We start from the raw sequence: 115343 nt of genomic DNA, 5'->3' as shown, positions 1-115343 counted from the left end.
TAAATTCTCCTTACATTTACATACTTATTTATATCATAGTACAAAGATTATACTTCATTCTTTACAAAATCAACAAGCCTCCCAAAAACGGGCTTATCCTTCGTACGCGAACAAGTTTAAAAAAGCATACTATACATTGTTCCTACAAACACGATAGTTCTTTAGTTCTTCCAGTACATTTTCCCCTCGTTCATTTTTATTTTTAATATAAGGAGGAATTCCACATGGGTTACGGATATAGTTGCGGCGGTTACGGTTACGGCGGTAGCTGTGGTGGTTGTGGTTACGGAGGTTTCGCTTTATTAATCGTTTTATTCATCCTTCTAATCATCATCGGAGCTAGCTGTTGGGGCGGCTTTGTAGGCTGCTAGTAAACTTAAAAACCATTGTAAAAAAGCACGTACAATACGTGCTTTTTTGCCATTTCCAAATCTTTTATTTGAAAGGAAGTATGTTTAATGAAGATCGATGGTGTTTTTGAAGGAGGCGGTGTACGCGGTATTGCACATGTTGGAGCAATTTGCGCATTAGCCGAAAAAGGTTATGAATGGGAACGTGTAGCTGGAACATCAGCTGGTGCAATTATCGCGGCACTTGTAGCGGCAGGATATTCTTGTTCAGAGCTAAAAACGATTATAACTGATATCGATTATAACAAATTTACGAAGAAAACCTTTATTGACAAAATCCCCTTTATCGGAAAAGGACTAAGTGCATGGACTACTCTAGGTATATACTCTAATGTATTTATAGAAGAATGGATTGAAGAATTACTTCGAAAAAAAGGTGTTCATTTATTTACTGATTTACCGGATCTAAACAAACTCAAAATCATCGCTTCTGATATTAGTAATGGTAAAATGGTTGTCTTTCCTGACGACTTACCAAACTACGGATTTTTAAATTATCGCTTCTCTATCGCTAAAGCGGTAAGAATGAGTAGTACAATCCCCTTCTTCTTTGAACCCGTAAAATGGAGAACTCCAAAATGGAAGCAGCCTTGTTATATGGTTGATGGAGGAATTCTAAGTAATTATCCAATTTGGATCTTCGATTCACCTACCACTCCTCGCTGGCCGACTTTCGGATTTCATTTTGTAAAAGATGAGATTCAAGCTGATCCTGCTCACTATAACGAGCCTATTTCCATGTTCAAAGGACTATTTAAAACAATGATGCAAGCTCATGATTTACGTCATTTAGATAAGGAATCAAAAGCAAGAACGATTACAATTCCAACAGGAACGATTACAAGTACTAATTTTGAACTGACAAAGGAAGAAAAAGAATGGCTTTACAATTCTGGTTATAACTCTGCTAATAAATTTTTACAAGCTTGGAACTTTAGGCAATATATCGATGAATATAGAAAAGGAAATCAAGACCGAAAGACAAATCGATTTTTTCGTCAACTTGACTCATAATATTATTACTTTGCGTATAAATACGAGAACGTTTAACAACTTAATAATAAATAAGTCTAGTAATTTCTTATATTACTAGACTTATTTATTATTATATAATCTCGTACATTGTTTAAGGATACGTTAACCCTTCGGCTTCCTCTGCAGTAATAACTATGTAACGATTTCCCGTTCTTAATCCTAACAGTTCTGCTTTTTCAATCGCTTCTTGCTTCGTCTCCGCATAAGCAGCTAAATATTTTTCTCCATTGATCATTTGGCAAATTACATATTGTTTCATTACTTTCTCCTCTTACTTTTTCATTAGTTGTGCAAGTTTTTTTATACCTATTTCAATTTCTTCTAACGTTGCGTATGAATACGATAGGCGCAAAAATTGATTTGCACTTCTATCATATAAAGTACCTGGGTTTAATAAAACCTTTTCTTGCAGAGCTTTATCAAATAAACTGCGATATGAAATGGTTACTTTTATATGTACCCATATATAAAATCCCCCTGTTGGTTCATGCCAAGTTGCTATTTCACGAAGATATTTATCTAACATTAGTAACATAAAATCTCTTCGTTTTTTCAATTCACTTCTTACAAAGCGCAAATGCTCATCATATAGACCATTTGTAAACCACTCTGCTGCAATTTGCTGGGATATAGTGCTTGAACCATAATCTGTTTGCATTTTTATGTCTGACAATCTTTGAATTACTGGCTCAGGTCCAACAATCCATCCAATTCTTAACCCTGGACTAATTACTTTGGACATGCTTCCAATATGTAGTACGATTCCGTTTTTATCATAGGCTTTTAAAGGTTTCGAACAAGGTGCATCAAACCATAAGTCTTGATACACTGCGTCCTCTATAATTGGTAATCCAATTTCATTACATATTTCCATCACTTCTATTCGTCTCTTCGCATTCATACTAAAGTTCGTTGGATTATGAAAAGACGGGATTGTATATAAAATAGATGCATTAAATTGCTTCTTATATTTTGTAATATATGATGTATTTAAACCGTTCTCATCCATTGGTATTCCAATGAAACGCATTCCTGCGGATTGAAAAACATTAAGCGAATATAAATAGGATGGTTTTTCTAATAAGATGGATGCCCCTTTTGGAAGAAGCCCCATAGAGATAAGTTGCAGCGCTTGAATTGCTCCTGAAACAATTAATATAGAGTCCGGAGATACACATATACCATGCCCCTTTAAGTATTCGGAAATCTTTTCCCTTAAATAAAAATTTCCTTTCGGCTCTTCATACCCAAGCGTCACATTTGACTTTAAAAGCTTATTCATAATTTCTTTCATCTTTTTCTCAGGTAAGAGACTCGGCGCGAGCTCACCTGTTCCTAATCGAATTACATGTGGATAAAATTCAGCTTGATTAATCTCCTGAATAGCTGGGAGATTCGGATAATGAAGTCCTGTTTCTACATAAGACTGCCAATTAGGCGGAGGTGCGTAAGTTGAAGCATTCTCATTATTATTTACAACAATTGTTCCTTTCCTGCCATTCCCTTCTATGTATCCCTTTGCAACTAGTTCATCGAAAGCCATTACAATTGTGCTTCGATTCACACCAAATGTATGTGCCAAATCTCTTTGTGAAGGTAATTTCGTTCCAACGGTCCATTCTCCATTAACGATCCTTTCTTTTATATACGTTTCTATTTGTTTATACAGAGGAGTCGCTAGAGACATATTCGGTTTCCAAACGAATCTTTCCATTATATCACCTTATATTCTTTTTGGTTGGTAACCTCCCCAACCATATGGATGGATACAAATTTTCATTTCTTCTATACAATATACACTATCATAATGAATTAAAATAGGAGGTAATATGATGAGTGAAGCAATTATTCATGGTATCATTCTTGCATTTGGACTTATCATTCCATTAGGTGTACAAAATGTTTTTGTCTTTAACCAAGGTGCGAGCCAACCAAACATTTGGAGGGCAGCCCCTGTAGTATTAACTGCCTCTATATGTGATACGTTACTCATATTGATTGCAGTGCAAGGTGTCTCCCTTGTACTCCTTACTTTTTCTTGGCTAACTAACTCGTTATATATAATTGGATTTTTCTTTCTCCTATACATGGGCTTTGTTATTTGGAGAAGTAACCCTTCCAACGATGTAAAACAAGAAAAAAGTATGCCCTTAAAAAAGCAAATCCTTTTCGCAGCATCCGTTTCGTTATTAAATCCACATGCTATTTTAGACACAATCGGTGTAATTGGAACAAATTCTATTCAATACATAGGAAGTGAAAAATGGGCTTTCACACTTGCAACTATTATCGTTTCTTGGATTTGGTTTATAAGCTTAGCGTTAGCGGGGAAATTTCTAAAAAGACTAGACTCAACCGGAAAGACAATTTTATTATTAAATAAATTTTCTGGTCTCATCATATGGGGTGTCGCGCTTTATATGTTAAAACAAGTTATTTATTCTTAATGAACGAAAGAGAATTGCATGTTACTCAAAACATCATGCAATTCTCTTACAAATTATGAAGTAGGCTCTGGTTTCGGTTTTACCGTCTTTGCATCCTTTGCTGGTTTAATCCAAATGATTGCTATGACAGCACCAATGGCAGCGAAAATACTTGTCAAATAAAACACTTCATGGTCCGCCCCTTTCATGAAAAAAGAATATAAAGGTGGTCCAGCTGCTACACCGATAAATCGCATTGAACTGTAAAATGACGTAACTGTTCCCCTTTGCTCCTTTTCAATTCCTTGTGTAATGAGGGCATCTAAACATGGGAGTGCCATACCAATCCCTATCCCCATAATAACGAGACAAAGAAGTAGTAAATAAATCCCTTTTATAAATAAAGGAATGATGACTGATGCAGCTGCCATTAAAAAACCAATATAGATACACTTCTTCATAACATTTTGATTATCTCCAATTTTTTTACCGGCCATATATGAACTAAGTGACAGTACAAGTAACGGGATAGCAAGCACACACCCTTTCCATATACCATGAATGTCATACTTTGATTCCAGTATAGTCGACAAATAAAAGAGAATTCCGAATAAAATAAGCATAATAATTGCACCTAATGCAAAAATGGCAATTAACCATCTTCCTTTTTCTCGAAACGTAGACAGAATAGATTTTATAAACTCTTTAAGTGGTGGTACTTCTCCTTCTTGTTTCTTTGCCTTTACTAGAACAAGTAATAAAACAATTGATACTACGCATAAAATTGGAATCGCCCAAAATGGTAAGAACCATACAACGGCAGCAAGAGCAGACCCTAAAATAGGGCTCAGCACTTTCCCAAATGTATTGGATGTTTCTATGATTCCTAAACCTGTACTAACTTGTTTTTCGTCTTTGTATAAATCACCAACACACGGTATAACAACTGGCATTGCACCAGCAGCACCAATACCTTGAATCGCTCTACCAATCAATATCCAATTGTAGGGATTATCAACTTTCCAAGATACCCAACCAGTTATCGCTCCTCCTATAGCTGCAATCAGCAAACTCGGAACCATTACCATCTTTCGTCCCCATCTATCTGATAAATAACCAGCAATCGGTATAAGTAGAATGGCTACGATAGAGTAAATTGTAATAATCATGGATACTTGAAACGATGAAATATGTAATTTCTTTTCAATAGTCGGCAGAATTGGGATGAGCATTGAATTCCCTAATGTCATAACAAGTGGAACTGATGCAAGCGCAATTAAACAACAGTTTTCTTTTTTTAACATGTTGGCTTCGAAACCTTTCATCATATATTTCTTACCATATAATAGCCCCGCTGGAACGTAACTTTTCATTCCACCAGGGCTATTACATCTTTACTACTTCCCATTCACAACAAAAGAAATTGGGGAAATTATAGTATTATTCCTATTCTTTGAATCCAGTTCACAATATATCCATACCAATTAATTGAAAAAAAAAGAAAGGAAGAATCCTTCCTTTCTCCTATAACCTTCTACAATTAGCGAGTATATCCGCCACCAAGTTGTTGTTCTGCCATCGCTACAAGGCGTTTTGTAATTTCACCGCCTACAGAACCGTTTGCACGTGAAGAAGTATCAGCGCCAAGTTGTACACCAAACTCTTGTGCAATTTCATATTTCATTTGATCTAAAGCTGCTTGTGCTCCATGTGATGCTAATTGATTAGAATTACGATTTCTAGCCATTACCAATCACCTCCTTATTTATATATAAATTGTGTTAAATTCAAATTAAAATACATGGAAATTTTTGGTTATTTTTTACCATAAAAAAAGAGCCTCTAAAACGAGACTCTCACATCATTTCACATTACGAAGTTACTACTTCTAATTTTCTATTTATTAATACTTTCATTTCTTCTTTTAATATCTCTTTTGCATTATGTCCAAACCATTCTAAGGAAGCAAAAAGATCCGTACCTCTCACTTCCTGAATAATCTCATCATAATTTACAATACCTTCAAATAACGGAACCATACCAATACGACTTCCTGCTGCAGCATATACATTGTTAGGTTCAAACACATGCAAATAATCCGCTGAAGATATATTCTTAAAATGGTAATGTAGTGTCCACGGCTTTAATCGATGGAAACTGTCTATTGGATCTGCGCCAGACTCCCATATATGAAGAAAATCAAGATTTATTTTTAAATTCGGATGATTTACTTCTTCTAATAGTTCTATAGTAGAAGGCAATGTGTCCGTTAGTGTATTGGGATGTGTTTCTAACAGCACATACATATTGTGCTGAGCAAACACATCACAAATCTTACGTATTCGCTTCACATACTCTTTTCTCTCTTGTTCCGAGAAGTCCTTGCTCCCTTTTTGCCCAGCAAACGTGCGAATTTTATTCGTATTAAACCAATTAGCTAGTACTACAAGTTGTTCACTTTTCTCTATCGTTTTTTCAAAATCTGCTGATAATGATATATCTAAGTAATCACTTATCATCGTAATTTCTAAGTTTTTATCCTTTAGAAAAGTCAATTCTCGTTCTGTCGTTTCGCGTTCTTGTATATACAAATTTTGTGCATGTGTCCCCCACAATTCAATTCCTTCAAAACCGTTTTCATATGCAAATTGAACAATATCAGTAAATGAAATTAATTGATGACGAAATGAAATGGTACATAGCGAATATTTCATAGCATTAAACTCCCCTATCTTAAATTCAGTTAGCTTATTAAAGAGTTGCAACAGATTGATTTGTTTTCATACCTTTCCATGATAGAAACTGTCTCTCTAATTCCTTCTTAATCTGCAGTTCAATTGCATTCATTTCATCCAGTTTTTCAATAATTGATACTAGCATACCTTTATTATTCGTCATTGCCATTTTAATTGCACGATACTGTACATTTGTAAATCCTTGTACAATATCCTCTACCCGATCACACCAATAATCAAATTCTTGCTCCGAATATTGCAACGTTTCACGGAAGTATGCAAAGGCATGCTCATAACTATATTTACGAATTGCAAGTACTGGTATTTGTTTTACTGCTGCTACAAGTCCAGAAAGCGCATATCCTTCTTCCTCATTTGCCATTTTTACAATTAATTTTTTCAGTTCCATAGTCAGTTCATTGTCGTTCTTTTTGAATGTTTCTGTGAAATAACTAGCTACTATTTCTTGCGTTGGCTCCCCAATTCCTTCTATATCAATGAAATACCCTCCACCAAATGGGTTATCTTGAATAGAGTGAAGTACTTTTTCTCTTTCCATATTTCCTTCCCAACGAAAATCTGGATCTAGCATGAACCACTCTTCTTCTTTCTCTGTTTTTGATATCATTAAATAATGTGGAAACGGTTTTTGATGAAATTTATTTTCCCTCTCTGGTAATAGAGACATATCAACCATTACAATGACATAACGATTTTCCGGCTTGTTTTCTACTAATTCTAAAAACGTTTCTACATTGCTATCTTTATCTTTTGCATGATCATACCATTCGTTTACTTTAATACCGTACAATTTTTCAAACCAAAGTAAATAATGATCATGGTTAATGTTTTCAGAGTGATATGAAATAATTCCGCCTTCTGTTATATCAAAATCTCCATCCCATAGTCCAAAATAAAATGGACGAAAATCAATGTCGCTACGCCTTTTTATAATTTCACAAAAACAACTCACTAAACAGTGCACTTTAATTGAAGTCATACTCTCATCCACTTTCCTAAAGGTTAGTTATTCACATTTACTTCCTGTAACGGCTCTAACTCCTCCATAAAATCAAGCAAAGATCCTACAGTAAGAAATGCCTTTGGATCTACCTCATCCTCTGGAACGCATAGCTTTACATCCATTTCTATGTATACAATAAGCTGTAACATCATTACCGAATCTATATATAAATCTTGATTTAAGCGCATCGTTTCTTCTAAATGCGTTACATTTTTCAGTTCCATTTTTTCTATCATAATTTTTAACACGGCATTCTTTAACGCTTCCCGTCTCATGTTGTAACCTCTCCCATCTCTAGTAACTTTCTACTTACTTTTCCAGTTTTATTTTTAGGAATTTCATTTACACTTTCAATTTCATACGGAACTTTATAAGAAGGTAAGTGCTGAATACACCATTCTCTTATTTTCACTGGATCAACATGAGAGATCACTTTCGCTTTAACTATTTCGCCCATCACAGGATGTTTCCCTCGATATACAATTGCCTCTTGCACACCTTCCAATCGAAGCATCGTTTCTTCTACCTCTATAGGAAAGACTTTTAATCCTGAAACATTAATTACATCGTCCATACGCCCCATAAAATGAATGCCACGCTCAGATTTATAACCTAAATCTTTCGTGAAAATTTCCTTATCATTCATTTTCACGACAATTTCTTCCGGTGCATTTTCATCTGAACCTATGCTAATACTTGCATGAGGTAGAGGGTTTCCTAAATCTAAATGGCTTTTCATATCATGACATATACTAATACAACCTGCTTCAGAACAACCGTATTGCTGCATCATATATGTTGTCATTTCTTTTAGTTTATAAAATAGTGCTTCTGGCAAAGGCGATCCTGATGTCATAATTTTATGAAACTGGAACGTTCCTAATGGAAAACTCCCCATAATGTGTAACATAAGTGGTACTGCATATATGATATGTTTTTCTGTATTGCGAACTATATTTAATGCGAATTTAGGATTTTTGTTCGTAATGATTACAGGTTTGCTCCCCCTCGTAATTGCTGATAACGTACCACATATTAGTCCGTATGAATGTGAAACAGGAGCCATAACGATTGGCACTTCATCTACTTCACAGTTTAAAGCTTCATTATAGGCAGTAATTTCTGTATCAACTTCCGTCCATGCTCTACGAATCAGTTTCGGTTCTCCCGTAGTTCCCGAACTATATTGCAATAAAGAAGGCTCTTCTAGTAAAAAGTTCCCTACTTCTAATTTTGTAAAATCGCCATATTCTCCATATAAAACTCCTACACAATTTGCACGCTTTGCCATTTCAATAACCGTTTCTTTTGGCGTATCTTCATGTATAAGTAATACTGATGATTTCTTTTCTTTTAAGAAAAACACAAGCGTAATAATATCGAATGGATCTTTCAGACAAAGTGCAAATCTATTTCCTTCTGCTTCTTGAAATTGTTCCAATTCCTCATAAACTTGTAATCTCAAATTAAAATCACTTTTGCTATACTCTTGTTTATTAACGATTAGCATAATTTCCCCCTGTAACAATTGATTTTTGTTTCATAAGTTTTCTTACTCTATACAATGGATTTGGAACTTCATGAACAAGCGATTCCACATCCATATATAATCGACGTTTCGTTAATTGTTCAGCATAGAATGTAGGTGCATATAATTGAATATTTTTAAATCTACCTTTCAAATGTGGATATATTCTTAAATGATCTTCAATTTCTTCAACAACCATCATCCAAAAATGTTCTTCTTTCAATCCATATTCATCCGCAAGTACGAATGCTAATTCTCCTAAATTAAACAGGAATAGTGCATCTAACACCATCTCTTGCAAACATTCAATGCCATCCATTTCAAAGAAATCATTCATTTTTCCATTCGCATATGTTTTATGCATTTTAGTAAAGTCGGGACATTTGTCAACTTCTTTCAAATATGGACGATAAAACTCAAGCCCTTCATGAAAATCCTTTAACGCAATACGAACAGGCACCCCTTCTTTATGGACTAGAATCATATTTTGTCCATGTGATTCCAGTGCGATGCCATGCTCTACAACAAGATGTATAACTGGTATTATCGCTTTTTGAATAAGTAATTGTAGCCAATCCTTCATTCCATATTTATTCAACCACGCATCAATAATTGGTGTACCATCTTTCTCTTTAGCGTATAAACCATTAAAAGGAATTGCATCCTCTTGTGCATCTAAATACTTATGAACGCTTTCGCGCCAAATACATCCTAATGAACCATATATAGCTTTCTTATTCGTGTCATACGTTACACTTGAAAACTCACTTAACAAGATTAAACGTGCTTCATCCATTAAATAGGCGTCATTACTTACAACATCATTTAACCAATTTGATATTACTGGTGCACTCACAACAGAGTATGGTTTCAGCGTACGAAGTGTTGAAGTGTTGAGTAAATTCATCGATAATTTAACGTACGGTTTCTTTGGACTCGTAATATTTCTTAACGTTCTCATTGACTGTTGCGCGCAATAATCGTCCTCTGATGTTCCTAAATAAATAATAAATTTACCCTGTATATGATCCGCATAATTTGAAATGATGAAATTCTCCCACTGCCATGGGTGAACAGGTATAAACACGTACTGTTTTGGATTACATCCCTTATTACGAATTCGTTCCATAAACTCTTCTAATTTACGATCGCCAATCTCCTCTTTTAAAAGGTTGTTATACATCACTTCATTCTCATAACCTACAGTCGCATAATTCTTATGTGCTGCAATCCATATGAGTTTTATTGGCTGCATAAATTCATAACCATATTGAAAATTGTCACGATATTGAAATCCAACACGTGCTTTATAACTAGGATGGTATGGATGGCCATCTATTAATTGGCTTTCAAACTCATCGTAAGATTTTTGAGTATATTCTCTCTTATTATTTCTTTCATATTGTGCAATCGTATCTTTAAATATTGTTTGTTCTAATTCGTGCATAAAAGAATCTAATTTAGCTTGTTCTACACTAGTAACCCGAAAAACTTCTTCTAGAAATTGCGAGACAGACTGTATTTCTTGCTGTTCATCTTGAACTCTTACTATTAATGAGTCTAACGAAATACGTCCAAATGTCATCCGTTCCCTGCCATAGCATTTGTACGTGACACTTTTGTCTTCTTCATCAAGTCCTTGTATTAGAAAAAGAAGTTGTTCTTCTTTTTCTATGCGAACCGGTGTAATAATCCCCTCATAAATTAACGATTCTACTAATTGACGTAGCACTCTTCTTCGTACTGAAATGTAATCTTCTGATTCGAGCGCCTTCAATACTTTCGTATGATACATGTCCACTCTCATAAAACCCTCCACCTTATGACAAAATACCATTATTTGTATTACGTGAAATTTTAACGTTATTTATGAACGAACAGCCACTTCTCTAACGAGTGGATTATGTACTTGCACATAAATAGCTTGCTCCAATGGATTACTTAACTCATCGACATCGAAAAATCTCGTTAGTAAATTTGCTTTACACGCTAACTTATCTTCGTCCAATAATTCTCTTAAAAATGTAGAAGGTTCCCGGTTATATGGAAGAAATGATTCAAGTACAGACCTTAATTCCGAGAGAAGAATTTCCTCCTTAATTAATCCTGCTGTGCCAAAACCATTAATGAGGCCAAACATATGATTGAAAATTAAGTAGTAACGAAATCTCTCATCCACAATATAGTCGTCATATAAATTTCCAGTACGTTCTCCAATACCAGCTAATTCATTATTAAGCATCTCTTTCATTGAGTTACAGAAATAAAATCCTTGATTATCACGGAAATAATATTTGATCGGATAACCATCTTTTAGCTGAACAACGCTATTTTGCTGATGAGCTTCTAATGCAACACCATACTGTAAATACATCCATACCATTGGCTTTAAAGAAATATTCATATATCGTCTAAACCACTCTAAGCTTACTTCTTCACAGCTTTTACTTTCTAAATCTGCTAGGCGATGAATAATATTCGATAACCGCGTACGCTCCCCAGGTATAGCGTCTTGAACTAGCCCAGCAATTAATGTTGCGTCGTTTGCATGTTCACTATAAAAAGGATTCTCACGAATAATCACTTCAAATCCAGATTCTTGTGTTCCATAATTTAATGTAATAAAGGCTGGATCACAAATAAAATCAAATCCTGGAAATCTTTCTCGTACTTCACCAATAGCCGTATTTAACATTTCCTTCCCTTCAAGACCACTCTCAAGTTCTTTCAGTTTATTAATACGCATTGAATTCGTTACTTTCACCGGAAATGAAAACTTAAGCATATACTTCGAATTGGGATGATATAGCGTCCTTAGTGATGATGTTGCCATATAATACTTACCTACAGGACCAATATACTCAAGCAATTCTTGAACTATCAAATCTTGTACGTAAGCTTGATGCAAGAGCCATTCTGCCTGAAGCGGATGAATTGGAATTAATGCATATTGATCTTCCTTACAGTACTTCGCTATAAATTCCTTACTAACCATCTCATCATTACTTAATTCTTCTTTTATAATCATTGTTGTAGAATCTGATAATAATGATTTTTCATTTACTATACTTTTATGTGCCCGAAAATAATGAAGCTGACATTCTCCTTTTAATTCTGGAGAATACATTGCACTTTTCCAATCCAATATCCCCTGTCTACTCTTTGGTGTAGGATGAGTTAAATGCCCAAATAATAAAGACTGCTCCGCTTCTATAAAAGTTGTATGAAAACCGTATAATGCGGATGTATCTTCTATTCTCTCTTTTGTAAATTCCTCAATATTTTGACAACTACGGATAACTCGAAGCATAAGTTCCGCAGGATTCGTTCCTTCTCCGTAGTTGATAGACATCTCTTTTATTAAAAATGTAATAACTGTAACATAATCTGCTGTAATAACAGAATGACTATCTCCAATTTGATAATAAAATTGTTCTCCAAACAAATGGCGATCTGTTGATGATTTATATATAACTTCTCCATACAAAGTAACGTTCTGTGCCGATAGCCGACAACATAAATATGTGGGGACTGTATCTCTATTCAACGTATTACTGAAGATACTCTTCATTCTTTCATCCTCTGTAATCCATTCTCCACTCCCTGTTTCTCTTAAATAACAGTTTAAAAAGCTTTGTAATGTTGCATGTTCTGCGATTTGTTTCGCATGCTGCATGTTGGTCCTCCTCTTTATATTAACGCTATGAGAATTTCATATTACAATTGATAATTGAACATCGTTATCAATTATGATTCTAATTGATAATGATATTCAATTCAAGAGTATATTTCAGAATTTTTTTATCAAATTAAATTTTTATTTTTTTCTTTCTTTTCTTTAATCTAGTTAAAAGTACACTAGAAAATTTCTTGCTTTCAAACTAATTACCTACTATTTTTTATTAATCCATTTTTTGATGGATTAATAAAAAGGTACACCAAATGAGGTATACCTTTCCCTATGATATATTTACATAATATTATTATATGTATAAATCTATATAGCTGTTTGTTTTTGTAACAAATTTAAATCTCTCCAACAATACGCTGTTTCTTCTACCCTTACTCTCTCTAAAAATTTCGTATCAATTTTTTCAGGGTTAAATTTTTCATAAAACTTTTTAGAAGGATTATTCGTAACAACCCAAACTAAAAGTGATTGCATATCATTCTTTACACATTCTGATAGTAACGCTTGAAATAACTTTTGTCCTATTTTCATTCCTTGATACTCTTGTAAAAGGTAGATTGCATATAATTCTCCATCACAATTATATGTATCAGTTCTTTCTATCCCCCCATCGATGAATCCAACTATTTCTCCATTTAAATTCTCTGCTACAAATCTAAATTGATGATTACCTTCTTTTTGAAAAATATCTTCCCATTGTTTTTCTCGTTTCTCATATGCTATATTATCTAGAATTTCGTCAGCAAATATCCCTTTATACGTTGCTTTCCAACTATCGACATGCACCTTTGCTATACCTTGTATATCATCCTTTATTGCTCTTCTAATATGTATTCCCATCATTTCTCCCCCTTTATTACTCATCATTATATCAATTTCATTCCTTAAAAATCCAAATAAAAAAGAGTGAATTCACTTCACTCTTTTTTATCACAATTATCTACTTTCCACTTCAACTGAAACTACTCGATCAATCTCTTTCAGGGAACTATATAATTCTGTTGTATATAAATCTTCTGGAGCTAAAATAACCATCTCTAGTTGCTGAAATGCTCCACTATCTATATCTTTAATTTTCACGCGTTTCACATGCATGCCTAAATTTTTAATTTGCTTAAATATACCATCTAACTCATGATGCTCTTTAACAGTAATTTTTATAGATAAATCCTTTTGTCTTAATGAATACGGTCCTGCAATTTTCACAAGTTGCGGAAGTACATTAATCGCTAAAATAATTAAAACCATAGCAACTGTCGCTTGTAAATAAAATCCCGCACCAATTGCGATTCCTAAAGCTGAAGCAGCCCACACCATAGAAGCTGTTGTTAATCCAGAAATAACGTCATTACTTCTTCGTAAAATGACACCTGCGCCAAGAAAACCAATTCCACTAACAATTTGAGCGGCCAGTCGCATCGGATCCATATTTGTATGTCCTGGAACAGAATATACATGCACAGATTCAATTGAAACCATCGTAATTAAACAACTTGCTACAGAAATAACCATACTTGTTTTCACACCAAGTGGTTTATTCTTTAGCTGCCTATCTATCCCGATGAATAATCCTAAAAAGAGTGCTAAACCTAATTTGAGTAAAAATTCATATGACATATTCCTATTCTCCTTACTTTACAATGTTTCCCTTAGAATAACTCACTATAACTCTTTTATGATATCAATTCCAGTCTTTTCTATTCATTTAACGTAAAAAACCGAAAAAACATTTATAACGATGTTTCTCCGGCTTTTTATTACACTTTAGATTCTTCTTTATTTCTGATCTTTAATCTTAATTTCTGCACCTTTGTAGAATGCTAATTTACTGTCATTATACTCTTTTGTAAATTTGTTAAACTGCTCTTTCGACTTTTGTGCTTCCACATTTAATTCATTAACAGTTTTAACTTTTTCACCGATTTCTTTTAATTTCGTTTCTTTTACTTTTAATTTTTCATACAGTTCTTTTTCAGTTGCTAACACTTTCGTGTAATTTTCATTCATCTTTTGGAATGCATCATAACGATTCTTATACGACTCTTCTACTGCTTTTGCTTGTTTTTGTAACTTCTTATCTTCAATCTTCTCTATATTACTTTGAACAGATTTCGTTTCCTTCTGTGCTTTTTCTAGCATTTCTTTCTCACTTTTCAATACTTTTTCACGATCATCTACATTTGCAGTAGCTTGCTCTATTTTCTTCACAACTGCTTCATTATGATCTTTACCTTCTTGCAAAATTTGAGCATATAATTCTTGCCCTTGTTTCTCTAACTGCTCTAATTTTTTTGCTTCATCCACTAAAGATTTTTCTTGTGTTGCTGCTGTTTCAAAAGCTGTATATAGATTTTCTTCTGGCTTTTCACCGAAACAACCTGTTAAAAGTCCTACTGATAATGCTCCAACTACTGCTACTTTTCCATACTTCAACGTTCATTCCTCCATTACATACGGTTATCATGCCAGAAGTTCACTGGGAAGTGACTCTCTTCATGATAAGCTTCAAACTCATAACCTTTTTCTTTTAGCCCCTTTAAAATTGCTGGCACAGCAGCAACTGATTGCGGGTGAATATCATGCATTAAAATTACTTCTTGTGGTTTTGTTGCGTTTGTTAATACGTTTTGAGCAATTTGTGCTGCAGCTGCATCAACTGGCATTTTATTGTATCTCCAATCTAATGAATCAATTGTCCAATCCCATACTTTAAATCCGCCTTCTACCACTTTATTTCGAAGACCTTCATTCAATCCAGGCATCGAACCATATGGAGGACGTGTTAATTTAGGTGATTTCCCAATAATATTAGCGATTAAACCTTGATCTTCTTTCATCTCATTTACATACTCGCCATTTTTATATAACTTTGCGAAATTATGTGTCATACTATGCATGCCTACATAATGACCCTCAGCATTTTCACGTTTCACTAAATCAGGAAATTCTTTTACATTCGCTCCAATTAAAAAGAACGTCGCCTTCGCATCATGTTGTTTTAGCGTATTTAATAATTCAGCCGTATATTTCCCTGGCCCATCGTCAAATGTAAGATAAGCAACTTTTCTTTCTTTTCCATTAAAACGACTTGGTGCCGTTTTATTCATTTCAACTTTCGGCTGTTCACTTGCAAGCTGCACTACATTTTCTTGTTTCGCAACAGCTTTTGCTGGTGAAGTAATTGATTGAAACATGTAATACCCAATAGCTACTGCGGCAATCGCTATTAAAACGACTACTATTTGTTTAATTTTTAAAGCTTTTTCCATTCTATCGAATTCCTCTCCCTATTAATCTTATATATAAATCGCCCAATATAATTATACATCTATTTATTTTTATTTCACCATATAAATAGATTTTATTTGTATTATAATGGGAGTTTTATCAAAATTGTTGTTCCTATTCCTTCTTTGCTTGTAACACTAAGCACACCGCCATGAAGCTCTACCATTTTTTTAACGATAGCTAAACCAATACCTGCACCTGCAGCATGATTATTAATTTGGTAAAATGATTGCTCAATATATGGTAAATGTTCTTTAGCAATTCCAATCCCTTCGTCTCTTACCTTAATCACTGCTTGTCCTTCTATTTTAGTCGCTTCAATGTGTATTGTACTTTTTTTATGTGAATACTTAATTGCATTTTGAACAATATTCAAGAAAACTTGCTTTAACCTATTTCGATCTCCCATCAATTCAATTCGGTCTATAGTAGTAATAAATTGAATTTCCTTCTCTTCCGATTTAGGAGTTAATTGCCAAATCGTCTCCTCTAGTATATCGTACAACTGCACCTTTTGTTTATATAAATTAAAATGATTTGATTGTAATCTTGAAAAATCTAGCAATTCTTCTACTAAATGAATCAATCTATCTGTCTCACCTGAAATAATGCCCATACCTTGCTTTATTTCTTCTTCTGTTAAATGATCTACTGTTTTTAACGTCTCACTCCAACCTTTAATTCCTGTTAAAGGCGTTCGTATTTCGTGCGAAATAGAAGCAATGAATTCATTTTTCATCTGCTCAGCCTTATCTATTTTATAGGCCATATAATTTAAACTATGTGCCAATTCACCTAATTCTCCAGGATAATCTTCTTTAATTTTTTGCTTTAATGTGCCTTCTGCAATTTGTGAAGAGGCTTGAATAATGGATTCAATTGGCTCAACAAATGAATTTGCCAAACGTCTACTAATTAAGAAGGCGACTCCCGAAATAACAATACCTACAGAAATAGTAAACGTAATAATTTCAATAATCTTTTTATTTACATTTGTTAAAACAGTCGTATATTTTAAAACACCAATAGTTTGTCCTTGATGTATAAGTGGGCTTAGCACCTCTAGTTGTTTTTTATTACCTTTCGTAGTAACTTGATTATACATTTCACCTTCTAATAATGATTGTGGAATATTCACTTTACCTTCTACCTTTTCACCACTTGAAGATTGTATAACCGAGCCGTGACGATCAATTAACTGTAATTCTGTTCCTTCTAATTGAAAGCTACTAATTATGTCACCACTATATTCTTGTAATCGAATAAAGTATAGTGAATTGTATTCTGAAAAAAAACGTGTACTCGTTTTCGCATGAGACTCTATATATTGCACAATACCATTATAATAGTATCGATAAATTGAGACTGAAAATACAACTTCAAATAATACAAGCATAAGTGTAATGACTGTCATAAAATATAAAGTCACTTTCCGTTTCATCTCATACTTTCCTTCCACACATATCCTTTTCCCCACACCGTAAGAATAAATTCAGGTTCTGATGGATTACATTCTATCTTTTGACGTAACCGTCTCATATTTACATCTACTACTTTCGTCTCACCTACGTAATTGGTTCCCCAAATCATATTTAAAATTTCATCACGCGAAACTGGCTTTGAAGCCTGATTCATTAAATACTGTAATATCATATACTCTGTAGGTGTTAAATCGACTAATTGTCCATCTTTATACAATCTTTCTTCTATAATATTTAACGAAAATGGACCTGACGTAACAATATTCGTTTTTTCTTCATGTACTTCTATTCTTCTTAATAAAGACTGTATACGTGCAGTTAATACTACTGGACTAAACGGTTTTGCAATATAATCATCTGCACCTATTCCTAGTCCTTGCACCTTATCTTCATCTTGTACACGTGCGGTTAACATAATAATACCCATTTTTTTATTTTCTTTCCTGATAGCCTTACAAACTTCTAAACCATCAATCCCCGGTAACATTACATCCAGCAGTGCTATATCAACAGTTTGCTCACTCAAAATCTGTAATGCTTCTTCTCCAGTAGTAGCTTCTATTACATAAAATCCAGCACGTTTTAAATTTAAAACAATAAAGCTACGGATCGTTAATTCATCTTCTAAAACTAAAATTTTTGACATAATTCCCACCTCCTACTCTTGTTGATAATCCGCTAGCGGTTTTATATATGCTTTCACTTTTTCAAATTCCGATTGCTTCGGTACTGCATATACGTGAGAAGCCGTTTTAATTGCTGCGCTGTAGCCTTTTATATTGAACCATTCTTTCCGCTTAAAAATATGAACTTCAAGCCATATTTTATTTGTTCTTGTATCCAAAAACTTTTGAGAATTTGATTCTTTTTGCTGATCTGGTATTGTAATTTTCCCTATTAACTCTTTAGGAATTTTCACATAATACCCTTTTTCTATATCTATATATCGTTCTTCAATTGGTTTAATTCCAGATTCACTCCACTGTATGTAACGTTCAAAAAGCGGACTATCACCATGTGATTTATCCTCCCAACCTTTTGGACGTACAGTACGAACAAATTCAATAATGCCGTCTTCATTAACATCTTTACTTTCTACAACATATTCATTAAATAAATCTTCTTTCCCACCTATAGGTAATACTTCATAATGATCCTGATCAAATTTTGCTACATAAGTTATACCTGAATGAGCGCCAACTCCTGCATCAATTACTACCGCCTTTAGTGATTTAGATATACGCCCCATTTGTATTCTTTGAATACTATTTATAAATGGATCGTATGACACTTCAGATAAAGTCTTAAATTGTTCCATGAACTCAACTGTCAGCTTCTCATCTTTTTCAAATGTAACAAGGCTTATATCTTTCAGTCCATTTTCATTTAGATCCTCTATGAATAACTTCGTATAACTTCGATTATATATTTCCTTCATCTCTTCATTTTCTTCCGAAAAAACATACATAACATGTTCTAACGATTCACGATTTACAGAGATTCCGATTAACAACTCTCTCTTCCCGTTCCCTGTAAAATCACCGACTTCAACGATATCTACATCTCCACCATCAAATTTATGTGTGGACTTTATTCTCCAGCCATTTCCGATTTCTTCATATACGGCTAAATATACGCTATGATCTTCATTCGGCAATTTATAAAATAAGATGGCTTCTTTCTTATTATCTTGTTTAAAATTCATTGACCAAATCATCTGTTTATCTTTGTTAGACATTGGAGTAAGTAAGCGATAATTAACAGGTAAATCTTTATCAATTTGTTCCTTTAATTCATTAATCCATTTTTCATTTGTAGGAGCTTCCATTAGACTTGTTGGAGCTTCAGACATTTTACATCCAGTCAATATAAAGATAATTCCCATCATGCTTAACCATTTCTGCATATGATATCTTTCCTTACCACAAATTTTGAATATGTCCTTTTACTTTTTTACCTATCCATTATACTCATACATATGAGTATAATTTTTCTAAACTAAAAAATCGTTACAGAAAAGTTACAAATACATTCCAAAAAAAAAGATTGGCAAAAGCCAATCTTTTTTTATTATTCGTTTCGGACTGATTTTGGCGTTACACCTAAATGATCATTTAATTTTTTTGAAATATCTTTTACATTTTTTTCATTTGGAATGTAATAATAAATACCACCGATACGTTTATCTGTACCTTCTATTTGCATTTTTTCCATTTCCAAATTAGATCCTGCCATATTTTTTGTAATGGCCAGCATATCGTCAAATGTTAAGTTCGTTTTCATATTTTTATCAACCGCATCCAGTAAAGAGCCCATTTTGCTAATTGATTGAACAGACATCGCTTTTTTAGCAATTGCTTCTATTACAAGTTGCTGTCTCTGTCCACGCATTGCGTCACTATCAATTTTACGCGTTCTTGCAAGTGCAAGAGCTTGTTCTCCATTTAAATGTTGGTAACCTTTTTCTAAATGGATCATACCAGCTTGGTCTTTACTATCTTGTTCAGTGAAAGTAACTGGTACATCAATATCAATACCACCAATTGAATCGACAATTTGTACGAATGATTCAAAGTTAAACTTCACATAATAATCAACAGGTACATTCAAAAATCTTTCCACCGTATCGCGTGTGCTTTCTACGCCACCAAATACGTGAGCATGAGTAATTTTATCTAATTTTTTTCTAGTTGGAATGTAAACACGTGAATCACGTGGAATACTTACTAGCTTAACAGACTTATCATCTTTATTAATTGTTGCTAATAAAAGTGCATCTGTTCGAACTGCTTCGCCATATTGGCTTTTTCTCATTTCACTTCCATCTACACCCATGATTAATATTGAAATATTATCCTTTAAAGGTTCGACTTCTTTATCACGCTTTGATGACTTATCAATTTTTGCATACGCATCATTTACAACAGCTTTTGCTTTATTATATATAAACGAACCATATCCTACTCCTCCAAAAATAAGTAGGAAAAATGGAATTAATATGAACCATTTTATTGACTTTCTTTTAGAACGCTTTTTATTACTTCTCGTATTTTGTTCTAATTCAGAGCTCATACCCATTCGCCTCTCTTTCTCTTTACCAAGTATAATGTAAGTCTATTTATCTTCATATTGAATTTCCTTTCACTAACCTTACAATTTTGTAAGGTTACTACTTAAACCCAATACGTATTCCATTTCACATTATACTCTCGTACTTATTTTTGGCAAGTCACTATTTACCAATTTCAAAAATTTAGCACTTCGCAACATGCGGATTTACAAATTTATTAACTCTTTCATTTTAAATTAGAATGTCTTTTTCCTAACAAACGATATGAATAAAGAATCCAGCTAATTATAAAATCTCTATGAATACAGTATATTTAACTTTATTATTTCTCAAACGGCGTATACACACTTTTCTTCCCCTGATTATCAATGTAAGCCGACTTTGCTTTTATTTTCGTTTTTTCTATTTCCATGTCTTCATTTGAGAAGTTCACAATGATTTTAATATCTTTTCCATAAGAAACAGATTGTACTAGCTTATCTTCTGACAAATACGCAAAATTCGTCATCTCTTCTTTTACTGCTTTTTCATGAACTTCATTCCAAACTTTTAGATGCTCTGTAATTTCTTTTTTATGCTTATCCCACTCTACTTCATCTAAATGGTACAACGGAGGAACATTATACAATAATTCAGACAGCATTCGATTTCCAACTTCATCTTTTACCTTTAAACTTCCCCATTCCCAATGATGCGTTGTAATAACGGAATCATTGTATACTAATTTATATAATGGTACCGAATATACTGGGTTTAAATATACTTGTTTATATTCTTCTTTCAATGGTACTTGTTTTGCATATTTTTCAGGCACATTTTGATTTGGTGACCAATATCCACCGACATAATACGGACTTGTTTTATTTTTCCGCATATCTTCATCGTCCCATTTAATAACAGGTGTTTCAATCCCGTGTGCAAATGCAATCGTACTACTAGCAAAATCATTTCCGCCTTCAGAACCAACGACCATATCCTTTTCTTGCGCAATGTAGTCCATTCGTTTTAAACGTGCTTTTAAATCTTGCTCTTGCGTCGTTATATGTTTCGCTGAATAGTCATCGTAAATTTCACCTGTCGCATCACAATCAATAAACCATGAATTATATTTAGGACCATTTTGTAATATATCATTCATGCGTTCCTTTACACTAGGCAGCGATAAAGTCGGGTTTAATTTGCGACCTCTACCTAAAAAGCCTTGCACCTTTTCTCCGTTTTTCTTCGTTACAGTAGCCTCTTCGTATAATGATGGGTCATTAAAGGATGCTGTGTTCCAATTTTTATCACTTTTTTCGTGAATGGAATGATACGAATCATACGGACCAACTAAATACCCCATTTCCTTAGCTTTTGTCACGAAATTAGGTTGCATAAATCCTTGTTCCCAGTTCGGCAGACCAATCCATGCTTTTTCTATTCCTGCCTCTTTCATTTCCTTTAGTATGTCCGTTCCATCTGCATTACCCCATTTACTTACCTCTTCAACCGCATCACCAAGTAGCGACTTTAATAAATGCTTATTTAAGCTATACAATTCTGTATTCGTTAAGTGACCTACACCTTTCTTTAATAGCACACTAGCTTCCTGATTAACGTTTTGAAAAATATCCTCTTTATAAAATTCCTTCATAGATAACACTTCGTTTATATAACGTAAAATAACATTTTTTTGATACTTATCAATAAAATCTTGTTTACTTACTTGATCTAATACATTCAGTTCCCCAGACTCTGAACTATTCTTTTGAATAAGTTCTTTTATATGACTAAACAGCGGGCTATTTATTTGCTCTCTTAGTTTTGACCAATTTATATTACTTTCTGATAAACCATTTTGATTCCAAAAATAAAAATGCGCCGCTCCATATAACTTTTCGATTTCTTTATTTTTTCTAGCCTTTTCTTGTAATGTTTTAAATTCACCTTTTTGAACAATATCATCCTTATACAGTTTAGTAATGCTTACCGCATCATTATTTGTCACATATAATCGAAATCCATATGTTTTATTTTTATTTATGCTCGGAAATTCATGTGTAAAATCAAATCCTATTTTCGGATCCGAATGAAATTTCAATTCATTATTAAACATATTCTTTGCAATATATACAATTGAATATTTCGAACCATTTAATGCGAAAAACTTCATAGAAAATGATTCAGCAAATGAATATGCATCATCCTTTAAAAACTTCTTCCAATTCTCATCATTGCTCGGAATTTGCTTACCCTCCCATAACGGAAGTGTATAATTTTCAGCTTCTACTTTCGGCCATGTAAAGCTTTCTGCACCAGTCGATTCCACTTCAATGTTTAAGTGGTCTTTTTTCTTTTCTAATTTTATTTTTACTTTTTGATCTGGATATTCCCACGATGTACGATCCTTTTCTTTTTTTACATTCGATACCTTCATTTTCGGTAGGGGTTGTGATGCCTGTTCCTTTACCCCCTCATGTTCTACAGTTAATGTGAATGTTTCTGGATTTACATCATAATTAAAATCTTTATACGTCGCTTTCTTTATTTTAGACTCTTGTACAGCATTACTACCTTTTACGTCACAACCGACTAAAGTCGAAAACGACATAGTTGTAAGAAGACATATCGCTATCATTTTTTTCATCCTCTGCACCTCCACCAATGAATATACAGGTGCTTTGTTACAGGAATGTGGCAAAAAATAATAGAGCTAGCATTTTGCTAGCTCTATTTGGAGTATTAAAAGTTGATATGAACAACTATAACTTGCTTAGAAGATATGTAATACAGTAACTGCGTTTTTTTCTCAATAATTATGAAACTAAGCAAATCAAAATTTTAACAAGCATTCTTCAACTGAAAAAATAAGTGTATACAATGTATCCTAAAAATAGTACTAAAATGATTATTCCTGTGCCTTTCCAATTCATACCGCCTGCTATATCAACTGGACTACCTGTTTCCGCTCTATTGAGTCCGTCACGTAAAGAACCCGTAGGATTACTTTTTAATTCACTTTGTCTCATACGCTCTCTTTTTTCTTCTGGTGACTCTTTATTCATGTAATCACCTCCAAAATGAATGCACTCTTTACTTACATTATTCAAAATCAACATTTGTTTTATATTTTCTTCCGAAAAAACCTAATTTAAAATAGGTTTGCAACGTAAAGAAAGCTAGCCATGCCAGCTTTCTTTACGATCCAATATGCTCTTCCTTATTTACAATAATACCTTTATGGTCGATTTCAAGCTCACATACTTTCATATCTGTAAATACTCTCGCTAACTGCCCAGCGATTTCTTGACGTTTCTCATATGGTGCTAATATAAAAATAGATGGTCCCGCACCGCTAAGTGCTGTGCCGTACGCACCAAATTCTTTTGCGCATTTACGAATAGATGGTAATAACGGTACGAGTTCTAAACGATATGGCTCGTGAAAATGGTCTCTCTCCATCATTTCACCTACAACTTCCCACCGCTTTTGACATAATGCAGCTACTAATACGTTACTTATCGCACTCGCTTTAACTGCCTCATGAAACGGAAACATCTTTGGTAATACAGATCGACTTTCATCTGTATTTAATTCTTCATTCGGAATGAGAGAAACTACACCTAATTCCTTGCTCTCAATTCTTACGACGGAAACATCCTTTCCATCAAGTGCTCCAATTACAGTTCCACCTAATATAGAAGCAGCAACATTATCAGGATGTCCTTCAAAATTTGTAGCAATTTGAACTTTTTGATCAGCAGTTAAGTTCAAATTGCCTAGTTGATTCGCAAGCTCTATCCCAGCTACAATCGCTGATGCACTACTTCCTAGCCCTCTCGTTAATGGGATATTACTAGTAACTTCTATTATATGGGGTGATATAGAAGGACATACTTTACATGCCGTGCTAACGATTAAATTTTTATCGTCTGCTGGAATTGATTCTTCAAAGGAATGGATTACTTGCCATTTATCAGCTTTTTCTTTAACCACCACATCTAAATACAATGACAAAGCTATTCCAACTGAATCAAATCCAGGACCAACATTCGCCGTACTAGCAGGGACACGAACGCTAAATGGTATCACGACATAATCACCCCTTTAATATGATCTTTAATTTGTTCTATATCATTTGACACATTTGCGATGTCTAGTTGATTTGAAGAAATAGCGATATCAGGATCCTTCAAACCATTTCCAGTTAATACTGCAACAACTGTTTCTCCCTTTTTGATTTTTCCAGATTCAACATGTTTAATTACGCCGGCTAATGAAGCATTTGATCCTGGTTCAGCGAAAACTCCTTCAGTTTTTGCTAATAACCTATACGCATGTAAAATTTCTTCATCTGATACCATATCTATTTCACCACGAGACTGCTCGGCAGCCTCTACTGCATACGACCAACTTGCTGGGTTACCGATGCGAATCGCTGTTGCAATTGTTTCAGGTTCTTCAATTACATGCCCTTTTACAATTGCAGCTGCTCCTTCCGCTTCAAAACCATGGATTCTTGGCTTCTTATAACCTTTTTCTTTCTCATATTCACAGAAACCTTTCCAATATGCTGTAATATTTCCTGCGTTCCCAACAGGGATAGCTAGAACATCTGGTGCATTTTGCAATTGGTCACAAATTTCAAATGCTGCCGTTTTTTGCCCTTCAATTCGATAAGGATTCACTGAATTTACTAACGTAATCGGCTCTTCTGCAGCAATATTTCTTACAGCCTTAAGTGCATCATCGAAATTCCCTTCTATTGAAATAATTTCAGCTCCATAAGCGACCGCTTGCGCTAATTTTCCATGTGCAATCTTTCCTTCTGGTATTACGATAATACATTTCATCCCAAGACGTGCCGCATATGCTGCAGCTGATGCTGATGTATTACCTGTTGATGCACAAATGATTGCTTCTGAACCTTCTTCTTTCGCCTTAGCAACTGCCATGACCATACCACGATCTTTAAAAGAACCTGTCGGATTCGCTCCTTCGTACTTACCGTATAGCTGAATCCCTAATTGTTTTGATATATTTAATAATGGAATAAGTGGCGTGTTTCCTTCCATTAAGCTGACATCAGGTGTATTTTCATTCACTGGTAAATAAGACGCATACTGTTTTAATAGTCCTTTATACATATTGTTTTTCCTCCTCAATAATGTAGTAACTGTTTATTTCACTTGCGACAGCTTCTATCGCTTCTAAAACTCGTTCAAATTGATACTTGGAAGTTCGATGTGTCACAACAACGACTTCTGCCAGTTCACGGTTTAAAGGTAATTGAATAACCTCTTTTAAACTTACAGAATAATTAACGAAACATTCTGTTATTTTTTGCAACATCCCAGGCTCATCTCGTAATGAAATACGTAAGAAATATTTCGAAACTACTTCTTCATCACCTTGTAATTCATAAGGAACTGGTTCTTTTAACGCACTTTTATTTTTCGGAACTTGATTCATATTTTTAACGATTGAAATAATATCACTTACTACAGCAGAACCAGTCGGTAACTTCCCAGCTCCGGGTCCATAAAACATTACTTCTCCTACCGCTTGGCCATGGACATACACCGCATTAAATTCATTATTCACATTTGATAATGGATGCTGGCTCGGTAAAAGCGTCGGTTCTACACTTAAATGAATGGCTGGTCCTTGTTTTTCAGCCTTACCAATTAACTTCATAGTAAATCCTAACTTTTCAGCCATTTGTAAATCTTCTTTTTCGACCTTTCGAATCCCTCTTACTTGCACATCATCTAATGAAACATTCATCGAAAAACCTAAGTTTGCAAGAATTGCTACTTTTCTTGCCGCATCTAGTCCATCTACATCTGCTGTCGGATCCGATTCTGCAAAGCCTAATTTTTGTGCTTCCTGTAAAGCCTCTTCATAAGACCATCCATTTTGACTCATTTTTGTTAACATATAATTTGTTGTACCATTTACAATTCCCATTATTTTTTCAATTTGATCTGATGCTAGCCCATCAGTTAGTCCTCTTAACACTGGAATACCGCCCGCTACACTCGCTTCGTAACATAAATCACAATCATTATCGTTCGCCAGTTGAAGAAGCTCTGCACCATATACAGCCATTAAATCTTTATTTGCTGTTACGACATGCTTTTTATTTCGTAAAGCCTTAACAATATGCTGCTTTGCTTCTTCAATTCCACCCATTACCTCTACTACAATATCAATATTTGAATCATTTAGAACTTCATCTGCATGACTTGTTACTGCAATTCCATCAATACAAACATCGCGTTCTTTTTCCAAATCACGTACAACGACTGTTTTCACTTTCACTTCGTATCCTGTATCAAGTGCGATTTTTTTATAATGTTCTTTCAAAATATGAACAACACCACTTCCGACCGTACCTAAACCTAATACCCCAACATTTATAACGTTATTCATCTTCTAATCTCCTCCTAAAAGTTTAATTGTTACATCTATAAATCACCTTACTCTGCTTTTTTGTCATGCAGGTGGTGGTTATTTCCGTACTTATAAATCGTTTCATATTACCGCACCTCCTTTCAAAGTAATAAAAAAACACACTCTTCCCTAGGAAAGGGACGAATGTGTTTTCGTGGTTCCACCCTTGTTCCAATCTAGACGTACCTCCTCCTAGATTGCTCAAGTTCAGATAACGGCTGATACCGTCAATAATTACTAGATTACTCGTTCACTATTGAAGTTCAAAGGTGGTAAAATCATTTCTCGTGTTAGGAAGCTCACACCCTTGGCTTCCCTCTCTGTAAACCGTAAAAATGATTTCGTGTCCTTATCGTTACTTTTTTCGTTCATGTTTATTTGTTAACTCATTATACTCGCATAAAAAACAAAATCAATAATATTTTTAATTATTTTAAATTTTCAATCTATAATACTATAAAAAAAACACATTCTTCCCTAGGAAAGGGACGAATGTGTTTTCGTGGTTCCACCCTTGTTCCAATCTAGACGTACCTCCTCCTAGATTGCTCAAGTTCAGATAACGGCTGATACCGCCAATAATTACTAGATTACTCGTTCACTATTGAAGTTCAAAGGTGGTAAAACCATTTCTCGTGTTAGGAAGCTCACACCCTTGACTTCCCTCTCTGTAAACCGTAAAAATGATTTCGTGTCCTTATCATTACTTTTTCGTTCATGTCTATTTGTTAACTTATTATAGTTATCAACTTTTTAAAAAGCAAGCCTATTTTTACTAACTATTTTCAAAATAATTTTTTATTATATTTCACAATAACATTATGCAACTGCCACTCAATTTACCTATTTTGTCATTTCTCCAGTTTATAAATCAACGGTTCATATATAAAGTGAAACTTTAATCAGTGGGGATTTTGTTTATCCCCACCTAACTTCTTTGTTTTCGCTGAATTTTGAGGTAGGAATCTTACTGCCCGTTAATGCGGGATAAATTCCCCATTCTAAAACCCGTACATACCCACCTTACAAAACTATATCAATAAAATTTTCAATACAATCTTTTTGTATAACTTTCTTCTAAAGAACGTGCAACATCTTCTTCTGAAGTATTCACTTTCGCATGCTCCAGCAACATTTTTGCTGCTGAAGGTAACTCTTTTTTATTTAACCAAGATTCTGATTCCCACATCTTAGAACGAATAAACGCTTTTGCACAATGAATGTAACACTCTTCTATTTCAACAACAATTCCAAGTAACGGATTGCGTCCATTCGCCTGCATTTCTTTCAAAATTTCTTCGTCGTTTGTAATATATGCTCGGCCATTTATTCTGAGTGTCTCCCCAAGACCTGGAATAAAAAAGATTAGTCCTACACGTGGATTTGAAATAATATTCAAAATGGAGTCTATACGACGATTTCCTGGTCTTTCTGGAATGATAATTTTATTATTATTGAGTACGTATACAAATCCAGGTGCGTCTCCTCTCGGCGAGGCGTCACACTCCCCCAACTTATTTGCAGTAGATAATACTAGAAAAGGAGATTTAGAAAGGAAATCTACACAATGGTGGTCTAATGATGAAATAACTTTTTTCAATGCTCGCTCACTTGGTTGCCCCAATATTTTTCGTAACTCTTCCTCTGTTGAAATAATCGATTTTATTTCCATACGCTCTATCTCCACTTATAATCGCCCCTTTTTCTTTATTTTCCCAAAATTCAATACGAATATTGTATAATAAAATTTGCAGAAAGGGGAATTAAAATGACAGAGTGGTTAACAATATTTGATTCTGAAAGAAATACACTTGGGAAGAAATTACGCGATGAAGTGCATCGTGACGGTGATTGGCACGAAACATTTCACTGTTGGTTTGTAGAAAAAGATGCTAAAGATATATTCTTATATTTCCAGTTACGCTCTAAAAATAAAAAAGAAGCTCCATGTATATGGGATATTACTTCAGCTGGACATATTATGCATGATGAAGATGTACAAATTGGTGGTCTTCGTGAAATCGAAGAAGAATTGGGGCTTTCCTTTCAAACTACTGATTTAGTATACAAAGGAATCTTTAAAATAGACTATGAAATTTCAAATCTTACTGATCGTGAATTTTGTCATATGTATTTTCACAATGTCATCAATCCACTTCCATTCGCACCAGGTGAAGAAGTAGACGATGTGATGAAAGTACATGCAACTTCTTTTCTACAACTATTAAATGGAGAGATTTCATCTTTAAAAACGATTTCAGTCTTAAACAATAAACCGATTACGATAACATTTGAAGATATTTATCCGTATGATCTTGCATACTATGAATTTGTTGTTGCACAAGGAAAAGAACTACTAAAAAATAATAGTTTGTAAATATAATAGGACTCCTATCTATCATTGACTGAGAGTCCTATTTTCCTTATCATCATTGTTCAATTGTCTTTAATCTGTTCTCTACTCGTATAAATAAGCGAATGATTAACAATACCATAACCACCATAATCGCTATTATTGTATGTGGATATCTAAACAGTATACTAATAACACTTCCAATTAACATCATGATAAATCCGTTTTGCTTCATCACTTCTACACTATACCTGTTACCCGCATCCCATAATTCCTTATTTTTCATAGATCGTTTCGTACGATAACCATATGCCGCATTAATATCGGTCGGTGGATTTTTTTGAAGAATAATTGCCGCAAGTATAAAAATAATACCAATCAATATGCTTATTCCTATGTTTACGAGTGCATCAATCAATTATCCCCCCCTAACTTACACTTTCATTATACGACACAACCTTTATTTTTCCAATTTATAACACATTCACTTTCTTTCTTTCGATGTCTGGAACATACTTGGAAGTGTTACAAAACGTGCCCCTTTCGTTTTTAACTGCGGAATGATTTTGTCTAGTGCATCAACAGATCCTTGTAAATGCCCACCTGGAGTAGAATGCTGCAGTATGACACTACCTGGAAATGAATTCCCTAACACATTATTTGTAATCGTATCGGCACTTACACCTTTCCAATCAACTGTATCAACACTCCACTGTACAATCATAAAATTTTGCTCAGTTGCCCAATTCAATTGATTTTCAAGTATTTCACCATACGGTGGACGTATAAATTTAGGGGCATAGCCGGCTAAACGTTTTAATATTTCTTCCGTTTTTATAATTTGATTACGGTACTCAACGTCATTTACTTTCGCTAAATTCGGATGACTGTACGTATGATTACCAATTACATGCCCTTCATTTGCAATACGCTTTACTACGTTCGGAAATTTTTCTGCGTTTTCACCAAGTAAGAAAAAAGTAGCTTTTACATTATGTTGTTTTAACTTATCTAATATTTTTGGCGTGAATTCTAAATCTGGTCCATCATCAAATGTAAGAGCGACTTCCGCTTTATTATACGGTCCTGAAAATGCGTACGCATATTTTTCAACCCATGAAAATGGTGTCCACGATCCACGATCATATGCTTTCATTTGTACTTCATAATTTTGAGGGATATATGCGTATGGCAATGAGTTTATATAGTCTCCATAATAAAATGAATTATATGGCATATAAGCATACGAAACATCTCGTTCTAGTCCCCATTGATATGGAGCAAACATTTGTGGCGAATAAAAATAATACATGATAAAAAACCTCCCTAAATTTTCATATGTGATTCATCTGCACTTTGTTAGAGAAATTGTTATTCATAAACAAAAATAAGACTGTCCTTAATTAGGACAGTCTTACTACTTTATATTATTAATAAATTGATGTACTATCTTTTGGCAAAGCTTTCACATGTTTTAAATAGTTCGTCACTTTATCATCCTCATCTTGCGGATATTGATATTCATACGTGTTAGCGATTTCGTTCGCCACTTCCCTAAATAAATCACTCATGACAAAGAATGACTCCCATATGTTTTCATATTCAGCATTAGAAAATGTCCTTTTAAATTGCTCCCACATATCTTCTTCAATATATTGCTCGAAATGCTTTCCAAACTTCCCTGTATTAACTGTAAAGTCTGTTTTCATACCAATATGCCATTCTAGCATTACAATGAACATATCTCGCACTGGTCCTTCAAGCATTCCTTTTGCATAAGAAAGTTCCTCTCTCCATAACCCTTTTGCCACATTTGTACTACACCACCAAAATTCATTACAGCAATCCAAAAACTCTTTTTCTGTAGGCTTTTTTATTAAGTAATCCTTATCGCTTGCTGGCGGGAATCCTTCCATACAATTATCTTTATCAAGAAGCAGTTTACTTAAACTATCTTGTCCAACGAACTTTTTTATTAACTCAACTGGAACTAGCGTTAAATCAATCCGATTCCCATCCATGAACTGCATTAAATACGGAAACTTCCCATCTTCATCTGGTTGAACTAACGACATTTCTTCTGGCATTTGTACTATCATTATTTCTCCAAATCTATGAACCCAATTATGATTAGACGTAAAAGATTGTATATCATTTACAACATACATAATATCATAGTCTTGAAAACAATCTCTTTTCACATTTGGATTTACACGCGATCCATTCATGATAACTGCTCGAATTCTTTCATCCTCTTTTGCTATATTTATAATTACGTCTAACATTTCTTTTTCAGTTCTCATCTACTTATATCCTCCAATTTTTTAATATATAATATAGTGTTATGTATATTGGAGGTCCACGAGCTAATCTCGTTATACACGATACATGTTATAATTTTTGAAACTTCTTTTTCATCCTTTTTCCTCCTTACATCACTCTTTTACAACTGCCATCCCTTTCAATTTCCCAATGCTTTCTACCATTCACTTTTAATTATACCGAAAATTCTGTCTCGAATACAAAAAATAAAGAAGGGACATCTACCCCTTACAGAATAGATATCCCTTCTTTTAAAGTTAAATTTAATTCCTATGGATTAGTAGACCAAAGCCCAGCAGATTTAATAAATGTACGTTTATTTAATTTCAGCTGCGCTACGATAAATTCTGCAATATCTTCTGCTTGCATTACTTTATCAGGGTTTCCATCAGTTAATCCTAAATCTACAGCCATATCAGTTGCTACTGTACTTGGAGTTAAAGCTGTTACACGAATGTTATGTTTGCGAACTTCCATCGCTAACGATTCTGTTAAGCCAAGGACACCAAATTTAGAAGCACTATATGCACTTGTTACAGGTGCACCTTTTTGTCCTGCTGTAGATGAAATGTTAATGATATCACCAGATTGTTGTTCAATCATGCTCGGTAAAGCTGCACGAGTTGCATAGTATACACCCATTAAGTTTACTTGAATGATTTTTTCCCAATCAGCAACGTCTAGTTCTAAAAACTTACCGAATTTAGAAATACCAGCGTTATTAATTAAAATATCGATAGATCCTAAACCATTTTTTAACGTTTCAATCGCAGTTGTTACTTCTTCGTATGAAGAAACATCAGCAGTTGCAATAACAGCTTTTACACCTTCTGCTTCTACTTCTTTCGCTACAGCTTTTAAGTTTTCTTCTGAACGAGCTAATAAGCCTACATTTACGCCTTCTTTCGCTAATGCGATTGCTACAGCGCGACCAATCCCTCTACCTGCTCCTGTAATTAAAGCATTTTTACCTTGTAATAATTCTGCCAAGTATAACACTCCTTAATCATCTCAGTTATGTATTATATTAAAATTGTATCTATGTTTATGTAAAAAGGCAATGATGCACTTTCATGTGCGTAGGTTACTTGTAGGTAACTGTAGAAAATTACTATGCATTCATTACACGTATTTATCATTATTCATGCAAAATAAAGACACCCTCCTCATAAGAGAGTGTCTGCGTATGAAATAAAAAATGGTTCTTTATCACTACACTATTTTTCTTCATAATTAGGAATACGCACAATAAATTCAGTACCTTTTCCTTCCTCACTCTCCACTTTTATCTCTCCTTGATGAAGGTCGAGTACTTTCTTTACAATAGCTAAACCTAAGCCACTTCCTCCATAGGCACGATTTCGTGAAGAATCCGCTTTATAAAAACGCTCAAAAATATGTTGTTTCTGTTCTTCTAATATACCAATTCCTGAATCATGGATACGCACTTCCACTACTGTCTCATGTTCCTTTAACTGAATAGTAATCGTACCACCGCTTGGAGTAAATTTAATACTATTATGAATTAAATTAATCCACACTTGACTCATACTTTCTTGGTCAGCAATAACATATACTTTTTCTAAATCTAGTTCTAACTCAATTTCTTTTTCAGCCCAGAGTGGTTCACTATTTAACACAATTTGCTTTAATTGTTGATCTAATCGATAGCTCACTCTTTCTGGTGTATACTCCTCTGATTCTAAAAGAGTTAGCTTTAGTAAATTTTGACTTAGTTTAGATAATCTCGTTGTTTCAGTTTCAATAATGGTAAGATAATGCTTTCTTTTTTCCTCAGAAAGATTATCGTCTTGTAGTGCTCTAGCAAATCCTTTTATAGAAGTTAACGGTGACTGTATTTCATGAGAAACATTCGATACAAACTCTTGTCTCATTTTCTCCATCGTATTCAGTTCATCTGTCATATCATTTATACTTTTTACGAGCACGCCAATTTCACCATCATACTTTTCTTCATTTCTTATTTTTACGGAGAAGTCTCCTTTTGCAATTTTTTGTATCGGTTCAATAATAGTCCAAATCATCGCCTCTCGTTTTGGTCTCATTAATATTCCAATCAATGTCCAAATAAGAATAATAAAGACAAAACCGACCATATCACTAATTAGAAAGGCAACAAACGGCGATACGTTTACGTCAAAAGCATTCAATAAACTAGTTGCTACATAAAATGCGATAGACCAAATGATAGTAAGAATAGAAAAGAGCGCTAATACTGCTCCAAATACTTTCAGCATCTTCAACTTACTCATTCGTTTTCTTTTTCTCATTTACTTACCTCTAAGCGATACCCTAATCCTCTTATTGTTTTAATACTAAATTTCGATTGCTCTTCTTGAAACTTCTCACGTAACCGATTAATATGAACGTCTAGTGTACGTTCATTCCCTTCAAAATCATATCCCCATATTTCTTCAATTAATTGCTCTCTCGAACAAGTTCTTCCCGATTTAGCCCCTAAAGTAAAGAGCAGCTCAAATTCTTTTAACGGTAACGTAACCGTTTGTTCTCCAGATGTAACTTCGAATGTTTTACGATTTAATAATACATTTCCAACTTGAATCGATTGCGAAACTGTAATTTGGTAACGTTTCAATAATGCCTTTACTCTCACTACTAGTTCTATAGGATCAAATGGTTTTACAAGATAATCATCTGTCCCAAGGTGAAATCCTTTTACTTTTTGTGATGTTTCTCCTTTGGCAGTTAGCATCAGAACCGGGATATCATAGTATTTTCTTAATTCAAAACATACATCAAATCCATCCATATTTGGCATCATGATATCAAGAATAACCATATCGACTTTTACGTCATCCATTTTCTGAAGTGCATCTACTCCATCAATTGCCTCATATGTTTGAAAACCTTCTCGTTCTAAAAATACAGAAACGAGTTCTCTAATGTGTGGATCGTCGTCTACTATTAAAATTTTAGGTATCAAAGGAACCATTTCCTTTCTACTTAGCATCTAATATATTTTTTAAAAATGAATCATCAGTGGAGTAAAATCCCACTGATGATTCATTTTATAATGCACCCTCTTTAATTTTCAATTGCTGCGTTGCAAACTCACGATACATATCATGCGTCTGTAATAATTCATCATGCGTACCACTACCTGTAAGATTCCCTTTTTCAATAAAGATAATTTTATCTGCATCTACAACAGTAGAAAGTCTATGTGCAATCACTAATGTTGTTCTGCCTTTCATTAAGTTATTTAATGCTTTTTGAACGACAGACTCAGATTTACTATCTAAGCTTGAAGTTGCCTCATCGAGCATAAGAATTTGCGGATTTCGAAGTAACGCTCGGGCAATAGCAATTCGCTGTCTTTGTCCCCCAGAAAGCTTCACACCGCGTTCTCCAACTTCTGTTGCATAACCGTTTGGTAAGTCATGAATAAATGCATCAACATATGCCATTGCTGCTACTTTTTCAATTTCTTCATCCGTTACTTCGCCCTCAACACCGTAACAAATATTATCACGAATTGTTCCATCAATTAACGGACTATCTTGTGATACGTAACCGATTTGACGTCGCCATGACTCTAATGAATAACTCGTAATTGATTCTTCCCCTAATTTAATGGCGCCACTAGTTGGCTCATAAAAACGTTCCAGTAATGAGAATAACGTTGTTTTCCCACTACCACTTGGTCCTACAATCGCTGTCACTTTCCCAGATTCAATTGTGAAATCAATATTTTTCAAAACTTGCTCTTCTTCGTTATACTCAAAATGTACATTTTCAAGAACAATCGGTTGCTTAGCATTTGTCACTTTCACACCAGTTTCATGATCTTCTACTTCATATTCTAAAATCGTACTAATTCTTTCCGTTGCACCAATTGCCTTTTGGAATTGTGTAAAGAACATAGATAATTGACTCATCGGCATTACAATTTGAACTAAATACAAAATAAACGCTACAAGTTCACCGGTTGTTAATGCACCGCTAGAAACTCGCATCCCGCCATACCCTACGATAATAACAAGTAGTGCCATTAAAACAAACGACATAACTGGCGAAATTAATGCTTGCACTTTCCCTTCTTTCAAACCAAATTGTAATAACTTTTGTATACCTGTATTGCCCGTTTCATATTCTCTTTTTTCTGTATTTGAAGATTTCACTAAACGAATTTCTGATAACACTTGCGTTAACACACTTGTAAAAGATGCCGTTTCATCTTGAAGCGCTTTTGAAATCTTATACATTTTTCGTCCAAGTGGAACTAAAATTAATACAGACAACGGAATAACCGTTAAAAGTAACGCAGTCATTTTCCAATCTAAAACAAATAATACAATTAACGATCCAACAATTGAAATACCGCCTGTTAATAAGTTTGACAAATGCTCAGAAATTAACGTTTTCACTACACCTGTATCATTCGTCATACGGCTAATTGTATCACCTGTTCTATTTTGATCGTAATAAGATACCGGCAAGATAAGTACCTTTTTCCACAAACGTTCTCTTAGTCCCGCTACAATCTTCTGCCCAATATAATTTAGTAAATATATAGACAACCCTGCCGCAATAGTTTGCATTACAAAGAAAGCAACTAATCCAACAATTTGTCCTGCACTAATTGAAGAAAGCGAAAAATTATCTACTAATCCTTTTGTAAGCATAGGAATAAATAAACTCGCTCCCGTAGAAAGCAAACTCATTAATAACGCAAAAACTAAAATTCCTTTCGGAGGATTTGTATCTTGAATAAGGCGTAAAAACTGCCTCCAACTCCCTTTTTTCTTCATTCCATTTCTAACTTCCATTCCTGTTCATCTCCTCGTGGTAAACAAAACTGTTCTTTCTAAAATTAGAATACGATACAAATGTAAACTGAATGTAAACACACTTTTTCTATTTTTACAAAATATACATAAAAACTCATCTTTACAACAGGTATAAACATCTGATATTATTACCTGGTACTTAATATTATTCTATGTAAATTATAGATAAATAATTTACAACACGATATAAATCTCCAGTTAGTGAAAGGAGTATCCTTTTTGCAAACAAATATACATTCTAAAAAGGAAACAATTATTTTTATTCATGGATTAGTTGGCAATCGTCGCGCCTTCAAAAAGGAACAAAAACGTTTTTCTTCCTCCTACAACATTATAACTTATGACTTATTAGGTCACGGTGATGATAAAGGAGAAGCAATCGACTTTTCATTACAGCGCCTCGTAGATCAATTATTAAACTTATATGAGCAAGAAGGTATTAAAAAAGCACATATTTGTGCGCTAAGTTACGGCTGTTACATCTCTACAATTTTTGCACAAATGCATCCAGAAAAAGTATTAAGTATTTGTCATATTGGAGGACATTACAATAACCCTTCTCGTTTATATAATGTATTTCAAAATTTTTGGGAGAAGCGAGGAGATGAATACTCTAAATGGCTCTCTCAATACGCAAATACTATTTTTCCAAGTGGTATACTAAAAGCAAATCCGTTCGCAGTCATTTCAAGAAATATTTACTACCGTTTCGGATTACAATTACATTCATCCATAATTGCCCAGTCATTACGACATCGGTTAGAATTCGATTTAAAATCTAAATTAAAATCACTTCCTCACCCTATACTATGGGTAATGGGAGAGCATGATCATCTCTATAAATCTTGCCTATTTGATTTAAAATCTATTTTACCCAACGTTTTATATAAGGAAATACCTTTAGCAGGACATGCAGCGAACTTATTTCGTCCTAACTATTTCCATGACTTATATGATCGATTTTTAAATGGAAAGTTAAAATAAAAACTATTAAACCTCCAATTTATTCAACTATAAAAAGGCTTCCCAAGTTTCCTTGGAAAGCCTTTTCTCTATACGAAAAGTATATAAAACTACTTTTTCTTAGTATGCTTTTGTGTAACCAGCTAGATGTTTGCTCCAGTATGAATTATTTACTGAACTAATTTTCACACCTGTTGAAGTTGTTTCCGCACTAATAAACTCACCATTTCCTAAATAAACTCCCATATGAGTTAAACCACCAGCTTCTGTAGTATTGCTAAAGTATACTAAATCTCCTGGTTGTGGATTGTTAGTTTTTGTTAACTGAGCCCAATATCCCTTAACATTTGTGCGCTCTATGTTGTGACCTGTTTTATTTAATACATAGTAAATAAAACCACTGCAGTCAAAACCAGCAGGTGTTGTACCAGCAGTTCTGTATGGTTTACCCTTTAAAGATCTAGCGAATCCAGCGATTGAAGATGTATCTCCACCTGTTGTTGGTTTTTGTACGTCTTTACCTGGTTGTTGAACGTTATTGTTATTGTTATTTGTAACGTTGTTTACTCCGCCTTTTACAAACTTAACGAAGTCTGCACTTACGTAACCTGTGCGGCCGTTATGGTTAATTTTGTACCAACCATTTTCAGCGCCAGTAACGTTTAATACTTTACCATTTGTTACTCCACCGATTACAGCGTTGTATGTAGCTGGGCCTGTACGTACTTTTAAAGCACCAGTGTTAACAACATAAGAACCACCAGTTTGAACTGTTGTAGTATTGTTGTTTGTAGTTGGTTGTTGTGTTTCGTTAGATACAGCAGAACCACCTTTTGTTACGAAGTCTTTGCTTACGTATCCAGTTCCACCATTGAAGTTGATTTTAAACCAATCTTGTACTTCACCTACAACTTGTACTGTTTTACCTTTGTTTACAGAACCTAATACTGTATGAGATGTACTTGGGCCTGTACGTACGTTAAGTGAAGAAACGTTTACTGTGTAAGTACCTGTTCCTTGTTGAACAGTCGTTCCTGTTTTGCCACCAGTCGTTACGAAGTCACCACTTACATAACCTGTTTGACCATTTACGTTTACTTTGAACCAACCATTTTCTTGTCCAACTACTTGTAGCACTTGGCCTGATTTTACTTTAGAAATAACGTTATGTCCTGTACCAGCACCTGAACGAACATTTAATACATCAGCAGTTACTGTGTATTTTAATTCAGAAGTTGTTTCTACAGTTTTTGTTTCAGTTACAGTCGTTTGAGTTTGAGTTTGAGTTTGAGTTTGTCCATTAATTTCTTTTAGCGCTTCATTTGAAACTTGTGCATGAGCAGAATCCATTCCTGGAACTGCAACGCCAGCTACAGAAGCTGCTGCTAAACCTGCAATTACTTTTTTCATAAGTTGTCTTTACTTCCTTTCCCTACTATCCTCTTAAAAAAAACTAAAACTTTAATACTTTACAATATTATCAAAGTAAAATATTCATCCAGTTCCATTTTTTAGCAAGAGTTTTATTTTTCACACAGAGTTCATTTTAAATGAACAAAGTGAAATCCGTGTGAACTTCATGTGAACTTTATCATTAAACACAGTGTTTTTGCAATGTTTTTTTCAAATTTCTTATATATCGCATGAAAATTCGACATTCCATTTAATATTTTAATATAAAATATCCCTTTTCTATCTATTATAAAAAATTCTATTAACCTAATACAAACTCAAGTATGTATTTCCTTATAAAGCTTCTTACATAAAGTATACTTTCATCATGACAAAAATCACTCTATTTATCAATAGTATAATATTTTTAGAAAACTAAATTTCTATACTATCTACAATTTTGAAATAATTTGACGAATTGTAAGATTTATTTCACAAAAGCCATTTCTCCTTTAAAGAAAACACACACTATACCAACTGTTCTCTTTTTCCGATAATGGAATTTATAGGATGTTTATAGTATTATATACATATCTTAATAAAAAAGAATTTTAGCGAACTGATTAAAGTTTCATTTTATAAAATGAAACTTTAATCAGTAAGGGTTTTATACATCCTCCGCTAATTTTTAACCCTCACCACTCGGGCTGCCCGTTAATACGGATTTTTATTGGAATAAAAAGAGGAGGCATATTTGTGAGAAATATAATAGATGATCCAATACAAAAAAATATAGAGCTATACTATGCTTTTATTCAATTCGTTTCAATGATAACATTACAAAAAGTATCCGCTATTGAAACACGTAAAAATGAATTAAAAAATCAGATGAAAAATGCCGGACAAAAAAACCCTTATTATGTATAAAAAAAGGTGAACAGGTTATATTCCTGTTCACCTTTTATCAAATTATTTTATTTATAAATTTTCACACGATTTTCTAACGGTTGGAATTCTTTTTCACCAGCCTGTACTACTGGTTTACCAAATGGCATTTGCGCAGTGAGTTTCCAATTTTCTGGAACACCCCACTCTTTTCTCACTTCTTCATCAATTAGTGGATTGTAATGCTGTAATGTAGCACCAAACCCTTCAATTTCTAAAGCTGTCCAAATTGCAAATTGTAACATTCCTGATGATTGCTGAGACCAAGTTGGGAAATTATCTTTATATAATGCAAAGTTTGCTTGAAGGCCTTCCACTACTTCACTGTCTTCAAAATATAAAACCGTTCCATAACCACTTTTAAATGCATTCATTTTTTCTTCAGTAGGTACAAAGTTATTTTCAGGTACAATTTTTCGTAACGTTTCTTTCGTAATATCCCATAATTTATCATGTTGTTCTCCTAATAAAACAACAACACGAGCACTTTGAGAATTAAAAGCTGAAGGTGTATGTTTTACAGCATGATAAATCACTTCTTGAATTTTTTCATCAGAAACTACTTGCTCTTTACTAATCGCATAAATAGATCTTCTGTCTTCAATTGCTGAGTAAAAATCTTTTGCCATCATAATTCCCTCCAATTTTCAATTGAGGCTATTTCATATGTATATATCATATTACGCCCCTCAAACTTATTATTAATAAGCTTATAACTTTATAATATCACAGCAACAAATAAACTCAAATGTTAACACTTGTATTTAGACTCTTTTTCCTTTTTAAAATGAAAATAAAAAGACTGTTTGTTGTTATCTAAAATTAGTAACAACAAACAGTCTTACTTATGTAGCGATCTAGATTCGTATTTTACTTACTTAATTAACTAATCCAAATGCATACGACATTAACTTATTTGTCTCTGTAAAACGTTTTGTTTTACTTGATGTCCCCATGACCACTGTAATAATTCGATTATCACCTTGCTTTGCAGTCCCAGTAAAACAGTATCCTGCACTATCTGTAAATCCAGTCTTTAGTCCGTCTATTCCTTCTATATATAAACTTTTATTATTTTTATTTAACATGTCGTTTGTGCTTATAACATTAATATTATTAAATGCTAGCTGACTTTGACGTAAGTGAGTCACTTCTAATATTTCCGGATAATCTTTTATAAGATGATACGCCAATTGTGCTACATCACCAGCCGTCATTTTTGTTTCACTTCCATCTGGCTCTTGTAATCCAGAAGCATTTGCAAATTTAGCATGTTCCGACATTTTTAACTGTTTCGCTTTTGCATCCATAAGCTGAACGAAATCTTTCTCCGATTTTGCCATATATTCTGCTAAAGCCACAGCTGCATTATTAGCTGACTCAATCATTAATGCATGATATAAATCTTTAACAGTTAATGTGTCATTAACTTGTACTGGGATTCTCGCTCCCTCTGTTTGTGCCGCCTTCGCACTCATTTTCACTGGATCTTCCCAGCGAACTTTCCCGTTATGTATACTCTCTAGTAGGAGATACGCTGTCATCATCTTAGACATACTAGCTGGTGCAAAAGCTTCATTTTCATTATATTGATAAATAATATCTCCATCACTCGCATCGATAATCATAGCTGCTTTTGCGTTAATTTCTGGTGGGATGTACTTTGGCGGGACTACTTTTTCAGTAAATCCTGCTTTAGGTAGTTCTGCCACTTGCAAAGGTTGTCCCTCTACATTCGCTACGCTCTTTTGATTTCCTTGGAATAAGAACCAACATATCCCTAAAATAATGACTAATAGGACTGTCATCCTTCCCCATTTTAACCGATTCATTTCAAAACTCCTTTAGCAAACCTTTTATACACTCACATTTAACCTTATCAACAATTCCATTATACAGTCAAGGTAAAAGGTATATTTATTCATATACAGCAATGATTATTTTAATTTATTTATGTTAAACTTACAATGTTGAAACGTAAGAATATTCAATAATAAAATCTCGTAAATAAAGCGAAACTTTAATCAGCCCCCCCAATCGGGCTACCCGTCAAATAGCGAGATAAACTATTTAATAGAAGGGATTCATACAAATGCTACTTCCAAAATCATTAAAATACGGAGACACAATTGGGATCTACTCCCCTTCTTCACCAGTAACCTACACTTCTCCAAAAAGATTTGAACGAGCAAAATCTTACTTACAACAGAAAGGGTTTCATATATTAGAAGGTTCATTAACAGGTCGATATGATTTTTATCGTTCTGGTAGTATACAAGAGCGTGCTGAGGAGCTAAATGTCTTAATAAGAAATCCTAATATTTCTTGTATTATGTCAACAATTGGTGGGATGAATTCAAATTCAATATTACCTTATATTGATTATGATGCTTTTCTAAAGAACCCTAAAATAATGATTGGGTATTCAGATGCAACTGCTTTATTACTAGCAATTTACGCCAAAACAGGAATCCCTACATTTTATGGACCAGCTCTCGTCCCTTCCTTTGGCGAATTTGAACCTTTTGTTGATTGCACATACAAATATTTTGCTGAAACTTTACTACATGATCATTCTCTTCCTTATCATATAAAACAACCATTATTTTGGTCAGATGAATTTATTAATTGGGAAGAAAAGACGAAGGAGAAAGAACTTCGACCAAACGATTGGATTTCAGTAATTGATGGAAAAGCTACTGGGCGTATTATTGGCGGGAATTTAAACACGATACAAGGAATTTGGGGTAGCCCCTATATGCCACATATTCAAGAAGGCGACATTCTCTTCATTGAGGACAGTTCAAAAGATGCAGCTACTATTGAAAGAAGCTTTTCATTACTTAAAATTAACGGTGTATTCGATAAAATTTCAGGTATCATTCTTGGAAAACATGAGCAATTTGATGATTGTGGTACAAATCGAAAACCTTTTGAAATACTATTAGAAGTACTTCAAAATCAAAGAATTCCTTTTCTAGCTGACTTCGATTGTTGTCATACACATCCCATGATTACCATGCCTATCGGTGTTCAAGTAGAGTTGGATGCAACAAATAAAACGATACATATTGTAGAACCTTGGAAAAAATGAATGCATAGCTTCTATTGTTTTACAATAAAAGCCATGATACTATATAATTTGGAATGTGAAAGATTAAACAAAATACGTTCCAATATCTATCATTAGAAAAATTAGGTATAAATATATATTTATATGCAAAAGAGAGTGAATAAATGAAACCAACTATTAAAAATTACGTATTTTTACATGTAGCTTTTTTGATATATTCTATCATTATGGTTTACATGAAATGGGCAGCTAAATTCCCCATTGCTTCCATCTCATTTTTTGTTGCTTATTTCGGACTAGTTATACTTTTATTCGGATATGCAATTTTATGGCAACAAGTAATTAAACATTTCGAAATTTCAAAAGCATATTCACATCGCGGAATTATTATACTGTGGTCAATGCTTTGGTCAGTATTTCTATTTGGAGATACGATTCAGTGGAATCATTTACTTGGTGCAGCTATTATTATTGTCGGAATTGTGGTGGTGACAAAAGATGAATAGTTATATGTTATTATTTATTTTCGGGATAATTTTAGCTAATTACTCACAAATATTATTAAAAAAAGCTACTTTGCAACAATACGATTCTAGAATAAAAGAATATGTGAATCCTTATGTTATTATCGGCTACTCTTTATTTGTAATTAACGCCGGATTAAATGTTATCGCCATGAAGGGTATGGCATTAAAACAAGCATCAGCATTAGAATCCTTAAGTTATATCATCATATTAATTTTCGGTTGGTATTTCCTAGGAGAAAAAATAACGAAACGTAAACTCATCGGCAACATGATTATTATCGTTGGTGTAATCGTTTATTGTATCCAATAGTAAAAAGCTCCGTTTATCACAAACGGAGCTTTTTACTATTGACCTAAATTTTGCACTTTATCTTTCAAATCTCGAACTTGATCTACCGTCTGCATAAGCTCAGAGTTTTTAAATTGCTCTACATCCACTTTCCCTTCTTCTATCTTTGTCATCGCCGTATCAATTAACGTATTTAATTTTTCGTTATATCCGACGATTTGTTGATGAAGATCCTTTGCTACATCAGGTGGCGTTAATTCATTGAATGCGGGTATATCTTGTTTAATTTCACTAAGCTTCGTTTCTAATTCTTTTCGAGCCTCGCTATCATTAATGGCCTTTTCTGCTAATGCTGGCGCATCATTTGCAAATGCACTTATTTCATTTACATAATCTGTCGCCTTTTGAGCATAATCTATGGAGTTCTTTCCTTCCTCCACTATTGAACATCCCATTAAACCAATTGAAACTATAAATACTAATAAAATTGATTTTATTTTCATTTTAGACCCCCTTCGTCCTTATAATTGTCTGTAATTTTCTCTATACATAACTTCTAGCTAAATTGTTTATAACCTTTTTCAAATAGCTATTTACCCTCTTACATGCCCTATTATCGTTACAACATCTATTTCTATATGTACGCTTATAATATCTTCAATTATATCCATATATCCTTGTCCTATAGCTGTTCCATAGTGTAATGTAAGCCCCTTCTTTTCATACACTGACTTTGGCACTGAAAAAATAAATCTCCTCAAGTTTCTTTCATCAGCTGGTTCCATAATTAAAACAATCCCATCCTCATCAAACATATACGCTCGCCCTCCAACTTTACATTCACTATGGCTCAGTATTGCCTTGGTCAGCAAAATTTAAAACACAATAAGTTAAGATACTCTCTGCTCTATCATAAAGTGAAACTTTAATTAGCCCTCACCAGTCGAATCTTTATCGGCAAATAGCGGGATAAAGTGAAAGTTTAATCAGTGAGGATTTTGTTCATCCCCCACTGGCTATCAGCCCGATCCCCACCTAACTTCTTTACTTCCGCTGAATTTTGAGGTAGGGTCTTACTGCCCGGCAAATAGCGAGATAAAAATAAAAAACATTCATTCTTTTTTGTTAAGAATGAATGCTTTTAAAAAATCAATTTCTAACTCTAGCATCTTTTTTTGACGAGGTTTTACTTTTCTTACGGGAACTCCAGCGTAAATATACCAATCATCTAAACTCTCTTTTACCATACTCATCGCACCGACTGCCGTACCTTCTCCTACCGTTACATTTGGAAAAATAATAGAATTAGCACCAATAATCACATGTTTTTTTAAAATAACTTTTTCTGCTTTCACATTCCTATATTGATTCGGGACGGTTGGACCCATTAATGTATTTCCACTGAAATCATCAAGTACTGCATATATGATTGTTTTAGCTGAGATGTTTGCAAAATCATGCATTTCAATCCCAACTTCCCCTCCATATAACGCTGTATACGCTGATATGTGCGAATAACTTCCAATTGTGATTTTACCACTTAAAATGCAAAAATCATCAATTCTTACATGATTGCCAACTGATATAGCACTCGGATTATATATACTTGCTTTTTTACTAACCAATACATTTTTCCCAACAGATAAAAATCCAACTTTCTTTAGTTCTTCTTGACTATAAAAACTATTCATCTACCGACACCACCTTCTGCTCTAAACAAATTACAATTTGCTCTACTAGTTCTTTCGTCATTCCTTCCCATAAAGGTAAACTTACGATTCGTTTTGCTATTTTATTCGTCTTTGTTAAATCTGTAGACTTATAGTTTTTAAAAAGAACTTGTTGGTGGCAAGATGGTGAAAAGTATAATCTAGCTTCTATTTTCTGTTTTTTCAGTTCTTCTATTACTTGTATGTTGCGAACTTCTTCTGGACAAATGATAGGCATAAATTGGTGAATAACTGCTTCTGTCTTTTGGACTTTCCACCCTTTTTTCATTAACCCAGTATTTTGTAACAACTGTTTATACCATTCAGAAATACGGCTGCGTTCTTTTAATTTTTGATCCCACTTTTTTATAGTCGCAATCCCAATAGCGGCTGCGTATTCAGACATTTTACAATTAAACCCCATCATCGTACATTCACGATTTTTATCAAATCCGAAATTCCCCATTCTTTTAATATGTTGTATATCTTCTTCGTTTTTACTATATATGAGCCCTCCTTCACCAATTCCGAAAGGCTTTGTTGCATGAAAGCTATATACGATCATTCCACTAAAATCTTGACCGTAATGCATCCCTCCATTCATTAAACCAAATCCCGGCGCCGCATCTACGACAACCGGAATCCCCTTCTTCTCTAATTCTTCATATTTTTCTAAGTTCATCCATGATCCAAAAGTGGCGTACGGGATAACAATCGCAACCTCTTCTTTTAATTCTTCTATTTTATCCAAAAGTACGGTTTTATCCATATACCAATCATCTATTGAAATATCAATAAAGTAAGGTTCCAGTCCACACCAAATAGCGGCTAAGGCAGTCGCAGGGAATGTAAAACTAGGCATGAGAGCATACTTTCCCTTTCTTCTTTTCTTTAGTTGAATAGCCGCCATTAACCCTAACGTTGCGTTTGCTACTGTTGTAACAGCTCCCCTGTTTTGAAAAAATGACGACATAATTGTTTCCTCAAAACGTTGATTTATAGGTCCATAATTCGTATATATGTGAGATGTATCAATTTCCTTCAATTCGTCCAAATACTCACTTACAGGTACAGTTGAAGCACGTAAAAAAGGAATATTCTCCATATCTATCTATTCCTTCCTATCATTTTCGGACAATATAGAGCATATCTGTTTCAGATAATCCAAATTTCCTAGCACTTTTCATTCCTTGTTTTTCCGCTATGTTATATAATTCTACCTTAAATCCTGCATTCATTAATCGTTGAATAAATCCCGATTGATTGTAAATTCTCACATGATCTTCTTGACCAAAAGCTAATTTCCTCAATTGTGGTGTTACAATTAATTCATTCTCTATAATAAAATCTACATTCATTACGATCGGTACTTGAATAATTCCCCATCCATTTGGCTTTAACACTCTATATAACTCTCGCATTGCTTTGTCATCATCAGGAACGTGTTCTAACACATGGCTACATAATATTACATCAAAAGTATTACTATCATATGTAATCCTTGTAACATCAATTTCCTTCATTAATGGATCCTTTGGTTCTAAGTCACCACATACATACGTAATATTTTTATACTCGTTAAACCAATCTCTTAACTTCGCTTCAGGTGCAATATGAAGCATTGTATAGTTTCTATTTAACAAGTCCGTTTCCGTTTCAATGTACGCACGATACAATCTTTCACGATCCATCGAATTGCAAACTGGACATATCCCTGTATCTTTATTCCACATCTCAAATTTATATTTCGGAAAATCATAATGCGCTGGCCAAGGTGAAAATTTTTCAAATTGTTGATTGCAATATTGACAATAACAAGATTCTTTCTCAAACATATGAGCAACTAACTTGTTTAACCCTTTTTTTATCTTTTCATTATAAATTTGATCTAGTTCGCCATTTCTTACTGCATCCTTAACTATAAATCCCGCATTTTCTAAACAATAAGATAAACTCTCTTTATACTCACTTTCGGAGCTTAAAAATCCACTATTATATGCATCTATAATTAATTCAATCCACTCTTCAATTGTCATTAAAATAAAATGCATTTGTTTTTGATTTTGTCCACTATGTTGTCTAAAATAACTAAGAGGTTCTTGCATATAAACTACTTTTCCTTTCCTCATCATATCTAGCCAAGTTGCAATGTCATTAATAGCAGAATAAGCCTTTCCTTTAAAATATCCAAACTTCCCGTCAAACAAATCCCGATTAAACAAAACAGTTGTCGGCTCACCAACTACATTTTTTAAGTTTTTTAACATATAATTTCCTAATTCTTTTCCTTCAAAAAGTGTAGTTTCTTTCGCGATTTTCATATTTAATGTTGAAGGTGGTAATATCTCTCCATTCTCATCAATCAGTTCACGATATGACGTCACAAATGAAATATTTTCTAACGTCAAAAAGTATTTCATCATTCTCTCGATCTTTTCATGATGAAATAAATCATCATCTAATAAAAAGTTTATATAGTCCCCATTCGCAAGTTCTACACACTTATTAAAGTTTTCGGCAACTAACGGCGTTTCATTTTTAACATATGTAATACACTCATATTCACGTAAGTACGGTTGAATCATAGCATTGACTTCATTATTTGTACTATCGTCAGAAATAATAATTTCAATATTTTCATATGTTTGATTCAAAGCGCTGTTGAGTGCTAATTCCAAGTAATAAGGTCTATTGTATGCAGGAATAAGTATACTTACTTTCGGTAATGAAGAATTATTATTTATATGTTGTTTTTTCTTTTCTATGTTTATTTTCTTCGCTCTAATTTTTTGGTAATAGTCTAATGTATATAATATCGATGATGGAACTATCCTTCTTGCATAATCTAGAAAATTAGTTATTGCTTTGTCTAACTCTTTTTCAGTGGATAAGAAACCATATTTTTCGCCTGCTATAATACTGTGTGAAAAATCTTCTAACCCATCCATCATTTTATTAGATTCATTTAACTGTTGATCTGGATGTAATCGAAAGTAACTAAGCGTTTCTGCTATATATACTGCTTTTCCTTTACTTAATAAAGATAACCATGAAGCTATATCTACGTTACATAAATACCGCCTCTTATCAAAAATTCCATATGGTTCTTGTAAATCATTTTTACGAAATAAAACTGTTGTCGGTTCTCCAATATAATTTTTTTGATCCACAATTACCTTATTTCCTAATTCTGTTCCCTCTATAATCGTATCTTCTTCAAATAAACGGACAGTCGAATAAATATGTCGTAGCTCTTTCCCTTTATCATCAATGACTTGACGATGAGATGTTACAAGCTTAATTTCATTATCTAAATCATTGAAAAAATACTTCATCATTTTTTCAATTTTATTCACATGAAATACATCATCATCCATTAAAAAATTTATATATTCACCGTTCGCTTCATTAAATAACATTAGCGCATTTTCAAATTGTCCGAGAGTTGATCTATTTTTTATATAAATAATATTTGAATGATCACATAAGTATTTTTGTAACACTTTTTCTGTTTCATCATTCGTGCTGTCATCTCCAACTATAATTTCTATATTAGGGTACGTTTGTTCTAACACACTACATAACGCCTTTTCAAAGTAAAGAGGACGATTGTACGTAGGAATTAATACACTTACCAACGGAAGTTGCTCTACCACCTCTTCATTTCTTTCAATACGAGTTCTCATTTTAACTCTCTCACCTCTTCGCATATTATTTATATACGCGACACAAAAATCACATTACTTTAACTGTATGGAGCCTATATACTTTTATGCAAACATGAAACAAAATATCATACTTTTCGTTCCTAAATAAACATATTTAATAACGCGGACATTTTATTTGCACCTTTTTTATTCATATGATCACTATCATAAAAATCTTCATCACAAAATAATGGTGAATCAAATAGATCTATAATTTGAAAAGAATATTGAGTTTGAAAATCATTTATAACTTTATAAAAATCTTCTTTTAATTTCTTACTACTACAATTGAAATAATGTGAAGTAACAGGGAACACAACAATTAATGGCTTTATATCATTTTTCAACAGTAATTCTAAATATTTCTTAAAAATCATTTTATTTTCAACTAAAGTATGAGGATACGCCAATTTAGCATGTGAAGCTGCTCTTATTTTCCCGTGTTCTTCAAAAGGAATATGAAGAGAAGTAGTATTCCATTCAGCATTTATCCAAGGCAGTATCAATGATTCATCTTTTAGTTGGTCTAATAAAATATATTCAAAATGCAAATTAAAAATAGAAAGAAGTGGTTTCGGAGTATTTAGATGTGAGAATCCATCAGTGGGTAGAGGAGAGTGAACTACAGTATGATGACCATCTTGAAACAATGGATAATATACTTTGTGAATTCTATATGATTCAGATGATAACGACATATCAAAGTAAAACGAGAAATAGGCTATTCCTATTAAACAATATTGAAATGAATGATTGTTTGATAAAAGTTGTGACGCTATTAAATAATCATAGTATAGATCTTGCGATGGAAGTGTTAATTTTATTGACTTTTTTGAGAGAAGCTCCGTACTTATGCCACAATGTGGATAAGACAAACCGGTAGCAAACAATTCATACGTCGGATCACTCTTTGCTTTTTTCATAGAAATGTATAAAGACATAAGATCCGGATTTATTTGATAGATAGAAATTAATTTATCCTTCCATTCATACATGTATTTTGTTAAATTAATAATTTTTGAACTTTGCACGCCCCTATTTATCAATTCATTTGTAAGTTTTTCTGCGTCCCCTCTCCAAATGACTATATATTGAAAAGAACTTTCTATACGAACAACATCTGAAACGTCTACAACATGAACTATTGTTTTACATTTATTTTTGTCTAACGTATTTCGAATCCTATCCCCTGATAATTCATCACTTAAAACAATGATTTTATATTGCTCCTTCATGCACATCCCCTCCATTATATGTATAATATGAAATTCATTTTTAATTCGTAACAATCATATACACCTGCAATCTAACAAAAAAATAGCTCCACCATTAGGCGTAGCTATTTTTACAATTATTGCTTATTCAAATTATATTCCTTTATCTAACTCATAAAGTTTACGATACTTTTCATTTTCTTTCAGAAGTTGTTTATGACTACCTTGCATGACAATTTGGCCACGATCAAGGAATATAACTTCGTCTACATGTTCTATTCCTACAAGATGGTGCGTAATCCAAATAACCGTCTTTTCTTCCGTTGCAGAAAACATTGTTTCGATTAAAGACAATTCTGTTTTTGGATCTAAACCGATAGTCGGTTCATCAAGTACAATAATTGGTGTTTCTTGCATTAGAGTTCTAGCAAAAGCAACCCTTTGTCTTTCCCCACCAGAAAACCGCTTTCCCATTTCATGCATTTTTGTTTGTAATCCGTCCGGAAGAGAAGTAACATGTGAAGCTAATTGTGCTTTCTCTAAAGCTTTCCATATCTCTTCATCCGTCGCCTCTGGTTTGCCAATTCGTACATTATTTCCAATTGTCGTATCAAACAAATGCGGCTTTTGATTTAATACAGAAATATATTTAGATAAAAGATTCGTATGAGCTCTTTCACCATTCAAGACAACTTGGCCATTTACTGGGCTTAACGCCCCTGTTAACAATTTTAGTAAAGTAGATTTCCCTGTCCCACTTCTCCCTAAAATAGCAATTTTCTTCCCTGCTTTTATTTGTAATGCTACATCTTTTAATACAATCTCATTACTATCTGGATAACTATACGATACGTGATTCAGTTCAATATCTACATGTTTTGGTTCAATATAATCTTTCTCTCCATGCAAATCCGTTTCATCATGTAAAACACTATTACTTTCTACGCCATTAAGACGATGGGTAGATTCTACATACGACGGTATTCGATCGATGGCATCTACAATAGGAATAAGCGCGTTCGTTACAGATAAAGTCATTAATACGAAAGCTGCGATAACTGTAGGAGCAATTTGTTCACTTGCCGCTTCATTCCCAGTCCATATGATCATCGAAATAACTACAATACCTACTACTAATTGAATGATACTGTCCCGAATATGATACCAGCGTTTCACTCTCTTTTCGATTTTTAACAACTGATCATTTTGTTTTACATACTCATTAATAAATTCATCTTTACGACCACTTGCTTGCCAATCAGATAATCCAAAAACAGCATCTGTCAGTTGTTGATACAAACTGTTTCTTCCTTGCTTTAAAGTAACATGATGTTTCTTCATCAAAAGTAATGATACAAATGGAAGAAGAAAAACGATAATAGCTAACATACAACCTACAATAAGTGCAAAAACAAAATCAAATGCACCGATAACAAGTACGAAGATACTATAAACAACTAACGCTAATATGCTAGGAAATATTGTACGTAAATATAGGTTTTGCAAATGCTCTATATCTTCGGATAACACTCCTAACATATCACCCGTTTGAAATCGAGAACGGAAAAATAACGCCTGTGGTTCTACTATTCTATATAGCCTCGTTCTCATTTTTTCTAATATACGTAGTACGACATCATGCCCGACTAGGCGCTCTATATAATGAAATACAGCTTGCCCTATACTAAACGCTCTTGTTGCAACAATAGGAACATATACAGCCATTACATTTTCTGGTCTAAGGGCAGATTTTGAGATCAAATAACCTGAAATAAAAAGTAACATCGCTCCTGAACTAACTCCAAGAAGACCAAGGAAAATAGTTAAAGTCATTCTACCTTTATTTTGTTTTATATAAGGTTTAACCCAGTTACTCATTTCTCTCCCCTCTCTTCCCTATGAAAATGTAATGTCTCATTCTCTAAAAGTTCTTCATACGTCCCACTTTCTTTCATTTCCCCTTTATTTAAAATAAGGATATGGTCCATTTGTTTCATCCAATGTAGACGGTGAGTTGCTAAAAATACTAACTTTCCATTAAATAAACGTAACATCGCTTGCTTTATTTCAAATTCGGTTTCAATATCAAGATGTGCCGTAGGCTCATCTAATAAAATGATTGGTTTTTTACTTAAAAGCGCACGCGCCATAGCAACACGCTGTTCTTGTCCGCCACTTAGCATACGTCCACCTTCTCCAATTCTTTCGTGTATCCCATTTGGAAGTGATGTAACGAGTGAACGAAGGCCGACTTCATTAATAACTCTTTCAACTTCTTCATCTGTTGCATTTGTTTCATAAAAACGAATGTTATCCTTTAATGAAAGCGGAAAAATATAAGGTTGCTGCGGAATATAAGCAATATTTTTTTGCCACTCTTCACGAGTAGATCCATCAACTTCTAGACCATTTACTAACATCTTTCCACTCGAAGGAGATAAAAAACCTGCTAATACGTCGATTAACGTCGATTTCCCTGCACCACTTTCACCAATAACACCAATAGCACCGTTACCTTCCCAAGTAAAATTAATTCCTTCTAATATAGCCTTTTCAGATTCAGTATTATTAACTTTGATATCTTGTAATTTCAAGCTACTAGAGGCATTCCATACTATATCTTCATTTAAATCTTTCTTTTGTATTCCTTTTTGTTGTTGCAAAATCTCTTCTATTTGCTCCATCGCAATTTGTCCATCTAATGTCGCATGATAATTTGCTCCCACTTGTTTAATCGGCAGAAAATATTCCGGAGCTAAAATCAAAATTGTAAGAGCTGGTAATAGTATAATCGTTCCATCTATTAAACGTATCCCTAATCCAACTGCCACAAACGCAATTGATAAACTCGTAAAAAAATCTAATGCAAAAGAAGAAAGAAAAGCAACTCGCAAAGTACGCATCGTTGCTTTTCTATATCTTTTACTTACTTTTTCAATCTTTCCTTCGTGCTGTTCACTTTTCCCTAAATACTTTAATGTTTCTAAACCTTTTAACGTATCTACAAAATGATTCGAAAGTACACGATATATCTCATACTGACTATCTGCCATTTTTTGCGCTGCTAATCCGAGAAGAATCATAAATATGATCACGATAGGAATCGTTACAACTAAAATGATTCCAGACTCAATATCTAGCGTAAAAACATATAGTACAATTAGACCTGGAACGATACTACTTCTAATCATTTTAGGAATCGTTAATTCAATATATGTTTTAAATTTCTCAATCCCCTCAATTGATAAGGTAACCAGATGACCAGTTCCAACAGTTTGAACATACCTTGGACCTAATGTGAAATATGCCTCTATCAATTGTTTTCTTAGTAACGACCCTGTTTTTTCAGCAAAACGTTCCACTAATATTTGTGATGTTCGAACTACTATGTTACGCGCTACAAACGCGATACCAAAATACACAACTTCACTTAATATTGTTTGTACTGTCTCTCCATGAAATAAAAACGTAATAGCTCGTGCTAAAAAGATTGTTTGCGCAATAATACTAAAAGCTTCTAAAATACTAATAATCGTTAACGCTACATATAAAATACGGCTACCGGGATAAGACGGAAGTCCTCTTTTTCTTTTCATTAGTACTCCAAATCGTTGTCTGACTTAACAGGTTGTCTAAATACATAATAACTCCATATTTGACTTCCGATAACGAAAGGCAAAATAGCAATCGCAAAGTAAGTCATAAGTTTTAATGCATAAGCTCCTGATGCTGCGTTGTAAATTGTCAAATCATTCATTGCTCCTAAAGAGCTAATCATAACACGTGGGAACATACCGATAAATACACTCGCACTTAGTAAAATGATTGTTAAACTCGTCATAAAGAAAGCCCAACCATCTCTTCTTCTTTTATTTAATAAAGTGGACACTAATAGTGCTACAAAAGCTCCGATTGGTACCATAATCCATTCTGTTCCATGAGCAGTGAAAATGTCGGTTTTCCATAACCCCACACCAGCAAAAACAAGAAGTGTAATTAATGAAAATGGTGCAATTTTTATTGCAGCAATTCGTGCACGTTCTCTCAATTTACCAGTTGTACGTATCGTAAGAAATTGTAATCCGTGAACAATACATAGTAGGAGAAACATTACTCCTCCAAGTAACGCAAATGGATGAAGTAATTGCAAGAATCCACCTACAACATTTTTACTCTCATCAATAGGTACACCTACCATAAAGTTTGCAATCGCAACTCCCCAAAGGATAGGAGGTAACATACTTCCAATAAACATCCCCCAATCCCATGCACTCTTCCATTTATGATTATCTATTTTCGCACGAAATTTAAAGGAAACACCTCTTAAAATTAAAGCAAGAAGCATAAATACAAATGGAATATAAAAACCACTAAATAAAGTTGCATACCAGTGCGGAAATGCCGCAAACATGGCTCCACCAGCACAAACAAGCCATACTTCATTCGCGTGCCAGAACGGTCCTATTGTATTTAAGTAAACTCGTTTTTCAAAATCATTCTTTCCTAAAAACCTCGAAACCATTCCTACACCAAAATCGAAACCTTCCAGTACGAAGAATCCAACAAACAAGATTGCAATAACTAAAAACCACAACTCATTAAGAGATAACATACTCTTCCTCCTTATCAAATGGATCATGGCTTTGATAATCCTTTTTCGTTTTCTTATTCGTGTGGCCCTTAATGGTACGAACAAATAAGTACACACAAATTCCACCCATAATTAAATACATTGATGTGAATGAAATAAGTGAGAATAATACTTCACCGAATGTTACATTTGGTGATACAGCATCTTCTGTTTTCATTACCCCAAATACTACCCAAGGTTGACGACCCATTTCAGTCATAATCCACCCTACTGTATTACCGATGAATGGAAGAGAAATTGCATACACCATTAATTTTAAATACCACGTTTTTTCAGCTAAACGATCTTTTCTTGATAAGAACCATCCGTAAGCTCCTAGAAGAAGCATGAATGTTCCACTCATTACCATCGCTCTAAAACTCCAAAACATTGTATGCACTGGAGGAATATAATCTCCAGGTCCATATTTTTCCTCATATTGTTTTTGAATTTGATTCATCCCTTCAACTTGACCGCTAAACTTATCATACGATAATAGACTTAGCATATAAGGGATTTGAATTTCAAACGAATTTTCTTTCTTCTCTGTATCAATTTTCGAAAATACTGTAAATGGTGCTGGATCCTCACTTGTATTCCATAGCGCTTCAGCTGCCGCCATCTTCATTGGATGTGTCTTAATTAATTGTTGCGCTTGTGCATGACCAAAGAACAATACAAGCGCCGTTGTAATTGTTCCAACAATGATAGAAATGCGGAAAGATTTTTTAAATACTACAGTTTCTTGTCCTTTTGTAATTTTCCATGCACTTACACCAGCAATAAAGAATGCACCTGTTGCAATTGCCGCTGTAATTGTATGCGGGAATTGTACCCATAGTTGTGGGTTTTGAATAATGGCTAAGAAATCATTCATTTGCGCACGACCATCAGCTGCCATTTCATACCCGACAGGTGACTGCATAAATGCACTTGCAGTTAAAATCCAGAATGCTGATAACATCGTTCCAATTGAAAGGAGCCAAATACACATTAAGTGAATTCGCTTCGGTAATTTGTCCTCACCGAATACCCATAAACCTAGGAATGTAGACTCAATGAAAAATGCCAGTAATCCTTCAATTGCAAGCGAGGGACCAAATACATCACCTACAAAACGTGAATACGTTGACCAGTTCATACCAAACTGAAATTCTTGTAAAATACCTGTTACTACACCTACTGCAAAGTTAATAAGGAATAATTGCGTCCAAAACTTTGCCATCTTCTTATATACCGCTTGCCCTTTTACCACATACAACGTTTGCATGATCGCAATAATAAAAGCTAAACCAATTGACAGCGGAACAAAAAAGTAATGGAAAATCGTTGTTGATGCGAACTGTATTCGTGCCAATTCGAGCGTTTCCATACTAAAATCACTTCCTTCATAGTTTTTATAATAAAAGTTAATTGAGCAATCTTATCAAACTCAATTATTAAGAAATACGAAAAGACAAAAACATTTTGTATGTATTGTCGAAAAATATGAAGTTTCAGTTTTTCAAACTATTGTAATGCTATTTTTTACCTTTTCACTATTTCTGTAGTGTTTTATTCGTTAATCGAATTGTATAATATACCTGCATAGTAAATTCAGGTTATTTTTGACGTATTATTGACATCATTTTGTCTGAAATATGTCTTTTGTCATTTTTTTGAATCAGATTTTTCTCATTAGCAAAATGTGTTTTTTCAATATACTTCTTACTTTTATATCTATAAAACAATCGTTTTTTCTTCATACGCTTGACTTTCACTCGGAAAAATGTCCTCGAAAGCACCCACGATAAATGCTTATTTTTTGTCAAGAGAAAAATGTATTTTCAAAATTCAAACTCGAAATAATGTTATTCAAAAATAGAAAATAACTTCCCTCTTCCTCGACTAAAAGTTCATTTTTTTGTCATTTTTCCAGAACAAATAAAAAAACTGAGAGTCGATTAAACTCTCAGTTTTTTTATTTATTTTGCTGTATGTTTTCTAACGGCTGGTAAAATTTCAGTAGCAATGAATTCAATATTTTTCTCAATTTTATCAAATGGTACACCGCCAAAATCAATTTGTGCCATAAAGCGTTGTTGGCCAAACAATTCATATTGGTAAAGCATTTTCTCAATGATTTGTTGTGGGCTACCAACCATTAAAGCATCACGGTAATCTATTGCATTTGTAAATTGCTGTTTCGGATACCCATCACCGCGCAGTGTAAGCATACCAGCATTAATGTGAGGGTAATATTCACTAAGTGCATCTTGTGAATTTTTTGCCGTATAAAATAAACTCGTTGTCGCAACTGGTAAACTAGCTGGATCAAATCCGCTTTGCTGAGCAGCCTCGCGGTAAGCATCTACTGACACTTTAAAGTTAATTGCTGGACCACCAAGTGTTGTTATCATCATTGGCACACCTGCACGTCCTGCTTTAATTGCACTAGCTGGTGGACCTCCAACTGCACGCCAAATTGGTAAGTTATTATTTTTCGCTCTTGGAATCACCGATGCATGTGCGAGTGGTGCTCTGAACTGTCCATTCCATGTTACATGTTCCTCGTTATTAATTTTTAATAAAAGATCCATCTTCTCTTCAAATAATTCTTCATAATCATTCACGTCATAACCAAGTAAACTATATCCTCCAATACGAGATCCACGACCAGCTACGATTTCAGCACGACCATTAGAAATCAAGTCAATGGTAGCGAAATCCTCATATACTCGAACTGGGTCAGATGTACTTAATATCGTTGCGGAACTTGCAATTTTTATATTTTTCGTAGCTTGCGCGACCGCACCTAAAATAACTGTATGAGCTTGCGTTGTAAAATGCGTTTGATGACTTTCACCTACAGCAAACACATCAAGCCCTACCTCATCTGCTAACTTAGCTGTTTCAATTAGTTCATGAATTCTTTTTTCTGGCGTAATTTTCTCCCCATTATGTGGATTTAAAACATGATCACCAATTGAATATAATCCAAACTCAATTCCTTTTCTTGTATCTATACGGTATTTTTCCATAGTTACTCTCCCCTTTAATAAAGTAGTATTAGTTTTTTTCTAAAAACGTTGGTAAGTCAAGTTTATCTCCGTATTACCTACACCATCACTTGATTAGTCAATTGATGGTGTAAAAAAAATTACTCTTGCGGTAATTCTTTTTTTTCACTATGCTTATGAACTTTCGTCATCAGCTCATATAATATTTTCTGCTCTTCTTCATTTAATACATCATCAAAAAACGAAGATTGAAATGCAAGTTGTTCTGGCAATGCTCTCTCTAAAGCTGCTTCTCCTTGCTCTGTAAGACTAATTGTTTTCGTTTTCCAATCTTGTTTTCGTACAATATATCCTTCTTTTTCAAGACGAGTTAACATTCGAGAAATGCCACCTTGTGTAACAGTTACCTTTTCAGCTAACTCCATTTGTGTTAGTGGTTGATACGTACGTATTTGCAAAAGCACATCAAATTGAGCTGTCGTTAAATCAAAACGTTTTAAAAACTCATTTGACATTTGATTACTTTGGTTCGTAAATCGTATTAAACGTAACCATATTAATGATCCTATCGTATTATCACGCATGTTTGATCACTTCCTATCGTGAATCTCACTATCACTTTACCACTCAAGTGATAGTAATGCAAGAGAAAATCACATTTTTTATATAACTCAACTTACTTTTACTTAACTAAAGGCATCACTCGTGTAGTATTAGGTCTACTTGCCATTCTCTACATCTTCATAAAAAAAGGATTAAGCTCCAACGCCAATCCTTATCATGCATTTATTTTTTGTTTTCAAAACAGTATGTTTGAAATTCACACCATCTAATCTATTATTTTCTTTTATCGTAACGTAAATTCATTTGAGCATACCGTCTTCATGTAAAACCTGTATAAGTTTGCATAAAAAACCTTGTTTACACCAATTGGGCTTTTACAGGATATATCATTTAAGTTCTACCTTTACTTCCTCTTTAGACATAACATCAGGTCTATAAATTAATTCAAGATTAGAATCACCTTTTTTCGCTTCAAACGTTATGGCTCCTGTTATCTTACCGTTTGGATCTACATCTTTAATTTTAAAAACGTTTTTATTACTAGTTGAAAATGTATGGTCCACGATACTTCCATCTCCTCTTTCAAGGTAAAAATCTAATGGATTAATTCTAACTTTTTGATTACCAATATTCTCTACTGTAACATGAACAATAACAAACTCATTACCTTTTTCCAGCTTATCATATTCTGCCACTTGTGCTATTTGTACTTTATGGACTGTTAATTTTTGATTTCTAATTTGAGTAGTTTTTTCAACATTATATTCTCTTGTATCTTCATTCTTCGTATTTTCTTTTTTGGCACTACTTTGCTCTTCCTTCGTATTATTTGATACAGTTTTAGCTACTTCTTTCTTCTCATCACATGCCGATAAACTGAAAGCTAACGTCCCTGCTAAAGTGACTGTCGCGATTTTTTTAAACATAAATTCCCTTCCCCCAATGTAAAAATGATAAAAGTTCCCAAAAACTATATATTATACTAACAGATAAATGGACAGCATATTGTCGTTATGTGTCGAATGTAATAAAGCTATGTATAAGTATGAAGTCTTACTTTGCTTCATCTCTCAACTGTTCGACATATGATAAAATTTTAACAATAAGACATCCACCTTACTTACGAACTCTTTATTCCCATAACTATGTGTATCATAAATTTTTAAATAAGAAAAAATTAAAATAAAATGATAAAATTAAACAAATCACTAATATAAAGGTGGGCAGAACATGCATATTTCTAAACAATTTATAAAACCATTCCCTGAATATGAAGACATATTTTATGATGATTTGGAACAACATAAAAAGCACTTTTTACCCATTTGTTCTATAAACTTACAATGTATTGAACCGGAATTGGACGAATGGGTACATATTGTGTCAGCAAAAGAAATCCATGATGGTTGCGTGGGTGATTTCACCAAACCATTTCACACAAATTTTACGAAAGCAGATACATTAGGATTCGATGTCATTAATGGAAAATATAAATTTGAAGCGGATTGGAATTATTTCGAAATCGAACAAAATAATTCTGACATAATAGAACAAGCCTATGAGCGTAATAAAAGAGATTATCAAATCCGTAAAGAGTATTTTCAACGTAATCAAAAAATTTATCCTTATTCTAGCTTAGGAAAAGAAATAACATCTGTAGAAGTATTAGAACAAGGGTTTGCTGAAAAACAAACAAATGGCTGGGGATTAAATTATCCTGTGGTAAATGGTATCCTAGATGATATTCGTTTTATGACAGAAGAAGGTGAAGAATTATTAGAAGACTGCGATAACGAAGACGAAATTTTTGACTTTACGAATCTTCTATATGTACCAAAAGATGAATATGGACATCCCTTTACATATGTTGGATTTGTTACAGGATATTATTTTCAAGCTTATGGTGCCGATCGTATTTACTTATTCTTTAATAAAGAATTAAGAAAAGCAGCAATTTGTTTTGAATATACATAAGATAATTAAGAAAAGTCCATTTTGAACATTATTACTTGAATCAAAATGGATTTTTTATAAATAATTTATTTCTATTTCAATTCCGCATCTACTGTGAAATGTGTAAAACCTCATATAATGTAATATCCTCTATCTCTTCAATTTCAGGCTTTACTTCATAAAATCCAAACTGACTATATCCCCACTTATCTGGGTTATACACTATTACATTCCCTTTACAATTTTCTGTATTCTGGACATTCTTATTAAAAAAGTTAAATTGAGTTTCAATCAATGAATTCTTTTGAGAAATACTCCCCACGTATTCAACAACATACTTACATTTCTTAAAATCATCACTTAGATTAACAACTAATGGAACACCTATATGTATTTGTTGCCATCCAAAAGATTGTAAAATATTATCGTAGTACCCTTCAAATATAAATTTATTCATCCCTTCATGACCATCCCAAATATATAAAGGTGCATAGCAGTTATAAAAATTCCCGTCTTTCTCCGTTTCCGTAATTAAATAAGCTTTAAAATTTAGTGCTTGGAAACCATCAGTTTTATAACCATTATCCTTTACCCTTTTCTTAATAATTTCCATGTCATAATCCTTTGGCAAAATGACCTTATATTGCATTCCAATCATGTTTATCACTCGCTTTCAATCTTATATACATTATGATAAATCGATAAGTAGCTAACGTAAAATAGGTATAAATTATGTTTGGTATCATTTATAATGATAGTGCATAAGGGGCTGAGATATATGGAAATAAATGATCTTATTATATTCAAAACTGTAGCCAGTGAGGGTTCTATTAGTAAAGCTGCTAAAGAGTTAGGTTATGTTCAACCGAACGTAACTGAAAGAATCAAAAAATTAGAACAAGAATTAGAAACGCCCTTACTACATAGAGATAACAAAGGCGTTTCCTTATTACCTTCTGGTGACATTTTATTAGATTACACGAATCAAATATTAACTCTATTAGAAGAAGCGAAAGATAAAATTAAAACAAGTGGGTCTTCTTATATAATCGCGACGTCACAATCGATTTTGACTAATTATTTAAGTAAGCGTATTAAAGAAAATTTCATGAATTATCAAATATATGTAGAAAATAGTAGTCATTTGCCAAAATTACTGCAGCAACAAAAAGTTGATATGGTCATCACTTATGAGGATGATTCTGGTGCAGGTTTTAAAAAAGTATTTACTACTTCAATTTCTATAGGCTTACTAAAAGATCAAGAAAAATGTATCATTGACTATTCAAAGGAACTCTTCTTCGTTAGTAATGACAAAAAGTGTCCTTTTAGAAATAAGACGATACAATTTCTAAAAGAAAATAATTTATCTCAGCGTCAACTTCAACAATTAGATTCTTATTCGCTTATGGAAGAGTTTATTCAGGACGGAAAAGGGATAGCCTTTTTGCCGATTAAAAATGATAAATTGGTACCAATTGAAGATGTTCCAGTTGAGAAATTAGCTGTTCATTTTTTTACAAATCAAAACTCTTTCAAACAAATCCCTGATGAACTATTTGGTTAATAAAAAATCCCTCCTTTATGAATCTAAAAGAGGGATTTTCATATTCTATACAATTGATTTTTCACACATTTTGCTCCACTTCTGCACTTTTCTCCTTCTTATTCCGTTTCATATTCTTCAGTCCCTTAACCGTGCCAACTAATCCTTTCGGGAAAACTAGCAATACGATAATGTACAATAAACCAAGAATAATCGTCCATCGTTCAAAGATCGGATACTCTGTAGCTAGTTCTGATAAATAATATTTTAGAGATTCAATAATTCCAGCTCCTGCAATTGCTCCAATTAACGTTCCAACCCCACCAATCATCGTCATCAATAATGCATTTAATGTCATTTCAATTGAAAATACAGTCGTATTAACAAAACGCAATGTGATAACAAATAAACCACCGCTAATCGCAGCTACTACTCCTGCAACAATGCTAGCAATAATTTTATAATGAAGCACTTTATATCCTAGTGCTTCAACACGTTGCTCATTTTGGGAAATTGCCTTTAATACTTTTCCAATAGAAGATTTGGTGAAAAGACGTAACAGAACAAAAATGATAAGTAAACATATAAGTGTTACATAATAAAACGTAAAACGATCACGGAATACGTCTGGTACCCCAAATGTAAAACCATCTCCTCCGTGAGTAAGCCCACGCCATTTTTCAGCAAGTACGAAAAATAACTGTGAAATAGCAAGTGTTAACATTGCATAAAAATGACTTTTCAATCGTAAAGAAAGCAAACCAATTATATAACTAACGATTGCTGAAACGATAATTGCAGCTACTATTCCAATTAAAAAGTTCGTTATTGATACGCCTTGTCGATCAGATAAAAGCGCTACCCCATATGCTCCTATCCCAAAGAACATACAATGACCGAACGATACAATTCCTGTATACCCAAGCAATACATCAAAACTCATTGCAAAAATAGCAAAGATGAAGATTTGAGTGAACAAAATTAACAGGCTCCGTGAATCATTTACGAACGGAAATACACTTAAACAAATGAGCATACATACTCCGAAGTATACTTTAATTCGGTCCGATGTGTTGTTCACCATTTCACCCCTTTTCACCAACAAGTCCAGTTGGCTTCACTATTAAGAAAAATAGTAACATTAACATATTAATTGCAAGTGATAAATCTGGTATAAAATACGCTGTAAAAGCACCAGCTAATCCGACAATTAAAGAAGCAATAGCTGAACCTTGAACGCTTCCTAATCCACCGATAATTACTACTATAAAAGCTAAAATTGCATACTGCATGCCCATCTCGGCGAAAATAACGCCCGAATACGGTGCTAATAAGAACCCTCCCAAAGCTGCCATCCCTGCCCCTAATAAAAAGACGAAAGAAAATATCGCTTTTACATTAATACCAAGCGCTTGAACCATTTCTTTATCCATTACACCTGCACGGATCATAAGACCTATCTTCGTCTTTTTGAGTAATAGTAGTAGTGCAATGTAAATAATTATCCCAATTAAAATAACGAATAGACGATATTTAATTAATATAATACCTCCGAATGTAAAACTTCCTTGTAACCATAACGGTAATTTTGCACTAATAGGGTTTGGCCCCCAAAATATTTTAATACACTCACTAAGAACGAGCATTCCTCCAAGCGTAACGAGCAGCTGTCGAACATGATTTCCATATACCGGTCTAATAAGAAACCTTTCTAAAATAAATCCTAGGAACATTCCCATGGCTACTGCTCCAACTAAAGCTAATATATAACTTCCTGTCATATTAAATAACCAAACACCTGTAAATGCTCCCCATGCAAATAAACCACCGTGTGCAAAGTTTAAAACGCTCATTAGACCGAAAATAAGTGAAAGACCTGATGCTAACAAAAAAATGAGCATCCCTGTTGAAATCCCATTTACAAATAAATTGATTAACACATCCATCCTTTTCACCTCGGATTCATGTTAAGAGATTCCTAAATATTTATGACACATTTCCTTATCCTTTTTTAATTCATTCATAAAACCGTTATGAACAATTCGTCCGTTATCCATAATGTAAAAATAATCGCCAATTTGACTGGCCATCATAAAATTTTGCTCAACAAGTAAAACTGTTGTTTTCTCTTTCATCTTCAAAATAGCTACCATTAATTTCTCCACCATTATCGGGGATAGCCCTTTGCTCGGTTCATCAATAAGTAATAATCCATCACTATTAATAAACGCTCTTGAAATAGCCAACATTTGCTTTTGCCCTCCGCTCAAGAGCCCACTTTTCTTATTCCAAAACTGCTTTAAATCCGGAAATAGTTCCAGCATCCACTCTATTTTCCCTTCTACTTCCTCACCTTTTCCCCTAGCAAGAGCGAAAGTTTCTTCTACTGTCAAATCATGAAAAATACCTTGATTTTCTGGTACATACCCTATTCCTTTCCTTGAAATTAAATGTGTAGGTAATCCACTCACTTTTGCACTATCATAATAAATTTCACCATCTGCAATGCGGTGAAACCCCATCACTGAACGTAATGTCGTTGTTTTTCCTGCCCCATTTCTACCAAACAGTACAGTAATCGTCCCTTTCTCAACAGCAAGAGATACTCCTTGCAAAATATGAAACTGATCTAAATACGTTTCTATATTATTCACTTGTAATAGTGCCACTACATAATCCCCCTAAATAAGCACTTTGTACACGCTCATCTTTCATAATTTCTTCTGGCAATCCTTCAGCCAATAACTCTCCATGAAATAAAACGATAAGATGATCTGACAAACCTAGTATCATATCCATTTTGTGTTCGATAAGTACAATTGTGCTCTCTGGATGTTTCTTAATATTTTCAATCACTTGTAATATAGCAGGGACTTCCTCAACCGAAATACCTGCCGTCGGCTCATCAAGTAATAACACATCCGTTTTTAAAGCTAATAACATCGCAAGTTCTAGCTTCCTTTTCTCTCCATGTGCCAAATCTTTCGCTAATACGTTCTCTTTTTCATGAAGTAATACTGTTTTTAAGAAACGTCTCGCCTCTCCAACTTGTTGCTTTAATTTTGCTGAACTCGGGAAAAAACTATAGTAATCTTGTACGAATGATTGAACACTTAAACGGACATTTTCAAGTACCGTTAATTCTGGGAATATGTTTGTAAGCTGAAAAGAGCGACCGATTCCTAAGCGTGTTCGATCTGAAATCGATAGTTTTGTAATATCTTGCCCTTTAAAATACACTTCACCTGTTGTGGGTGAAATCTGTCCACTTAGTAAATTAAATAACGTTGTCTTCCCCGCACCATTTGGCCCAATAATAGAAATGAGCTTTCCTTTTTGGACAGTTAAATTTACATCTTTAATAACTTGATGTTCACCAAAAGATACACTAAGATTTTTCGTCTCTAGCAAATGTGTCACGAAATCCCTCCCTTTAAAGCCGTGAGTATGAAAGAAATATGTATAAAGAGAGTCCCCCCTCTTTATACAAAAACAACAGAAAATTCAGTCTATTTATTTTGAACTGGTGGTTCTGTTTCTTTCATCGTTAATTCTCGCTCTAACACTGGCACCGGATACTCAACACCGTCTTGCTTTTTCAATGTGATAGAATACAGTGTCTGCATCGCTTGGTGGTCCTTCTCTCTAAACTTCATCTTTCCTTTCGGTGTATCAAATTCCATTCCTTCCATTTTCTTAATCAAGGTATCTACATCTGTATCACCTTTTGTTTTCTTTAAGGCTTCTACAATAGAAATTGCTGCTGACATTCCTCCTGCTGTAAACAAATCTGGCACTGCACCATTAAAACGTTTTTTATGCTCTTCAACTAGCCAATCATTCACTTTATTTTTTGGAAGTGTGTGATAATATACAGAAAAACCTTGCATACCTACTAATGCATCCATTGTTTTTAATGCTGGTATATCTGGCGCACCTGTAGAAATTTTAATACCTTGCGCTTCCACATTCATATCTTTCAACTGTTTCCAAGGTGAATTTGCCCCTGCCCAAACGATAAATAAATAATCTGGTTTTGAACTAATGATATTTTGAATATTCGCTGTAAAATCTGTTGAATTTGTATCCGCGTATTGCTCATTCACAATGTTCGCACCTAATTTTTTCGCACCCGCTTTAAATGCAGCAATCCCTTCACGACCAAAAGCGTTATCTGGGGCAAATGTTGCAATCTTTACATCTTTTTTCGCAATTGCTGCTGCTCCTGCAATCGCATCTTGTGAGGAACTTCTTCCAGTTCTAAAAATATATTTATTCCAGTTCTTCCCGGTAATACTATCCGCAACTGCCGGTTCTACAACCATAATCTTTTCATATTCTTCAGCCAGTGGTAAAACCGCTAACGTATCACTTGAACTAGACGATCCAACTAAAAAATCAACTTTCTCTTCTTCTAATAACTTCGTAGCTTTTTTAACTGCTACATCCGCTTTCGTTTCTGTATCTTCTACAACAAACTTAATCTTTTTCCCATCTACTTTCCCAGTTCCACCAGTTGCATAATCTAACCCTAATTCAAATCCGTTCACTGTTTGTTTTCCATACGATTCTAGCGGTCCTGTTAAAGAAGCAAGGACTCCTACCTTAATCGTTTTTTCATCCTCTGTACTTGTTTTCTTTCCTGAACAAGCTGCCGTTATTAATAATGAACCTAAAACACAACCAGTAAACATTGTTTTTAGCCACTTACGTTTTTTCATCGACATTGTGATCCTCCCCATACTTTACTTTCTGATAGAATCAAACACGCCAAAATCCCCTGTCCGTAATCATGACTAACTAATTCGATAGATAATGGAAAACTCTTGTAGTACCCTCTACATTCGGCACAAATATATAATCACCTTCCTATGTAATGGAAACGGACATACAATCAATATATATTCTGCAATCCAATTGAAAATACTGTTTCATTTCAGTAATGACCATACAAAAGACTAACTTATTTTTAAGTTAGTCTTTTCCCCTTAATTAGAGTTAAGTTCTACTTTCTCTAACCCTTCAGCCAATTGTTTCTTATCTAGTCCTTCTCCTATTACTACTAAGTTTGTCGGGAAACCGAAGTCTTGTTCTAATAAAGTTGGTACTCCGAACGAATATTGGAATAGGTGAGGGTATTTATCTCCATGGAATTTCACAAAACCTTTCACTCGATAAATACTATCTGGTAAATTCGAAAGCCATTCATATAATTTGTCTTGATCAATCGGTTTCGTAAATTGATATGTCATTGTTTGTATATGTAAATGCTGTTTGACATGTAGTGTCTCGTGTTCCTCATCATTTGGAAATTCTGCTTCTTCTATATCTTTTAAAGATATATTACAATACTTTGTCTCATACATTTTCGCATGATCATTTATTGCCTTTACTTCTTCAAATACTGTATTCTTATCTTCATCTGTTAGTAAATCTGCTTTATTAACAAGAATGTGACTACCAAATTTCAGTTGCTCATGCAATAGCTGTTGTACATTTGCACTTAATATACTTCGATTTAACCACCTTACTGCATCTAAAACGACTACAATTGATTTCACTTCCAGAAAAGGAGCTAAAATTGGCGAGACACACGCGTCTAACACTTCAATTGGATGCGCAACACCTGTCGTTTCTATATAAATTACATCTGGTCTTTCTTGTTGGTATAACGAATGTAATTGTATTTCAAGCTCTTCTTTTAACGTACAACAAATACATCCTTTAAGAAGTTCTCTTAAAACATTCTCTTTTCCAATAATATCTGTATCTACTGAGTATTCACCAATTTCATTCATTAATACTGCAACTTTTCTATTCTTCTTTTTCTCTGCTAACAATAAATTTTGTAATAATGTTGATTTTCCACTACCTAAAAAACCACCTAATATATGAATCTCCACTTTATTCATTCAACCGACCATCCATTTCTTTACTTCAAATGTATTCAAAGCGTAATAATTACGATTTATATTTATCATTTTATTAAAAGAATGACCATTTGTAAATATAAGAGATTCACTGTTCATTTACTTCATATGCAACTCTAACTCCAGACTCGATTGCCCCTTGCATCCATCCATGTGTTAATGTCGTATGCTCTCCTGCAAAATGTACTTTTCCAGATGGTGGTGTAATATACGGAAATAACTCGAGCTCTTGGCCTGGTTCGAAAGCTGTAAATGCACCGCAAGAATACGGATTTTTACTCCAGCTAAAAGATGTTCCAGTGACAAACTCACTATAGACGATGTCACCGTATATTTCCGCTAAATTTTTTAATGCGTACCGAATACGATCTCTTTGCGGGAGACTATCCCATGTTAACGCCTCATCTGCCCACGTATAACTTGCTATAACGATAGCTGGTCCTGGAGTATGAATGCCATAACTCGGATAGTATGTAAACCGTATCGGTAAATCAGTAATAGATTTACCGCCACACTGTCCCGCTTTCTCCCAAAATCTACTTTTAAACTCTATTGCAATTTTAGTTGCAGCAATATAATTTAATTCACGAATTGCTCTTTTTTTAAAATAAGAGAATAAATAGTATGGCTGAACTTCTACAAATCTTAACGCTGAAAATGGAATTGTAATAATAGCAAAATCACTTGTTATTGTAAATTGCTCTAACGTTTGTTCATGATTTCCTTGTAACATTACTTTATTATCTTCTTGTATAATTTTATCAACCTTATACGGCATTAAAATATGTTCCCTTAATTGTGGTAAGAATGCATTCGATAACTTATCCATTCCACCAGTTATTTCATAATATTTCGTTGTTGAAGTAAAGAAAATCATTTCACGTAATACTTCAATTAAGGACATTCCCATATAAGCTTCCATATCAAGAAGTACCCCAATCATATCTATCGCACCATCTGAATAATACTCCATTAAAAATGAACCAAGCGAATACGTTTTATACTTTTTTTCAACGATAAGCCAGTTTTTATCAGGATCCTTCTTAATGTAATTTAGTATTGGTTCTAATACTTCAATCATTAGCTCTTCTGCCGTTTTTCCTCTTTCTTTATCCAAAACCGGATATTCAAGTACACTTGGATCATTTTCAAACACATTCAATCTCGTTTGAATGTTATTCGTATAAATGATATCTGCAAAAGTTTTATTTATAAAAAGGTTTAAAGGTAGTTTAAATTTATGAATATACGCTAAGGTTAACTTATGGGTGTCAGGGATTCTCATCGGTCCCGCATTAAAATATAAACCCACACTAAATGGTTCCCGAATCGTATACACTCTGCCACCTATTCTGTTATTTGCTTCTATAATCGTTACTTCGTGCCCAGCCTCTTTTAATAAAGAACCTGCAACTAATCCAGAAATCCCTGCACCTGCAATCGTAATCCGTTTTGGGTTATTCTTTTTAACAAGCCCTGCATGAATAATATGAAGCATTTCTTCCATTGCTAATGGATTCCCCATGCCATTTCCCCTTTTACAAAGGATTTTACTGAATTATATTCGGTTCACTGAATTCCTATGTTTTGTTCGCGGATTTGCACGGATACATTTTCAAATACTTGAATATCTTTTATAAAATGTAATAAACTAGATATGACTCTATAGAAGTAAGACGTATTATCTTACATAATAAAATCAATGAAATTGCGAGGAATTTTGAAATGAAAAAAGGTATTAACCGTGTTGTATTAGTAGGAACAGGAGCAGTTGGATGTAGTTATGCTTACTGCATGATTAACCAGGCTGTAGCTGAAGAATTTGTTTTAGTCGATGTAAATGAGGCAAAAGCTGAAGGGGAAGCAATGGACTTAAGTCATGCTGTTCCATTCGCACCAGCTCCAACTAGAGTATGGAAAGGCAGCTACGAAGATTGTAAAGATGCTGACCTTGTAGTTATTACAGCTGGATTACCACAAAAACCAGGCGAAACACGTTTAGATTTAGTTGAGAAAAACGCTAAAATCTTCAAACAAATCGTTCGCAGTATTATGGATAGCGGATTTGATGGCATCTTCTTAATCGCAACAAACCCTGTAGATATTTTAACTTACGTAACTTGGAAAGAATCTGGTTTACCGAAAGAACGTGTAATCGGTTCTGGTACAACGCTTGATTCTGCTCGTTTCCGCTATATGTTAGGTGAGTACTTCGATATTGGTCCACACAACATTCACGCTTATATTATCGGAGAACACGGCGATACTGAACTTCCAGTTTGGAGCCATGTTTCCGTTGGTATCCAAAAACTACAAACACTGCTTGAAAAAGACAACACGTATAATCAAGAAGATTTAGACAAAATTTTCATAAACGTCCGTGATGCAGCTTACCATATTATTGAGCGTAAAGGCGCAACTTATTATGGTATCGGTATGTCACTTCTACGTGTTACAAAAGCAATTTTAAACGACGAAAATAGTGTATTAACTGTATCAGCTTACTTAGAAGGTCAATACGGTCAAAAAGATGTTTATATCGGGGTACCTGCTGTTTTAAATCGCGGCGGTGTTCGTGAAATTTTAGAGGTTGAATTAAGTGAAGATGAAGAATTAAAATTCGACCACTCTGTTCAAGTATTGAAAGAAACAATGGCTCCGGTTCTTTAATTAAGATAAAAAGCAATCCAATTTATTTTGGATTGCTTTTTATTTTCATTATCTCCTATGACTTTTTAGTGATTTTCTATCATTTCTTATTTTTTAGTCGCATCCTCATTATTTATATCAAGTACATCTAATAAAAAGATAAAGATTGGTATCCCGATAATAAGCCCCCATATTCCGAGGAAATGCTCTGAGAAGATAAGAATCATAAATGTGTAGAATATTGGTAAATTTGTTTTTGCAGACATAAACTTCGGATTTAAAAAATAACTTTCAAGAGCATGGATTACTGTTATGAATACGAGTATGTATACTACGTACATAACTCCGCCTACGTTGTAAGCAATGATACAAAGTGGAAACAAAGAAATAATCACACCTGCAACAGGAATCAACCCTAGTAAGAAAATCATAACAGCTAATACAAGTAGCTGTGGAAATCCTAAAACGATTAATGCAATGACAGTAAGAATACAATTTACAATGGCAATTAAAAACTGAGCCTCAATTACTTTGCCGAACGATCTTGCAAATCTTTCACCAAAATATGCAATTTCCTCATAAAAGATTTTTAACTTACTATCTTTAAACTTAGATGTAAATGTAATAATACGCTCTTTTTCTAATAAGAAAAATAAGCTTAAAATTAGAGATAATAATATTTGTAAACTTACCTTCCCTATATTTGCTATTGATTGATATATGACGTCTACACCTTGTTCTATATATTTTGATACTTCCATCCCATTAATTGTCGAAAGTGCATATTTAACGATTTCATTATCAGGTGGATTTTGAAAAAACAGTTTAAATTGATAAATTAATTGTGAAATTTGTATCGTCAGCACAGGTAAATATTTATATAATGTTGTGCCTATAAAGGAAACTAGTATTATATATAAACATGCAATAACAATTTTCCGGTTTACTTTCAATTTTCTTGAAATAAAACGTTGAAATCGATCCATTAAAAACGTCAGTATAAACGTAATTAATATTAAATTAATCATACTTTTTAATGCGTATAATACAAGCGCTACTATTATTAAAACGAGAAACCGTTGAAACCCTCTACTTCGAAAAAAACTCTTTACTTCATTCATTAAGAATTAACCTCCCCCTTCAATGGATGGAAATTGAATATATTACATTTTATGAACTCCTATAGACAATCTTTCTTACTAATTGAGAAGAATCCTTTTTTTCTTTTCATATTGTTAGATTCGTTTAACTGGAATCCACCAACATAATTTCGGTGGATTCCAGTTATTTTTCATATAACCTTTTATAAACTAGGTGATTTTCTATTTTTAGACTGCTGTTCATACGCATATCCAATATTGAAAAGCTCTTTTTCACAAAACTGTTTCCCTACAAACACTACACCGATTGGTTCTCCATTTTTATCATATCCAGCAGGAACCGCTAATTCCGGATAACCAGCTACAGCTGATAGAAGGACTTCATCGTTATTAATCATAACTAGAGCATCCAAACCTTTTTCTACTAAATACCTATCTAGCTCTTTTCTTGCATTTTCTTGACTCGTTTGCACTACGTTTTCAAACTCTTCTTTCGTTATAGCAGATTTTTCAGACCCTTCAATTAATGTTTGTCCGTATTTTATTCGTCTTTTACTATCCTTTTTATTAAACGCTATAATCTCTTCTAACGATTTTACCGGTACATTCTTTTGCTGTGAAAGATAGTCGTTTACATTATGCTTGAACTCATATTCTAATGTTTGCAAATTATCTACACCCTCAGCACTTAACTGGATATTATCAGTTAATATCGCACCTGCATCTTGAAGGTCTTTTCTAATTTTTTCTGCTACTGCTTTTCTATTTTCATCTTGTTGGTCTACAGAAAAAAGAAGCCCTATCTTTTTCCCTTTTAATCCATCTATTGATAAATCCTTTGTATAATCAATCCTTTCTTTATCTTTCATTTTTTCTGTCATAATATCTTTTTCATCATAACCTATCATTGCATTAAATAGCGTTGCTGCATCTTTTACTATTCTTGCCATAGGTCCTGCTGTATCAAGAGTTTCAGCTAATGGAATAATTCCTGTTCTACTTACCATACCTAAAGATGGACGTAACCCAACTACTGATTGCTGCGCCGCGGGTGCAACAATCGATCCCGTCGTTTCTGTTCCAATTGCAAGCGGCGCAAAATCTGCTGCAACTACTGTAGCAGATCCTGAACTTGATCCTGAAGTATCGAATGTAATCGGACCGTACGGATTTAAATTTTGTCCTTTCTTCCCGCTATACCCGCTTGGCATTGTAAAAGATAAATAGTTCGCCCACTCAGACATATTCGCTTTTCCTAAAACAAATGCTCCTTCTTCTTTCAACTGCTTCACAATTGTTGCGTCTTGATCTGCAATCCAATCTTTTAATACATAAGTTCCTGCACTAGTCGGCATCACTTTTTCCGTCTGTACATTATCTTTTACAACGACAGGAATACCATATAAATTCGACTTTTTGTTTCTCCCCCGCTCTTGATCTAACTTTCTTGCTTCTTCCATCGCATTAGGATTTATCTCTGTAACAGAATTTAATGTTATTCCATTTTGATCATGTTCTTGTATTCTAAAGAGATAAATACTCGTTAATTCTTCATATGACAACTTTCCATCATCAATCATTTTTTGAAGCTCATCTATAGTCGCATTTACGACTTCTTTTTCTTTTATCTTTACATTTTCTATATTGATTCCTTTAAGCTGATTATGTATCGGTTGTAGCACTCTTTCTTTATCATATACAATACGCTCAGGTTCCTTTGGAAAATAATTTTTATACACGTAATATCCGCCGGCACACGCTAATAAGACAATGCCTCCAGTGATAGACAGCGTTACCTTTACCCATTTCTTCATGTTGCTTCCTCCACTCTATAAGATGCTTAGCTATACAAAAAAGAGAGTTACCTTTTACTTAACTCTCTCCAATCAAAATGCTAAATGAAAAAATGAAAGATTTCAATCTAATTACTTCTTTTTTTGCATTTGCTTTGCTAACATTTCTTTCACTTGATTATACGTTAATCCTGAATTTTTATTTAAACGCTTTACTTCCTCAACATCAGTACCTACCACTGTATATTTTTTCTCATCATTCATTTTTCTAATTCCCTTCTCACCGTATTATTTCTTATATTTCTTCCCTAAATGCGCATAAATTAACACCACTACAAAAAAGGAAGCTGTTTTTTAGCACAGCTTCCTTCTCGTTACATATTGTATTTCTTAATAAAATTTCACTACATCTTCAGTAGGCAAGAACGTTCTTTCTGCTGGTTGTTCGTTTGGTTCACCAAATGGCATTTGACCTACTAAGCTCCACTCTGCCGGAATGTTCCAAGTTTCTTTCACTTCAGCATCTACGATTGGGTTGTAATGTTGTAATGACGCCCCAATTCCTTCAGCAGATAATAGCATCCACACAGTATGTTGTAACATCGCATTTCCTTGATGAGACCAGAATGGAAACTGATCTTTGTATAATGGGGCATTTTCTTGCATTTTTTCTACAGTTGCTTGATCTTCAAAGAATAGAACTGTTCCTACACCTGCATGGAAGCCTTTTAGTCTTTCTACAGTCGCTTCAAAGTTTTCTGCTGGTACGCGTGCTCTTAGTGTTTCTTTAACGATATCCCAAAACTTTTCATGCTCTCCATCCATTAATACAACCATACGACCACTTTGCATATTGAAAGATGTTGGTGCGTGTAAAGCTGTTTTTAACACTTCTTCAATTCTTTCTTTCGTAATTGCATCGTTTTTTGTTACTTTACGAATTGAACGGCGGTTCACGATTGCTTCTTTTAAGTTTGTTGTAGTTGCTGACATTTTAATTCCTCCAAATGTTTGTTTTATCATTTATTTTGTTATTTCATAACAAGCGAATTAGCAATATCCATCGGTATTACATTGCATACCTTCAAATGAATTTGTTTTATCCTTTTCAATTTCTTTATCAATGACCCTTTCTAGTGTTTCTTTACTAGCAAGCCCTTGAATGACTTCATCTCCAATCATGACAGTTGGAACAGCCATAATATTCGCTTCATCATATGCGTGTTGAATTGCTTCTTGATGCTTTTCTTTATATTTACGAGTTACTAAAGCATCTTTAAATTCCGCCTCAGGAAGTCCTACTTCTACCGCTAATTTTGTTAACACATCAATATCTTCAATGTTTTGCTCTTCTTGGAAAAATGCTGTGAATACGCGGTGATGATACTCATTACCTAGTCCACGTTCTTTCGCAAATTGACATCCTTCGAAAGCTAAATGTGTATATGGATGTGGTGAAACACGTGGCAAGCGCATATCAATTCCTAACTTCTTCGCTGTCGGAAGAATGAAAGCATCCCATGAACCTAATTTTTCTGGTTCATTCCATGGATCTATTTTTGAATATGGACTTGGACGTAATTCAAATGGCATCCATTCAATCTCTACATCTTTCTCTTTCGCTATCTCATCTAATGGACCTTTTGCTAAAAAACAAAACGGACATATAAAATCTGAGTATACTTTCATTTTTACAGTCATAACTTTTACACCTTACCTTATCGTTGTAATCAAACCAGTTACATTGATGATAAAAAAAATATAAATATTATTTAAACATTCATTTTTTCTTGCAAAGTTTCAAACAACTGCCCCATCGTAATATTTCTCAAAACTTCTTCCATCGCGGATTGCGCTTGAATTAAAATAATTTCTAACACCGCTTGAATATTCGCCCCAATTGGACAATCTGGATTCGGTTGCTCGTGAATATGAAATAGCTTGTCTTCTTCGACTACGTTCACTGCATGATACACATCTAACAATGTGATTTCATGTAAATCCTTTAGTAATCCCGCGCCACCCGGTCCACGATTTACGTAAACAAAGCCAGCTTGTTTCAAGTACGACATGATTTTACGAATGACTACTGGATTTGTATTGACACTCTCAGCCATATAGTCTGAAGTACAAAGTGAAGATGGATTGTTTTTCAAAATAGATAAAATATGAACAGCTATGGAAAAGCGGCTACTAATTTTCATCGTAATCACCACCTCGATGTAATCATTATAGTTACAACTAAAAAATAAGTCAATCCTTTTCATAGATTTTTTATAAGCAAATTAAAAAGTGCCCCATTATGATATATGAGACACCCCTTTTTATTCTGCAAATAGCGCTTGAAATTCTTCAATAAATAGCTGTACAGCGATTGAAGAATCCTTTAATGAAGGAACAGCTAAAGCAATTTCTCTCCATACTTGCGGTTCCAATTCTCTCGTTTGCACATTCTGTGGTAAATTCGTTAAAGATAATTCAGCTAATATTGCAATGCCTAATCCTTCTTGAATCATATTTAAAGCTGTAGTAACGGTAGAAATTACATACTCAGCCCGAAGTGGTACGTTGGCTTGTTTAAACATATCAATGATGGGTGGTTCGTATCCGCCCTTACATAATATGATCGGTTCATTCTCCAAATCACGAATTGTAATAGAGTCCTTCTTACAAAGAGGATGATCCTCTCTTAAGATAGCAACCATTTTTCCCTTCGTTAACGGGACAATCTCCATCTCTTTATTAGGCAAAATAACAATTCCTATATCAACAACCCTCGATATTAACCAATCTTCAACTTCTTTAATTGTTCCTTCACAAAGAACGACCTCTAAGCTCGGATACTTCTCCTTAAAATGGTTTATCATTTTCGGTAAGAAATGTGCAGAAGCACTCGGAAAACTCCCAATTCGAATCGTCCCCACTTCGTGTCCTTTCTCCATCGCAACTTCTTGTTCAATCTTCTCTACACCGTTCAAAATCTCTCTAATATGTACAAGAATTCTGTTTCCTACATCCGTAACGAGTAATCCTTGTCGTTTATCACGTATAAGAATCGTAACTCCTAACTCTGACTCAATACTTGAAATGGCATGACTTACAGCTGGCTGCGTCATATTTAACACCCTGGCAGCCTTCGTAAAACTACCTAACTCAATAGTTTTTATTAATACTTGCAGTTGTGTAATAGTCATAACTAATCACTTATACTCCTTATAAAAAAGATTCATTTTATTTATTACATTCGATATCATATCATAGTGAAATGAATAACAACAAGGAGGTCTTACCGTGACACAGCTTTCTCGAACTAAGACGGCCATAATCCTTACCTTTCTCGTTTTCATGTGGGGAATCAATTGGCCTTTATCTAAGTTTGCCCTGCATTATACACCACCCGTTTTATTTGCAGGCGTTCGAACTTTAATTGGAGGATTCATTTTACTCCTTTTCGCTCTACCCAAATATAAAGAATTACATTTAAAAGAAACGTGGCATTTATACGTTATTTCTTCTTTACTTAACATCATTATATTTTACGGGTTACAAACTGTTGGTCTTCAATATATGCCTGCTGGGTTATTTTCCGCCATTGTATTTCTACAACCAGTTTTACTCGGTATTTTCTCGTGGATATGGCTTGAAGAATCAATGTACGGCTTGAAAATTTTCGGGCTTGTTCTCGGATTTATTGGTGTAGGTGTTATTAGCTCAAGCAGTTTAACAGGACATATTTCTGTTATTGGAATCCTTCTCGCGTTAGGATGTGCGATTGGCTGGGCACTTGGCACAGTATTCATTAAGAAGACTGGTCACCGTGTGAATGCCATTTGGATGGTAACAATTCAGCTTCTTATCGGTGGTCTTTGTTTAATCGGATTTGGCTCAGAATTTGAAAGTTGGTCTAGTATTGCTTGGAGTATGCCATTTGTTAGTGTACTACTCTTTATTTCATTCTTTGTTATTGCAATGGGGTGGCTTGCATACTTCACACTCGTTGGAGCTGGTGAAGCGAGTAAAGTAGGGGCTTATACATTCCTTATTCCCCTTATCGCTATTATTGTAAGTTCAATCTTCTTACATGAAGCCATTACAATGAGCTTATTTATTGGCCTATTATTTATTGTTGTGAGCATTTGTTTTGTAAATATAAAGCCGAAAACACTTGCTGTAAGGCAGCAGGTTGAAGTGAAATAAATATGAGAAAGAGCCTACTATTTGTAGGCTCTTTTTTATATCTTATTTTTTACGACGCACTACAAAAACACACGCACCTACCGAAGATACAATTGCCAAAATAGATAAAACAATTGCTATCAACTGCATATTACTAGTACCTTCATTCTTTTCTACATTAGATACTTCACCATGTTCTCCTGTTAATGACGTACCTTTTGCAATTGTAGTAAGTGAATGCGGTTTTTCAGCTTTCTCATCGCCTGTCCATTCAACAATTTCTCCGTCTTTATATTGTTGATATGCATCCCAAGCTATTTTTTGTTCTTTATCCGGATTTTTAGCGACGAAAGTAAATCGCTGGAACTGACCGGGTAAAATCCCTTCTCCTATTGCTTCCCATACTACAGTTTTCACTTTTCCGGCATTATCTTTCTGCTCTTCCATTTTCCACCCTGGCACTGGTTCATACTGTTGGAATTCCACACCAGACGGTATTTTCAGTGTAACTTTTGTTGTTGCTATATTCTTTTCAACTGGTACTTTTATCGTGTAAGTCTCCCAAGAACCGATGTCAGAAGTTGCTGGCTTCACAGTAACGTGCGCACTAACAGGTAACGAAAACATTCCCATTGTAATTGCTGTTGCGATCATTGTTGTTCCTAATTTTTTTATACGTTCCATTTTCAATTAGCTCCTTTTTATCTATACCTACTCTTTATCCCGCTATTCGCCGGGTAGCCCAATTGATGAGGGCTGCTTAAAGTTTTACTTTATCTGCCACCTACAATAAATTTATAATCCGTATCGAAGCTATCAAGCGATTTCGTTAATCCATGTACTTGTATATTCCAGTTTCCTGTCATGTTAATATACATACCTTCTGCTTCATATTCTCCCGGTGAAACTGCCGAAACTTTAAATGATCCTTTTCCCATATTCATATCTAACGATTGAGTCGTTAATATAATTTGTTCCATATCAGTAACGGGTTGTCCGTTCTCATCCTTTAAAGTAATATGGAATATATTTTGTCCTACTCTATTAGGACTTACATTTAGCGTCATTTCATATCCATTATCTAATTGTTTACTCTCTGTAAAAGGTCCAGTAGGAGGCATCGGTGGTGTTTGTACGTTTGTCATAAAAGCTACGATGACGAAAATGATAATTCCAATGATAAACTCTACTTTCACCGTAGCACCTAATCCTTGCTCCGCTCTCATTTTCCCTTTCACATAATGAATAATTCCCAATATCCCCATGAAAACGAATAAAAGTATCTTTGCTAGTAAAGCTAATCCATACTTCGTATCAAATAACGAGTGGATTGTTGGAATAAAAAATGTACTGTTAAAAAGACCTGTTATTAAAATCACAATGACAGCGCATGTTGCCCACGGTGAAAAACGCTTAATCATATCCCAATACATATTCCATTTGTTATCCTCTTTACGTAACAGAAGAATAATAGACGATAAACCACCAATCCATAATGAAGCTGCGAATAAATGTAAAAAATCCATAACAACAGCAATATCTTTAAACTTTAAACCATATGCGTGACTATTAAATGCTTTCATAACAAGTATTCCAATAAACAGCACTATTGGAATACTCCATACTTTAAACGACGAAAACTTCTCATGCTTCACCGCAAAATACGTAACAATTATAAGCGTACTAATGAGAATCATTTGAGTGATCCATATATAACCAAAAACAGAAAGCTGTAATGTTTCTTTTAATAGTAAAGGGTTGAATGCTTCTAGCCACGAAACATCGGCATTTATTTTCGCTTGCAATGGTAGGTTGAATAACAAGCTAATAAATATCCCAAATAAGGAGATCCATATTATGTTCTTACTCCTTGATCGAACCGAGGTTGCATTCCCTTTATACATAATAAGATTAAAGAAGAGAACTCCTAAAAATAGCGAGAAACTCGTATATAGAATCCCACGTTCCATAATCATATCGATTTGCGGGACATACCCCATCTCTTCCACTTGTATATCGTCTGTTTCCGCTTCCGCTAATCCAATCCGAAACGGGATAACTCCTTGAATTGGATGTCCATCAGCTGAAATCACTTTCCACTGAATGGAGTAAAGACCATTTTTGAGGTTTTCTTTTAATCCAGCTTCTAATAGCTTTTTATTTTTTTTATCAATATGAGCATCTTTTAAATCGACTCTTTTACCTGATGTATCTCTCACGTACAATGTATTAAAACTTGAAACTTGTATGTCCTCATCGAATTCGATTTTTACAACAGATGGTGCTTTCTTCAATGTTTCATTTTCAGTAGGGTTTGATTTCACAACGTACGCATGAGCAGATGCACTTTTCGGTATCAATATGATAAGCACACATGCAAGTAATAACCATGTCCCTAATCTTCTCATTACTTTCATACTCATTTCACTTCTTTCTTCCTCATCGCTCTATTTTCATTACTTTAACTTCCGAAGTTTGATTCTCCGGCGAAATATTAACCTGATTAAATATAAACTTCTAGAAAGTATAACTCTTTATTTCTCTTCCACCTTTAAACTTCTAATATAATAGTAACTATCATGATAGATACAACTTACATTTTTAAAGTCGATTGTTATTATATCATAAAATATATTTATGTAAGTTATCAAAGAAGAAAAGTTATCGTGAATCATTTGTGAAGAAAATGTGAAATACATAAATAAAAAGGTATTACGTTATTACGTAACACCTTTAAAAAAATATCCCTCTTCTATTTCTCTTCCGGATAATCACAATACTCGATAATCGTTCCTTCAGTATCCGCTGGGTTAAGATAAATTAACCTTCTACCGTGCTTATTAATGCGTAGTGTATGCTCTAATGTCCGAATACCTTGTTCTTTTAACTCTTCTAGAGCCACATCTAAATCATCGACACGATACGCAACGTGATGAACACCTTTACCTTTTTGTTTAATAAAACGGGCAATTGGAGATGTCGTATTATTCGTCGGTGCAAGTAATTCAATTCTATCTCCATCCACTTCAAGAATGGCTACTTCGCTTTCCACACCAGGAGCTTCACTTACGTAACGATCTATTAAAGTTCCTAGTAACACATTTTCATAAAAACGTATCGTACTATCTATATCACGAACTGCGATTCCGATATGATCAATTGTTTTTTTCATTTTATTTCCCCTACTACTTTATTTTTTCTCATTATTAATAGTAACAAAAAAAGCTATAGAAACAAGTTCTATAACTTTTTTTATTTAACCTATTTTCTTATCCGCTCTAGTTGCTGGTTGAACTTGGTTTTTCACTTTTAAAATGCTAAGTCCATATCCGATAAATCCACCGATAATCGCTGGGAAGATCCAGCCTAATCCTACTTCCTGCATCGGAAGGAATTTAGTGAACACTTGGCTTACTACTTCAATGTTAACTCCAGCTGCACTTAATCCATCGAATAAGCTGATGATAAATGTTACGATTAAGCTCACTTGATAAACTTCAGCTCTTCCTTTGAATAATGAATGGAAGAATGTTAAGAAAATCAATACGATTGCTAGTGGATAAATTGCTGTTAATACTGGAACAGAAACTGCGATTAACTGTGTTAATCCTACATTTGCAACAATTGCACTAAATACACATAGCGTGATTGCAATTGCTTTGTAAGGAACATTTGGGAATAACTTATGGAAGAATGAAGAACATGCTGATACAAGTCCCACACTAGTTGTTAAACAAGCTACTGTAATCATTAATCCTAATAATACTCCGCCATATGATCCGAAATAGTAGTTAGAAACTTTCGCTAATACTTCTCCGCCGTTCTCTAAATGTCCAAGCTTTGCAACACTTGAAGCACCCATATAAGAAAGTGCTGTATAGATAATTGCTAAAATAGATGCTGCAATAATTGTCGCTTTTGCACAAACGACCATAATTTGTGTTTTCGTTTTCGCACCTTTTTCTTTAATAGCATTAATAATGATAATCCCGAATACGAATGATGCAAGCGTATCCATCGTTAAGTATCCTTCTTGGAATCCTTTAAAGAATGCATGTGATGTATAAGCTTCCACTGGTGCTTGCATATCTCCAATCGGATGTATAAAAGCAACGATTACTAAAATACCGATGAAAGTCAACTTAATTGGTGTTAAGATTTTTCCAACAATATCGACAATTTTCGCGGGATTTAGCGAAAAAAAACAAGTGATACTAAAGAATATAATTGTGAAAAGAATTAAAGGTGTAGAACCTACTCCTTCTGGCATAAACGGTTTAAGACCAATTTCATAAGAAACATTTCCTGTTCTCGGTATTGCAAATAACGGACCAATCGCTAAGTATAAAACTGTTGTAAACACAATCCCAAACACTGGGTGAGCACGACTAGCTAACGACTGCAAATCATCTTTACCTGAAAAACCAAATGCTAGCACACCTAGTAATGGTAATCCAACACCAGTTACTAAAAATCCAGCGTTAGCAATCCATACATTCTCTCCTGCTGATTGACCAAGCATCGCTGGGAAAATTAAATTTCCCGCTCCAAAAAATAGTGCAAATAACATTAATCCAATAACTACTATGAACGAAAACGGTACTTTATTCGCCATAATATAACCCCCATTCAAGTTTCCTTATCTCATTTTCCAATTTTAACTAATTGAATTTTCTGAATATTTAATTTAAGTATCAACTATTCTTGAACTCATTATAGTTTGCTATATAATATTTTGCAATACTATTTTCGAACTTTTCTTTTATTTTATAAATATACATTTTTTAACATGAAAAATAGACTAAAAAACCAACATGGTCATCCATGTTGGTTTTTCCATTTACTATCATGAATTAAAATTTTGCTGCTACTTTTTTAACGTTTTCTAGACCTTCTTCAACAATTTGTTGTGAACGATCTGGATATTGATTGTGTCCTTCAATTACAACTGTCTCTGGATTTGTAATTCCCCAGAATCCAAGTACCGTTGTTACGTAATTAACTGCCATTTCCATAGGAGCCATTTGCTCTGAAGAGTAATCTGAACCACGAGCACCTAACACAACTACTTTTTTACCACCAACTAAACCTTCTGGGCCATTTGCTGTATATTTAAACGTTTTTCCAGCTTGAGATAAGTATGAAATATATGTGATTAATGGCGCTGGTACTGTAAAGTTCCATAATGGGAATGCAAATACAACCTTATCAGCTTCTAAAAACTGATTTAAATATTGATTTACTGTAGCAACTGCCTTCTCTTCTTCAGCAGTTAACTCCATGCCTTGGCTACGTTTATATCCACCTGAAATCGCGATATTTCCGTAATAAGGAAGATCTAATGCAAATAAATCTAATTCCGTAATTTCTGTATTTGGATTTGCTTCTTTATAAGTACTTACAAATGTTTCATACATTTTTGAACTAACTGCTTGCTCCGCTGGACGATCGTTTGCTTTTACAAATAATACTTTTGACATTTTTTTATTCCCCTCTACATTCGTATTTTCTTCTTTTTTACCAAATAATGAGCTAAATAGTCCCATTTTCTTCACCTAATCTTTCTTTTCATATTCATTATTCATCATCATAAAAATTCTTATTCTAAGAAAAAGTTCCAATAGATACCTTAAGTTACGCTATCACAACTTTTTGTTATTTAATTACCTTATGTAAGTGATTGTAATATAGCCACTTACTTTAGTCAAGTAACTTTTAATAAAAAATAAAATCTCAAATTAAAAATATTAACTAAAATACAATTGAACACCAAATACATCTTTATTACTTGTATAATAAACTTTGAGAGGAAAATTCATATATAGAAAGGATTTATTCATGAGCACTATAGAAAAGCTTCAAACTTTTATTATTCTTTTTGCTGTTACATGCGGCATCGTACTCGGACAATTTAATATGATACATACGTATTCAGACAAATTTATTGTCCCCTTCTTATTTTTCATGCTATATGGATTATTCCTCAGCATTCCATTAAAAGAAATAAAAAACGGATTTCGCAATTTAAAATTTGCTGGAACAAGTCTTACTATTAACTTCTTATGGACACCTTTACTCGCTTGGGGGTTAGGAGCACTATTTCTTTCCGATCATCCAGCACTTTGGGTTGGATTTATAATGTTAATGGTTACTCCATGTACAGATTGGTACTTAATCTTTACTGAAATAGCGAAAGGTAATGTAGCACTTTCTACTGCAATTTTACCTGTAAATTTAATTTTGCAAGTACTGCTCCTTCCCATTTATTTATTTTTATTTGCTGGTGTCATGAAAACTGTAGCGATTTCTGTTTTAGTAGAAAGTATTGTTATCGTAATCGTCTTACCATTTATACTTGCACACGCTACAAAGTTCATTATGAATAAAATGAAAAAAGCTGAAACTCTCGAGAATAAACTCATTCCGTTTTTCAGCTCTGCTCAAATTATATTTTTAAGTTTAGCAATAGTAGCGATGTTTGCATCACAAGGTAAATATTTACTGCAAAATATGAATGTCGTTTTATTATTACTCGTTCCTGTTCTATTGTTCTTCATCATTAATTTTTTACTAGGACAATTTATCGGGCGCATGATGCATTTATCTTACAAAGATACAGTAAGTCTAAGCTTAACAACGTTAGCAAGAAACTCACCTGTTGCACTCGCTATCGCTGTGACCGCTTTTCCAGACGAACCTCTTATCGCACTTGCACTCGTTATTGGACCATTGATTGAGTTACCGGTACTAGCTTGTGTGTCACAAGTTTTGTTGCTTATTAAGAAAAAACGGCAATATGCATAATAAAAAACGTCCCATTTTGGGACGTTTTTTATTATGGAAAGACTACATACAACACTTACTTCTTATTTATCAATACAAATGAAATTACCGAAACTACAAACGTAATAATACCAATTATAAATTGATCGGCTCTAAAAATTTTATATGTTATAGAGAATTAACTTTTCGTTACATTAACAGATCCTTTCTAATTAAAAATGATAGGAAACGTAAATATAACGAAAGCTGCCCAAAGTCCGTATATTGGCAAATACTTCGTAACGGCATCTTGGATAGCTTTTGGTCCTGATTTATTTTGCAAGAAACGCATATAGGAAAACATAATCCAAATTAAATTTGCCCAGACCAGTATGTTTACACCTAAAACAGCAAGTCTATTAGGTGTAATCCCGTAAGAAGAAAGTCTGAATACTATGGCTGACAATGCGACAGTGTCAATAATAAGCGCCAGAACAATTAAGGAAAAATTTATATAATCTGAAATGTTCTTTTTCTCGTCCGAGTCACTCTCAACGATAGAAAATATAGTAACAGCCAATACGCCAAGCAGTATTCCGTTGAAGGCCATTAGGAAATTGCGATCCAAGAATGGATTTTTCCCGACCCAAATTACCGTTATAAGATAGATAAGCAAGGTAATCAGGACGAGAGGACTAAAAATTTTAGATATGTATGGTGTAATATTTTTAGCAAGCTTAAGATTCATTGATACTAAGTATGCAGTCACAATAGCGAGAGCCGCTGCTCCAAATAAAACAACATTACTAAAATAGAATTCTCCTATATCTAAGTCAACAAAGCTAAATAAACGCATGGTGAATACCGCAAGTATCATTCCGCTCACTGCCATGCTCCCGTAGAGAAGACAATATTCTAAATTAAATTTAATATAGGCTAATCTTGTACTGCCTTTTGAATATTCATTTCCTGTAAATGCAAGCCCTACTAAGACCCATAAAAATATAGGAAGATGTAAATAAGCAAGTATGGTACTGTCTTTATAATTTACTGGCAGCGTATTAAGATAATACCCGGAAATTAGGAACAACGCTGCAAGGGAATAAATAATACTTTTTTTCGGAGTATTATTGTAAACAAAATAAGCAGCAATAAAGGGAATTACACCAAAAGCCAAATTAATTGGAGCAATTGCTTCCTGCTCAACAAAGTGGAAAATGATTCTAGTGCTTATGCCGGCCAAAATAGCTAAAAGGCCCATGAATAAGAAACCATTTTGAAACAAAGATGTTTTTTCTTTATTTACCTTCTCCTTGAAATGCAACCTTTCATACCAAGCAGCTAGAACCTGAGAATCAGGTTTTTGGTCCCATGCTTGTGAGAATGATTTTTTAAAAGCTTTCGGATCTTTTCTATACATCTTCTCCAACTCATGAGGGTTATCCATATTTTCGATAATCAAATTTTGATTGTTCATAATTTTACCTCCTCTAATAAAAAACAGCTTTGTTACCTTTCTATAAAAAGCATCTCACTGATTTATTATGATAATGATTTTAATACACAATTTATTGTTTTACAATAAATAATTATCAATTATAAAGATTTTTTTATTGTATATTTCATTTCAAACAAAAATATATAGTACTACTTATTCAAAAAAATATCCTATAGAATAGACTTTTTTAAGCGTCTATTCTATAGGATATTTTTTAATTATCATATTTTTATTTGTTAAAACAACTTAATTCTCAAACACAAAATTAATCTTATTATCTTTCCACTCTAACTTCGCATCAAATGTTTTCTCGCCCTTTTTAAAGCCTTTAATTAAATCGGTCTTTTCACCTTTTAATAGCTTTGTCATATTCTTTTGCGAAATTGTTTTACTTAATATTTTCTTCGAGATGGTAAAGTCACATTGTGTCGTGTTGTAATTAGAACAGCCGTAAAACGTTGACTTATCAATTACATCGCCATCACATTTTTTACAGCTACCAACCTTTTTACCTGTTGTAAATTTCGATCCTTTTCGCTCAATCGATTCAACATGCAATCCAGTAAAGTCCCATTTCTCTGACATTTCCACTGCATCTTCAATAATTTTAGCTGATAGCTTTTTCGTCTGTTCCATAAATGTAGCTGGTGAAGCTGTACCTTCACCAATTTCCGCAAGACGTTGTTCCCATTTCGCAGTCATTTCTGGTGAAGCTAGTATTTTGTCACCAATTGCGGTAATTAATACTTTTCCTTTATCAGTTGCATACACTTGGTTTTTCTTTACATCTATATACTTACGGTCTTTCAGCATCGTAATAATACCTGCGCGAGTCGCTTCCGTACCTAAACCTTCTGTTTTCTTTAATACTTTCTCCAGCTCTTCATTCTCTAAATACTTACCAGCTGTTTTCATTAACGTAATAAGTTGTCCTTCTGTATAGCGCTTCGGTGGCTGTGTTTTTCCTTCTTTCACTTTCACCTTTACAACTTTTCCTTCTTCGCCTTCAGCTACAATTGGAAGAATGGTTTCGTCATCTTTATCGTCTTGGAAAATAACTTTACGCCAACCTTCTTGAATTTGCTGTTTTCCTTTTGAAATGAATTCAGCACGTTCATCTACAAGCGTAATGATTGTTGTATAGTCAAAGATTGCAACTTCATAATGAGCTGCAATAAGCCTTCTTACGATCATATCGTATATTTTCTTTTCATCACCTGATAGTATGCTTGGGTTTGTAACTTGCTCTGTCGGAATAATTGCGTAGTGATCTGTTACTTTCTTTTCATTTACATAACGCTTGTTATTCATAATGGATTCAACCGGAGCCGGTAATAAGCCTTTATATTCATCAAACTGACTTAACTTCTGTAAAATATCAGGGAACGTCGCTGCTTCTCCTTGTGTAACATAGTTAGAATCTGAACGTGGATAAGAAACAATCCCTTTTTGATATAGTGCTTGCGTTATATCAAGCGTCTTTTTCGGTGAAAACTTAAAGGCTTTATTTGCCGTTGCTTGCAGTGATGATAAGTTAAATAAAAGCGGCGGCTGAAACTCTTTACGCTCCGTTTTCATTTCCTTCACAACAGCCGGTTTCCCTTGGCAAAATGCCGCAATTTTATTCGCCATATCAGGGTCTTTTAAGCGGGATTCATTATCCTTTTCCCATTTCCCGTCATATTTCTTTCCTTCTATATTAAAGGTTGCAAACACTTCCCAGAAAGGCTCTGACTTAAAGTTTTCAATTTCTTTCTCTCGCTTTACAATCAATGCTAACGTTGGTGTTTGGACACGACCAGCAGAAAATACATCATTCATTCCTTTTTTCTTTAACAAAATACTAAAGACACGTGATGCATTCATACCAACAACCCAGTCAGCGCAAGATCTTGTGTATGCTTCGTAATACGTATTAATTGTATCTGATTCATCAAGTAGATTTTTAAATCCTTGGTAAATAGCTTGCTTCGTTAAAGATGAAATCCATAGACGTTTCATCGGCTTTTGCACGTTACAAAGATTAATAATATTTCGTACGATCAGTTCCCCTTCACGCCCAGCATCTCCTGCGTGAATGATTTCTGTTACCTGTGGATTATGTAACAGCTGTTTCACAACGTTAAATTGCTTATACTTTGACTTTGTTACTTCAAATTGAAATCGTTCAGGAATCATCGGTAACGTATCAAGTGACCATTTTTTCCACTCTGCGTGATAATGCTCTGGATTACATAACTGCGTCAAATGACCAATTGCCCATGTACAGTACGCTCCATTTGGAAATAACTCATTCGCTTCTACTTCTAAATATCCATCTTTCCGGCGATATTTAAACTGTGAAACAAGAGCCAACCCTTGATCTGGTTTCTCGGCAATAATTAATTTCATTTTATAACTCCCTATCTGTATTCCAGTGTTACTTTCATTGTCTATATGTTTAGAAGCGATGATAAAACAACAATCTTATTTATCATTCGCGGTTTGTCTCGCAAATGGGAGACCTATAATATTATACGCTTATTCTTTATGGCTTCACAATAGAAACTCATAATATAACAATTTCTTTCACATGCTTATAATTAAAAAAGACGCCCTAAAAAATCAAGCGTTCCTTTGCTTACATCTATGAAATTGTGCAGATAATATGCAGATATTAATAAGCATAAGTACCCTCCATATAAACATATGATGAAATGAACGATAGGACAAGGAGGTATCATAATGTTTGCTTATACGTTAACTACCTTAACACTTTGCTGTACTTCGATTCTTATTACATCCTATATTTCTAAACGTAAGGGTACCCTAATGGAGTATATGGTATTTATTATGTCTTTTAGTATGAGTATTGGTTTAAGTATTGGTTTTTACTTAGGCATTCTCTTTAAGGGGGAATTACTATATTCTACTTTGCTTGCTATTTTAATTAGTGGTTTTATCGGTTTCTTAATCGGTCTACGTTTTCACCTATATACTGCTTTAGAAGGAATGTTCTCTGGATTAATGGCAAGTATGATGGGAGCAATGATTACAGAAATGTTAAACGCTCAACAAGCTCATAGTATATTGTTCATTAGCCTTTTACTTACTATAACGATTACTATGTCCTGTGTGATTCAATTGTTATCGGAGAACTTTTCTACTTTTATCCAACAGCGTTTTTTGTTATTACTTTCAATTAGTGTAGTAATTATCGTTGCCGTATTTACGACATTCCCAGATCATACTCCTGCACCTTCACCTGGGCATAACCAACATATACATTAGTACTTGCAACAAAAATGAATAAGCAGCTATCCATAGGATAACTGCTTAATATTACTCTGGCTTATTAGGAATGTTTCGGTTTGGAACATAATCCGATTTGTAATCTGTATATTTTACTTCTGTTACCATCCCAGCTGAAGCATGGTGTAAATCATGACAGTGGAACATCCACTCACCAGGATTGTCTGCTACAAAGGCTACTTCATATTCTTCTCCTGGCCTCAAATTCAATGTGTCTTTAACAATCGGAGAACCTTCTATCGGTTTTCCATCTTTACTCAACACCTGGAAGAAATGACCATGTAAATGCATTGGGTGATCATCCATTTTAGAACGATTTACCAACTTCACTTTTACTAAATCACCCTTTTTTACTTGAATTGGGTCAATATCCGGAAATACCTTTCCGTTAATTGTATATACCATTTCATTTCCATTCATTTGCGTATTTAAGTCCATATTATATGTGGCAGTATACTCTTGATTTAACGGGAAACTTCCTAATTTTTTAGTACCATATTTCATGATATCTACTTTCGGTAATTTTTCTTTTTCGTCTGCTTTATCTTTCATCTCTTTGCTGCCATCATATTCAATAACAGCTTTCATTCCTTTTGCACCTTTATTTTTCGAATGGTCTTCAACATACCATTTCCCAGTTTTATTAGCAGTAAATTCAATATCATAACGTTCACCCGGTGCGATTGAAATTACTTTATCCTTTATAACTTTTGGATCATTTATTGGTTGACCATCTGTCGCAATTACTTTTATATCATGACCGTGAACATGTATATCATGTGATAGATAACCAGCATTAACGAGTCGAAGACGAACTTTATCTCCCTTATTCACTTTCAATGGCACTACTAAATCACCGCTTTTTCCATTGATTGTGAATAAATCATACATACTCATATCATGACCTTCCATCTTCATATTTCCATGGTCCATTCCCGCCATATTGCCAGAGTCTTTTTGATCACTGCCCATGTCCATACCAGAATGAGCCATGCCGTTCTTATCATCATTCTTTTCCTCATTTTCATTACCTTTAGATTTATTACCTATTTGCCCTTTTGTCATTTCTTTTAACTGCTTATTCATTTCTTCTTTATCTGTAACCCATTCATCCAACATTAATGTGTAATCTTTATCATATTTTTCCTTTGTATCTTCTACAATGAGCGCTCCATACAAACCTCTATCTAATTGATTTACAGAATCTTGATGCGAGTGATACCAGTACGTTCCTGGTACGTTCGCTTCAAATTCGTAAGTGAAACTTTTTCCTGGTTCAACTGCATCTTGTGTCACGCCTGGAATTCCATCCATGTTATTTGGGACAGGATATCCATGCCAATGAATAGATACTGGTGCAGATAATTCATTTTTTAATGTCACTTTCACCTTTTCACCTTTTTTCACCCGAATTTCTGGACCAGGTGATGAGCCATTAAATGTCCAGACTGGAACAATAACACCGTTACCTAACTTTTGCTTTTCTTCTTTCGCTACTAAAGTAACTTCTGGTCCTTTTTCAACCTTCAATGGTTTTGTAGCTGTTTCAGCCTGTATTGTTTTTTTATCTTTCATATTTTTATGATCATTTGTTGTATTTGTGGCCAAAGAACATGCAGCAATTAAAAATATTACAGAGACCGTAACAGCTGTTAATACAAATCGCTTCATGGAAAATCCCTCCTTTTTCTTTTTCAAAATCATTATAGAACTTGATTTTCAAGAAAATAAGGAGATGTAATTAGATAATACGTAAGCTAATTGGAAGATTACTAAAAGCGGAGACATTACAAGAGGCGAATATTTTAAAAGTATAAAATACTTCCCTTGTAGCGACTATATTAGCCGTTTTCATATTTATTTTGACGTTATTTCTTAAGAAACAATAACACTGCTATTATTAAATAAGAAAAATGTAGCTAAAATGCTCTTCACAAAAGAACTTAGATTTTTGTATAATAAGAACTAATGTTCCTCACAAGGAAACAATGGACTCAAATTACACAAATATATCAAATAGAAGAGGATTGATATACGATGAAAATTGATAGACCAAAAATTTCAACAGAGTTATCTTCAAAGAATTTTCAAGATATTTTTTATGAAGAAGATCCAACATTGGAAGTGTGTGAAATTATAGACTCCACTTTCGAAAATGAATCTGTAGATAGAGTGCGATTATATGATGCGGTGATAAAAAACTGTAAGTTTACTAATACAGACTTTAGCAATATTGATATTACAGATGTTTGTTTTGAAAACTGTGATCTATCAAATGTTAATTTAAGCAATTCTTCTGTTCACAGAGTCGAATTTAAAAACAGTAAATTAATCGGAGTAAATTTCACAGAATCTAGCTTAGGAAATGTTAAATTTGAGAATTCAATTTTGAATTTAGCGGCATTTGGAAATTCCAAACTAGAAAAAATCATCTTCAATGAAACTTCATTAAATAATGCAGATTTTTTTGACTGTAAACTTAAAAAAGTTGAATTCCAATTATGTAGTCTTGATGAAGCTAATTTTGATCAGACATCACTGAAGGGGATAGATATTAGTTCTTCTACCTTTGATACACTTACAGTTTCAGTGAACGATTTAAGAGGATGTAAAGTATCAACATATCAAGCTGTTCAGTTTGCTACTTTATTAGGATTAATAATTAAAGATTAGTATTTCGAAGAAAAGAACCCTATCCCGAATCATGGATTTTTTAATTGTCCACGATTCGAGATAAAGTTCAAATAAATTAGTGATGACTCTTTTATTATTTAACTACAGCTTGGTTTCCTTTTACATGTTCATTATTTACACTCATAAATTCTTCAATTTCTTCAACTTCCCTAATGATATCTTTTGACAAGTTTTCATACCCGTCTTTCGTTACAAGAATGTCATCTTCAATACGAATTCCAATTGATTCTCCTTCAATATAAAGACCAGGTTCAATTGTTATAACCATACCTTCTTCTAACACTCTATCTTTATATGTTCCTACATCATGTGTATCTAAACCAAGGAAATGGCTGACACCATGATAATAGTATTTTGATAACTCTTCATCTTCTTGAATTAAACCAATTGCTTTACACTCTTCTGCCAGTACTTTTTTTGTATGCTCATTTAATGCAGCGAACTTTAATCCTGGCTTAATAAGTGCTGTTGTTTCTTTTAATGCTTTTAATACAATATTATAAATTTGTTTTTGACGACTAGAGAATGTTCCATTTGCCGGGAATGTATAACTAATATCAGCGTTATAGTAGTCTTTTTGAGCACCTAAATCTAGTAATACTAAGTCACCATTTTGAATTTGTGCATCATTATCTTCATAATGAAGAACTGTAGCATTTTTCCCACTCGCCAAAATTGTATTGAACGCATGGTGCTTAATGCCAGATGATTTCAGTGTAAAATCAAATTGAGCTTCTAATTCATACTCCATCATGCCTGCTTTTGCATTTTTTAACACATTGTAAATACCATCTTTCGTTACAGCAATCGCTTCTTTAATAATTTCAATTTCTTCCTCTGTTTTAAATACTCGTAATTCACAAATGTTCGGATATACATTACCAATTGTTACGTGTGGGTATTTTTCTCTTACATGTTTAGCAAATGCTAATGTTTTTGTCTCCGTACCATTCCAATCACGACGTTCTATATCTAAATATAGATGCTTCGCATTTTCTGTAAAAAGTATATTTGACATTGTCTTTTCAAAGCTATCTAAATATACAACTTTCTTTATACCTGAAATTTTCTCTGCTTCTTCGTTAGAAACTGTTTTACCGACCCATTTTTCCATTACTGGATCTGACTTTTCAATGAAAAGTGTTTCTTCAACACTACTTCCAACCTTTTTCAGCATAAAAATAACATTTGGTTCATCGATTCCCGTTAAGTAGTAAAAATTACGATTCGGTACAAATTTATAATGTGCATCAGCTGACATATGCGGTGCTTGTCCCGCAAATAATATCGTAATAGATCCCTCTGGTAATGTGTTTGCTAATCGTTCTCTATTTTGAGCAAAAAATGTTGATTTCATAATAATCCCCCTAGTGTTCTATGTATGCTTGTGAAACTAATCATCAATACAATTCATTCTATTATTGTTATAATTTTTCGTCAATTAATAGTACTCATAGCCAAAGGAGAATTTTCATTACTAAGGTCCCTTCCACGCTAAATTATGCATACCACTCCACAATTTCTTGACATTTATTCCATATACTTAAAATCACGTATATAGGAAAGGGGCCTACAAATTTGAAACATTATGTAGCAACAGGGTTAGCAATTACTTCTTTATTAATAATTTCAGGATGTTCTAGCAACGTCGAAACAGCACCAGTGAAGAAAGGAACGGCGCAATCTCAACCAAAAAATACAAAAACAGCAAATACGAATCCGCAAGACTCCTATAAAGAAATTACATCTGGAAAAATCGAGCACATTCATGGAATTGGCTATGCAGGAAATATGCTAGGTGTTTCTATTGCCACTCATAGCGGGATAAAAGTTTATCAAGATGGCAAATGGTTTGAAACTAAGACTGAGCTACATGATTATATGGGATTTCAGGCAACGAAGAACGGATTCTTTGCCAGCGGTCACCCTGAACCAGGTGCAAATTTAAAAAACCCTTTAGGATTATTGAAAAGTTCTGATGGTGGTAATACTCTTGAAAAGCTAGCATTTTACGGAGAATCTGATTTTCATAACCTTGCTGTCGGATATAATACAGAAGCAATTTATTTATACAATGAGCGTCCAAATTCTAAATTACAACAAGGTTTTTATTTCAGTACGAACAACGGACAAGATTGGGAAAATAGTAAGTTAAAAGGTCTTTCAAGTACGATTCATTCCTTTTCCGTACATCCGAATCAATCTAGTGTAGTCGCAGTAAGTGCCAAAGACGGTGTTTACTTATCTACAGATTACGGAAATACGTTTGAAATATTCGCTAAATCACTTGAATCGACCGCAATTACATTAAGTAATGAAGATGTTATTTACGCGCCTATCAATAAGCAAATCGTAACGAAGAAATCAATTGCTACAAATGAGGAGACAAACATACAAATTCCACCTTTAGATCCTAAAGATACAATTATGTATATATCACAAAACCCTCAAAATTCAGCTGAAATTGTATTTGCTACAATGAAAGCAAATGTGTTCCTTTCTACGGATGAGGGTAAAACATGGAAGCAGCTTACTAAAGAAGGAATATTCCAAATTAATTAGAAGGGTGAATATAACGTGTTTTCAATAATTAGTGAATGGAGCTATCAACTCATGTCTCCTTTAATGGATGCCGCGAATGCTACGAAATCAGTACCTCTTTTATTTGCGTTTTTATTAGGCATTGTAGGTACACTTGCTCCTTGTCAATTAACAGGAAACATTAGTGCTATTACACTTTATAGCAACCAATCTTTACAAAAAGGACATGTATGGAAACATATACTTTTATTCATTTTAGGAAAAATAATGGCTTTTACGACGCTTGGACTATTAGTATGGTTTTTAGGAAAAGAGATTCAGCAAATATTAACTTTGTATTTCCCATGGTTACGCAAAATGATGGGACCCCTATTAATTTTAATGGGGTTAATGTTGGCAGGTATTATAAAAGCAAGAAACTTCTTCTCAATCAAATTTATAAGAAAACAAAATGAAACTGGCTCATTTTTACTTGGATTCTTCTTTTCCTTAGCTTTTTGTCCGACCATGTTCGTTCTATTTTTTGGAACGTTAATCCCTTTATCTTTCTCATATAATTATGGTTACTTGTTTCCAACATTCTTTTCGCTAGGAACTGCTCTCCCTATCGTTGGAATTATGTTCATCATCTCTTATCTTGGATTAAATGGAACATTACTTAAAAAAAGTAGGAATATTGGCAAACGCGTTCAACAGGTAGCCGGTGTTCTTCTTATATTAATCGGACTTTATGATACCGCTCTTTATTGGTAATACATACAAAAGATAAGCTTCAGTGAAACGAGCTTACCTTTTGTAATATTATATTCATTTTTTCTTTTGCTGTAGTTGAGCTAATAAGTTCTTAACAAACGCGAGAAACAGCGGGTCATTCTCTTTTTTAGGTGACCATTGCATAATAAGTTGTCGTGGAATTGTAATTTCTATCGGCTGTACAATGAAGTCATGAATAATTTGCTTATGTAGTCCTGATAACGGAACGATTGTTATGCCATTAACTTGTATAGTAAGTGCTAATGCTGAACTAATTGATTCTGACTCCATCACTTTATTAACTGTTATTTCATTTTTCATCAAATACGGTTCGAGCACTTCTTTGCAACCAGAAAGCGGCATAATAAAAGGATAATTTTTTATATCATTAATAGTAAGGTTAGGCGGAACTTTTTTTGAAGAAACCATAACATACGGATCTTCACCAATGACATCATAATGAAATCCTTGTATTAAATTTTCTTTTATAGAAATAGAAAAATCTGCACTACCTGATGATAGCCAATCTAACACTTCTTGATAGCTTCCTTCTCGAACTGCAAGTACATATTGACTATGATCAATATTCCCTAGTTGAATACACTCCGCCAAACAATATACAGTAATGGAAGGATACGTAGCTAGTACAATTTTATACAAGCTTTTATTTTTCAACTGGAAAGCTGTTTCCTCAAGTTTTTCATACTCCATTAGAAGTCGATTCACACCAACTAAAAATTCTTTGCCATTTTCAGTTAGAATCGTTCCTTGTCTAGAGCGATCAAATAACGTTATAGCATATCGTTTCTCTAATTTGTTAATAATATGGGTTATTGCTGGCTGTGTCATATGTAATTCCTTTGCTGCCAGACTAATACTATTTAAACGAGCCACATATGTAAAGACTTTAAAATCAAAAACATTCATTCTGTTCTCCTTATATAAAATATATTTATATCATCTATAAATAACCTTCATTATATTTATGAAACCACTTCATTTACACTGAGTATACATCATCAATATTACAAATAGATGAAACTTATATACCCTAGAGGAGTGTTGATTAAATGAGTACTTACATTTTAGTACATGGAGCATGGCAAGGTGAATGGGCATGGGAATTAGTAAAACCTCAACTAGAGGCTTTAGGTCACACTGTTATTACACTAGACTTACCTGGAAGTGGGAAAGATACAACTCCTTCACAAAATATAACGTTAGATTCCTATGTTGATGCAGTAACAGCTAATATAAATCAACAAAATGAAAAGGTTATTCTTGTTGGACATAGTATGGGTGGAATCGTTATTACTCAAACTGCTGAACTTATACCAAATAAAATCGATAAATTAGTATATCTTTGTGCCTTTTTACCACAAAACGGAGAAAGTCTTGGTAGTAAATTAGACGGAGAAGATGGCCCGCAATTCACTATAAATGAAAATGACTTGACTGCTGAACTTATACCTAATCTAATTGAACAAACATTTTTAAATGCTACAGAAGACGGTTCTATTAAAGAAGCATCTTTTAATCAAATGCGTCCTCAACCACTAGGACCCTTCCAACAAGAGCTGAAAATATCTGAAGAAAACTTTGGAGCCATAGATCGCATTTATATTGAAACGACTCTAGATAGAGCGATTCCAATTGATTTTCAGCGCCGAATGAATACAGAAACACCTTGCAAGAAAGTTATTACTTTAGAAGCTGATCATTCTCCATTTTTCTCTAAAGCATCGGCACTTGTTCATTACTTAAATGAATTAAACTAAATTTTTCATAAAATAAATAGACACTCACAGGTGTCTATTTATTTTACTAATTAAAAGCTATCTTTACTCTATCTACATTGCCATGCCCTTTTGCTTCATCTCCCACTTTTTATACAGTAGTACTGCACCAAATAAAAATACTCCCGCAACAAATGAAGCTACTGGTAACATCTTTATCATTCCATCTGGAAATACGAGCGGCAATAATGGAAATGCATACACTGCTGGAATACGTACACCAACAATTTTTAATAAAATAAGCATTAATATCATATTTAATAAAGTGACTACAATCCATGAATCAATCGCAAAGTACAATATTGTTCCAACAGTTGCAGATGCAGTTAATACGACTATTTGTTTAAAAGCCATTTTTTCATTGTACATCGGCTTTTGAAGTGATTCATACACGACAACTAATATTGGTGGAATAACTGCTAATTGTTCATAACCAGTTATCCAACATAAACTGATCCACACAAAGTTTAGTATTAGAAATACAATCATATACTTATACTGTATATTCACTTTTCGCTCCAGACCACTGTTCAATTTAAATATAAGTACACCAACCATTAATATAAATGTTAAAGCGCAGACCGCGATAACAAATGACCATTCCGTCGCATTTGTTACTAATGGTAATAAACCTGTCGCAATTGATGGTGCTAAATTGGATTGAATTACACGCAAAAACAGCATCATGAATACAAGCGTTAAGCTTACTTTCCCTAAATAGGCTATATCCATTTGATTCACCATAAAACCGATTACAGCTGTTATTGACGGTGCAATAAAAATTTTTTCTGGTTGTCTTAACCATCCTGGCTCACGATACGCCCATAAAGCAATTGCCATCGCCGCTATTTCCGGCAAAATGACTTCTGGATCATTTAATAACACACCCGCTGTTACCATGGCTAAAATAAATAAAATAGCAATCGTATATGAGATGATTGTTTCTTTCTTTGAAATTACTGCATTCATTATTACATACTCCTTTGTGCTCATTTCTTTCATAATGTAAAACAACAATTTTATACCCTACTACGGTATTGTATATTAACATCTTTTCTATTTCAAGTATTAGTAGTCATTTACATTCTCTCTCACCCCATACACTTACAAAACAAGGCATTTTATAGACATTGACACTTATTAAAAGATAGGTTAAAATAACTATACATTAGTAAGTAACTAATGTAATTAAATCTAACTAGAGGTGAAACAAATGAAAAATATTTTATTCCGTATTAACGAATTGTCCAAAAAAGAAAAAGCAACTGGATTAACAGTTGATGAAAAACAAGAACAACAAATGTTGCGTCAAAACTATACACAAACATTTCGTGGAAGCTTAGATTCCATTTTATTAAACACAAAAATTGTTGATCAAAATGGTCTTAACGTTACACCAGCCGCATTACAAGATGCTCAAATACGTTTAAAATTAAGCAAATGAGTTCCGCGCTAAAGAATTTTAATAAAACATAAACAGAGCTGGATTTCCTATATAGAAATTCCAGCTCTGTTTATTGTCTTTTCTAATTTAGTAAACGAGCGATACATCGCAATTCTCCACGACACAATCATCGCAAATGCAAGTAAGAAAAACATTCCGCTTAACTCTGCCAAATCAATTGATTGGCTTAAATATGACTTTAATGCCACGCGTACAGCTAATAAGCCTACTAAAATAAATATGAATGCTTTTGACGGTTTCATAAATATATGTTCGCCTTTTATTTCGAACTTAGTTGTTTTAATAAGAAAAATAGAAAAGATAAGCCCTATACTAATTGCCTCGACTATTTCTAACGATGTTAATCGAAACTCTGGTAAAAAGTACATCATCCCGCCTGTACTCATAAAAATTGGCGGCAATATAATTTTCTTTTTCGTTACCGGCTTTTTCGCTGCTTTAAAACGTAGAAATATTACCCCAACAGCCATACAAACTGCTACGACACTTGATAAAAGTGCTATCATACTTTCCACTCCTATCTATTTAAATGACTTTTTTAGCAAAATCATAAACCAAACGAGCCCGATACTTATAATAACATGACCTAATCCAGCCATATGGCTTAAACCGTAAAAGTCAGTTCCATTTACTTGTAGAAGACCTCTCCATAGCATTGTAGCAATAGTAAAGATTACTCCTACATTATAAACAACAAACCATGCACAAAAGCTCTTTGTTTCTTGTACATGAAACACTTTACATAAAGCTAAAGCAATTAAAAAGAATACAAAACCGAGCACTAATACATGTGTATGCACTAATTGCAACATTGTGGATCCTTTAATTCCTTGTGCTTTCGTATACTCTCTTGCAAATACACCTGATAATAAACCAATAATTAAGTAAATAAATGCCGCATTATATAATTTCTTCATTCTATTCCTCCTGTTGTAAACTTTCTATATTCGCTGCAATCATTTTACGGAAAGTTTATGAACGGAATATGAATAAAATATTACATCCTATTTTCAAATAAAAAGCCATTTTGTTTATATTGGTTTACCCATTTCAAAATTACGGTGTCTCTTATACCAATAGCTTTACTAATTTCTCGGTAACTTTCATTTCCGTTCAAATAACGTTGAACGATGTATATTTTTTCATCAGTTGTGAATTTAACCATAGAAAAACTGCACCTCCAATTGTTAGACTGTGTCTAACAATTGGGGTGCAGTTCAGTTTTTAATGGTGGGATGCTCTTTTATAATTTATTCATTATTGATTATTTTCCATCCTGTAAGTTTCTAGCTTAATTTAAACCATTGCTTCAGTTTCTATAATTACTAAAATTACCCTTTTCTCATAACCGTCTAATATTCCTAAAATTTCCGGGATTTTTGAGTTCATGCGGTTAAGCCCTCTCAATTATTTTAGAACTTAACTAATCTTAGTTTGTAACTCCATTCCAAACATCGACATCATTATCATCTAAAATGGCTTTGATTTTATCTTTCTCAAAAACTACCAGATATTCATAAGGTAAGGCTAAAACTTGAATAATTGAAGGTCTAATTTTTAGTAGCTGATATGCGTAATATACTTCTAATTCACCGTCAGTTTCTTCTGTTTCATCGACAGGACCGATATACCAACCAGAATCACCTTTGTCACAATCCCTAGCTCTTTGTAAATAAACCTCATCTAGTTGTAACACATTTTTTGAAGTCACTATTTTATCGCTAAACTTTATTGTTTCACCGTCAATATTTAACTGACGTAAACAATGTACTTGTTCTAATTGCACCCATAAAGCAATTGTTAGATCATCTGTAGTATCCTTAAATGGATTTTTTGTATAATCTGGGGCAATAATATGATACCCATCTTCACGTTTGGATAGAACAAAAATAGACCAACCAACTTGCATAGAAAATCTATCAACTAATTTGTTATCTTCTACTTTAGTTAGCAAATACAATAACTTTTCTATCTGGGGGCCTAAATGTTCTTCTGCTGTAGCTATTATCTTTTTACCACCTATATTTTTAACTATTGTTTTCAATGGATTGTAACCTCTCTTTTATTGATTTTTTCAAAGCTTCTCTAGCCACTGCTTCACGTTCTAACATTTCTAGTCTTATAATTTCCGGAACATTACCGTATTTAGGGTGCCCCGGCCATGTACTCCAATCTTTTGCATTCAATGTAAGTTTTCGCTCAATGTGTTGTGCTTCTTGACGGATATTTATAAAGAAATGAGATAACTCTTTATCATTGTGCCAAGTTTCTAAAATACGGTTAAATAAGCGGTTGCTTCGATTTTTCAATTCGTGAAAATCAGCTTCCGCTTGTTCCTGAGTTCGAAGCGCGGATTAATTTCGGTCCTGTTCTTCAAATACAATTCGTAATTTTTGATTTAACTGTTTAATTTGGTTTTTGATATCTCGATCCATTTTTTTCCTCCTACCGTTTTATCTTTACGAAGGTGGTCATATTAGCGGAAAGTATTGTGAAGCTCGTGATCCATTCTCTCAAACTCTTTGGCTACCGAATGAATGTTATCGACCGCTTGTTGAAAGGCGGTGGATAATTGTTTCGTCAAATCTAAAACTTGTTGGTTCGCTTCTTGTGCTTTTGAATTAACTGAAAGCGTAGTACGTGTCGCCTTTTTTATAGAACGATTTGTTGCGCTTTGGATTGTATCTGAAGCTGCCCTCATTTGCGTTGCGATTTGTGTAGCGCTTTGAAAATTACTTTGAAATTGTCCCATCGTATAAACCCCTTCTATACTTAATAGAGCATGAAATTTATACCATATTAGTATAGATTTTTATATTGATAGAGAACCTTTGTTGGTAGGGTGTTTTTTAGAGTACGAAAGGTAATTCAATTATAAAAATAGCCTATCATCTTTTAATATTAATTGGGAATTTATATTGTACTTACACTACATTAATATTTAATTTTTAAAATTTCACATGTGGTAAAATAATAAATTGATGAAAAAGGGGACAAAATATCAGTAAATAATTCACCGCAATATAAAGTAAAAAAACTGCACCTCCAATTGTTATGCGTGTCTAACAACTGGAGGTGCAGTTCACTTTTCAACTTATTTTAAATCTTCTATTGAGAAAGCACCTGGAAGTAATTGCTCAACAGTCACTTCTTTTTCATCACCTTTTACATTCGTTAATAATACAGGCATTTTCGGATCACAGAATTCAGCAATTACTTGTCTACACGCACCACATGGTGAAATAGGTCCATCAGTTTCTCCTGTAATAACTAAATAACTAAAATCGCGCTCACCTTCTGATACTGCCTTAAATATTGCTGTTCTTTCTGCACAGTTACATAAACCGTAAGAAGCATTTTCTATATTACAACCAGTATAGATTTTCCCTTCTTTCGTAACTAACGCTGCGCCAACAGGAAATTTAGAATACGGAATATACGCTTTCGATAACATCTTGTTTGCTTCTTCAATATATTTTTTCTTATCCATATTATTTCCCCCTTAAAGTAAATGAAATGATGATTAGTCAGTAATAACTGTATGAACTAATTTAGGAGCCACTGCTGTTTCAGCAATAGAGATGTTCTCATAAATTTTTGCTTTTACATCTTCTACATTTTCACGATTTGCGTAGATTGTTACGAATGGCTCGCCTTCTTTTACTGCATCGCCAACTTTTTTACGTAACATTAAACCTACCGCTAAATCGATTTCATCTTCCTTCGTTGCACGACCTGCACCAAGTAACATAGCTGCAATACCAATCTCATCTGCAACAATGTTAGAAATAACACCTGAAGTTTTTGCAGGTACATCAATTACATACTTAGCTTGTGGCATTTTTTCTGGATTGTCTACAATTGAGCTATCTCCGCCTTGATTACTTAAGAACTCTTTAAATTTCTCAATTGCTTTTCCGTTTTTCATCACTTCAATTAGCATTTCACGAGCTTCTTCTAACGTATTTGCTTTTTTCGCAAGTACAACCATTTGACTTCCTAATACAAGTACTAATTCTGTTAAATCTTCTGGACCTTCACCTTTTAACGTATCAATCGCTTCTTTCACTTCTAGAGCATTACCAATCGCAAATCCAAGAGGTTGTGACATATCTGAAATAACAGCCATAGTTTGACGTCCTACATTATTTCCGATACGTACCATTGCATGTGCTAATTCTTTTGCATCTTCTTCTGTTTTCATAAATGCGCCAGCACCTGTTTTTACATCAAGTACGATTGCGTCAGCACCAGCTGCAATTTTTTTACTCATAATTGAACTTGCGATTAAAGGAATTGAGTTAACCGTTCCGGTTACATCGCGTAATGCATAGATTTTTTTATCTGCAGGTGTTAAGTTTCCTGTTTGCCCAATAACAGCTACTTTGTCACGGTTTACAATATCAATGAACTGCTCTTTCGTAATTTCAACGTGGAATCCTTCTACCGCTTCTAATTTATCAATTGTTCCGCCCGTATGTCCTAAACCACGACCAGACATTTTTGCTACTGGTACATCTAAAGCAGCAACTAATGGTCCTAATACTAATGTTGTTGTATCACCAACACCGCCAGTTGAATGTTTGTCTACTTTAATCCCTTCAATTGCTGATAAGTCGATCGTTTCTCCAGACTCAACCATCGCCATCGTTAAATCTGCACGTTCGCGATCTGTCATATCTTTAAAGAAGATTGCCATTGCAAGCGCACTCACTTGATAATCAGGAATACTTCCGTCTGTATATCCATTAATAAAGAATTTGATTTCTTCAGTCGTTAATTCTTTGCCGTCACGTTTTTTTGCAATAATATCTACCATTCTCATTACAATCACCATTCCTTTTTATATTATATGAATCTATTAAAATAGTAAGCCAACGATTGTTGCTGATAAGAAACTTACTAATGTTGCACCGAATAGTAATTTCAAACCAAATCTTGCGACTACATTCCCTTGCTTTTCATTTAAACTCTTAACTGCCCCTGCAATAATCCCAATTGAAGAGAAGTTTGCAAATGAAACTAAGAATACAGAGATAATCGCTGTCGTTCTATCTGAGAAATTAAAGTTTCCTTGTGCTAAATCTGTCATAGCGACAAATTCATTTGATACTAATTTTGTTGCCATAATATTTCCGGCATTAACTGCTTCATGCCAAGGTACACCCATAATAAATGCAAATGGTGCAAATGCATAACCAAGAATTTCTTGGAATGAAATACCGATTACACCTTTAAATACTGCATTAATGAATGCGATAAGAGCTACGAAACCGACTAACATAGCTGCTACTGTAATCGCAACTTTAAATCCATCAATAATGTATTCCCCTAATACTTCAAAGAAAGTCTTTTTCTCTTCTTCTTGTACTTCTAACATATCTTCTTCCTCAGTAACTTCATACGGGTTAATGATAGAAGCAATGATGAAGCCACCGAATAAGTTAAGCACTAAAGCGGTTACAACATATTGTGGTTTTAATAACACCATATATGATCCAACGATAGACATAGAAACTGTAGACATTGCTGATGCACATAATGTATACATTCTTTTCTCTGGCAATAACCCTAGTTGTTTCTTAACTGAAATAAATACTTCTGATTGTCCTAAAATCGCTGATGCCACAGCGTTATATGATTCTAGTTTCCCCATTCCATTTACTTTACTTAATGCTAGACCGATAGATTTCACAATAATAGGTAATACTTTAATATGTTGCAAAATACCTATTAAGGCTGATATAAATACGATTGGCATTAATACACTTAAAAAGAACGAAAACTCTTTTTGATTTACTAGTCCACCAAATACGAAATTCACACCGTCAGCAGCATATTTTAATAGCTCTCCAAAACCATCTGCTATTCCGCTTATTAATATATTCCCTACACTTGTATTTAATAATAGAAACCCCAAAATGAATTGTAATATAACCATCGTTATGATTGGGCGATATTTGACTTTCTTTCTATCATTACTAGCAAGCCAAGCGATACCTAAAATCAATACGAGGCCAAAAACACCGATTAAGTATTTCATAAGCCGTTTCCTCCCATTCGTATCCGCTTACATTTTTTTCAATTATTAAAGCAATAGATACACTTTACTTTGTGTATCTATCGCTTTTGACTTCATTAATGATTAGTAGTTATCTGTAGCACCTTTTGCATCATTTAATACGATTGCAACACTAGCACTTGCTCCAACGCGAGAAGCTCCAGCAGCTACCATTTTGTCTGCATCTTCACGTGTACGAACACCGCCAGATGCTTTTACACCAACGTTTGGTCCTACTGTTTTACGCATTAATGCGATATCTTCAGCAGTTGCTCCGCCAGTTGAGAATCCAGTTGAAGTTTTTACGAAATCAGCACCAGCTTTTACTGATAATTCACAAGCGCGTACTTTCTCTTCATCTGTTAATAGACAAGTTTCAATGATTACTTTTACAAGAGCTTTTCCTTTTGCTGCTTGTACTACTTCATAAATGTCTTTTTCAACAAGTTCGTTGTCACCATCTTTTAAAGCGCCTACGTTGATTACCATATCAACTTCAGTTGCACCTTTTGCGATAGCATCTTTTGTTTCAAATGCTTTTGTTTCAGTCGTACTTGCTCCTAATGGGAAACCGATTACAGTACAAACGTCTACATCATGTCCAGCTAGTTCATCAGCCGCTAATTTTACCCATGTTGGGTTAATACAAACAGAAGCGAATTTATATTCCTTTGCTTCTTCGATTACTTTCATAACATCTTCTTTAGTAGTATTAGCTTTTAAAATTGTATGGTCAATTAACTTTGCAATGTTCATTATCTTCACTCCTCATATCTTTTAACAACTTCATTCTAACTCTTAGTTGAACAAATGTAAATATACTTTTGAAATTTTGTTCATTTTTTTTAAAAAGTAATTTTCTTGTAGCAAATAAAGCGCATTCTAACAAAGAACACTTCAGATATATAATCAAAATTTTTATGTTAACAATGGTAGTATGTATCTCCATATCCATAATTATTTTTAAAAAGGCAATTTGTGTTCAAAAAAGACTCCTATCATTCATACATAACAAAATAAAAGGCATTCTCAAAATTAACATCTTGAGAACGCCCTTTATTTCTAATCTTTTTGATAATGTAACAATTCTTTTGCTGTATGCTGATCGATAATTAATACATTTGCATACCCGCCACGTAACGCACCATCAATTGCTTTTATTTTTCTATTACCACCTGCAACTAAAATAGAGCGTTTCTTTAATTTCAGTTCCTCTAACTCAATTCCAATGGTACGCTTATTGATTTCTTCACTACTAATATTTCCGTCTCCATCAAAGAAACGTGAACAAATGTCACCGACCGATTGTTTTTTGAGTAAATTTGTTTCATCCTTATCGAAATAACCTAATCGGAATAATAGCGCTTCATCTCGCACTGTTCCTACAGTGAAAATTGCAATATTCGCTTGTTTTCCCATTTCGATAATGTGATGAATATGTCGATCCTGCTCCACTAATTCTTTTGTCACTGCATTATCAAATATAACCGGAAGAGGTAGATTTCTTGGCGTCGTTTGAAAAGCATCTGCAAATAAAGCTATCGTCTCATTCGCATATGTATTTACACTTGAATGACTAATACCACCTTTTAGCTGGACAACCTCTACCCCTTTTACATGTTGCGGTACGATTTTTCTAGCGATTTCATACATAGTCATGCCCCAGCTTACACCAACAATATCACCGTTTTTAACCGTCTTTTCCATATACTCAGCAGCATATTTACTTATATACTCTGTAATCGTTGCATATTCCGGCACTGGAGAAAATACCACATGTGCCTCTAACAAGTTGTACTTTTCTTTCAGTAAATTCCCGACGTTATCTAAATCAGCAAATGGATCAGCGATGCTAATTTGAACAAACCCTTTTTCTTTCGCGTACTTTAACAATCTAGAAATCGTCGGTCTTGAAATATTTAATTTATTAGCAATTTCTTGCTGACTATAATCTGATTGATAATATAATCTTGCAACTTCAACGCTTAATTGTTGTTTATCTTTTTCCATAGTAACTCATTACAAATCCCTTCCTGTATTTCCCTTTCGTTACAAGCATTATACAGCTTTATGCAAAAAAATTCGACTACTGAATTTTATTTAACTGAACTTCTATTACGCTTATTATATATAATGAAATCGTTCAATAAGAAACATGAAACATCATCTAAAGACTACCTTTGCTAAAAACTATTCAAATACCCCTTATAAACAGAAGATACTGTTTATAAGGGGTATGTATTCAATTTAACTTTATAAAAATTGGATGGAAACAATGCAAGTTCTCACTTATTTAGAATAAGTGAAAAGATGATGTTTTATTTGTTCAATAAAATAATGATGGTGTATATTATCGTTAGATACTCGACTTGCCATAATAGCTCCCTCCATTGAAGATGCAAGAAAAGAAGCGAGCGATATAATGTCTATATCTTCTTTAAGTTCTTGTTTCTCTATTCCTTCCTTTATGAGAGAAGCCATTAACATTACTGTATCATCATAACCTTTTGCTGCTGCTTTTTGTAATTCTGGAAATACTCCAGTACTTTCGATTGCGCTATTAAGTAATGGACAGCCTCCAGCAATAGGAGGATTATTAGCTGCATCTTGATATACAAGGAATATTGCAAGGATTTTATCGATTGCATTCTTTTTATTTTCCATTGCTTTATGAAAATGACTCCACATAATCTCACCACTTTTGTCGTAGGCAGCAAGGACAATTTCTTCTTTACTTTTAAATCTACGATAAATAGATCCTTTAGGTAACTCAGTAGCTGTCATTATATCCTGAATGGATGTGCGAGTTATCCCATTAGTATTAAATAAATATAAAGATGTTTCAATAATTTTTTCTTTTACCTTATCAACTTTAGTCATGCTTTGTAATCCTCCTAATGAAAACAATCCTAATATTCTAGGTAATGTTTACCCTCTATTTTCTTAATTTTTTTGTAAGTATAAATAAGTTCGGAACAGAAATATCTTATCAATCCCTATCTTATGGAAACCTCAAACAATACAGTTTGAAAAGAAGTTAATCAAATTATATTATCTATATAACTTAAGTGAATTTTCTGTCAAAATAACATGACCGATTGTTTAATTCAGTCATATTATACAACTAATTTTATCTAAAATCGTAGAGGTGTAAAAAATATAGTTAATTTTAACGTATAGACATATGATTATTATATATAATTTTTATTAATATGTTTAGCTAAAGTGTTTGAACTACTCCCACTTTCACTTCGTATATTAGGGTATCTCCCGCAGTCCTTGCGGTTAAAAGCCTTATCACTTCATTCTATAAAAAGCTAATTGTCAAAAATGAATGAGTACTGAAATTTGCTTGTAAATAAGCAACTGAAATATAAATATATTTGTTGTTTACCATTTTTATTTTATTAATAATTTATAAAAGGGGTTTAAAAAACTAGAAACTTATAGTATCATTAGTTTCCGAACCGAACGGTCCGGTTCGGTATTTATATAAATATATTTTAGAAGGAGAACCTAATGCAGAAAGAAAAATCAAAGATCCTAAGTAATTTAATTATGGAGGTAACAAAGTGAACTTTATACAAACCAATAAAAAAGAAATTAATATGCTACTAGTTTTTACAATCTTTACACTACTTCAATTTGGCTGGTTCATATTATTTGGCCTATCACTTTTAACTAACAGCAATTTAGCTGACTCAGAATTTATTATTAGTGCCATTGCTTTTACTGTACCTGCTATTATAGGAATAATTTTATTTAAGAAAGAAATTATTGAGAGTTTTGCTTATTTTAAAGAGAAGACAATTTTGAAAATAGTAAGTGTTCCTCTGGTGGTTTTATTTACGGTAATTGTAGAACAGACTGTTATGCGTTTTCTCGCACTTGGTCAGCCAGAGAATCAAGAACAGCTCCTTGAAACGGGCGCGGAGATACCTCTTATATTTACATTACTTGTATTTGGTATTCTCGGTCCAATACTTGAAGAAATTATATTTCGTCATATAATATTAAATCGTTTTTCACATTATATTGGTACTGCTATTGCATCTATCATTTCGATTCTAATTTTTACATTCCTTCATACGAACCAGCTTTCGGATTATGCTATATATCTACCTGGCGCGGTGATACTTACTGCGGCTTATCTTATTTCTAACAGATCCCTTGCATATGTTATGGCGATACATATGCTAAATAATTCTATTACTTTTATTCAATTGCATATGTCATAGGAAAACATATGTTAGACAATTGCAAGTTTTAATGCAAAAATGCTCTATGTTTCTATCGAGTATTCTTGGCAACAGAACCACTTTTTCTACGGCATAAGAAAGCCATAAGAAAGCTAATCAAAAATTATAATATATTAGGAGAGTGTCAGTCATGATTGTAACAACGACTTCTGGAATTCAAGGTAAAGAGATTATTGAGTATATTGATATTGTAAATGGGGAAGCTATTATGGGTGCAAACATTGTACGCGATTTATTCGCTTCAGTTCGTGATGTTGTTGGTGGCCGTGCTGGTGCTTATGAAAGTAAGCTAAAAGAAGCCCGTGATATTGCGATGGACGAAATGAAAGAACTTGCAAAACAAAAAGGTGCGAACGCTATCGTTGGTATTGATGTAGATTACGAAGTTGTTCGTGATGGAATGTTAATGGTTGCTGTAAGTGGTACAGCTGTACGTATATAAGTAAATAAAAAGAGATATTAATAAATCATTGTACGCCGAAAAAACACAGTTTGAGTGTAAACTGTGTTTTTTTATATAGAGGCCCCATCCCATCACTATCAAGCTAAAAATTTTGTGTTAACTTGTACAAAATGTCCATTTTTTCGCTTTGGGGTAATTTTGAATCCTTAAGTTTATGGGCATGTGGCGTTACCCTAATACTGTACAACTTTTTTATAAACGGTTGTAAGTTTCTACGTTTTTGACCATTCTGTACAACGATAACTTTGGTTTATTGATTTCACCTGTAATCTGGTAGCCTATCCTCTGATACAATTTAATGGCAAGTTGGTTCTCTTTCTTTACCGTCAGAGAGCATTGGGCAAAGCCTTGCAGCGAAGCTTGTTCCTCAGCAAATTCAATTAGTCTGGTACCTATCCCTAGTCCTCGACTTTCGGGCAGTAAGGCAATTGTTCCGATGTGAAACTCGTCATCTTCTCCCTCCTTCAAGGTAAACATGGAATAAAGCATTTTGATATTCAGAATGTTATAAACAACAAAACCCAGCTTTCGGAACGAAAGCAGCTGTTTAAAAGTGGGCCAGGCAAGACGATTTAAAACGGGTATGGGATAGCAAGTAATCATCCCTAAAGTTTTCCCGTCCATTTGAGCTTCATAAGCGTATTGATGACTGAAACGGTTGTTCTCCTGCCGCCATAGCTTACAAAATGTCCAATCGACTGTGTTCTTCTCCTCAGATCCTGCAAGTGGAAACGCCATGTATTCCAATGCCATTACATTTAGCTGGACGCCGACCATGGATTGATGAACAGCCTTTACAATAGAGATTTTATTCATTATCCTATTGCTCCTTTTCACTTTCTATATTATTAATATTAATTATCATGGATGTGAATCAGTTCACTTCCCTCTCAATTCATCCTTAGCTTTGAAACCATAATAAAATGTATTTAAAACAAGCTCTGCAGCAGATTTTTTAGCCACATTTCCTTCATGTACCTGTTCCCAGGTATGGAAAAGCAGAGCATAAAGCGTATTCAAAATCCATTCGCTGCTAACCATTTGCTGAAAGTAACCTCTTTGTTGTAGCAGTTCAATAACGCGTCGTAAGGGCTCCCTCAGCTTCTCTTCTGCTTCACCTAATTCTTTGTTGTTAAATACAGATGCATCATGACCTAGAAAATAGATTTTGTCACCTAAAGGGATTAACGCTTCAATGAGTTCCGGGATATAGTTTTCGCTTCTTTCCTCATCCAGTGGAATCTGGTTTACAGTATCACTTACCAGTTGTATAGCCCGATGGCCCAAGAACAGCATCAATTTCTCCCTGCTTTCGACGTAGCGATGGAGTGTAGCAATTCCAATTCCCGCATATTCCGCAATTTCATTCATCGAAGCAGTAGGATTTTCAACAAGCAATATAGTAGCTGAATCAAGAATTGCATTAAATCTCGCTTCCTTCAACGCTGACAAGTCTTTCTTCATCGTCAATCTCTCCCTTTTTCTGTATAAAGTCGTCATTTTTGATAGATAAATATATCATTTGATATTATAATAAACAATCTCAAATAAAGTGTCCAGCTGCTGAATGTAGCTTTTCAAAAAGAATTATATTACTGAAACTGATAGCACTTTGAATGTTTCATTTTTAGCATTTCATTATTTAGATAACGATGAAGAAATTAAATTCTTTAATGTAATAAATACAAGAGCCAAAGGAAATGGTACGAGTTACTTTCTGCATAAAGTTATCGGTTTATTTTAAAATTCACTTCCGGGTATTTGGTCATCAGCCTTTTAAGGATGGAGCCGTCATCCTTCTGTTTTACATACTGGTCAAAAAATGCCAGACTGAATTCGTTGATAATACGATGAACTTCCTTTGGATTTTCACCTGGGCTCTGCAACACAGGGGAGAACAAATGTAAATCAGTGAAGCTTGTATGATCCGTATGAGGAATGAGCATTGACATACCACCACCAGCTAACCCACGTCCGTATCGCTCCCTCACTTCATAGGGATCTGCTTCATCAGGCTCTTCTGCACTCATGAGCAGAAACGGTTTTCCAATTCCATTTTCAGGAAAAATTTTCCCATAGAATGTACCATCCATATTGATAGCTGCTTTGACACGAGAATCTTTTGCAAGTATTTGTGCTGCGGTAGCTCCACCGTAAGAGTGGCCAAACATTCCAATTCGCGATGTATCCAGTCTTCCTGTAAAGAAGCCGGTCTCATCGTTTTGGTTAAGTTTCTCTATCTGACTAAGGACAAAGCTGACATCTTCCTCCCATAATTTTATGTGACTATCTCCTTCATCAGTTAAATTGATGGGCTGTACGTAAGCAGTTCGACCACCTGGAAAGACGGTAGCTGCAGCATCAAAGGTATGATCGATACTTAGAACAATATATCCTTGACTAGCCAACTCCTCAACTTGAAACGTGTTTTGATTACGAAAACCATTAAAACCATGAGAGAAGAGTAATATGGGATAGTGATTCTCTGAGTCTGAGAGTTGTAAATCCATAAACGAATGAGACTTTACCAATTCCATGTGGCTGAATGCAAATGCAGGAATAGACAATGTTTTTTCCAATCCCTTGGAGAGCTCATTTATGTTACGAATATAAGGTTCTGGATCCCCCTTGCTTTTTTCAGCTGCAGGATACCAAATTTGCACCATCAGTTCGCGCCGATCGTTTGGATTTTTTGAATATGGTTCATTTCTCTGATGATCAACCCAATGATATAGCTTCGTACCGACCCTATGTGGACCAGTTGGTTCTTCAAATGAAAATACTGGCATAAGTAAGGGTAGCGCAACTGCTACAGACAAATAGATACATAGTAACGAAGTCTTAACTATGAATATACCCGAACTTCTAAAGCCCTTTTTCCGCCCAGCTAATAAATAGCATAAAATTAAGATAACTGGGGATATATATGCCGGAATCATCTGCCACCTAAAACCTTCTGCCAATAACTGAACTGTAACCATTACAACGGCAATCAAAGTAGCTAATTTAGACCACTTTTTCGTTTCTCTGCCTATTAACAGTATCCAACTCAATAGACTAAAATTCACTACTATCAAAACAACTTCCCAGAAATTCATTGGCCTATCTCCTTTGCATGCATTTTACTTCTAATTAAAGAGGTAGTTTTCAGCCTAAGCAAAAGCAGATGAAACACCTATATAGTTGCACCAATTATGCTTAGTAACCGTTTCATCCACTCTACTCCTTTATTCAAATTAAAAACTTAAAATGCCCAGCTACCTTTACGAAAAATTGGTTCTACAGTTCCATCTGGTAGAATACCGTCAATGTCCATCTCACTGCTGCCAATCATAAAGTCCTCATGTGTTACTGAAATATTTGCCCCTAACGTTTCAAGCTGATCGTTTTCTAAATCTCTTCCACCCTCTAAGCAAGTTGGATAAGCTTTACCAATCGCTAAATGGTTCGATGCATTTTCATCAAACAATGTATTAAAATATAAAATTCCCGATGCTGAAATTGGTGATTCATGTGGTACAAGTGCTACTTCACCTAAATAGCAAGAGCCTTCATCCACATTAATAAGCTCTTGTAATAAATCATGTCCTACCTGTGCTTCAGCTTTAACAATTTTTCCTTCTTCAAATGTCAGTTTAAAGCCATCGATAATATTCCCTTGATAAACTAATGGTTTTGTATTGCTTACATAGCCATTTACACCTTGTTTCATCGGTAACGTATAAACCTCTTCTGTCGGCATATTAGCCATAAAGATAGTATCATCAGGAGTTTTACCACCTCCAGTAACCCATTTATGCTGTGGTGCTAATGCAATTGTTAAATCAGTACCTGGCGCTGTATAGTGAAGCTTCATATATTTTTTATCGTTCAGTAGGACCGCACGAGATTCTAAATTTGTTACATGTTCACGCCATTTTTCAATAGCACTGCCGTCACCAATACGAACAGCTTTAAAAATAGCCTCCCATAATGCTGGTACTTGATCCTCAGTTGCTAAACCTGGGAACACCTTCGATGCCCACTTTGGTGAAGGAACTGCTACCATCGACCAAGCTATTGAATCCTTCATTACGGCGTTGCGATTGTTTCTCAGAGCAGCTCCTGCTACCTTTTGATAGGTAGCTAGACGATCAGATGAAATACCTGTAAATTTATCAGGATCTGTAGCATCTATCATTAATAGTGCTCCTTTACGTTCGATCAGCTCATCATTCATTTTGACTATCCACTCTGGGAAGCGATTAAATTCTTCATCTGAGGCATAATCAAAGTAAGCACGTTCCATTTCTTCATCCGAAAAATTAACATGAACACGCCCTGCCCCAGCCTTATAAGCCTCTTTCACAACTATACGGGCGAAATCCAATGCATCCACTGATGTATTGACTAATAAGTATTGCCCTGGTTGAATATTGACACCGATTTTCACCGTAAGTTCTGCATATGCTTGTAATTTTTCTTCAAAAGTCATATTATTTACCTCGCTTTTATTAAATTGGTTTTGAATTCCCCTCACTAACCTGCTTTCATACCATACTTTCTAAACTTTGATTCAATTAATATTGGTTTGTTTTTCAAAAAATCTAATCGAAGGTATCAAACACTACATCAAATTATAGAGTTCTTTATTGTGAAAGCTCACTCATTTCTTCCCAATCTTTTCAATGCTGCTGCACCTAAAGGCTTACCATCAATGGGGCGTTTAACATTCTCAATCACTCCTTTATCTTTACAAAAGTATTTTTGATAGATAAATATATCATTTGAGATAAGATTAAATCATTTTAAACGAATTATCAAGTCATAAAATTTAATTTTTAAAAAATTCGGTAAAAAAACCATATGAACATGGATTCTATCAAAGGGAGCGATAACGAAAAGATTTTTAAACACACATGGATAAAACACATGACAAACTTATATATAATTGCAAGCTCAACTCTCACAAAAAACAGGATAAAAAAATAAACAGCAGAACTAGTCCACTGTTTACTTTGCCACACCTTCATGTAATTTTTCTGTATAATCCTTTACATCTTTCCAGCTATCTTTCGCTGTATGTAAATCTTCTTTTATAAACGTAAACTCTTCCGGACTAATTCCTTTTACGTTTTGTAGTAAATTATTATATTTTGCACCTACTGTATACCATTGATTTGATATGTTTTGTAGTGCTGTAATTGCTGCATCAATTGTTTCTGTCATGTTTGTTGTTTTATTTTTTACATCAGTCAAAATTACGACTTCTGCTTGTGCTCCTGAAATTCTATCTTTTAAATTGGCGATTTCTCTTTCTGCATTTGCGATATCTTTTTTCGCAACCGCAATCATCGGCCCGCCAGCAAGACATGTTATTAGAGCTACGCAAAGTACGCCACCAGCAATGACCATATCATTACTCTTTTTAATCGAATCGTTATATGTATTTATTTGTTGCTCTAGAGCTGGAATACCAGCATTCGTACTTGCCAATATCGATGTTAACTGATTTGTATCCTCTTTGAAACTATTTGTATCTTTCGCCATTCTATCGCGAAAAGCTTTCAAATTTCCTAATAATCCATCTACCTCATTTTGATTCTTTACAATATCCGCATACAACTTTTCTAAATCCGCTTTTAATTTCCCGCTATCCTTTTGATCAATCGCTATTAACATGTCATTATAATACGATTGAAAAGTATTATTGTAATTTATAATATTTTGATCTGTTTTCATAATTTGAGGCTTCATATTATTTAACCAATATGCTGCATTAATTTTTGCATCTCTTTGATGCTGAATCATATTCCCTTTAAATTCACTATTAATCGAACTTATTTTACTTAAATCCGTCTCTTGTTGATTTTGAATTAATTTTGCATATGAATCCATTGCAAATATGCTTGATGTCGTTTGTGCCATTACATCTTGGAATCCTGCTGGTCCAAGAGAATAGTTTTTCACATTTTCTTGTAGCACCGTTACA

The 115343-nt window shown here is 33.9% G+C and carries 111 protein-coding genes, 2 pseudogenes and 2 other annotated features (2 of these 115 cut by a window edge); of the genes and pseudogenes, 22 read left to right on the top strand and 91 right to left on the bottom strand.

Going from position 1 to position 115343, the window contains the following annotated elements:
• Position 1: a 1-nt sliver of a YwqG family protein gene (locus NST90_RS09700; protein ID WP_001034846.1), read on the bottom strand. The gene continues 752 nt to the left of window position 1, outside the view; a 1-nt sliver of its 753-nt coding sequence is all that appears in the window; only part of the start codon is in view: it crosses the left edge, with 1 base visible at position 1; its stop codon lies off the left edge, out of view.
• A gap of 223 nt (positions 2-224) precedes the next feature.
• Here NST90_RS09700 and NST90_RS09695 point away from each other — a divergent pair, with 223 nt between their 5' ends.
• Both NST90_RS09695 and NST90_RS09690 read left to right on the top strand, forming a co-directional pair.
• Entirely contained in the window at positions 225-371 is a 147-nt protein-coding gene (locus NST90_RS09695) for a YjcZ family sporulation protein (protein WP_000540425.1), read from the top strand.
• An 87-nt stretch (positions 372-458) separates the two neighbouring features.
• Complete coding sequence (locus NST90_RS09690) at positions 459-1424, top strand: patatin-like phospholipase family protein (RefSeq protein WP_000686794.1); 966 nt, start codon at positions 459-461, stop codon at positions 1422-1424.
• 112 nt (positions 1425-1536) lie between these two features.
• Here NST90_RS09690 and NST90_RS09685 read toward each other — a convergent pair whose 3' ends face one another.
• Together NST90_RS09685 and NST90_RS09680 are read right to left on the bottom strand one after the other, a co-directional pair.
• On the bottom strand, positions 1537-1704 hold the full coding sequence (locus tag NST90_RS09685) for a DUF3933 family protein (protein WP_000816389.1): 168 nt from the start codon (positions 1702-1704) through the stop codon (positions 1537-1539).
• Between the two features lie 12 nt (positions 1705-1716).
• The gene (locus NST90_RS09680) at positions 1717-3159 is read right to left on the bottom strand and encodes a PLP-dependent aminotransferase family protein (RefSeq protein WP_000439414.1); all 1443 of its coding nucleotides are present in this window, start codon (positions 3157-3159) and stop codon (positions 1717-1719) included.
• A 118-nt stretch (positions 3160-3277) separates the two neighbouring features.
• On the opposite strand from NST90_RS09680, the gene NST90_RS09675 reads away from it, so the two are divergent.
• Positions 3278-3892 carry a LysE/ArgO family amino acid transporter gene (locus NST90_RS09675; RefSeq protein ID WP_001287303.1) on the top strand — a complete coding sequence of 205 codons (615 nt, stop codon included), beginning with the start codon at positions 3278-3280 and terminating at the stop codon, positions 3890-3892.
• Positions 3893-3945: 53 nt separating this feature from the next.
• On the opposite strand, the gene NST90_RS09670 is transcribed toward NST90_RS09675, so the two are convergent.
• From NST90_RS09670 to NST90_RS09565, 22 genes are all read right to left on the bottom strand, one after another.
• Entirely contained in the window at positions 3946-5175 is a 1230-nt protein-coding gene (locus NST90_RS09670; protein ID WP_044306618.1) for an MFS transporter, read from the bottom strand.
• 236 nt (positions 5176-5411) lie between these two features.
• Positions 5412-5618: an alpha/beta-type small acid-soluble spore protein gene (locus NST90_RS09665; RefSeq protein WP_000113545.1), complete on the bottom strand. Its 207-nt coding sequence runs from the start codon at positions 5616-5618 to the stop codon at positions 5412-5414.
• Between the two features lie 124 nt (positions 5619-5742).
• Positions 5743-6585, bottom strand: coding sequence for a sugar phosphate isomerase/epimerase family protein (locus NST90_RS09660; RefSeq protein ID WP_000877670.1), 843 nt, complete (start codon positions 6583-6585; stop codon positions 5743-5745).
• 37 nt (positions 6586-6622) lie between these two features.
• Positions 6623-7606, bottom strand: a complete 984-nt coding sequence (locus NST90_RS09655) for a DUF6005 family protein (protein ID WP_000200702.1) — start codon at positions 7604-7606, stop codon at positions 6623-6625.
• Between the two features lie 23 nt (positions 7607-7629).
• A complete protein-coding gene (asbD, locus tag NST90_RS09650; RefSeq protein ID WP_001250560.1) occupies positions 7630-7905 on the bottom strand; it encodes a petrobactin biosynthesis protein AsbD in 276 nt (91 codons plus the stop codon).
• Complete coding sequence (locus NST90_RS09645; protein WP_000909583.1) at positions 7902-9140, bottom strand: AMP-binding protein; 1239 nt, start codon at positions 9138-9140, stop codon at positions 7902-7904. The genes asbD and NST90_RS09645 overlap by 4 nt, the downstream gene beginning before the upstream one ends.
• Complete coding sequence (locus NST90_RS09640) at positions 9127-10965, bottom strand: IucA/IucC family protein (RefSeq protein WP_001261828.1); 1839 nt, start codon at positions 10963-10965, stop codon at positions 9127-9129. Before NST90_RS09640 ends, NST90_RS09645 begins: the two co-directional genes overlap by 14 nt.
• Before the next feature lie 60 nt (positions 10966-11025).
• Complete coding sequence (locus NST90_RS09635) at positions 11026-12834, bottom strand: IucA/IucC family protein (RefSeq protein WP_001163343.1); 1809 nt, start codon at positions 12832-12834, stop codon at positions 11026-11028.
• A gap of 321 nt (positions 12835-13155) precedes the next feature.
• Complete coding sequence (locus tag NST90_RS09630; RefSeq protein ID WP_012593210.1) at positions 13156-13692, bottom strand: GNAT family N-acetyltransferase; 537 nt, start codon at positions 13690-13692, stop codon at positions 13156-13158.
• 93 nt (positions 13693-13785) lie between these two features.
• Positions 13786-14466, bottom strand: coding sequence for an MgtC/SapB family protein (locus NST90_RS09625; RefSeq protein ID WP_000119510.1), 681 nt, complete (start codon positions 14464-14466; stop codon positions 13786-13788).
• 159 nt (positions 14467-14625) lie between these two features.
• On the bottom strand, positions 14626-15282 hold the full coding sequence (locus tag NST90_RS09620) for a YkyA family protein (protein WP_000873566.1): 657 nt from the start codon (positions 15280-15282) through the stop codon (positions 14626-14628).
• 14 nt (positions 15283-15296) lie between these two features.
• Positions 15297-16118: a peptidoglycan-N-acetylglucosamine deacetylase gene (locus tag NST90_RS09615; RefSeq protein ID WP_000409484.1), complete on the bottom strand. Its 822-nt coding sequence runs from the start codon at positions 16116-16118 to the stop codon at positions 15297-15299.
• 101 nt (positions 16119-16219) lie between these two features.
• The gene (locus tag NST90_RS09610; protein WP_000824532.1) at positions 16220-17578 is read right to left on the bottom strand and encodes a HAMP domain-containing sensor histidine kinase; all 1359 of its coding nucleotides are present in this window, start codon (positions 17576-17578) and stop codon (positions 16220-16222) included.
• Positions 17575-18264 (bottom strand): response regulator transcription factor, encoded by a 690-nt coding sequence (locus NST90_RS09605; RefSeq protein WP_000036071.1) that lies wholly within the window; start codon positions 18262-18264, stop codon positions 17575-17577. The genes NST90_RS09610 and NST90_RS09605 overlap by 4 nt, the downstream gene beginning before the upstream one ends.
• Positions 18265-18276: 12 nt before the next feature.
• A complete protein-coding gene (locus NST90_RS09600) occupies positions 18277-19524 on the bottom strand; it encodes a hypothetical protein (protein ID WP_001174867.1) in 1248 nt (415 codons plus the stop codon).
• Positions 19525-19688: 164 nt separating this feature from the next.
• Positions 19689-20690: an LCP family protein gene (locus NST90_RS09595; RefSeq protein ID WP_001987131.1), complete on the bottom strand. Its 1002-nt coding sequence runs from the start codon at positions 20688-20690 to the stop codon at positions 19689-19691.
• 320 nt (positions 20691-21010) lie between these two features.
• The gene (locus NST90_RS09590) at positions 21011-23314 is read right to left on the bottom strand and encodes a glycoside hydrolase (protein WP_283748207.1); all 2304 of its coding nucleotides are present in this window, start codon (positions 23312-23314) and stop codon (positions 21011-21013) included.
• A gap of 208 nt (positions 23315-23522) precedes the next feature.
• On the bottom strand, positions 23523-23732 hold the full coding sequence (locus NST90_RS09585; protein ID WP_001031482.1) for a DUF6366 family protein: 210 nt from the start codon (positions 23730-23732) through the stop codon (positions 23523-23525).
• Positions 23733-23865: 133 nt separating this feature from the next.
• A complete protein-coding gene (gene thrB, locus NST90_RS09580) occupies positions 23866-24759 on the bottom strand; it encodes a homoserine kinase (protein WP_000612098.1) in 894 nt (297 codons plus the stop codon).
• Positions 24756-25814 (bottom strand): threonine synthase, encoded by a 1059-nt coding sequence (gene thrC / locus NST90_RS09575; protein ID WP_000276437.1) that lies wholly within the window; start codon positions 25812-25814, stop codon positions 24756-24758. The genes thrB and thrC overlap by 4 nt, the downstream gene beginning before the upstream one ends.
• The gene (locus NST90_RS09570; RefSeq protein ID WP_001066901.1) at positions 25807-27102 is read right to left on the bottom strand and encodes a homoserine dehydrogenase; all 1296 of its coding nucleotides are present in this window, start codon (positions 27100-27102) and stop codon (positions 25807-25809) included. The genes thrC and NST90_RS09570 overlap by 8 nt, the downstream gene beginning before the upstream one ends.
• A 154-nt stretch (positions 27103-27256) precedes the next feature.
• Positions 27257-27488 (bottom strand) — a binding site (T-box leader).
• A 116-nt stretch (positions 27489-27604) separates the two neighbouring features.
• Positions 27605-27836, bottom strand: a binding site (T-box leader).
• A 335-nt stretch (positions 27837-28171) separates the two neighbouring features.
• Positions 28172-28810, bottom strand: coding sequence for a pyridoxamine 5'-phosphate oxidase family protein (locus NST90_RS09565; RefSeq protein WP_000402142.1), 639 nt, complete (start codon positions 28808-28810; stop codon positions 28172-28174).
• Positions 28811-28891: 81 nt separating this feature from the next.
• On the opposite strand from NST90_RS09565, the gene NST90_RS09560 reads away from it, so the two are divergent.
• Complete coding sequence (locus tag NST90_RS09560; protein ID WP_000141378.1) at positions 28892-29500, top strand: NUDIX domain-containing protein; 609 nt, start codon at positions 28892-28894, stop codon at positions 29498-29500.
• Positions 29501-29552: 52 nt separating this feature from the next.
• Here the strand turns inward: NST90_RS09560 and NST90_RS09555 are convergent, their stop codons facing one another.
• The 7 genes from NST90_RS09555 to NST90_RS09525 all read right to left on the bottom strand — a co-directional run bounded on the left by NST90_RS09555 (position 29553) and on the right by NST90_RS09525 (position 36609).
• Positions 29553-29894: an SdpI family protein gene (locus NST90_RS09555; protein ID WP_000564329.1), complete on the bottom strand. Its 342-nt coding sequence runs from the start codon at positions 29892-29894 to the stop codon at positions 29553-29555.
• 66 nt (positions 29895-29960) lie between these two features.
• On the bottom strand, positions 29961-30788 hold the full coding sequence (locus tag NST90_RS09550) for a peptidoglycan-N-acetylglucosamine deacetylase (RefSeq protein WP_000291222.1): 828 nt from the start codon (positions 30786-30788) through the stop codon (positions 29961-29963).
• Between the two features lie 118 nt (positions 30789-30906).
• The gene (locus NST90_RS09545; RefSeq protein ID WP_001258539.1) at positions 30907-31779 is read right to left on the bottom strand and encodes an aminoglycoside 6-adenylyltransferase; all 873 of its coding nucleotides are present in this window, start codon (positions 31777-31779) and stop codon (positions 30907-30909) included.
• A 289-nt stretch (positions 31780-32068) separates the two neighbouring features.
• Positions 32069-32788, bottom strand: coding sequence for a 3-ketoacyl-ACP reductase (locus NST90_RS09540; protein WP_000818985.1), 720 nt, complete (start codon positions 32786-32788; stop codon positions 32069-32071).
• Between the two features lie 227 nt (positions 32789-33015).
• Positions 33016-34089, bottom strand: coding sequence for an envelope stress sensor histidine kinase HitS (gene hitS, locus NST90_RS09535; RefSeq protein WP_001231629.1), 1074 nt, complete (start codon positions 34087-34089; stop codon positions 33016-33018).
• Positions 34086-34763 (bottom strand): envelope stress response regulator transcription factor HitR, encoded by a 678-nt coding sequence (hitR, locus tag NST90_RS09530; protein WP_000612413.1) that lies wholly within the window; start codon positions 34761-34763, stop codon positions 34086-34088. The genes hitS and hitR overlap by 4 nt, the downstream gene beginning before the upstream one ends.
• 85 nt (positions 34764-34848) lie before the next feature.
• Complete coding sequence (locus NST90_RS09525) at positions 34849-36609, bottom strand: ABC transporter ATP-binding protein (RefSeq protein ID WP_016122339.1); 1761 nt, start codon at positions 36607-36609, stop codon at positions 34849-34851.
• A gap of 240 nt (positions 36610-36849) precedes the next feature.
• Here NST90_RS09525 and NST90_RS09520 point away from each other — a divergent pair, with 240 nt between their 5' ends.
• Positions 36850-37614, top strand: coding sequence for an alpha/beta hydrolase (locus NST90_RS09520; protein WP_001194314.1), 765 nt, complete (start codon positions 36850-36852; stop codon positions 37612-37614).
• Between the two features lie 99 nt (positions 37615-37713).
• Here the strand turns inward: NST90_RS09520 and entFM are convergent, their stop codons facing one another.
• A complete protein-coding gene (entFM, locus tag NST90_RS09515) occupies positions 37714-39003 on the bottom strand; it encodes an enterotoxin EntFM (RefSeq protein ID WP_283748208.1) in 1290 nt (429 codons plus the stop codon).
• A gap of 738 nt (positions 39004-39741) precedes the next feature.
• On the opposite strand from entFM, the gene NST90_RS09510 reads away from it, so the two are divergent.
• Complete coding sequence (locus tag NST90_RS09510) at positions 39742-39912, top strand: hypothetical protein (protein WP_001244279.1); 171 nt, start codon at positions 39742-39744, stop codon at positions 39910-39912.
• Between the two features lie 47 nt (positions 39913-39959).
• Here NST90_RS09510 and NST90_RS09505 read toward each other — a convergent pair whose 3' ends face one another.
• A complete protein-coding gene (locus NST90_RS09505; protein ID WP_175879510.1) occupies positions 39960-40562 on the bottom strand; it encodes a nitroreductase family protein in 603 nt (200 codons plus the stop codon).
• A 246-nt stretch (positions 40563-40808) separates the two neighbouring features.
• The gene (locus NST90_RS09500; protein WP_044307236.1) at positions 40809-41762 is read right to left on the bottom strand and encodes a D-alanyl-D-alanine carboxypeptidase family protein; all 954 of its coding nucleotides are present in this window, start codon (positions 41760-41762) and stop codon (positions 40809-40811) included.
• A gap of 260 nt (positions 41763-42022) precedes the next feature.
• Here NST90_RS09500 and NST90_RS09495 point away from each other — a divergent pair, with 260 nt between their 5' ends.
• From NST90_RS09495 to NST90_RS09485, 3 genes are all read left to right on the top strand, one after another.
• Entirely contained in the window at positions 42023-43024 is a 1002-nt protein-coding gene (locus tag NST90_RS09495; protein WP_000926318.1) for a S66 peptidase family protein, read from the top strand.
• 143 nt (positions 43025-43167) lie between these two features.
• A complete protein-coding gene (locus NST90_RS09490) occupies positions 43168-43509 on the top strand; it encodes an EamA family transporter (RefSeq protein ID WP_000805125.1) in 342 nt (113 codons plus the stop codon).
• Positions 43502-43840, top strand: a complete 339-nt coding sequence (locus tag NST90_RS09485; RefSeq protein ID WP_001089868.1) for an EamA family transporter — start codon at positions 43502-43504, stop codon at positions 43838-43840. The genes NST90_RS09490 and NST90_RS09485 overlap by 8 nt, the downstream gene beginning before the upstream one ends.
• Before the next feature lie 35 nt (positions 43841-43875).
• On the opposite strand, the gene NST90_RS09480 is transcribed toward NST90_RS09485, so the two are convergent.
• The 13 genes from NST90_RS09480 to NST90_RS09420 all read right to left on the bottom strand — a co-directional run bounded on the left by NST90_RS09480 (position 43876) and on the right by NST90_RS09420 (position 59568).
• A complete protein-coding gene (locus NST90_RS09480; protein ID WP_000695198.1) occupies positions 43876-44322 on the bottom strand; it encodes a DUF6376 family protein in 447 nt (148 codons plus the stop codon).
• A 90-nt stretch (positions 44323-44412) separates the two neighbouring features.
• On the bottom strand, positions 44413-44634 hold the full coding sequence (locus NST90_RS09475; RefSeq protein ID WP_000459099.1) for a hypothetical protein: 222 nt from the start codon (positions 44632-44634) through the stop codon (positions 44413-44415).
• 297 nt (positions 44635-44931) lie between these two features.
• Entirely contained in the window at positions 44932-45510 is a 579-nt protein-coding gene (locus NST90_RS09470; RefSeq protein ID WP_025710350.1) for an acyltransferase, read from the bottom strand.
• Complete coding sequence (locus tag NST90_RS09465; protein ID WP_000427966.1) at positions 45503-46633, bottom strand: DegT/DnrJ/EryC1/StrS family aminotransferase; 1131 nt, start codon at positions 46631-46633, stop codon at positions 45503-45505. Before NST90_RS09465 ends, NST90_RS09470 begins: the two co-directional genes overlap by 8 nt.
• Positions 46634-46652: 19 nt before the next feature.
• On the bottom strand, positions 46653-49214 hold the full coding sequence (locus tag NST90_RS09460) for a glycosyltransferase (protein WP_001260405.1): 2562 nt from the start codon (positions 49212-49214) through the stop codon (positions 46653-46655).
• Positions 49215-49336: 122 nt separating this feature from the next.
• A complete protein-coding gene (locus NST90_RS09455; RefSeq protein ID WP_283748209.1) occupies positions 49337-50470 on the bottom strand; it encodes a hypothetical protein in 1134 nt (377 codons plus the stop codon).
• 132 nt (positions 50471-50602) lie between these two features.
• Positions 50603-52327 carry a thiol reductant ABC exporter subunit CydC gene (gene cydC, locus NST90_RS09450; protein ID WP_044307238.1) on the bottom strand — a complete coding sequence of 575 codons (1725 nt, stop codon included), beginning with the start codon at positions 52325-52327 and terminating at the stop codon, positions 50603-50605.
• The gene (cydD, locus tag NST90_RS09445; RefSeq protein WP_044307239.1) at positions 52324-54045 is read right to left on the bottom strand and encodes a thiol reductant ABC exporter subunit CydD; all 1722 of its coding nucleotides are present in this window, start codon (positions 54043-54045) and stop codon (positions 52324-52326) included. The genes cydC and cydD overlap by 4 nt, the downstream gene beginning before the upstream one ends.
• Positions 54045-55061 carry a cytochrome d ubiquinol oxidase subunit II gene (gene cydB, locus NST90_RS09440; protein ID WP_000950083.1) on the bottom strand — a complete coding sequence of 339 codons (1017 nt, stop codon included), beginning with the start codon at positions 55059-55061 and terminating at the stop codon, positions 54045-54047. Before cydB ends, cydD begins: the two co-directional genes overlap by 1 nt.
• Positions 55048-56451: a cytochrome ubiquinol oxidase subunit I gene (cydA, locus tag NST90_RS09435; protein WP_044307240.1), complete on the bottom strand. Its 1404-nt coding sequence runs from the start codon at positions 56449-56451 to the stop codon at positions 55048-55050. Before cydA ends, cydB begins: the two co-directional genes overlap by 14 nt.
• Positions 56452-57043: 592 nt before the next feature.
• Complete coding sequence (locus NST90_RS09430; RefSeq protein WP_006921908.1) at positions 57044-58099, bottom strand: LLM class flavin-dependent oxidoreductase; 1056 nt, start codon at positions 58097-58099, stop codon at positions 57044-57046.
• Between the two features lie 119 nt (positions 58100-58218).
• Positions 58219-58662 (bottom strand): MarR family transcriptional regulator, encoded by a 444-nt coding sequence (locus NST90_RS09425; protein WP_001205523.1) that lies wholly within the window; start codon positions 58660-58662, stop codon positions 58219-58221.
• 366 nt (positions 58663-59028) lie between these two features.
• Positions 59029-59568 (bottom strand): DUF4352 domain-containing protein, encoded by a 540-nt coding sequence (locus tag NST90_RS09420; protein ID WP_000473159.1) that lies wholly within the window; start codon positions 59566-59568, stop codon positions 59029-59031.
• Positions 59569-59872: 304 nt separating this feature from the next.
• Between NST90_RS09420 and NST90_RS09415 the strand changes: the two genes are divergently transcribed.
• Positions 59873-60616 carry a siderophore biosynthesis protein gene (locus tag NST90_RS09415; protein WP_283748210.1) on the top strand — a complete coding sequence of 248 codons (744 nt, stop codon included), beginning with the start codon at positions 59873-59875 and terminating at the stop codon, positions 60614-60616.
• 88 nt (positions 60617-60704) lie between these two features.
• On the opposite strand, the gene NST90_RS09410 is transcribed toward NST90_RS09415, so the two are convergent.
• Positions 60705-61253 (bottom strand): DUF4865 family protein, encoded by a 549-nt coding sequence (locus NST90_RS09410; protein ID WP_016122327.1) that lies wholly within the window; start codon positions 61251-61253, stop codon positions 60705-60707.
• 120 nt (positions 61254-61373) lie between these two features.
• Between NST90_RS09410 and NST90_RS09405 the strand changes: the two genes are divergently transcribed.
• The gene (locus NST90_RS09405) at positions 61374-62162 is read left to right on the top strand and encodes a LysR family transcriptional regulator (RefSeq protein ID WP_000405005.1); all 789 of its coding nucleotides are present in this window, start codon (positions 61374-61376) and stop codon (positions 62160-62162) included.
• A gap of 61 nt (positions 62163-62223) precedes the next feature.
• Here the strand turns inward: NST90_RS09405 and NST90_RS09400 are convergent, their stop codons facing one another.
• The 7 genes from NST90_RS09400 to NST90_RS09370 form a co-directional block, all read right to left on the bottom strand.
• Positions 62224-63177 (bottom strand): branched-chain amino acid ABC transporter permease, encoded by a 954-nt coding sequence (locus NST90_RS09400; protein ID WP_025710355.1) that lies wholly within the window; start codon positions 63175-63177, stop codon positions 62224-62226.
• Between the two features lie 49 nt (positions 63178-63226).
• Positions 63227-64087, bottom strand: coding sequence for a branched-chain amino acid ABC transporter permease (locus tag NST90_RS09395; RefSeq protein ID WP_000382787.1), 861 nt, complete (start codon positions 64085-64087; stop codon positions 63227-63229).
• A gap of 21 nt (positions 64088-64108) precedes the next feature.
• A complete protein-coding gene (locus tag NST90_RS09390) occupies positions 64109-64810 on the bottom strand; it encodes an ABC transporter ATP-binding protein (protein WP_001196696.1) in 702 nt (233 codons plus the stop codon).
• On the bottom strand, positions 64788-65561 hold the full coding sequence (locus NST90_RS09385) for an ABC transporter ATP-binding protein (RefSeq protein ID WP_006920466.1): 774 nt from the start codon (positions 65559-65561) through the stop codon (positions 64788-64790). Before NST90_RS09385 ends, NST90_RS09390 begins: the two co-directional genes overlap by 23 nt.
• A gap of 89 nt (positions 65562-65650) precedes the next feature.
• Complete coding sequence (locus NST90_RS09380) at positions 65651-66868, bottom strand: substrate-binding domain-containing protein (RefSeq protein WP_006920464.1); 1218 nt, start codon at positions 66866-66868, stop codon at positions 65651-65653.
• A gap of 261 nt (positions 66869-67129) precedes the next feature.
• Entirely contained in the window at positions 67130-68053 is a 924-nt protein-coding gene (locus tag NST90_RS09375) for a GTP-binding protein (RefSeq protein ID WP_001044939.1), read from the bottom strand.
• A 106-nt stretch (positions 68054-68159) separates the two neighbouring features.
• Positions 68160-69596: a flavin monoamine oxidase family protein gene (locus NST90_RS09370; RefSeq protein WP_000528002.1), complete on the bottom strand. Its 1437-nt coding sequence runs from the start codon at positions 69594-69596 to the stop codon at positions 68160-68162.
• A 200-nt stretch (positions 69597-69796) separates the two neighbouring features.
• Here NST90_RS09370 and NST90_RS09365 point away from each other — a divergent pair, with 200 nt between their 5' ends.
• Complete coding sequence (locus tag NST90_RS09365; RefSeq protein ID WP_000715321.1) at positions 69797-70741, top strand: L-lactate dehydrogenase; 945 nt, start codon at positions 69797-69799, stop codon at positions 70739-70741.
• A gap of 86 nt (positions 70742-70827) precedes the next feature.
• Here the strand turns inward: NST90_RS09365 and NST90_RS09360 are convergent, their stop codons facing one another.
• The 7 genes from NST90_RS09360 to NST90_RS09330 form a co-directional block, all read right to left on the bottom strand.
• On the bottom strand, positions 70828-71841 hold the full coding sequence (locus NST90_RS09360) for an AI-2E family transporter (protein ID WP_006922064.1): 1014 nt from the start codon (positions 71839-71841) through the stop codon (positions 70828-70830).
• 182 nt (positions 71842-72023) lie between these two features.
• Positions 72024-73634 carry an amidase family protein gene (locus tag NST90_RS09355; protein WP_025710356.1) on the bottom strand — a complete coding sequence of 537 codons (1611 nt, stop codon included), beginning with the start codon at positions 73632-73634 and terminating at the stop codon, positions 72024-72026.
• A gap of 111 nt (positions 73635-73745) precedes the next feature.
• Positions 73746-73877 carry a hypothetical protein gene (locus NST90_RS09350; RefSeq protein WP_000997344.1) on the bottom strand — a complete coding sequence of 44 codons (132 nt, stop codon included), beginning with the start codon at positions 73875-73877 and terminating at the stop codon, positions 73746-73748.
• 126 nt (positions 73878-74003) lie between these two features.
• Positions 74004-74606: a nitroreductase family protein gene (locus NST90_RS09345; RefSeq protein WP_001277021.1), complete on the bottom strand. Its 603-nt coding sequence runs from the start codon at positions 74604-74606 to the stop codon at positions 74004-74006.
• A 57-nt stretch (positions 74607-74663) separates the two neighbouring features.
• Positions 74664-75314, bottom strand: a complete 651-nt coding sequence (locus tag NST90_RS09340) for a DsbA family oxidoreductase (RefSeq protein WP_025710357.1) — start codon at positions 75312-75314, stop codon at positions 74664-74666.
• A 71-nt stretch (positions 75315-75385) separates the two neighbouring features.
• Entirely contained in the window at positions 75386-75817 is a 432-nt protein-coding gene (locus NST90_RS09335; RefSeq protein WP_033695258.1) for an Rrf2 family transcriptional regulator, read from the bottom strand.
• Positions 75818-75937: 120 nt separating this feature from the next.
• A complete protein-coding gene (locus NST90_RS09330) occupies positions 75938-76807 on the bottom strand; it encodes a LysR family transcriptional regulator (protein ID WP_000156743.1) in 870 nt (289 codons plus the stop codon).
• A gap of 97 nt (positions 76808-76904) precedes the next feature.
• Here NST90_RS09330 and NST90_RS09325 point away from each other — a divergent pair, with 97 nt between their 5' ends.
• A complete protein-coding gene (locus NST90_RS09325) occupies positions 76905-77810 on the top strand; it encodes an EamA family transporter (protein ID WP_000192812.1) in 906 nt (301 codons plus the stop codon).
• Positions 77811-77852: 42 nt separating this feature from the next.
• On the opposite strand, the gene NST90_RS09320 is transcribed toward NST90_RS09325, so the two are convergent.
• The 5 genes from NST90_RS09320 to NST90_RS09300 all read right to left on the bottom strand — a co-directional run bounded on the left by NST90_RS09320 (position 77853) and on the right by NST90_RS09300 (position 83335).
• Positions 77853-78473, bottom strand: a complete 621-nt coding sequence (locus tag NST90_RS09320; RefSeq protein WP_000439685.1) for a DUF1775 domain-containing protein — start codon at positions 78471-78473, stop codon at positions 77853-77855.
• A gap of 89 nt (positions 78474-78562) precedes the next feature.
• Positions 78563-80212, bottom strand: coding sequence for a copper resistance CopC/CopD family protein (locus NST90_RS09315; protein ID WP_000062150.1), 1650 nt, complete (start codon positions 80210-80212; stop codon positions 78563-78565).
• Between the two features lie 329 nt (positions 80213-80541).
• On the bottom strand, positions 80542-80961 hold the full coding sequence (locus NST90_RS09310) for a VOC family protein (RefSeq protein ID WP_000750850.1): 420 nt from the start codon (positions 80959-80961) through the stop codon (positions 80542-80544).
• A gap of 84 nt (positions 80962-81045) precedes the next feature.
• Positions 81046-82404, bottom strand: a complete 1359-nt coding sequence (gene brnQ / locus NST90_RS09305) for a branched-chain amino acid transport system II carrier protein (protein WP_001284786.1) — start codon at positions 82402-82404, stop codon at positions 81046-81048.
• A gap of 238 nt (positions 82405-82642) precedes the next feature.
• Positions 82643-83335: an FMN-dependent NADH-azoreductase gene (locus NST90_RS09300; protein WP_048534294.1), complete on the bottom strand. Its 693-nt coding sequence runs from the start codon at positions 83333-83335 to the stop codon at positions 82643-82645.
• A 292-nt stretch (positions 83336-83627) separates the two neighbouring features.
• Between NST90_RS09300 and NST90_RS09295 the strand changes: the two genes are divergently transcribed.
• Complete coding sequence (locus NST90_RS09295) at positions 83628-84593, top strand: bile acid:sodium symporter (protein WP_000103825.1); 966 nt, start codon at positions 83628-83630, stop codon at positions 84591-84593.
• A 187-nt stretch (positions 84594-84780) separates the two neighbouring features.
• On the opposite strand, the gene NST90_RS09290 is transcribed toward NST90_RS09295, so the two are convergent.
• Complete coding sequence (locus tag NST90_RS09290; protein ID WP_001064721.1) at positions 84781-86028, bottom strand: DUF4153 domain-containing protein; 1248 nt, start codon at positions 86026-86028, stop codon at positions 84781-84783.
• Between the two features lie 267 nt (positions 86029-86295).
• Complete coding sequence (gene topB, locus NST90_RS09285) at positions 86296-88440, bottom strand: DNA topoisomerase III (protein WP_048534297.1); 2145 nt, start codon at positions 88438-88440, stop codon at positions 86296-86298.
• 333 nt (positions 88441-88773) lie between these two features.
• On the opposite strand from topB, the gene NST90_RS09280 reads away from it, so the two are divergent.
• The gene (locus NST90_RS09280; RefSeq protein WP_000458541.1) at positions 88774-89319 is read left to right on the top strand and encodes a hypothetical protein; all 546 of its coding nucleotides are present in this window, start codon (positions 88774-88776) and stop codon (positions 89317-89319) included.
• Positions 89320-89370: 51 nt separating this feature from the next.
• Here NST90_RS09280 and NST90_RS09275 read toward each other — a convergent pair whose 3' ends face one another.
• The gene (locus tag NST90_RS09275; RefSeq protein ID WP_000820026.1) at positions 89371-91011 is read right to left on the bottom strand and encodes a multicopper oxidase family protein; all 1641 of its coding nucleotides are present in this window, start codon (positions 91009-91011) and stop codon (positions 89371-89373) included.
• 366 nt (positions 91012-91377) lie between these two features.
• Between NST90_RS09275 and NST90_RS09270 the strand changes: the two genes are divergently transcribed.
• Positions 91378-92013 (top strand): pentapeptide repeat-containing protein, encoded by a 636-nt coding sequence (locus tag NST90_RS09270; protein ID WP_025710123.1) that lies wholly within the window; start codon positions 91378-91380, stop codon positions 92011-92013.
• A gap of 94 nt (positions 92014-92107) precedes the next feature.
• Here the strand turns inward: NST90_RS09270 and NST90_RS09265 are convergent, their stop codons facing one another.
• Entirely contained in the window at positions 92108-93391 is a 1284-nt protein-coding gene (locus NST90_RS09265) for an aminopeptidase P family protein (RefSeq protein WP_000842971.1), read from the bottom strand.
• A 221-nt stretch (positions 93392-93612) separates the two neighbouring features.
• Here NST90_RS09265 and NST90_RS09260 point away from each other — a divergent pair, with 221 nt between their 5' ends.
• Positions 93613-94596 (top strand): F510_1955 family glycosylhydrolase, encoded by a 984-nt coding sequence (locus tag NST90_RS09260; RefSeq protein ID WP_025710125.1) that lies wholly within the window; start codon positions 93613-93615, stop codon positions 94594-94596.
• Positions 94597-94611: 15 nt separating this feature from the next.
• Entirely contained in the window at positions 94612-95328 is a 717-nt protein-coding gene (locus NST90_RS09255; protein WP_222124715.1) for a sulfite exporter TauE/SafE family protein, read from the top strand.
• 54 nt (positions 95329-95382) lie between these two features.
• Here NST90_RS09255 and NST90_RS09250 read toward each other — a convergent pair whose 3' ends face one another.
• Positions 95383-96255 carry a LysR family transcriptional regulator gene (locus NST90_RS09250; RefSeq protein ID WP_070179205.1) on the bottom strand — a complete coding sequence of 291 codons (873 nt, stop codon included), beginning with the start codon at positions 96253-96255 and terminating at the stop codon, positions 95383-95385.
• Positions 96256-96398: 143 nt separating this feature from the next.
• On the opposite strand from NST90_RS09250, the gene NST90_RS09245 reads away from it, so the two are divergent.
• Complete coding sequence (locus tag NST90_RS09245) at positions 96399-97106, top strand: alpha/beta fold hydrolase (protein ID WP_025710127.1); 708 nt, start codon at positions 96399-96401, stop codon at positions 97104-97106.
• A 72-nt stretch (positions 97107-97178) separates the two neighbouring features.
• Here the strand turns inward: NST90_RS09245 and NST90_RS09240 are convergent, their stop codons facing one another.
• Positions 97179-98093 (bottom strand): hypothetical protein, encoded by a 915-nt coding sequence (locus NST90_RS09240; protein WP_000994721.1) that lies wholly within the window; start codon positions 98091-98093, stop codon positions 97179-97181.
• Positions 98094-98337: 244 nt separating this feature from the next.
• Here NST90_RS09240 and NST90_RS09235 point away from each other — a divergent pair, with 244 nt between their 5' ends.
• Positions 98338-98568 (top strand): DUF896 domain-containing protein, encoded by a 231-nt coding sequence (locus tag NST90_RS09235; RefSeq protein WP_000789783.1) that lies wholly within the window; start codon positions 98338-98340, stop codon positions 98566-98568.
• Between the two features lie 47 nt (positions 98569-98615).
• Here NST90_RS09235 and NST90_RS09230 read toward each other — a convergent pair whose 3' ends face one another.
• From NST90_RS09230 to NST90_RS09175, 12 genes and pseudogenes are all read right to left on the bottom strand, one after another.
• Positions 98616-99095 (bottom strand): cytochrome c biogenesis protein CcdC, encoded by a 480-nt coding sequence (locus NST90_RS09230; protein WP_283748211.1) that lies wholly within the window; start codon positions 99093-99095, stop codon positions 98616-98618.
• Positions 99096-99110: 15 nt separating this feature from the next.
• Positions 99111-99506: a DUF2871 domain-containing protein gene (locus tag NST90_RS09225; RefSeq protein ID WP_000737876.1), complete on the bottom strand. Its 396-nt coding sequence runs from the start codon at positions 99504-99506 to the stop codon at positions 99111-99113.
• A 104-nt stretch (positions 99507-99610) separates the two neighbouring features.
• Positions 99611-99754, bottom strand: a pseudogene (locus tag NST90_RS09220) (transposase); the annotation flags it as partial.
• Between the two features lie 264 nt (positions 99755-100018).
• The gene (locus NST90_RS09215) at positions 100019-100633 is read right to left on the bottom strand and encodes a hypothetical protein (protein ID WP_006919945.1); all 615 of its coding nucleotides are present in this window, start codon (positions 100631-100633) and stop codon (positions 100019-100021) included.
• A 142-nt stretch (positions 100634-100775) separates the two neighbouring features.
• Positions 100776-101024, bottom strand: a pseudogene (locus NST90_RS09210) (DUF3958 family protein); the annotation flags it as partial.
• Between the two features lie 41 nt (positions 101025-101065).
• Positions 101066-101341, bottom strand: a complete 276-nt coding sequence (locus NST90_RS09205; protein WP_016122301.1) for a TIGR04197 family type VII secretion effector — start codon at positions 101339-101341, stop codon at positions 101066-101068.
• 342 nt (positions 101342-101683) lie between these two features.
• On the bottom strand, positions 101684-102079 hold the full coding sequence (locus tag NST90_RS09200; RefSeq protein ID WP_000358532.1) for a cytidine deaminase: 396 nt from the start codon (positions 102077-102079) through the stop codon (positions 101684-101686).
• A gap of 33 nt (positions 102080-102112) precedes the next feature.
• Entirely contained in the window at positions 102113-103414 is a 1302-nt protein-coding gene (locus tag NST90_RS09195; protein ID WP_025710128.1) for a pyrimidine-nucleoside phosphorylase, read from the bottom strand.
• 36 nt (positions 103415-103450) lie between these two features.
• Positions 103451-104632 carry a NupC/NupG family nucleoside CNT transporter gene (locus NST90_RS09190; protein WP_000876188.1) on the bottom strand — a complete coding sequence of 394 codons (1182 nt, stop codon included), beginning with the start codon at positions 104630-104632 and terminating at the stop codon, positions 103451-103453.
• Between the two features lie 102 nt (positions 104633-104734).
• Entirely contained in the window at positions 104735-105406 is a 672-nt protein-coding gene (gene deoC, locus NST90_RS09185) for a deoxyribose-phosphate aldolase (RefSeq protein WP_001017441.1), read from the bottom strand.
• A gap of 306 nt (positions 105407-105712) precedes the next feature.
• Positions 105713-106660 carry a sugar-binding transcriptional regulator gene (locus NST90_RS09180; protein ID WP_000409780.1) on the bottom strand — a complete coding sequence of 316 codons (948 nt, stop codon included), beginning with the start codon at positions 106658-106660 and terminating at the stop codon, positions 105713-105715.
• Between the two features lie 279 nt (positions 106661-106939).
• Positions 106940-107530, bottom strand: coding sequence for a TetR/AcrR family transcriptional regulator (locus tag NST90_RS09175; RefSeq protein ID WP_000169644.1), 591 nt, complete (start codon positions 107528-107530; stop codon positions 106940-106942).
• 692 nt (positions 107531-108222) lie between these two features.
• Between NST90_RS09175 and NST90_RS09170 the strand changes: the two genes are divergently transcribed.
• A complete protein-coding gene (locus NST90_RS09170; RefSeq protein ID WP_001009381.1) occupies positions 108223-108888 on the top strand; it encodes a type II CAAX endopeptidase family protein in 666 nt (221 codons plus the stop codon).
• A 151-nt stretch (positions 108889-109039) separates the two neighbouring features.
• The gene (locus NST90_RS09165; protein WP_000637507.1) at positions 109040-109351 is read left to right on the top strand and encodes a heavy metal-binding domain-containing protein; all 312 of its coding nucleotides are present in this window, start codon (positions 109040-109042) and stop codon (positions 109349-109351) included.
• Between the two features lie 213 nt (positions 109352-109564).
• On the opposite strand, the gene NST90_RS09160 is transcribed toward NST90_RS09165, so the two are convergent.
• From NST90_RS09160 to nheC, 5 genes are all read right to left on the bottom strand, one after another.
• Complete coding sequence (locus tag NST90_RS09160) at positions 109565-110188, bottom strand: N-acetyltransferase (RefSeq protein ID WP_339201361.1); 624 nt, start codon at positions 110186-110188, stop codon at positions 109565-109567.
• Positions 110189-110251: 63 nt separating this feature from the next.
• The gene (locus NST90_RS09155) at positions 110252-110836 is read right to left on the bottom strand and encodes a TetR/AcrR family transcriptional regulator (protein WP_000710978.1); all 585 of its coding nucleotides are present in this window, start codon (positions 110834-110836) and stop codon (positions 110252-110254) included.
• Between the two features lie 263 nt (positions 110837-111099).
• Positions 111100-112470, bottom strand: coding sequence for a carboxylic ester hydrolase (locus NST90_RS09150; RefSeq protein ID WP_001012292.1), 1371 nt, complete (start codon positions 112468-112470; stop codon positions 111100-111102).
• A 146-nt stretch (positions 112471-112616) separates the two neighbouring features.
• Complete coding sequence (locus tag NST90_RS09145) at positions 112617-113846, bottom strand: aminopeptidase (RefSeq protein WP_000141971.1); 1230 nt, start codon at positions 113844-113846, stop codon at positions 112617-112619.
• A 518-nt stretch (positions 113847-114364) separates the two neighbouring features.
• A protein-coding gene (nheC, locus tag NST90_RS09140) for a non-hemolytic enterotoxin NHE subunit C (protein ID WP_001171992.1) crosses the window boundary here: on the bottom strand, positions 114365-115343 show its 3' portion. Its footprint extends 101 nt past the window's final position; only the last 979 of its 1080 coding nucleotides appear in the window; its start codon lies beyond the right edge, outside the window — the gene reads right to left on this strand; it ends in the stop codon at positions 114365-114367.

This window comes from Bacillus sp. FSL E2-8900 (assembly GCF_037966225.1).
GTDB classification, from domain to species: Bacteria; Bacillota; Bacilli; order Bacillales; family Bacillaceae_G; genus Bacillus_A; species Bacillus_A cereus.
The sequence above is the reverse complement of the archived record's forward strand: the minus strand, read 5'-3'. Positions and strand labels throughout refer to the sequence as shown.

Bases quoted from the DNA above. Each gene is read 5' to 3' on its own strand.
- NST90_RS09695 (WP_000540425.1), top strand. From the start codon at position 225: ATGGGTTACGGATATAGTTGCGGCGGTTACGGTTACGGCGGTAGCTGT.
- NST90_RS09690 (WP_000686794.1), top strand. From the start codon at position 459: ATGAAGATCGATGGTGTTTTTGAAGGAGGCGGTGTACGCGGTATTGCA.
- NST90_RS09685 (WP_000816389.1), bottom strand. From the start codon at position 1,704: ATGAAACAATATGTAATTTGCCAAATGATCAATGGAGAAAAATATTTA.
- NST90_RS09680 (WP_000439414.1), bottom strand. From the start codon at position 3,159: ATGGAAAGATTCGTTTGGAAACCGAATATGTCTCTAGCGACTCCTCTG.
- NST90_RS09675 (WP_001287303.1), top strand. From the start codon at position 3,278: ATGAGTGAAGCAATTATTCATGGTATCATTCTTGCATTTGGACTTATC.
- NST90_RS09670 (WP_044306618.1), bottom strand. From the start codon at position 5,175: ATGTTAAAAAAAGAAAACTGTTGTTTAATTGCGCTTGCATCAGTTCCA.
- NST90_RS09665 (WP_000113545.1), bottom strand. From the start codon at position 5,618: ATGGCTAGAAATCGTAATTCTAATCAATTAGCATCACATGGAGCACAA.
- NST90_RS09660 (WP_000877670.1), bottom strand. From the start codon at position 6,585: ATGAAATATTCGCTATGTACCATTTCATTTCGTCATCAATTAATTTCA.
- NST90_RS09655 (WP_000200702.1), bottom strand. From the start codon at position 7,606: ATGACTTCAATTAAAGTGCACTGTTTAGTGAGTTGTTTTTGTGAAATT.
- asbD (WP_001250560.1), bottom strand. From the start codon at position 7,905: ATGAGACGGGAAGCGTTAAAGAATGCCGTGTTAAAAATTATGATAGAA.
- NST90_RS09645 (WP_000909583.1), bottom strand. From the start codon at position 9,140: ATGCTAATCGTTAATAAACAAGAGTATAGCAAAAGTGATTTTAATTTG.
- NST90_RS09640 (WP_001261828.1), bottom strand. From the start codon at position 10,965: ATGAGAGTGGACATGTATCATACGAAAGTATTGAAGGCGCTCGAATCA.
- NST90_RS09635 (WP_001163343.1), bottom strand. From the start codon at position 12,834: ATGCAGCATGCGAAACAAATCGCAGAACATGCAACATTACAAAGCTTT.
- NST90_RS09630 (WP_012593210.1), bottom strand. From the start codon at position 13,692: ATGATGGGAATACATATTAGAAGAGCAATAAAGGATGATATACAAGGT.
- NST90_RS09625 (WP_000119510.1), bottom strand. From the start codon at position 14,466: ATGTCATATGAATTTTTACTCAAATTAGGTTTAGCACTCTTTTTAGGA.
- NST90_RS09615 (WP_000409484.1), bottom strand. From the start codon at position 16,118: ATGGAAAAAGCTTTAAAAATTAAACAAATAGTAGTCGTTTTAATAGCG.
- NST90_RS09610 (WP_000824532.1), bottom strand. From the start codon at position 17,578: ATGAAACGGAAAGTGACTTTATATTTTATGACAGTCATTACACTTATG.
- NST90_RS09605 (WP_000036071.1), bottom strand. From the start codon at position 18,264: ATGTCAAAAATTTTAGTTTTAGAAGATGAATTAACGATCCGTAGCTTT.
- NST90_RS09600 (WP_001174867.1), bottom strand. From the start codon at position 19,524: ATGCAGAAATGGTTAAGCATGATGGGAATTATCTTTATATTGACTGGA.
- NST90_RS09595 (WP_001987131.1), bottom strand. From the start codon at position 20,690: ATGAGCTCTGAATTAGAACAAAATACGAGAAGTAATAAAAAGCGTTCT.
- NST90_RS09590 (WP_283748207.1), bottom strand. From the start codon at position 23,314: ATGAAAAAAATGATAGCGATATGTCTTCTTACAACTATGTCGTTTTCG.
- NST90_RS09585 (WP_001031482.1), bottom strand. From the start codon at position 23,732: ATGAATAAAGAGTCACCAGAAGAAAAAAGAGAGCGTATGAGACAAAGT.
- thrC (WP_000276437.1), bottom strand. From the start codon at position 25,814: ATGTATAAAGGACTATTAAAACAGTATGCGTCTTATTTACCAGTGAAT.
- NST90_RS09570 (WP_001066901.1), bottom strand. From the start codon at position 27,102: ATGAATAACGTTATAAATGTTGGGGTATTAGGTTTAGGTACGGTCGGA.
- NST90_RS09560 (WP_000141378.1), top strand. From the start codon at position 28,892: ATGACAGAGTGGTTAACAATATTTGATTCTGAAAGAAATACACTTGGG.
- NST90_RS09550 (WP_000291222.1), bottom strand. From the start codon at position 30,788: ATGTATTATTTTTATTCGCCACAAATGTTTGCTCCATATCAATGGGGA.
- NST90_RS09545 (WP_001258539.1), bottom strand. From the start codon at position 31,779: ATGAGAACTGAAAAAGAAATGTTAGACGTAATTATAAATATAGCAAAA.
- hitS (WP_001231629.1), bottom strand. From the start codon at position 34,089: ATGAGAAAAAGAAAACGAATGAGTAAGTTGAAGATGCTGAAAGTATTT.
- NST90_RS09525 (WP_016122339.1), bottom strand. From the start codon at position 36,609: ATGGAAGTTAGAAATGGAATGAAGAAAAAAGGGAGTTGGAGGCAGTTT.
- entFM (WP_283748208.1), bottom strand. From the start codon at position 39,003: ATGAAAAAAGTAATTGCAGGTTTAGCAGCAGCTTCTGTAGCTGGCGTT.
- NST90_RS09505 (WP_175879510.1), bottom strand. From the start codon at position 40,562: ATGATGGCAAAAGATTTTTACTCAGCAATTGAAGACAGAAGATCTATT.
- NST90_RS09500 (WP_044307236.1), bottom strand. From the start codon at position 41,762: ATGAATCGGTTAAAATGGGGAAGGATGACAGTCCTATTAGTCATTATT.
- NST90_RS09495 (WP_000926318.1), top strand. From the start codon at position 42,023: ATGCTACTTCCAAAATCATTAAAATACGGAGACACAATTGGGATCTAC.
- NST90_RS09490 (WP_000805125.1), top strand. From the start codon at position 43,168: ATGAAACCAACTATTAAAAATTACGTATTTTTACATGTAGCTTTTTTG.
- NST90_RS09485 (WP_001089868.1), top strand. From the start codon at position 43,502: ATGAATAGTTATATGTTATTATTTATTTTCGGGATAATTTTAGCTAAT.
- NST90_RS09480 (WP_000695198.1), bottom strand. From the start codon at position 44,322: ATGAAAATAAAATCAATTTTATTAGTATTTATAGTTTCAATTGGTTTA.
- NST90_RS09475 (WP_000459099.1), bottom strand. From the start codon at position 44,634: ATGTTTGATGAGGATGGGATTGTTTTAATTATGGAACCAGCTGATGAA.
- NST90_RS09470 (WP_025710350.1), bottom strand. From the start codon at position 45,510: ATGAATAGTTTTTATAGTCAAGAAGAACTAAAGAAAGTTGGATTTTTA.
- NST90_RS09465 (WP_000427966.1), bottom strand. From the start codon at position 46,633: ATGGAGAATATTCCTTTTTTACGTGCTTCAACTGTACCTGTAAGTGAG.
- NST90_RS09460 (WP_001260405.1), bottom strand. From the start codon at position 49,214: ATGAGAACTCGTATTGAAAGAAATGAAGAGGTGGTAGAGCAACTTCCG.
- NST90_RS09455 (WP_283748209.1), bottom strand. From the start codon at position 50,470: ATGAAGGAGCAATATAAAATCATTGTTTTAAGTGATGAATTATCAGGG.
- cydC (WP_044307238.1), bottom strand. From the start codon at position 52,327: ATGAGTAACTGGGTTAAACCTTATATAAAACAAAATAAAGGTAGAATG.
- cydD (WP_044307239.1), bottom strand. From the start codon at position 54,045: ATGAAAAGAAAAAGAGGACTTCCGTCTTATCCCGGTAGCCGTATTTTA.
- cydB (WP_000950083.1), bottom strand. From the start codon at position 55,061: ATGTTATCTCTTAATGAGTTGTGGTTTTTAGTTATTGCAATCTTGTTT.
- cydA (WP_044307240.1), bottom strand. From the start codon at position 56,451: ATGGAAACGCTCGAATTGGCACGAATACAGTTCGCATCAACAACGATT.
- NST90_RS09430 (WP_006921908.1), bottom strand. From the start codon at position 58,099: ATGGAAAAATACCGTATAGATACAAGAAAAGGAATTGAGTTTGGATTA.
- NST90_RS09425 (WP_001205523.1), bottom strand. From the start codon at position 58,662: ATGCGTGATAATACGATAGGATCATTAATATGGTTACGTTTAATACGA.
- NST90_RS09420 (WP_000473159.1), bottom strand. From the start codon at position 59,568: ATGTTTAAAAAAATCGCGACAGTCACTTTAGCAGGGACGTTAGCTTTC.
- NST90_RS09415 (WP_283748210.1), top strand. From the start codon at position 59,873: ATGCATATTTCTAAACAATTTATAAAACCATTCCCTGAATATGAAGAC.
- NST90_RS09410 (WP_016122327.1), bottom strand. From the start codon at position 61,253: ATGATTGGAATGCAATATAAGGTCATTTTGCCAAAGGATTATGACATG.
- NST90_RS09405 (WP_000405005.1), top strand. From the start codon at position 61,374: ATGGAAATAAATGATCTTATTATATTCAAAACTGTAGCCAGTGAGGGT.
- NST90_RS09400 (WP_025710355.1), bottom strand. From the start codon at position 63,177: ATGCTCATTTGTTTAAGTGTATTTCCGTTCGTAAATGATTCACGGAGC.
- NST90_RS09395 (WP_000382787.1), bottom strand. From the start codon at position 64,087: ATGGATGTGTTAATCAATTTATTTGTAAATGGGATTTCAACAGGGATG.
- NST90_RS09380 (WP_006920464.1), bottom strand. From the start codon at position 66,868: ATGTCGATGAAAAAACGTAAGTGGCTAAAAACAATGTTTACTGGTTGT.
- NST90_RS09375 (WP_001044939.1), bottom strand. From the start codon at position 68,053: ATGAATAAAGTGGAGATTCATATATTAGGTGGTTTTTTAGGTAGTGGA.
- NST90_RS09370 (WP_000528002.1), bottom strand. From the start codon at position 69,596: ATGGGGAATCCATTAGCAATGGAAGAAATGCTTCATATTATTCATGCA.
- NST90_RS09365 (WP_000715321.1), top strand. From the start codon at position 69,797: ATGAAAAAAGGTATTAACCGTGTTGTATTAGTAGGAACAGGAGCAGTT.
- NST90_RS09360 (WP_006922064.1), bottom strand. From the start codon at position 71,841: ATGAATGAAGTAAAGAGTTTTTTTCGAAGTAGAGGGTTTCAACGGTTT.
- NST90_RS09355 (WP_025710356.1), bottom strand. From the start codon at position 73,634: ATGAAGAAATGGGTAAAGGTAACGCTGTCTATCACTGGAGGCATTGTC.
- NST90_RS09350 (WP_000997344.1), bottom strand. From the start codon at position 73,877: ATGAATGATGAGAAAAAATATACAGTGGTAGGTACTGATGTTGAGGAA.
- NST90_RS09345 (WP_001277021.1), bottom strand. From the start codon at position 74,606: ATGTCAGCAACTACAACAAACTTAAAAGAAGCAATCGTGAACCGCCGT.
- NST90_RS09340 (WP_025710357.1), bottom strand. From the start codon at position 75,314: ATGACTGTAAAAATGAAAGTATACTCAGATTTTATATGTCCGTTTTGT.
- NST90_RS09335 (WP_033695258.1), bottom strand. From the start codon at position 75,817: ATGAAAATTAGTAGCCGCTTTTCCATAGCTGTTCATATTTTATCTATT.
- NST90_RS09330 (WP_000156743.1), bottom strand. From the start codon at position 76,807: ATGACTATTACACAACTGCAAGTATTAATAAAAACTATTGAGTTAGGT.
- NST90_RS09320 (WP_000439685.1), bottom strand. From the start codon at position 78,473: ATGGAACGTATAAAAAAATTAGGAACAACAATGATCGCAACAGCAATT.
- NST90_RS09315 (WP_000062150.1), bottom strand. From the start codon at position 80,212: ATGAGTATGAAAGTAATGAGAAGATTAGGGACATGGTTATTACTTGCA.
- NST90_RS09310 (WP_000750850.1), bottom strand. From the start codon at position 80,961: ATGAAAAAAACAATTGATCATATCGGAATCGCAGTTCGTGATATAGAT.
- brnQ (WP_001284786.1), bottom strand. From the start codon at position 82,404: ATGGCGAATAAAGTACCGTTTTCGTTCATAGTAGTTATTGGATTAATG.
- NST90_RS09300 (WP_048534294.1), bottom strand. From the start codon at position 83,335: ATGGGACTATTTAGCTCATTATTTGGTAAAAAAGAAGAAAATACGAAT.
- NST90_RS09295 (WP_000103825.1), top strand. From the start codon at position 83,628: ATGAGCACTATAGAAAAGCTTCAAACTTTTATTATTCTTTTTGCTGTT.
- NST90_RS09290 (WP_001064721.1), bottom strand. From the start codon at position 86,028: ATGAACAATCAAAATTTGATTATCGAAAATATGGATAACCCTCATGAG.
- topB (WP_048534297.1), bottom strand. From the start codon at position 88,440: ATGAAATTAATTATTGCCGAGAAACCAGATCAAGGGTTGGCTCTTGTT.
- NST90_RS09280 (WP_000458541.1), top strand. From the start codon at position 88,774: ATGTTTGCTTATACGTTAACTACCTTAACACTTTGCTGTACTTCGATT.
- NST90_RS09275 (WP_000820026.1), bottom strand. From the start codon at position 91,011: ATGAAGCGATTTGTATTAACAGCTGTTACGGTCTCTGTAATATTTTTA.
- NST90_RS09270 (WP_025710123.1), top strand. From the start codon at position 91,378: ATGAAAATTGATAGACCAAAAATTTCAACAGAGTTATCTTCAAAGAAT.
- NST90_RS09265 (WP_000842971.1), bottom strand. From the start codon at position 93,391: ATGAAATCAACATTTTTTGCTCAAAATAGAGAACGATTAGCAAACACA.
- NST90_RS09250 (WP_070179205.1), bottom strand. From the start codon at position 96,255: ATGAATGTTTTTGATTTTAAAGTCTTTACATATGTGGCTCGTTTAAAT.
- NST90_RS09245 (WP_025710127.1), top strand. From the start codon at position 96,399: ATGAGTACTTACATTTTAGTACATGGAGCATGGCAAGGTGAATGGGCA.
- NST90_RS09240 (WP_000994721.1), bottom strand. From the start codon at position 98,093: ATGAATGCAGTAATTTCAAAGAAAGAAACAATCATCTCATATACGATT.
- NST90_RS09235 (WP_000789783.1), top strand. From the start codon at position 98,338: ATGAAAAATATTTTATTCCGTATTAACGAATTGTCCAAAAAAGAAAAA.
- NST90_RS09230 (WP_283748211.1), bottom strand. From the start codon at position 99,095: ATGATAGCACTTTTATCAAGTGTCGTAGCAGTTTGTATGGCTGTTGGG.
- NST90_RS09225 (WP_000737876.1), bottom strand. From the start codon at position 99,506: ATGAAGAAATTATATAATGCGGCATTTATTTACTTAATTATTGGTTTA.
- NST90_RS09205 (WP_016122301.1), bottom strand. From the start codon at position 101,341: ATGGGACAATTTCAAAGTAATTTTCAAAGCGCTACACAAATCGCAACG.
- NST90_RS09200 (WP_000358532.1), bottom strand. From the start codon at position 102,079: ATGGATAAGAAAAAATATATTGAAGAAGCAAACAAGATGTTATCGAAA.
- NST90_RS09195 (WP_025710128.1), bottom strand. From the start codon at position 103,414: ATGAGAATGGTAGATATTATTGCAAAAAAACGTGACGGCAAAGAATTA.
- NST90_RS09190 (WP_000876188.1), bottom strand. From the start codon at position 104,632: ATGAAATACTTAATCGGTGTTTTTGGCCTCGTATTGATTTTAGGTATC.
- deoC (WP_001017441.1), bottom strand. From the start codon at position 105,406: ATGAACATTGCAAAGTTAATTGACCATACAATTTTAAAAGCTAATACT.
- NST90_RS09180 (WP_000409780.1), bottom strand. From the start codon at position 106,660: ATGGAAAAAGATAAACAACAATTAAGCGTTGAAGTTGCAAGATTATAT.
- NST90_RS09175 (WP_000169644.1), bottom strand. From the start codon at position 107,530: ATGACTAAAGTTGATAAGGTAAAAGAAAAAATTATTGAAACATCTTTA.
- NST90_RS09165 (WP_000637507.1), top strand. From the start codon at position 109,040: ATGATTGTAACAACGACTTCTGGAATTCAAGGTAAAGAGATTATTGAG.
- NST90_RS09160 (WP_339201361.1), bottom strand. From the start codon at position 110,188: ATGAATAAAATCTCTATTGTAAAGGCTGTTCATCAATCCATGGTCGGC.
- NST90_RS09155 (WP_000710978.1), bottom strand. From the start codon at position 110,836: ATGAAGAAAGACTTGTCAGCGTTGAAGGAAGCGAGATTTAATGCAATT.
- NST90_RS09150 (WP_001012292.1), bottom strand. From the start codon at position 112,470: ATGAATTTCTGGGAAGTTGTTTTGATAGTAGTGAATTTTAGTCTATTG.
- NST90_RS09145 (WP_000141971.1), bottom strand. From the start codon at position 113,846: ATGACTTTTGAAGAAAAATTACAAGCATATGCAGAACTTACGGTGAAA.